Origin of the sequence: Streptomyces sp. NPDC093591, assembly GCF_044764885.1 — a bacterium.
Lineage (GTDB): Bacteria > Actinomycetota > Actinomycetes > Streptomycetales > Streptomycetaceae > Streptomyces.
Genome location: NZ_JBIWIY010000024.1, coordinates 1 through 113,147 on the forward strand (window position 1 = coordinate 1; position 113,147 = coordinate 113,147).

Genomic DNA, 113,147 nt, shown 5'->3' on the forward strand with positions numbered 1-113,147 from the left:
GGCGGGCCCCCCCCCCCCCCCGCCCGCCGCCCCCCCCCCCCCCCCCCCCCCCCCCCCCCCCCCCCCCCCCCCCCCCCCCCCCCCCCCCCCCCCCGGCCCCGACCCACCCCACACCCCAAGGCGCTACGCCAGCCCCCACCGGACCAGTCCAGGCCGCCGCAGGCATCCCTGCCCCACGACGACTGCCCGCTCAGGGCGACGCCACCAACTCCCGCACCTCCGCCACGGCAACCCGCTCCACCCGCGACGTCCGCCACAGCCACATGATGTCCCGCCCGAACGACCAGACCAGCGCCGCCAGAGCAGACGCGGCGACCGCGAAAGTCCCCGCGTAGGGGAGGAACCCGGACGCGGCCAGCAGCAGGAACACGCCCTGCATGGCGGCGACCGTCTTGCGGGCCGTGCTCGGCGGGAGCGGGGCGTTCAGCCAGGGCCAGACGCGGGCGGCGGCGACGAAGCCGTAGCGCATGGCGCCGATGAGGAGGACCCACGGCCCCAGCGACATCGAGACGTACACGCTCAGCACCAGGATCAGGAACGCGTCCACCTCCATGTCGAAGCGTGCGCCCAGAGCCGTCGACGTGCCGGTACGGCGAGCGACCTTGCCGTCCACGCCGTCGAGGATCAGCGCGACCGCGGTCAGCCCCACGAACAACGTCACCGGCGGTGAACTCTCGAACGACTCCGCCACCAGCGCCGTGACACCACCCACCAGCGTCGCGCGGCCGAGGGTGACCCGGTTCGCCGGGCCGAAGGTGCGCAGCCTGGACCGGTGCAGGGCCAGCGAGAGCAGCGCCCAGGAGGCGATGGCGAAGGCGAGGCCGGTCAGCCAGCCCGCCGGCCCGAGGCCGATCGCCGAACCGAGCAGGGCCAGCAACAGGATCTGCACGCCCGCTCCCACAGCGGTCTCCTGCTGAACCAGCCTTGCTTCGTACGTGTTGTTCAGGGCCACCGCACATTCCTCCGGCCAGGTGACAGAGTCGATCAAGGCCGCGTACTGTGCGCGACCTGTGCACACCTCGGTACGTGAACAGCTTCCCGATCGTTCAGGAGGATCCCGATGAACCGCACCGCACGTGCGTTCTGGCTCAGCTCTCCGGGTGAAGGAGAGATCCGGGAGGTCACCCTGCCGGAACCGGGCGAGGGCGAAGTGCTGGTGCGGTCGCTGTACTCCGGAGTCAGCCGTGGCACGGAGACACTCGTGTTCCGGGGCGGGGTCCCCGAGAGCCAGTACGCGGCCATGCGGGCGCCGTTCCAGGAGGGCGAGTTCCCCGCCCCGGTGAAGTACGGCTACCTGAGCGTCGGCGTGGTGGAGCACGGCCCGGACGAACTCCTCGACCGCACCGTCTTCTGTCTCCACCCGCATCAGACCCGGTACGTCGTCCCCGCCGGCGCGGTGACCGTCGTACCGGACACCGTGCCCGCCGAACGCGCCGTCCTCGCCGGCACCGTAGAGACCGCCGTCAACGCGCTCTGGGACGCGGCTCCCCTGATCGGCGACCGGATCGCCGTCGTCGGCGGCGGCATGGTCGGCTGCTCGGTGGCCGCCCTGTTGGCCCGCTTCCCGGGCATACGGCTCCAGTTGGTCGACGCCGACCCCGGCCGGGCGAAGGTCGCCGAGGCGCTCGGCATCGACTTCGCCACACCCGACGACGCGCTCGGCGACTGCGACCTGGTCGTCCACGCCAGCGCCACGGAGCAGGGCCTCACCAGGGCGCTGGAATTGCTCACCGCCGAGGGCACGGTCCTCGAACTCAGCTGGTACGGCGACCGGCAGATCAGCCTCCCGCTCGGCGAGGCCTTCCACTCCCGGCGGCTCGTCATCCGCAGCAGCCAGGTCGGCACCGTCTCCCCGGCCCGCCGCGTCAGCCGCACCTACGCCGACCGGCTCGCCCTCGCCCTCGACCTGCTCGCCGATCCCGCCCTCGACGCGCTCGTCACCGGGGAGAGCGCGTTCGAGGAACTGCCCGAGGTGATGCCGAAGCTCACCTCCGGCCGGATCCCGGCGCTCTGCCATCGCGTCAGGTACACGGACACGCCCTGACGGACTCGTTCAATTGGGGACGACAAGAGCGCCTGACCGGAGAAGAGCAAGAGCGCCTGACCTGAGAAAAGAGTGAGAGACGGCTGAACAACGGGAAGCGAAGAGCCGTACTACACGGCATCCCCGGCAGCGACGAGCCGGGGACTAGGCGTACCGCACCTGGAGGGTCGTCCGTTGTTCAGCATCACCGTCCGCGATCACATCATGATCGCCCACAGCTTCCGCGGCGACGTCTTCGGGCCCGCGCAGCGCCTTCATGGAGCGACGTTCCTGGTGGACGCCACGTTCCGGCGCGAGCAGCTGGACGACGACAACATCGTCGTCGACATCGGACTGGCCACGCGGGAACTGGGCGCCGTAGTCGGCGAGCTCAACTACCGGAACCTGGACAACGAACCCGACTTCGCCGGGATCAACACCTCCACCGAGTTCCTGGCCAAGGTCATCGCCGACAGGCTCGCCGAGCGGATCGAGAAGGGCGCGCTGGGCGAGGGCGCGAAGGGGCTCGCGGGCCTCACCGTCACCCTGCACGAGTCGCATGTCGCGTGGGCGAGTTATGAGCGTGCGCTGTGACCGACATGACCGTGGACCGCGCCGACGCAATCGTGGACCGCACCAAATCGATCGTGAACCGGACCGAATCGATGGTGGACCGCACCGAATCGATGGTGGACCGCACCGAATCGATGGTGGACCGCACCGAATCGATCGTGGACCGCACCGAATCGATGGTGAGCCGGACCGACGGGCCCCTGAACGGCGCGCGACTCGGCTACGTGCCCACGCAGCACTCCGTTCTGAAGAATGCCGACATCATCCCCATGTCCCTGCGCTCCGTGCACTTCGTCATGCCGGGCGGCGTCGACGACCCGTCCACGCCGAGCGGCGGCAACGCCTACGACCGGCGGGTGAGTCTGGATCTGCCCGGCTTCGGCTGGCAGGTCCACAAGCACGCGGTGGCCGGGAACGGGCCCAGCCCCGGGGCGGCGGCCCGTGCGGAACTCGCCCGTACGCTGCGGGAGTTCCCGGACGGCACGGTCGTCCTCCTCGACGGGCTGGTCGCCTGCGGCGTGCCCGAGATCATCGTCCCGGAGGCGGAGCGGCTGCGCCTCGCGGTCCTCGTCCATCTGCCGCTCGGTGACGAGACGGGGCTCGACCCCGCCGTCGCCGCCGAGCTGGACGCCCTCGAACGCACCGTGCTGCGGGCCGTCCCCGCGGTCATCGCCACCAGCGACTGGGCGGTCCGCCGCCTCGTCGCCCACCACGGCCTGGCCCCCGAGCGGGTCCATGTCGCCGCCCCCGGCGCCGACATCGCGCCCCTCGCGTCCGGCACGGACGGCGTGTCCCGGCTGCTGTGCGTGGCCGCCGTGACACCGCGCAAGGGACAGCACCGGCTGGTGGAGGCGCTGGCGGCGGTGACGGACCTGCCGTGGAGCTGTGTGTGCGTGGGCGGGCTGAACCAGGATCCCGAGTACGTGGCCGGACTGCGGTCGCTGATAGCGCGGCATGGCCTGGAGGACCGACTGATCCTGGCGGGCCCGCAGGCCGGCGCCGAACTCGACGCCAGCTACAACGCCGCCGACCTCATGGTGCTCACCTCCTACGCCGAGACGTACGGCATGGCGGTGACGGAAGCGCTCGCACGCGGTATCCCCGTGCTGGCCACGGACGTCGGCGGACTGCCGGAGGCGGTCGGCCGGGCGCCCGACGGAGGCGTCCCCGGCATCCTCGTCCCGCCGGAGAACCCGGCCGCGATCGCCGCCGAGCTGCGCGGCTGGTTCGGCGAGGCGGACGTACGACGCCGACTGAAGGCGGCGGCCCGGGGACGCCGGGCCGCCCTGAACGGCTGGGCCGGCACGGCCCGCAGCCTGGCCGCGGTACTGGGCGGACTGCCGAACGAACCCCGGAGGGCGGCATGAGGAAGACGGCGACGACACCGAGCGGGGGGACGATTCCGGCACAGCCGGGACCCAGGGACGCGACGGACGCGACAAACGCGGCGGCTGCGGCGCAGCCGCCCCGCCCGCAGCGCGGGATCGTTTCGGTGGAGGGCGACATGGGCGGCGTATCCGTACCGGCGGGGTCCGACGCGGACGCCGTGATTCTCGGGGCCGGGCCGAGCTTCGGTCCCGGGGAGCGGGCCACCGTACGGCTCCGGGACGCCGGTCCCGACGACCCGCCGCGCTACGCCCCCGAGTGGCTGGAGCTGCGCGAAGGCGCCGATGCCGCCGCGCGGGCGCACGACCTGCTCGATCCGCTGCGGATCCGGCTGGCCAACCTGCCGGGACGGGCCGGAGTGGTCATCCACGACGTGGGCTGCGGCACCGGTTCCATGGGCCGTTGGCTCGCGCCCCACCTCGACGGCTCCCAGCACTGGGTGCTGCACGACCGCGACCCCTACCTCCTGCACTTCGCCGCCGTGGCCTCCCCGCGCTCCTCCGCCGACGGCAGCCGGGTCACGGTCGAGACGCGCCGCGGCGATGTCGGCCGCCTCACCCCGGACGCCCTCGCCGGCGCCTCGCTGGTGACGGCCTCCGCACTGCTCGACGTCCTCACCCGCGAGGAGGTCGACACCCTCGCCGCCGCGTGTGCGGGCGCGGGCTGCCCGGCGCTGCTGACGCTCTCCGTCGCCGGACGCGTCGAACTCACCCCGTCCGACCCGCTGGACACCGAGATCGCCGAGGCGTTCAACGCCCACCAGCGGCGCTCGGGCATGCTGGGCCCGGACGCGATCACGGCGGCGGCCGAGGCCTTCTCCGAGCACGGCGCGACCGTCCAGGTGCACCCGAGCCCCTGGCGTCTCGGTCCCGGCGAGTCGGCGCTCACCGCCCAGTGGCTGCGCGGCTGGGTCGGCGCGGCGGTCGAGCAACGCCCCGAACTCCGCGAGCGCGCCGACCGCTACCTGCGAGAGCGCCTCGCCGCCTGCCAGGCGGGTGAGCTGCACGTCGTGGTCCACCACAGCGACCTGCTGGCGCTGTGCAGGCCGACGGGCGGAGCGTCATGAGCGTGGAGACGGTGGCGAAGGCGAGCGCCCCGCGGCGGGGCGCCGGACCGCGACAGCGGCGAGTGAAGGCACTGGCCGTGAGCACGGTCGCCGCCCTCCCCGCGCCGCCCTCCGCCACCGGGCTCACCGCCAAGCCCTCCGCACCTCCCGCCCCCAACCCCGTGGCCGTCTCCCCCTCCCGCATCGGCGTCATCGTCGCCGAGCCCCACTCGCCAACGCCTGCCCTCGGCGCGGCGCGCCCCCGTACGACCCTGCGCGCCGTCCTTTCCCGCCTCAACACCCCCGCCTTCCGCACCCACTTGGGCACGGCCGTCGGCGTCGTCATCCTCGCGGTGCTGTTCTGGCGGCTCGGTACCGGTGTCTTCCTCGACGGGCTGCGGCGGATCGACGGGCCGGCGCTGGTCGCGGCGCTCGGGATCGGGCTCGTCACCACCGTGTTCAGCGCGTGGCGCTGGCAGTTGGTGGCCCGCGGCCTGCGGATCCGGCTGCCCCTCGGGCCGGCCGTCGCCGACTACTACCGCGCCCTGTTCCTCAACGCGGCCCTCCCCGGCGGCGTCCTCGGCGATGTGCACCGCGCGGTGCGGCACGGGCAGAGCGCCGGTGACATGGGGCGCGGCGTCCGCACGGTCGTGCTGGAACGGACGGCCGGCCAGGTCGCCCTCGCGGTCGTCGGCGCCGCCGTGCTGCTGACCATGCCGTCGCCGGTGCTGAACGAGGCCCGGGACCTGACGCCCGTCCTGCTGTTCGCCGTGGTGGGCGCGCTCGCCGTGGTGGCCGCCGTGCGCATGAACCGCGCGCCCTCCCGCCGTGACCGGACCGACCCGACCGCTCTGCGTACGACGCTCGGCGAGGCTCGCGAGGCCCTGCTGTCCCGGCGCAACGGACCGGGGGTCGCCGTCTCCTCCGTCGTCGTCCTCGCCGGTCACCTCGCGATGTTCGTGCTCGCCGCGAGGATCGCCGGCTCCGCCGCCTCCGTGGCCGTCCTGGTGCCGCTCGCCGTCCTCGCCCTGCTCGCCATGGGGCTGCCCCTGAACGTCGGCGGCTTCGGCCCCCGGGAGGGCGTCGCCGCCTGGGCGTTCGGCGCCGCGGGGCTCGGCGCCGACACCGGGCTGGCCGTCGCCGTCGTGTACGGCGTGCTCAGCTTCGTGGCCGCACTGCCCGGCGCCCTCGTCCTCGTCGCCCGCTGGTGCGCCGGCCTGCGCAACGGCTCCGGGACCGCCGCGACCGAGGCGGCCCCGGAACACGGCCGCTATGCCCTTGCGTCTCCCGTGTCCCGTACGGAATCGTCCGCGGAGGTCAGCAGTGACACATACGCACCGAAGGAATCCGCGAGGCTCGCCAGCAGCCGCTTCCCCTTTTCCGCGGAACCCAGCGAAGGACGGCCTATGACCCCCGAATCGGTATAGGCGGACATACCGAGGGTGAGGAGATGGCGGCGGTCGTCCGCCACGAAATCGGAAGTCTCATGACCGGGTCGGATCAATTCGGGATGAGTGTGCAGAAGGATGGAGGTCTCAATTTCCCCCGCGTGCATGTCGGTGAGCAGCGAGGTCTCCACACCCGCCCGCTCCCGCGCCGCCTCCCAGTCCTCCGCGGCCGGGAACAGCGCCATCCGCTCGCCGCGCGCCGAGGACTCCTGAACGACATTGCCCAGTACGTAGTTTCCGCCGTGTCCGTTGACCAGCACCAGGGCGTCCACGCCCGACCGGCGGAGCGAAGCCGCTATGTCCCGTATCACCGCATGAAGGGTCACTGAGGAGATGCTGACGGTCCCCGGCCAGGCCGCGTGCTCGTGCGAGCAGGAGATCGTCACCGGTGGAAGGAGGTGCACGGGATACGTGGCGGCTATCTCGCGCGCGACGGCGCACGCCACGAGCGTGTCGGTCGCCAGCGGAAGGAACGGACCGTGCTGTTCGAAGCTTCCGACGGGCAGGACCGCGACCTGTCGTGAGACGCCCGCGCCTCGCGTCCGTACGTCTTCGGTGGTGTCCGCCGGCACCAACGAGTGTGCCGTCGGCCGCGTTTTTGAACCACTCATCTTTTCCCGGCCTTTCGTCTCTGCTTAGGAACTGAAGAATCATGACAGAAAAAATTGGTGTGCTCGGCAAGAAGTCCGCACAGCGTGCGCAGCGTTCCGGCGTGGAACGCGTGGTGAATGCCCCCTTGCCCACCGTGTACGGGGAATTCCGCGCGATCGGTTACCTCGACCACGACCGGGGTGACGAGCAAGTGGCCCTCGTTTACGGCGAGATAGGCACGGACGACGTCCTGACCCGCCTGCACTCCGAGTGCCTGACCGGCGACGCGTTCGGCTCGCAGCACTGCGAGTGCGGCGACCAGCTGGCCTCCGCGCTGCGCGCGGTCGTCGCCGAGGGGAGCGGCATCGTCGTCTACCTGCGGGGCCACGAGGGCCGCGGCATCGGTCTGCTCGGCAAGCTGCGGGCGATGGCGCTGCAGGCGGAGGGCCTGGACACCGTCGAGGCCAACCTCGCGCTCGGCCTGCCGGTGGACGCCCGCGACTACGGCGTCGCCGCCGAGATCCTGCACGATCTGGGCGTGGACAGCGTCCGCCTGATGTCGAACAACCCGCGCAAGCGCGAGGCGTTGGTGCGGCACGGCATCGAGGTGGCCGAGACGGTCCCGCTGCTGATCCCGCCGTGCGAGAACAACATCACCTACCTGCGCACCAAGCGGGAGCGCCTCGACCACCACCTGCCCCATCTGGACGCGGTGGCGCATCTGTCCTGATCGCGGGGGCGTCCGTCCGGACAGGAAGAGGGAATGATGATGACGTCCTCTTCCTCTCCGGAGAGCAGATGAGCGCCTGCGTCGTCGTCATCGGAGGCGGCGTGATGGGGACCAGCATCGCCTACCACCTCGCCCGCGCCGGAGTCAGGGACGTCGTTCGAGTCGAGCGGGACGAGCTGGCCTCCGGCTCCACCTCGAAGGCGGCCGGCGGGGTGCGGGCGCAGTTCTCCGACGAGCTGAACATCCAGCTCGGGGCGCGCAGTCTGGAGGCGTTCGGCCGGTTCGAGGAGGAGACGGGCCACGACATCGGGCTGCACCGGGTCGGATGTCTGTTCCTGCTCTCCACTCCGGAGGAGGGCACCGGGTTCGAGGCGAGCGTCCGGCTGCGGAACTCCCTCGGGGTGCCGAGCCGGATGATCGACCCCGCCGAGGCGCAGCGTGTCCGACCCCGACGAACGCCCCGGCCTCGCCACCGACACCCACGACCGCTGGATCCCCCGCCTGGCCGAGGCCATGGAGCACCGTGCCCCCGCCCTGCTCGACCTGCGCCGCACGGGCGGCTGGGCGGGCCTGTACGAGGTCACCCCGGACCACAACGCGGTGATCGGCGAGGCGACTGCCGTATCCCGTTTCCTTTATGCGACCGGCTTCTCCGGCCATGGCTTTCTGCAGGGACCGGCCGTCGGCGAGGTCGTCCGCGACCTTTACCTCGGCCGCGTACCCTTCGTGGACGTCAGCCCCTTGAGCGCCGGCCGGTTCGCGGCCGACGCCCCGCGCCCGGAGGCCAACCGCGTATGACCGATCTCCACCTGTGGCTGCGCCACGAGGTTCGTTCCACCGAGCGACGCACCCCGATCGTGCCGTCCGACGCCCGGCGGCTCGTCGAGAGCGGTGTGACGCTGACCGTCGAGGAGTCCCCGCAGCGGATCTTCCCCATCGAGGAGTACGAGGCGGCCGGCTGCCGCATCGCGCCCACGGGCTCCTGGGTGTCGGCCCCGGCGGACGCCGTCGTCATCGGACTGAAGGAACTCCCGGACGACCCCGCCGAACTGACGCACCGGCACATCTTCTTCGGACACGCCTACAAGCAGCAGGCGGGCGCCGAGGACCTGCTCCGCCGGTTCGCCGCCGGCGGCGGGGCCCTGCTCGACCTGGAGTACCTGGTGGACGACCAGGATCGCCGCCTCGCCGCCTTCGGTTTCTGGGCCGGCTATCTCGGCGCCGCCCTGGCCGTCCTCCAGCACCGGGGCAGGCTCGTCGCACCGCTGACCCCCACCTCGAAGGACGAACTGGACGCGATCCTCCAACCAGCCTCCGGCGACGAGGAGTTCACGGCGCTCGTGATCGGCGCGCTGGGCCGCAGCGGCCGCGGAGCGTGCCTCGCTTTCCTGACCGCCGGCATCGAGGCGACGCCCTGGGACCTCGCCGAGACCCGCGACCTGGACCGCGCGGCCCTGCTGGCGCACGACGTGATGGTGAACGCCGTCCTCGCCACCACCCCCGTCCCGCCCTTCCTGAGCGAACAGGACCTCGACGACCCGGCCCGCCGACTGCGCACCCTGTGCGACGTCACCGTCGACGTCGGCTCCCCGCTGAACGTCCTGCCCGTCTACGACCGCACCACCGAGTGGACCGAGCCGGTACGCCGCCTGCGCAAGGAGCCGCCGCTCGACCTCATCGCCATCGACAACCTGCCCTCCCTGCTGCCCCGGGAGTCCAGCACCGACTTCTCCTCGGCGCTGCTGCTCCAGCTGCTGGAGTTCGAGGCGGGCGGGCCGTGGGGGCGCTGTCTGGACCGGTTCCACCAGGTCTGCCGTGAACTCGGCATCGCAGAAGGGGAGTCCCGCCATGCCTGACACCTCCGCCGCCGTTCCCGCGAGCGGCACCGTCCACTGGGTCGGCGCCGGACTGTCCACGGGCAGCGGACTGGCCCGCCTCTGCGACACCGCCGACCGCGTACGGCTGTGGCATCGCACCGAGAGCCGTGCGGCGGACGCCCTGACCCGGCTGGGACTCACCGACCGCGCCGAGCCCCGCGCCTACACACTCCCGGCGCTCACAGCCGAACTGGCGCCCGGCGACATCGTCGTATCGATGCTGCCCGCGCCCGAGCACGCCGGGATCCTGGCGGCCTGTATCGGGCAGCGGGCGCACTTCGCCTGCTCCAGCTATGTGTCGGACGCGGTGCTGGAGCAGGTGCCCGCGGCCGCCGCGGCCGGGCTCGTGGTCCTCACCGAGGCCGGCCTCGACCCGGGCATCGATCACCTCTTCGCCCACTGTCTCGTCGGCCGCGCCCGGGAGGCCGTCGGCGACGACACGGCCGCCTCGTACAGCCTGACGTCGTACTGCGGCGGTGTCCCCGCGGTTGCGAACGACTTCAGGTACCGCTTCAGCTGGGCGCCCGCCGGAGTGCTCAACGCCCTGCGCTCACCGGCGCGTTATGTGCACGACGGCGCCGAGACGGTCGCCGAGCGGCCGTGGGAGGCGACGCGGCGGCATGTGGTGGACGGGGAGGCGTTCGAGGTCTATCCCAACCGCGACAGCGTTCCGTTCGTCGAGCAGTACGGGCTGCCGCACACCTGGAAGCCGCGGACCTTCGTGCGCGGCACGCTGCGCCTGGAGGGCTGGCTGCGTGCCTGGGACACCGTCTTCGAGGAGCTGAAGACCGGCGACGACGCCCGAATCGCCGCTCTGGCGGGGGAGTTGGCGGCCAAGTACCCCACCACGGACGCCGACCGCGACCGCGTCGTCCTCGCCGTCTCGCTGGACGTGCGGGGCGGGGACGGGCGGACGTGGTCCGGCAGTTACCTCCTCGACCTGGTGGGGGACGCGCAGGAGAGCGCGATGGCCCGCTGTGTCTCCCGGCCCCTCGCCCTCGGCGTCCGCCACATCCTGGACGGCTCCCTGCCGGCGGGCCTGAACCGCGCCGCCGGGACGGCGGCCCGCTCGGAGGAGTGGCTGCGTGAACTCGCCCTGGAGGGCGTGGAGTTCACGCTGCGCGTGGACAACTAGGAAGGTGCGTGGGCCAGTAGGGGCTCAGTCGTCCTTGACGGCCTCGTTCACGAGCCGTTTGAGGTCTTGGAACATCGTGTGCGAGGTCCGGGGCCGTACCTGCGTCATGAACTGCACCGTCAGGTCGTGGCGCGGGTCGACCCAGAACGTGGTGGTCGCCACCCCGCTCCAGCCGTAGGCGCCGAGGACGGTCGGGGCCTTCGTCCGTGTCGGGTCGATCACCACGGAGACGCCGAGACCGAAACCCATGCCGTCGTTGCCGGGCTCGTCGTGCGCGGGCCGGCTGCCGAAGGCACGCAGGTCGGCGCCGCCCGGAAGGTGGTTGGACGTCATCAGGTCCACCGTCTCGGGGGACAGCAGACGGGTGCCGTCGAGTTCGCCGCGGCGGCGCAGCAGCTCCATGAAGCGGTGCATGTCGTGCGCGGAGGCCGCCATGCCGCCGCTGCCGGACAGGAAGCGGGGGCGGCCGTGCAGCGGGAGCCCGGGGATCGGCTCGATGCCGCCGTCCTCGGTCTCGCCGTACAACTCGGAGAGCCTGCCCGCCTGTTGGTCGCTCACGCAGAACCCGGCGTCGGTCATCCCGAGGGGCCCGAAGATCCGCTCGGCGAAGAACTCGTCGAGCGGCCGGCCGGACACGACCTCGATGACGCGGCCCAGGACGTTGGTGGCCACCGAGTAGTTCCACTGCGTGCCCGGCTCGAACTGCAGCGGCAGGCGCGCGTACACGTCGACCGTCCCGGCCAGGTCGGAGCCGGGCAGCACCGCCGAGTCCAGGTTGGCGTCGCGGTAGAGGGCGTCGACGGGATGCGTGTGGTAGAAGGCGAAGGTCAGCCCGGCGGTGTGGGTCATCAGGTGCCGGATGCGTATCGGCCCGTCCGCCGGGCGGGTCACGGTGTCGGCGCCGGATCCGCCGACGTACACCCGGGGCTCGGCGAAGGCGGGCAGATGGCGTTCGAGCGGGTCGTCGAGCGACAGCTTGCCCTCCTCCACCAGCAGCAGCGCGGCAACCGACGTGACCGGCTTGGTCATGGAGTAGATCCGCCACAGCGTGTCGGCCTCGACGGGCAGCCCGGCCGCCAGGTCCCGGTGGCCGTGCGTGGTGAGGTGGGCGACGCGTCCGCCGCGGGCGACGGACACCAGGTAGCCGGGCAGACGTCCCTCGTCGACGTAGTGGGCGAAGTGCTGGTCGAGGCGGTCCAGCGCCTTCCCGTCCAGTCCGGCCTCGCCCGGGTCGACCTCTTGTGTCAGCAGTGCCATGGCTACTCCTCCGAATGCGTACGACGAGGTGCGCTCCGGCATACCCCGCCGGACCGGCCTCGGATCTCATCGTCGCGCAGGAACAGGTGTACGGTCCCTCGATTGGTCATGATCGTCGGATGCCGTTCCGGAGCGTCCGGGCAGCTTCCGGCCCGGCACCGCACCGGCCAAGGCGAGGGCGGCGAGGACGCTCAGTGGCAGCTCAGGGCCACCGCCCGACCCCATGAGGGCGGTCGCGGCGGCCACGCCCAGCACCGGCCCGAGGTTCATCGCGGTCTGCTGCAGCCCGCCCGCCACCCCGGCTGATTCGACGGCGGCCTCGCGTACGACGACGTGGGTCGCCGCCACCATCACGCTGCCGAACCCGGCTCCCACCAGGGCGAACGCGGTGCACAGGGCGGGCGTGGCCGACGCGCGGGAGAGGGCGAGGATCCCGAGTGCGAGGACCGTCATCGCCGCCACCGTCGTACGGCGGGCCCCGGCCCGGCGCAGCAGCACCGCGCACGAGGGCGCCGCGAGCACCATCAGCAGGGCCAGCGGCAGGCTGACCAGGGCGCTGTGCAACGGGTCCAGGCCGAGCGTGCCCTGCAAGAGGAACGTGCCGGCGAACAGCGCGCCGGACAGCGCCGCCGACGCGGCCACCAGCACGCCGAGCGCCGAGCCGACCGCCGCCGAGCCGATCACGTCGGGCGGCAGGAGCGGGCTCGCGGTACGCCGCTCGTGCCGGACGAAGGCGGCGCCGGTGACCGTGGCGGTCGCGGCGGTCCAGGGCCACCCCGGCAGCGCGACGAGGGCGTGCACCAGGCAGGCCAGGGTCACCGCGAGCAGGAGGGCGCCGGGCAGGTCGAGCCGGGCGGGGGAGGCGCTGCGCGCGGGGCGTACGGCGAGGGCGAGCCCGCCGAAGACGACGGCGGGTACGACATTCAGCAGGAACACGGCCCGCCAGCCCGGCCCGGCCACCAGTGCGCCGCCCAGAACCGGCCCGACGGCCGCCGCCACCCCGATCGCGGCGGTCCGTACGGCGATCGGCGCCCGCAGCCGGTCGGGCGGGAACGCGGCCCGCAGCATGCCGAGCGTGGCGGGCTGCGCCAGCGCCCCGAACACGCCCTGCACGACCCGCAGCGCGACGACCCAGCCGATACCCGGAGCCAGGGCGATACCGGCCGACGCCGCCCCGAAGCCGAGCATGCCGATGCCGAAGACGCGATGGTGACCGTACCGGTCGCCGAGCCGTCCGGCGAAGACCAACAGGCTTGCCACCGCGATGAGATACCCGGTGCTGGTCCACTGGACCTGAGCGAAGGAGGCGTCCAGGTCGCGCTGCAGGGCGGGCTGGGCGAGGGTCAGGACGGTGCCGTCGAGCGCGACGATCACGGCGCCGGCGACGCTGCCCGCGAGGGTGAGGCGCGGGTTCATTCGCCCACCGGCCCGAGGTGTGCGTCCAGGGCCGAGCGCAGCAGGGGCGCGAAGTCATCGGTGTCCGTGGCGAGTTGGAGGCTGCCCCAGCCCCACAGCTGGGCGATGCCGTGCAGGTTGGCCCACAGCGCGCCCGCCACGAGCCGCGCGTCGGCATCGGGCCGTACCCGGCCGACCAGCTCCACCAGGCGGCCGAAGAGGGGGAGGCTGGTCTCCCGCAGCCCCAAGTGGCCGCTCGCCAGCAGATCGTGACGGAACATCAGCTCGTACATGCCGCGGTTGCCCAGCGCGAACTCCAGGTAGACGTGCCCCAGCGCGGCCAGCTCCGCACGAGGGCCCGCCGTACCGTCACCGACAGCAGCCGCCGCCGTCGCCCGTCGCGCCAGCTCGTCGAAGCCGCGGCGTGCGATGGCGGAGAGCAGCTCCAGGTGGGTGGGGAAGTAGCGGCGCGGGGCGCCGTGCGAGACACCGGCCCGGCGGGCGATCTCCCGCAGGGTGAGCGCCTGGGCGCCTTCCCGGGTGACGAGATCCACGCCGACGTCGACCAGCCGGGCCCGCAGTCCCGTATCGGGATCGGATTCCTGCATAGACACTGTCTACCACCGTCTCGTAGACAGTGTCTACGAGAGGTGGGAATGCTGGGAACGCGGGGAATGTGCGGACGGCCCGGCAGGGTTGATCCAGGCATGACTGAGGACGCCACCCAGAACGCACTGCTCACACTGCTCTCCGAGGGCCACGGCGGGGTGCTGGTCACCCTCAAGCGCGACGGTCGGCCGCAGTTGTCGAACGTCAGCCACGCCTACTACCCCGACGAGCGGATCATCCGCGTCTCGATCACGGACGACCGCGCCAAGACGCGCAACCTGCGCCGGGACTCCAGGGCGTCGTACCACGTCACGTCCCCCGACCGGTGGGCGTACGTCGTCGCCGAGGGCACGGCGGAGCTCTCGCCGGTCGCGAAGGACCCGTACGACGCCACGGTCGAGGAACTCGTCAGGCTCTACCGGGACGTCCTGGGCGAGCACCCCGACTGGGAGGACTTCCGGGCCGCGATGGTCCGGGACGGGCGGCTGGTGCTGCGGTTGAAAGTGGAACGGGCGTACGGGATTCCGAAGGTGGCCGACCGGGGGTGATCCTCGGTGTCATCGGGCGATGACAGGGGCAGCGGGCGTCGGTTCCGCGGCCGCCTCCTTCGCCCAGGCCTCCAGGCACATCGCGAACTCGGTCGCCCGGTCGGCCCAGTTGAGGTCGGAGAGCGCCGCCACCCAGGCCCGCGTGGCCGCGCGGAGACGCATCTCCGGGTCGGCGCGCAGCCGCCGTACGGCCTCTGCCGCCGTGGCCGGATCCTCGTACGGGACGACGAGGCCGCAGCCGTAGCGCTCCACCAGCTCGGCCGCGAGCGGATTGGGTGTGGTGATGACGGGGACGCCGTGGGCCATGTACTCCACGGCCTTGGTGGGCCGTGAATGGCGGTAGTTGGGCTGGTCGTGCAGGAGGGAGAGGCCGGCCAGGGCTCCGGAGAGCAGGCCGAGGGCGCGGTCGTTGGGCAGGTACCCGTGCCAGCGCAGCACGCCGTCCCGGTCGGCCTCGGTGAGCGCGCCCCGCACGTCGGGGTCCGCCGCGCCGATGACCTCGACGTGGACGTCCGGCGCCAGCAGCCGGGCCGTCTCCACGAGGTCCAGCGCGCCCCGCTCCCGCGACAGATGCCCGAGATAGACGACCCGGTCCTCGCCCGGCGGCTCGGGCGGCTCGGGCGGCACCGTCGCGAGGTTCGCCACGACGGGGTGCGGGCGGCGGAAGCGGTGCTGGTAGGCGTCCTCGGCGAGCAGCAGCCGCAGGTGCCGCTCCGCCAGCCGTTCCGCCGCCCGCACGGCCAGCCGCAGCGGCGGCCGCAGCGGCCTCGGCACCCAGCGCTTCATCACCAGCGCCGCCGCCGTGTCCTCGTGCACGTCCCACACGGTGACGGGAGCGCGTCCCGCGCGCCGCCAGCCGCGCAGCGTGCCGGGCAGGGCCAGCAGCAGTTCGGGGTCGTGCAGCAGCACCACGTCCACGGTCGGTCCGCGCTCGGCCAGCAGCACGCGGGCCGCGCGCAACGCCGCCCGGCGGTCCCGGCCGGCGGCCCGGGGCAGGTCAACGCCCTCGACGTACGGCCGCGGTGTCACCTCGCGGGCCGCGAACGGCGCGGCGTACACGATCCGGTGGCCGCGCTGCCGCAGGGCGGCGATCTCCCGGTGCAGGATCCGCGCGTCCTCGGGGTGATGGACGACGGTGACGACGAGTATCCGCATCAGCGCACCTCTCGCAGTGGCCCGGGCTCCAGGCCGGTCACAGCACCTCGACCCCGGGCCGGAAGATCCGCCCCCGGGTGTCGAACAGCAGCCGGGCCGCGTCGCCGAGGGCCGGCAGGTCGTAGGCCGAGTGGTCCTGGAGCAGGATCGTCAGGTCGTGCTCGCGCACCGCCGCCATGACGTCGTCGACGCGTGGAACGCTCACCCCGTCCACGGACCACAGCCGCACGTTCGGGTCGTGGAAGGAGACCTCGGCCTGCCGCTCCCGCAGCAGCCGCGCCACCGGCACCGCCGGCGACTCCCGCTGGTCGGCCACGTCCGGCTTGTAGGTGACCCCGAGCAGCAGTACCCGGGAGCCGTGCAGCGGCCGCCCTGCGGTGTTGAGGAGGTCCTGGGCGCGGCGTACGACGTACTCCGGCATCCGCCGGTTGATCTCCTGCGCGAGTTCGACGAACCGGAACTCGTAGCCGAGCGACGAACGCACCTTGTACGAAAGGTAGTTGGGGTCGATGGGGATGCAGTGTCCGCCCACGCCGGGACTGGGCCGGAACGCCTGGAAGCCGAAGGGCTTCGTGCCGGCGCAGCGGATCGCGTCCCACAGGTCGACGTGCAACTCGTGGCTGATGACGGCCAGTTCGTTGACCAGGGCGATGTTGACGTGCCGGTAGGTGTTCTCCAGCAGCTTGGCCATCTCGGCCTCGCGGGTGCCCTTCGCCTGGACGACGGTGTCGACGAGCTTGCCGTAGAAGGCGACGGCGCGTGCCGCGCAGGACGGCGTGCAGCCGCCGACCACCTTCGGCGTGGTGCGCAGCCCGTGCGCGGTGTTGCCGGGGTCGATGCGCTCGGGTGAGAAGGCCAGCGCGAAGTCGACGCCCGCCCGCAGTCCCGACTCCTCCAGGAGCGGCCGTACGACCTCCTCGGTGGTCCCCGGGTAGGTGGTCGACTCCAGCACCACGAGCTGTCCGGGCCGCAGCCGGTCCGCCACCGTCCGCGTGGCAGAGACGACCGCGCCGAGGTCGGGCCCGCCGTCCTTGCCGAGCGGGGTCGGCACACAGATGACGACGGTCTGCGCACGGGCCAGACAGGCGGGGTCCGTGGACGCGCCGAAGCCGCCCGCTCGCATCCGCAGGACGTCCTCGTCCGAGACGTCGTCGACATGGGAGTGCCCGGTGTTGAGCGCCTCCACGACCCGGGGATCGCGGTCGAAGCCGACGACCCTCAGGCCCACCGAGGCCGCCTCACGCGCGAGCGGCAGTCCGACGTAGCCGAGCCCGATCACCGCCAGATCGACGTGATCGGGCCGTTCTGCTTCCCCGAGCGGTTCGCTCTCCTCCCCGAGCGGTTCACCGTCTTCCCCGAGCGGTCCGGTCTGGTCCACCTGCATAGGGATTCACCCCGCATCAAGGCATCCAAGGGCGCGGTACGCGTCACGGGTTGTGGCGGCGACCCGCTTCCAGGTGCGGTCACGCGCGACCATCGCGCGGGCGGCTGCTCCCCACTCAGAACGCCGATTTCGACTGTAAAGGAGTATTTCCAGCTCATCAGCCCAGGAATGTGGTGATTCAGGTTTGATCAGCCTTCCGTTCACCTCGTGTTCCACCAGTTCTCTCAGTGCGGTGACGTCGCTGGCGGCCACGGGAACACCGCTCGCCATCGCCTCGACCGGCTTGAGCGGGGTCACCAGATGGCAGACGCGCTCGTCGGTGCGGGGCACGGCGAACACGTCCAACACGGCGTGGAAATCGCGGACTTGGGCGTGCGGAACTCGGCCGGTGAACAGGGCGACCCCGTCGTCCAGGCCCAGCCGGGCGGCCAGCCGCTCCAGCCCGGCGCGCTCGGGACCGTCCCCGACGATCAGCAGCCGCAGCGGGACGCCGCGCCGGATCAGCTCTTCACCCGCATGGAGCAATGTGCCGATGCCCTCGTGCGGGGTGAGACTGCCGACCGTGCCCACGACGAACTCGTCCGGCGCGATACCGAGCCGGGCCCGCACGGGCGCCCCGTCCGGCAGCGGGGCGAGGAAGTCGTCGTCTACGGCGTTGGGCGCGATCAGGACCCGCTCCTCGGGCACTCCACGGCCCACGATCTCGGCCTTCATCGCCTCACCCAGCGTCAGCACCAGATCGGCCTCGCGCATGCAGAACGTCTCCAGGGCGCGCCGGGCCCGATACGTCTCGTCGTCCCGGCTGCGGCCCGGCGCCTGCGTCAGCCACGTCTCCTCCAGGAAGCCCCGCACCTCGTAGACCACCGGCAGCGCGAAGGTCTCCCGCAGGGCGAGCGCCACGCGCCCGTTGCCGTGGTCGGAGGCGGCGTGCAGCACGGCGGGCCGCAGCCGCTCCACCAGCCGGGCGGCCAGTTCGGCGTTCCGCGCCAGCGCAGCCGCCTGCCCGTACGGCAGCCGGAGCGGAAGCAGCCGGTGCTGTGGCACCCCGCCCACGCGCTGCGACGGGCGGGCGTCCAGCACCCCCTGCGTCACGGGGAAACCGATCCGTGTCACGACATGCGGGTCCAGCCCGGCCGCCGACTGGGCCTCCGCGAGCTTCTGCGTGCGCACGGTGTAGCCGGCGTGCCGGAACGGCAGCCCGTTGGTGACCAGATGGAGCACCCGGCCCGGTACGGGCCGAAACCGCCGGCCGGGGGGAGCGGGCACCCGCGCGAGGGACGGCACCGCGACCGGCCCCGCGGCGCGGGCACGCGCGGCGAGCCGCCGTTCGAGCGGCCCCCACCCACGCCGGCCACGCCCCGGCACGAGGCGTACGGCGAGCAGCGCCGCCCGCACGGGGTCCTGGCGCAGCTCGCCAACAGCCACCGAGGCAGCCAAACTGAGGGCGCGGGGAACATTTCGTGACATATAGCCCAAGGTATTCCCGGCGGACGGCCACGGCCCACCAACAGCCACTGTCCCGACGACAACGGCCGCGAGGGAGCCGAAGGGCGCGCCGGTGTCGAGAGACCGAACGCGCGGAGGCGCGAAGCGCTGAGCACGATCGGGCTCTCGACACCGGCTGAAAGCGCCCGTAGGCGACCGAGCCATCACATCAAAAGGAAGAGGGCTGGATGAACGGCTGTGTACTCCATGTGGTCGGTACCCGGCCCAACTTCGTCAAGGCCGCGCCGGTCGTCGCCGCTCTCGGTGCGGCGGGCTGCGACCAGGTGCTCGTCCACACCGGGCAGCACTACGACGAGCGGATGTCGGACGTCTTCTTCCGGCAGCTCGGCCTGCCCGAACCCGACACCGACCTCGGCGTCGGCTCCGGCACCCACGCCCGGCAGATCGCCGACCTGCTGGTGGCCCTGGAGGCGGAACTGACCGCCCGCGCACCCGCGCTGGTCACCGTGTACGGCGACGTGAACTCGACGCTGGCGGCCGCGCTCGTGGCCGCCAGGGCGGGCGTCCCGGTGGCGCACGTCGAGGCCGGGCTGCGCAGCTTCGACATGTCGATGCCGGAGGAGGCCAACCGGCGTCTGGTCGACCAGCTGGCGGAGCTGTTGTTCGTCACGAGCCCCGAGGCCGTCGGCCACCTCGCCCGCGAGGGGATCGCCGCCGAGCGGGTGCACTTCGTCGGCAACCCGATGATCGACACCCTGCTCACCCATCTGGAGCACTTCGACCCCGTGGCCGTCCGCGCCGCCCACCGACTGCCCGAGCGCTACGGCGTCGTCACGCTGCACCGCCCCGCCAACGTCGACGAACCGGAGGCCGCCGCGGCCGCAGCCCGCGTCCTGGCCGAGGCCACCCGCCATCTCGACCTGGCCGTACCCCTGCACCCACGTGGCCGGGCGGCGCTGAGCGCGGCGGGCCTCGCGGACGCACCGGGCGTGCACCTCCTCGACCCGCTCGGCTACGTCGAGTTCATGAGCCTCGTACGCGGAGCCGCCGCGGTGATCACCGACTCGGGTGGCGTACAGGAGGAGACGACCGTTCTGGGCGTCCCTTGCCTGACCCTGCGGACCACGACCGAACGCCCGGTCACGGTGACCCACGGCACCAACCGGCTTGTCACGCACGGCGAGTTGGTGCCGGCGCTGCGCAAGCTCCTGGACGGTGGGGGAGTGGCGTCCGCGGAGGGGCCGCCTCTGTGGGACGGCCGGGCGGGCGGCCGGATCGCCCGTGTCATCACCGCGTGGCTGGAACGCCATGGCTGAGGCCATGCGGACGTACCGGGACGCCATGGCCGATGACGGCACGCGGACGTACTGGGACGCCCGGCACAGCGACCCCGACGAACTCGCCTCCGGTGGGCACGCCGGGCTCGACCGTCCGGGCAACGAGATCTTCTACGCCCAGCGGCTCGGCACGCTGCTCTCCCTCATCGGTGACCTGTCCAGCCCCGCCGCCCCGCTGTTCGTGCTCGACGCCGGCTGCGGCAAGGGGTACTTCGCGCGCGCCCTGGCCCGTTGCGGCCATCGGGTCGACGCCTTCGACGTCAGTCCGCCCGCCGTGGACCACGCCCGGGCCGAGGCGGGCGGCCCGCGTTACGCCGTCGCCGCGCTCGACGAGTGGCGCAGCCCGTGGCCGTACGACATCGTGGTCTGCGTGGACGTCCTGTTCCATGTACCGGACGACCATGCGTGGGCGGCCGGTCTGCGCAACATGGCCTCCCTCATCCGCGTAACCGGCCGCCTGATCGTCACCGACCTCGCTACCGACTTCGACGAGGACACCGCCGAGCGCACGACCCGCGGCGCCCGCATCGTGCACCGCCCGATCGCCGCCTACCGCGCCGAACTCGAGCCGCTCGGCCTGCGGCACACCCTCTCCAGGCCGTACGGCTTCCGGGAGAACCGGGTCGGCTTCCACGTCTTCACGAGGACCCGCTGATGCGCCTGACCGACCTGCTCCATCCGCACCTCGACGGCGTCACGACCGTGGTGGACGCGACCCGCGGCGGCCTGAGCCTGGAGCCGTACCTGCACCTGCCGCCGGGCGTCGCCCTGCGCTCCGACGACGAACGGGCCGTGAACGGAGGCGAGTTGGTCCTCCTCTCGTACGGTCCCGACGCCGAGCTGCACGGAAGCGAGGACGCCTGCCGCGCCGTACTGGCACGTATGCGGCCCGGTGCGCGCGGGCTGATCGTGCTCGGTCACCGCGTGTCCGAGCTGCCTTACCACCGGCTTCTCGACCATCTCGTGGCCCACCGCTGTCAGGTTCTGCGCGCGGCCCCCCTCGACTACGTCCATCTGCACGCGGGCGCGGTCGTCGCGCGCACCGACGAACTTCTGCCGCAGCACGACTTCTTCGGCCGGCCGGTCCCCGCCGACGGCCACGCCACGGCGCTGCGCCTCGCCGACGAGTACGTCTTCGCCGACCTGGCCTCCCGGTCCCTGCGCGCCCGGGTGCTCGATCTGGAACGGACCGTCGAGGAGGCGGAACGCACCCGTGAGACCGCCGGGCAGGACGGGCTCGCCGAGCGGCTCGCCGCCACCGTACGGGAGAAGGATCAGCTCGCCGCCTCGCTGCGGGCCGCCCGGGACCGGGTCGAGGTGCTGCAGGCGCGTGTGGCCATGCTGGAGGGCTCGACCTCGCTGCGGGTGGGCAAGGCGCTGGTGACGGCCGCGCGGTCGCCGAAGCGGGGCGCGGCCCGGCTGCCGGGGGAGCTGTACGGCCTGTGGCGCGGGCGGCGGCGCGCTGCCGGACCCGTGCCCGAGAACCCGCCGAAGGACCGGGCAGAGCCGGACCCACCCGTGGACGACCGTTTCCACCTCGCGCACCGCGCCCTGACCGTGGCACCCCGCGACCGTCTCGTCGTCGCCGGTGTGCTCACCCCCGCCACCGCCGAGGACTTCGCGTCGGACGTGGTCGTGAACCGGCTGCTGCCGCACGACGGGCGGCTGCTGGTGCAGCGCACCGACCCGGACGTGCTCGTCGTGCAGCTCAGTGCCTGCGCGGGCGACGGGCCCTGGTCGCTCACCGGCACCGGACTCGCCCCCGACCTGGACCGCACCCTCGCCGAACTGCTCGCCGCGGCGAGGGCGTTGGGTCGTTCGGCCGTGCTGTGGCGGGACGGCCCGCCGTCCGCCGCGCCCGGGCTCGCCCGGCTGGCCTGGGACGCCGTCGTCGACGCGGACACCGGCGTACGGCTCGGCAGGCTGCCGGTCGCGGAGGGCCGGGAGCGGCTGCGCGAGGTGTTCCGAGCGGACAGCACACGGGTGCGGCTCTCGCAGCTGGCGAGGGTGGTCGGGGGCCCGGATCCGCTGGACGAGCGGCGCGTCGCCGTGCTGGCCGCGCCCCGGGACCGTACCGACGTCGCCCGGCTGGTCGGTCAGGTGCTCGGCCAGCAGCACCGCCCGGTCGAGGTCGTCGTACCCGATCCGGCGGGACTCGACGAACTCGCCGCCGCCGGTGTGGCCGTACGCCGGGGGCAGCCCCTCGCACCCTGGATCGCCGACTGGTCCGATCTCGCCGAGGACCGGCCGGACACCCTGCTGCTCGATCTGATGTGCGCCCAGGAGTACTCCGGCGCCGACGCGGTGGGCCACACGCCGGCCGCCGACGACTACGTCTTCGTACCGTCGCTGCGGCCGCTGCTGGTGCGCCGGTCACTGCACCTGTCCGGTACGGATCCCGGCAGTTGGGCCGGTCGGGGGCACCGTCTGTTCGCCGTACGCGGGAAGGAGCCGTCATGAGCCGGACGCTGCGGGCGCTCGTCTACGGCGATGTGGACCTCAACCTCATCGACGGCTCCGCCGTGTGGGCGCAGTCGACGGTGCAGGCCCTGTCCCGGGCGGGTTGCGAGACCCGGCTGGTCCTCAAGTCACCCATCCGCACCGGCCGGTTGACCGACCCGCTGGCCGAGCTGTCCGGGGTCGCGCTGGTGTGCCCGCACGAGGAGCGGCTGCTGCCGGGCCTGGCCGACCGGCCCATGTCACCGGTGCAGGCCGCACAGGTGCTCACCCGGCTCGACGAGGACGAGCCCTGCGACCTGCTGGTGCTGCGGGGCCGGCGGCTGGTCTCGCGGATCGTGACCGGCGGCTGGTTCGACGGGCGGATCTGGGCCTACCTCACCGACATCCCGCAGTCCGCGGCCGAGATGACCGAGGCGGCCCGCCTGGAACTCGTCCGTATCGCCGAGGCCGCGCACCGACTCCTGTGCCAGACCGAGGAGTTGCGCTGCTTCCTGGAGACCTGGGTGCCCGAGGCCTGCGGCAAGTGCGTGCTCAGCCCGCCCGCCGTGCCCGAGCCGGGCTTCCCGTTGCCGGACCGGGACGGGCCGCACGATCCACTGCGCCTCGTCTACACCGGCAAGTTCGCACCCCGCTGGAACACCCTGCCCATGACCCGGCTGCCGGAGCTGCTCGCCGAGCGGGGCGTCCCCGCCGAACTGCACACCGTCGGCGACAAGATCCACGACGACGCGTCCCACCCCTCCTTCCAGGCCGACATGGCGCGGGCGCTGGCCGGTACTCCCGGCGTCCACCACCACGGCGGACAGCCGCGCGAGGAGGCCATGCGCATCGCCGCGGACTGCGACGTGGGCCTCGGCTGGCGCGACCCGGTGCTGGACTCCAGCCTCGAACTGTCCACCAAGGTCCTGGAGTTCGGGGCCCTGGGCCTGCCCGTGGTACTCAACCGCACACCGGCGCACGAGGCGTTGCTCGGCGTCGACTACCCGCTGTTCGTGCCCGGACGCGCCGGACTCGACGACGCAGCCGTTGCCGTGGCGAGGGCGGTGCGCGAGCCGCAGGCCCGGCGCCTCGCGGCCGACCGCTGCCGCGAGGCCGCCCGGCACCACACCCTGGACCAGGCGGCCACCCGCTGGCGCGCCCACCTCGATCGCGCCTTCCCCGCCGCACCCACCGGGGTGACGACCCGCAACCGACCCCTGCGTGTGGGAGTCGCCGGGCACGACCTGAAGTTCCTCACCCGGCTCCTCGACCACTTCCGCTCGCTGCCCGGTCTGGAGGTACGGGTCGACGCCTGGCCGGCGCTGGCCCGCCACGACCCGGACGCGAGCCGTGAACTCGCCGACTGGGCGGACGTGGTGGTCGTCGAGTGGTGCGGTCCGGCCGCCGTCTGGTACAGCCGCCACAAGCGGCGCGGCAGCCGGCTCGTCGTACGGCTGCACCGCTTCGAACTGGACGCCCCCTGGCCCCGCCAGGTCGACATCGACGCCGTCGACCGGGTGGTGTGCGTCAGCCCGTACTACGCCCGCCGCACCCGAGAGCACACCGGCTGGCCGCAGTCCAAGGTCGTGGTCGTCCCCAACTGGGTGGACACCCACCAGCTCGACCGCCCGAAGGCACCGGGCGCCCACCACCGCCTCGGCATGATCGGCATCGCACCCAGCCGCAAACGCCTCGATCTCGGCCTCGACGTGCTGGAGGCGCTGCGCGCCCGGGACCGGCGCTGGCATCTGTCGGTCAAGTCGAAGCCGCCCTGGGAGTACTGGTGGATCTGGAACAAGCCCGAGGAACGTGAGCACTACGACGCCGTGCTGCGCCGTATGCAGACCTCGCCGCTCCTGGAAGGCGCCGTCGTCTTCGACACCTTCGGGCCGGACGTGGCGGGCTGGCTGCGGCGGGTCGGGCACGTGCTGTCCACCAGCGACGACGAGAGCTTCCACCTCGCGCCCGCCGAGGGGATGGCCTCCGGCGCCGTACCCTCACTGCTGCCATGGCCCGGGGCGGACGAGATCTACGACCGGCGGTGGATCCACGACAGCCCCGAGGCCATGGCGGAGGCGATCGCCGCGCTCGGGGAGGACGGCTGGCGGTCCGCCGGGGAGCTGGCCCGCACGCAGGTCCGGGAGGGCTTCTCCCTGGAGCGGGTCGCCCAGGCCTGGACGGAGCTGCTCGTGTCGGGGTGATGCCCGAGTCCCCGGAGCCTTCGCGGCGTCCGGGGACTCGGGGTTGGCGCGGGAGCGGCGCGGGGTCAGGCCGTGACCTTCTCCGGCTGCACGGCCTCCCGGGCCGTACGCTCGCCGAGCTGCTCCGTCGGGATCTTGGCGGTTTCGCGGGCCGAGAGGGCGGCCACGACCGGGGGCACGCACAGGGCGGCCGTGAACAGGGCCACCGCGGTCCAGTCGTCGCCGTTCGGGCCGGCGATCTGCGCGGCGAAGGTGACCGCGAAACCGGCGACCGCGAAGCCGATCTGGGTGCCGATGGCCATCCCGGACAGGCGGACCCGGGTGGAGAACATCTCGCCGTAGAAGGAGGGCCACACGCCGTTCGCGGCGCTGTAGACCACACCGAAGGTGACGATGCCCAGCAGCAGGGTCAGCGGGTAGGAGCCGGTGGAGATCGACCACAGGTAGAGGAACATCATCACCGCGCTGCCGGCCGCGCCGACCAGGAACACCGGGCGGCGGCCGATGCGGTCCGAGAGGGTGGCCCACAGCGGGATCGCGGCGAGCGCGACCAGGTTGGCGAGAGCGCCCACCCACAGCATGGAGGACTTGCTCATCCCGACCGAGTCGCTCGTGGCGTACGACAGCGCCCACACCGTGAAGATCGTGCTGACGGAGGCGACCAGCGCACCGCCGATCACCCGCAGCACATCCGCCCAGTGCTCCCGCATCAGCACCGCGAGCGGCATCTTCGCGACGCCCTCGGTCGCGGCCTGCTGCGCGAAGGCCGGCGTCTCGTCCAGCTTGCGGCGGATGACGTAGCCGACGACGGCGACCGCGATGCTCATCCAGAACGGCACCCGCCAGCCCCACGACAGCAGCTGCTCCTCCGGCAGCGCGGCGACCGGGATGAAGACCAGGGTGGCCAGCAGCTGTCCGCCCTGGGTGCCGCTCAGCGTGAAGCTGGTGAAGAAGCCGCGCCGGTGCGGTGGCGCGTGTTCCAGGGTCATCGAGTTGGCGCTGGCCTGCTCACCGGCGGCCGAGATGCCCTGCAGCACCCGGCACAGCACCAGCAGGACGGGCGCCAGGGTGCCGACCTGGTCGCGGGTGGGCAGACAGCCGATGAGGAACGTCGACACGCCCATCAGGATCAGTGTGAAGACCATGATCTTCTTACGGCCCATGCGGTCGCCGAAGTGCCCGAGGAACAGCGCGCCGACCGGCCGGGCGGCATACGCCACACCGAACGTCGCCAGCGACAGCAGGGTGGCGGTCGCCGGGTCGGACTCGTCGAAGAAGACCTCGGGGAAGATCAGCGCGGCGGCGCTGCCGTAGATGAAGAAGTCGTAGTACTCCAGGGCGCTGCCGATCCAGGCAGCCATGGCCGCTTTCTTCGGCTGGCCGACGGGGGTGTCGGGGACTGACACAGGGGTGCTCCTTCGAGGGATCTCCACCATAGGGGGGAGTGAGCGGAGAGAAGAGGCGCCGGATCCCTGGGGTGACGGGTCGGCTGAGCCGGGTGCTACCCGGCTAATTAACCCACTGGATAGTTAGTAGCGGATGGCTACGGATGTTGCGCTCCCGTTTCCCGGGTGTCAAGGGGTTGTGCCGGACGACCTCAGTCCGCCGCGCGCTCCGCGGTCAGGTAGGCGATCACCATGTCGCCGAGCATCGCGCGGTAGTGCTCGCGCTGGGCCGGATCCACCAGGTCGCGGCCGAACAGGGCGCCGAAGGTGTGCCGGTTGGAGACCCGGAAGAAGCAGAAGGAGCTGATCATCGCGTGCAGGTCGACGGCGTCGACGTCGGCCGTGAACAGGCCGGACCTCTGCCCCGACTCCAGGATCCGGCCGATCACGTCGAGGGCCGGTGAGCCGATCTTGCCGAGCTTCTCGGAGGCGGCGATGTGTTCGGCCCCGTGGATGTTCTCGATGGAGACCAGGCGGATGAAGTCGGGGTGCTGCTCGTGGTGGTCGAAGGTCAGCTCGGCCAGGCGGCGGATGGCCGCCACCGGGTCCAGGTGCTCGACGTCGAGCTGCTGCTCGGCCTCCCGGATCACCCCGTACGCCCGCTCCAGCACGGCCGTGAACAGCTGCTCCTTGCCGCCGAAGTAGTAGTAGATCATCCGCTTCGTGGTGCGGGTGCGGGCGGCGATGTCGTCGACCCGGGCGCCGGCGAAGCCGACCCGGGCGAACTCCTGCGTCGCGACGTCGAGGATCTCGGCCTGGGTGCGGGCGGCGTCACGGATCCGCCCGTTCGGTCGTGCCGGTTCGTCGACGCTGGTCATCGGGTTCCTTCGGCGAGGTGCGAGCGTGCCCCCGGTGGCTTGCTCGCGTGCCGGTGATTCTAGAAGGCCCCTGACCGCGCGTGCGGGGCCAGGCCTTCCCAAGCGTCCCCGCCTCCTGCTATGACTAACTCACCAGTTCGTACATTAGTGAGCCGCTCAGGAGGTCCCCCGGTGGCCAAGGACGCCAAGGACTCGTATCTCGTCGGGCTGATCGGCTCCGGCATCGGCCCGTCGCTCAGCCCGGCTCTGCACGAGCGGGAGGCCGACCGGCAGGGTCTGCGCTATCTGTACCGGCTCATCGACATCGACGCGCTCGGCGCCGCGCCCGAGGCCGTGGGCGACCTGGTGCGGGCCGCCCGTGACCTGGGCTTCGACGGCCTCAACATCACGCACCCGTGCAAGCAGCTCGTCCTCGGGCACCTGGACGCGCTCGCCCCGCAGGCCGAGGCGCTGGGCGCGGTCAACACCGTCGTCTTCGAGGACGGCCGGGCCGTCGGCCACAACACGGACGTCACCGGCTTCGCCGCCTCCTTCGCGCGCGGGCTGCCCGACGTGCCGCTGGAGAAGGTCGTGCAGCTGGGCGCCGGAGGTGCGGGCGCGGCCGTCGCGCACGCCATGCTGACGCTCGGCGCCGAGCGGGTCACCGTGGTCGACGCGCTGGCCGACCGGGCCGCGGACCTCGCCGGGGCGCTGAACCGGCACTTCGGCGCCGGCCGCGCTGCCGCGGCCACGCCGGATCAGCTGGGCCGGCTGCTGAGCTCGGCCGACGGCATCGTGCACGCGACGCCCACCGGCATGGCCGCGCACCCCGGCCTGCCCTTCGCCGCGGAGCTGCTGCACCCCGGGTTGTGGGTCGCCGAGGTGGTCTATCGCCCGCTGGAGACCGAACTGCTGCGCACGGCCCGCGCGGTGGGCTGCGCCACTCTGGACGGAGGCGGGATGGCTGTCTTCCAGGCCGTGGACGCGTTCCGCCTGTTCACGGGGCGCGAACCCGACAGCGCGCGGATGCTGGCGGACATCGCCGAGCTGGCGGGGCCCGTGGGAAGCCCGAGGTAGGACGGACAGGACAGGTAGGAAGAGGTATCGGCATGCGTACGTCCATCGCCACCGTCTCCCTCAGCGGATCCCTCACCGAGAAGCTCACGGCCGCCTCCCGGGCCGGTTTCGACGGTGTGGAGATCTTCGAGAACGACCTGCTGGCCAGCCCGCTCACCCCCGAGGAGATCCGCGGCCGGTGCGCCGACCTCGGCCTCACCATCGACCTGTACCAGCCGATGCGGGACATCGAGGCCGTGCCCGCCGACGAGTTCACCCGCAATCTGCGCCGCGCCCGGCACAAGTTCGAGCTGATGCGGCGGCTCGGCGCCGACACCGTCCTCGTCTGCTCCAGCGTCCACCCGCTCGCCGTCGACGACGACGCGCGCGCCGCGTACCACCTGCGCCGGCTCGCCGACCTGGCGCAGGAATTCGGCATCCGCGTCGCCTACGAGGCGCTCGCCTGGGGACGGCACGTCAGCACGTACGACCACGCCTGGCGCATCGTCGAGGCCGCGGACCACCCGGCGCTCGGCACCTGCCTGGACAGCTTCCACATCCTCTCCCGGGGCAGCGATCCCAAGGGAATCGAGGAGATTCCCGGCGAGAAGATCTTCTTCCTCCAGCTCGCCGACGCCCCGCTGCTCGCGATGGACGTCCTGCAGTGGAGCCGCCACTACCGCTGCTTCCCCGGGCAGGGCGGCTTCGACGTCGCCGGACTGGTGCGCCACGTTCTGAGCACGGGATACGACGGCCCCCTCTCCCTGGAGGTCTTCAACGACGTGTTCCGCCAGGCCGAGGCCGGCCCGACGGCCGTGGACGCCCACCGCTCCCTGCTGGTCCTGCAGGAGACGGTCGGCCGGGCCGCCCCGCCCGCTCCCGTCGTCCCCACCGGCGTCGCCTTCGCCGAACTGGTCACCCCCGACGCCGAACCCGTCTCGGCCGTACTCGGTGCCCTCGGCTTCGCCCGCACCGCACGGCACCGCAGCAAACCGGTCGACCTGTGGGAGCAGGGCGAGGCCCGCGTCCTGGTGAACACCGGGGGCTCGGCCCGCCGCGACGGCACCGGACTCGCCGCCATCGGCCTGGAGTCACCGGACCCGGCCGGGGCCGCTCGCCGCGCCGAGGCCCTCCTCGCCCCCGTCCTGCCCCGCCGCCGCGCCCCCGAGGACGCCCCACTGGACGCGGTCGCCGCGCCCGACGGCACGGAACTCTTCTTCTGCGCCACGGACCTCCCCGAACTGCCCAACTGGCGCGCCGACTTCGGGGAGGTCGAGCACGAGCCGGCGGCGCCGGGCGTGCACCGCATCGACCACCTCGCCCTCACCCAGCCCTGGCACCACTACGACGAGGCGACCCTCTTCCACCGCAGCGTCCTCGGCCTGCACGCCCAGGAGAGCGTCGACGTCGCCGACCCGTACGGCCTGATGCGCAGCCGCGCCGTCACCAACCCCGACGGCAGCGTCCGTATCGCCCTGGGCGTCGGCGCGGCACCGACCGACGACACCGTGCACGCCCAGCACATCGCGCTGGCCACGGACGACGTGGTCGCCGCGGCCCGGCGCTACCGGGAGGCGGGCGGACGTCTGCTGCCGATCCCCGCCAACTACTACGACGACCTGGGAGCGCGGTACGAGTTCGCGGACGGCGAGCTGGAGACGTATCGCGAGCTGGGCATCCTCTACGACCGGGACCCGTACGGCGAGTTCCGGCACTGCTACACGGTGACGGTCGGCCGCGTCTTCTTCGAGCTCGTGCAGCGGGACGGCTACCGGGGCTACGGCGCCCAGAACGCGCCGGTGCGGCTTGCCGCCCAGCACGTTCTCAGGCCCGGCCGGTGAACCGGCCTACTGGCGGTTGACGGTCCGGGTCACGCCGGCGATGACCGTCGTGGCGAGGATCCAGCCGGTGAGGACGAGGACGTACGACAGCCACTGCTGCCCGCCCTGCGGGGCGAACGCCGGTTCCTGCCCGAAGGAGATCACCGGCAGCAGCAGGTCGAGGGTGTAGAAGAACGGGTTGAAGTGCGGTGCCTCGTCCGCCTTCAAAGGCGGGGGCGCGTCCACCGCGAAGGCGACCGAGCCGACGGCGAGCAGGGACAGCAGCCAGCCCAGGGCGCGCATCGGCCGGAAACCGTAGCCGACCGTGGCGTCCTGGACATGGCCCCACAGTCGGCCGTACCAGGGCAGCGTGGTGCGGTGGTGGCGCTGCTTGGCGAGCTGGACGAGGCGGGCCGCGTGGTCGTCGCCGGTGCGGCGGTAGGCGGCCGTCAACTGCTCGTACCCGTGCGGGTCGAACGTGTCCTCGTCCCGCTCCAGCATGGGCAGTCGGCGATCGGGCGGCACGTGCGGGGTCAAGGAGGTGTAGGTGAGGTCGAGCAGGCGGACCTGGTCCGGGAGCATCTCCGGCTCCAGGTTGAGGTGTTCTATCTGCGAGCGGCGCAGGTTGAGCATGCCCTCGACCGGCGGGCCCTTGCGCAGCCACACCTCGCCGATGACACAGCTGCTCGCCCGCATCGCGGTGCCGCCGGGGTTGGACAACCGGCTGTACAGCAGGTCGAGCCGACCGGGTATGCGGGCGCCGCGCAGGTCGATACGGCCGTGCGCGCTCAGCCGCCTGCCGAGGACGTTGGCGCCCACGTCGAGGGCCTCGGCGTTGAGGACGAAGCCGCCGGGATGACTCAGCTCGGCGTTCTCCAGCCGGAGCGAACCGCTGACCGTGGCGCCGTTGAGCCGGACCTCCCCGCGCGTGCGCAGCCGGGACGCGCACAGGTCCTCCCCGACGGTCACCTGGTGGAGCTGGAGCACCGGTCGCTCATTGCCCTCCGGAGCCGTGACCTCGGCACTCTCCAGATACAACGCCCCGGCCACCTGCGCCCCACCGAGCCGCACCGGCCCGTCGAACCGGCAGCTCGTCAGCCGCAGCCCGCCGTCGACCCGGACCCGCGCGGACGCAAGACCCGGCAGCCGGGACCCGGTCAGATTGAGGTACTTCAGCTGGGCGCCGGAGAAGTCCGGGACCTCGTCGAAGCGGCAGTGACTCAGGCGTACGACGCTGTCGACCGTCGCGTACCGCAGGTCCAGAACGCCGGTGATCCGCGCGCCCTCCACCTTGAGGGCGGCCACCTCCCCGCTCTCCACCGGGCCGTCGAGGAGCAGAGCCCTCAACACCGTGGCGCGGACGGTCCGTTGGGGTCCCCAGTCGGTGTCGTCGGCCGCGCTCTCGTCCTGCGCCGCGCGGAACTCCACGGCCTCGCCCCGGGGAAAGGCCTGCCACACCCGCAGTTCGGCCGGCGTCAGATCGTTGATCTCCATCAGCGGGGACTCTGACGCCGGCCGCCGAACCTGTCAACTCAAGGCGGCCCGCGGCCGGACGGGCAGCCCTTCGTTCCCTACGCCCTGGCGTTCCACTCCGCGATCACCGGTCGGCCGTGCTCCGTCGAAAGGCGGCTCACCGTGCCTGTCGCCAGCTGGAACAACCGCCCGTCCGCCGGGGCCAGCCCCAGCCGACGGGCCGTCACGACGCGCAGGAAGTGGCCGTGCGCCACGAGGACGACGTCGCCGTCGAGCAGCGCCACGTCCACGCGGGCGAGCACCCGGTCGGCACGTGCCCCCACCTCGGCCGGTGACTCACCGGGGTGAGCGTCCGGTCCGGGCGGGACTCCGTCGGTCCACAGGTACCAGTCGGGGCGGGAGCGGTGTATCTCGGCGGTGGTGATGCCCTCGTAGCCGCCGTAGTCCCACTCGTGCAGATCCGGCTCCGGTACGGCCCCGGTCACGCCCGCCAGTTCGGCGGTGCGGACGGCGCGGCTCAGCGGGCTGGTGAGCGCCAGGGAGAAGGTCCGGCCGGCGAGGAGCGGGGCCAGAGACTTGGCCTGTTCCTCGCCGGCCTGGGTGAGGGGCAGGTCGGTGAAGCTGGTGTGCTGTCCCGACCTGCTCCACTCCGTCTCACCGTGGCGGACCAGCAGGAGATCCCCCACGGCCCGCTACTCCTTCGACTCGACGGCGTGCCCGCCGAACTGGTTGCGCAGCGCCGCGATCATCTTCATCTGCGGGGAGTCGTCCTGGCGGGACGCGAACCGGGCGAAGAGGGAGGCGGTGATCGCGGGCAGCGGTACGGCGTTGTCGATGGCCGCCTCGACGGTCCACCGGCCCTCACCGGAGTCCTCCGCGTAGCCCCGCAGCTTGCCCAGGTGCTCGTCCTCGTCGAGGGCGTTCACCGCGAGGTCCAGCAGCCAGGAACGGATGACCGTGCCCTCCTGCCAGGAGCGGAACACCTCGCGGACGTTGTCCACCGAGTCGACCTTCTCCAGCAGCTCCCAGCCCTCGGCGTAGGCCTGCATCATGGCGTACTCGATGCCGTTGTGGACCATCTTGGAGAAGTGCCCGGCGCCGACCCGGCCGGCGTGGACATAGCCGTACGGTCCCTCCGGCTTGAGCGCCTCGAAGATCGGCTGCAGCCGCTCCACGTGCGCCTTGTCGCCGCCGACCATCAGGGCGTAGCCGTTCTGCAGGCCCCACACCCCGCCGGAGACGCCCGCGTCGACGAAGCCGATGCCCTTCACTCCGAGTTCGGCGGCGTGCTTCTCGTCGTCCGTCCAGCGGGAGTTGCCGCCGTCCACCACCGTGTCGCCCGGGGACAGCAGATCCTTGAGCTCGTCGATGACGGTCTGCGTGGCGGTGCCGGCCGGGACCATCACCCACACCGTGCGCGGCGCGTCGAGTTGCCCGACCAGCTCTTCGAGGCTCTTGACGTCGGAGACCTCGGGGTTGCGGTCGTAGCCGACGACGGTGTGGCCGGCGCGGCGGATCCGCTCGCGCATGTTGCCGCCCATCTTGCCGAGACCGATGAGACCGAGCTGCATATCAGTTCACTTCCTTGAGTTCACGGTAAGCGGCCACGAGAGCGGCGGTGGAGGCGTCCAGGCCGGGGACGTCCGCGCCCTCGGTCAGCGCGGGCTCGACCCGCTTGGCGAGGACCTTGCCCAGCTCGACGCCCCACTGGTCGAAGGAGTCGATGTTCCACACGGCGCCCTGGACGAACACCTTGTGCTCGTAGAGGGCGACCAGCTGACCGAGGACCGACGGGGTCAGCTCGGGGGCGAGGATCGTGGTGGTGGGGTGGTTGCCGAGGAAGGTGCGGTGCGGGACCTGCTCCTCGGGCACCCCCTCCGCGCGCACCTCGTCCGCGGTCTTGCCGAAGGCGAGCGCCTGGCCCTGGGCGAACAGGTTGGCCATCAACAGGTCGTGCTGCGCCTTGAGTTCGTCGCTCAGCTCGGCGACCGGCCGGGCGAAGCCGATCAGGTCGGCCGGGATCAGCTTCGTACCCTGGTGGATCAGCTGGTAGTAGGCGTGCTGCCCGTTGGTGCCGGGCGTACCCCACACCACCGGACCGGTCTGCCACCCCACGGTGTGGCCGTCACGGTCGACCGACTTGCCGTTGGACTCCATGTCGAGCTGCTGGAGATACGCCGTGAACTTCGACAGATAGTGCGAGTACGGCAGTACCGCATGCGACTCGGCGTGGAAGAAGTTGCCGTACCAGATGCCCAACAGGCCCATGATCAGCGGGGCGTTGGCCTCGGCGGGCGCGCTCTTGAAGTGCTCGTCGACGATGCGGAAGCCGTCGAGCATCTCCCGGAAGCGGTCCGGGCCGATGGCGATCATGAGCGAGAGGCCGATGGCCGAGTCGTACGAATACCGTCCGCCGACCCAGTCCCAGAACTCGAACATGTTGTCCGGGTCGATACCGAAGTCCGCCACCTTCTCGGCGTTCGTCGACAGCGCGACGAAGTGCCGGGCGACCGCCTTCTCCTCGCCGCCGAGCCCGGCCAGCAGCCAGGAACGGGCCGAGGTGGCATTGGTGATCGTCTCGATCGTGGTGAACGTCTTGGACGCGACGATGAACAGGGTCTCCGCCGGGTCCAGGTCCCGGACCGCCTCGTGCAGGTCGGCGCCGTCGACGTTCGACACGAACCGGAACGTCAACTCCCGTGCCGTGAACGGGCGCAGAGCCTCGTACGCCATCGCCGGACCGAGATCGGAGCCGCCGATGCCGATGTTGACGACGTTGCGGATACGGCGGCCGGTGTGGCCGGTCCACTCGCCGGAGCGGACGCGGTCCGCGAAAGCGCTCATCTTGTCGAGCACCGCGTGCACCTCGGGCACGACGTTCTCGCCGTCGACCTCGATCGCCGTGTCGGCCGCGGCGCGCAGGGCGGTGTGCAGCACCGCCCGGCCCTCGGTGACGTTGATCCTCTCGCCCCGGAACATCGCCTCGCGCAGCCCGAACACGTCGGTGGCGGTGGCCAGTTCCTGCAGCAGGGCGAGCGTCTCGTCGTTGATGAGGTGCTTGGAGTAGTCGATGCGCAGATCGCCGACGCGCACGACGTACCGCTCGGCGCGGGAGGGGTCGGCCGCGAACAGCTCACGCAGCCGCGGGCGCTGCAGCGCGTCCGCGCGGTGGTCCTCCAGGGCCACCCACTCGGGGCGCCGGGTGAGCCGGGGGGAGTCGGACAGCGAGTCAGACATGGTCGGGGGTCTCCTTGGTGGCCTCGCCCCGCAGGGCGATGGCGTACATCTCGTCCGCGTCGAGGCGCCTGAGCTCCTCGGCGATGAGTTCGGAGGTGGTGCGGACCTTCAGCGCCAGGGTGCGCGACGGCTGGTCCGGCAGGGACAGCGTGGCCAGCGGGCCCTCGGGACGGTCGATGACGATCTCGCCGTTCTCGGTGCCCAGGCGCACGCCCGTGACGACCGGTCCGGCGGTGACGACCCGCTCGGCGGTGACGTGCAGGCGGGCCTCCAGCCAGCGGGCCAGCAGCTCGGCGGCCGGATTGTCGGCCTCGGCCTCCACGGCCGCCGAGACGATCGGCACCCGCGCCTGGTCCAGGGCCGCGGCGAGCATCGAGCGCCAGGGGGTGAGCCGGGTCCACGCGAGGTCGGTGTCGCCGGGCGCGTAGGAGCGGGCGCGGACCTCCAGGTCGGCCAGCGGGGTCTCGGTGGTGTACAGGTCGGTGATCCGGCGCTGGGCCAGCGCCCCCAGCGGGTCCTTCGAGGGGTTCTCCGGCGCTTCCACCGGCCACCACACGACCACCGGCGCGTCCGGCAGCAGCAGCGGCAGCACCACCGAGTCGGCGTGCTCGGACACCTCGCCGTACATCCGCAGGATCACCGTCTCGCCGGTGCCGGCGTCCGCGCCCACCCGGACCTCGGCGTCCAGGTGCGAGCGGGTGCGGTCGCGCGGGGTGCGCGCGTGCCGCTTGATGACGACCAGGGTGCGCGCGGGGTGCTCGTGCGAGGCCTCCTCGGCCGCCTTGATCGAGTCGTACGCGTTCTCCTCGTCCGTGACGATCACCATCGTCAGGACCATGCCCACGGCCGGCGTGCCGATCGCGCGGCGGCCCTGCACCAGCGCCTTGTTGATCTTGCTTGCCGTGGTGTCGGTCAGGTCGATCTTCATGGCCTGCGCCAGCTCCGTCCGTCTCGTGCGAGCATCTCGTCGGCTTCCTCGGGTCCCCAGCTCCCGGACGCGTACTGCGCCGGCTTGCCGTGGGTGTCCCAGTACTCCTCGATCGGGTCGAGGATCTTCCAGGACTCTTCCACTTCCTGGTGACGGGGGAACAGATTGGCGTCCCCGAGGAGGACATCCAGGATGAGCCGCTCGTACGCCTCCGGGCTGGACTCCGTGAACGACTCGCCGTAGGCGAAGTCCATCGTCACGTCCCGGATCTCCATCGAGGTGCCCGGCACCTTGGAGCCGAACCGCACCGTCACGCCCTCGTCCGGCTGGACGCGGATGACGATGGCGTTCTGGCCGAGCTCCTCGGTGGCGGTCGAGTCGAAGGGGGAGTGCGGTGCCCGCTGGAAGACCACGGCGATCTCGGTGACCCGCCGCCCGAGCCGCTTGCCGGTGCGCAGATAGAACGGCACGCCCGCCCAGCGCCGGTTGTCGACGTTCAGCTTGATCGCGGCGTACGTGTCGGTCTTCGACGCCGGGTCGATGCCGTCCTCCTGGAGGTACCCGACGACCTGCTCGCCGCCCTGCCAGCTCGCCGCGTACTGCCCGCGCACGGTGTGCTCGCCCAGGTCCTCCGGCAGCTTCACCGCCTTGAGCACCTTCAGCTTCTCGGTGAGCAGCGAACCGGCGTCGAAGGCGGCCGGCTCCTCCATCGCGGTCAGCGCCATCAGCTGGAGCAGGTGGTTCTGGATGACGTCACGGGCGGAGCCGATGCCGTCGTAGTACCCCGCCCGGCCGCCGATGCCGATGTCCTCGGCCATCGTGATCTGCACATGGTCGACGTACGACCGGTTCCAGATCGGCTCGAACATCTGGTTGGCGAACCGCAGCGCCAGGATGTTCTGGACGGTCTCCTTGCCCAGGTAGTGGTCGATCCGGAAGACCTGCTCCGGGTCGAACACGTCGTGCACGATCGCGTTCAGCTCCCGCGCGCTCGCGAGGTCGCGGCCGAACGGCTTCTCGATGACCGCCCGCCGCCACGACCCCTCGGGGGCGTCTGCCAGGCCGTGCTTCTTCAGCTGCTGCACGACGTTCGGGAAGAACTTCGGCGGTACGGAGAGGTAGAAAGCGTAGTTGCCGCTGGTGCCGCGGGCCTTGTCGAGCTCGTCGACGGTGCTGCGCAGCTGCTCGAACGCCTCGTCGTCGTCGAAGGCGCCGGGGATGAACCGCATGCCCTCGGCGAGCTGCTGCCAGACCTCCTCGCGGAACTCGGTGCGGGCGTGCTCGCGCACCGAGTCGTGCACGACCTGCGCGAAGTCCTGGTCCTCCCAGTCCCGGCGGGCGAACCCGACGAGGGAGAAGCCCGGCGGCAGCATCCCGCGGTTGGCGAGGTCGTACACGGCCGGCATCAGCTTCTTGCGGGACAGGTCGCCGGTGACACCGAAGATGACGAGGCCGGACGGGCCCGCGATCCGGGGCAGCCGGCGGTCGCGCGCGTCGCGCAGGGGGTTGTCCCAGTCGGGGGTCTCAGAGATGTCGGAGGTCATTCCGCGTCAGCTCCCTTGCTGCCGAGCGACTTCTTCACGGCGTCCAACAGGTCCTGCCACGCCACCTCGAACTTGGCCACGCCCTCGCCCTCCAAAAGGGTGACGACGTCGTCGTACGAGATCCCGAGCGCCTCTACGGCGGCCAGGTCGGCGCGGGCCTGCGCGTAGCCGCCGGTGACCGTGTCGCCGGTGATCTCGCCGTGGTCGGCGGTGGCGTTCAGGGTGGCCTCGGGCATCGTGTTGACGGTGCCGGGCGCGACCAGCTCGTCGACGTACAGGGTGTCCTTGTACGCCGGATCCTTCACACCGGTCGAGGCCCACAGGGGGCGCTGCTTGTTGGCCCTGGCGCCGGCGAGGGCGGTCCAGCGATCGCCTGCGAAGACCTCCTCATAGGCCTCGTAGGCCAGGCGGGCGTTGGCGAGCGCGGCCCTGCCCTTGAGCGTGAGGGCCTCGTCCGTGCCGATCGTCGTCAGCCGCTTGTCGATCTCGCTGTCGACGCGGGAGACGAAGAAGGAGGCCACGGAGTGGATGGCGGAGAGGTCCAGGCCCTTGGCGGCGGCCTTCTCCAGACCGGCCAGGTAGGCGTCCATCACCTCGCGGTAGCGCTCCAGGGAGAAGATCAGCGTGACGTTGACGCTGATGCCCTGCGCGATGACCTCCGTGATGGCGGGCAGGCCCGCCTTGGTCGCCGGGATCTTGATCATCGCGTTGGGGCGGTCGACCAGCCAGGCCAGCTGCCTGGCCTCGGCGATCGTGGCCGCCGTGTCGTGGGCGAGACGCGGGTCGACCTCGATGGAGACCCGGCCGTCCCGGCCCTCGGTGGCGTCGTACACGGGCCGCAGGACGTCGGCGGCGGCGCGGACGTCGGCCGTCGTCATCATGCGTACGGCCTCGTCGACGGTGACACCCCGCACGGCGAGGTCGGCGAGCTGCTCCTCGTAGCCCTCGCCGGAGCCGATGGCGGCCTGGAAGATGGACGGGTTGGTGGTGACGCCCACGACGTTCCGGTTCGCGATGAGCTCGGCGAGGTTGCCCGACTCGATGCGCCCCCGGGACAGGTCGTCCAGCCAGATCGAGACGCCTTCGTCGGCAAGGCGCTTCAGCGTCCCCGCGGTCGCGGTTGCTTCGGTGGTCACAGTGATCATCTTCTTTCTGGCGCTCGGATCAACCGCGGGCGGCGGCGAGGGACTCGCGGGCTGCGGCGGCGACGTTCTCGGGGGTGAAGCCGTACTCGGCGAACAGGGTCTTGGCGTCGGCGGAGGCACCGAAGTGCTCCAGGGAGACGATGCGTCCCGCGTCGCCCACGAACCGGTACCAGGTCAGTCCGATACCGGCCTCGACCGCGACCCGCGCCTTCACGGCCGGCGGCAGGACGCTCTCGCGGTACTCGCGCGGCTGCTCCTCGAACCACTCCACGGACGGCATCGACACCACCCGGGTACCGATCCCGTCGGCCTCCAACCGCTCCCGCGCGGCGACGGCGAGCTGGACCTCGGAGCCGGTGGCGATGAGGATCACCTCGGGCGTCCCGGAGGAGGACTCGTGGAGGACGTAACCGCCCTTCGCCACATCGGAGTTGACCGGCAGCGTCGGCACACCCTGGCGGGTGAGCGCGAGGCCGTGCGGGGCCGGATCGGTGGAGTGCCGCCTGAGGATCTCGGCCCAGGCGACCGCGGTCTCGTTGGCGTCGGCGGGGCGGACGATGTTCAGGCCCGGGATGGCACGCAGCGAGGCCAGGTGCTCGACGGGCTGGTGGGTCGGGCCGTCCTCGCCGAGACCGATGGAGTCGTGCGTCCAGACGTACGTGACCGGCAGCTGCATCAGCGCGGACATGCGGACCGCGTTGCGCATGTAGTCGGAGAACACCAGGAACGTGCCGCCGTAGACACGGGTGTTGCCGTGCAGGGCGATGCCGTTCATCTCCGCGGCCATCGAGAACTCGCGGATGCCGAAGTGGATGGTCCGGCCGTACGGGTCGGCCTCCGGCAGCGGGTTGCCCTCGGGCAGGAACGAACTCGTCTTGTCGATGGTGGTGTTGTTGGAGCCGGCCAGGTCCGCCGAGCCGCCCCACAGCTCGGGGACGACCGCGCCCAGCGCCTGGAGCACCTTGCCGGAAGCGGCGCGGGTGGCGACCGACTTGCCCTCCTCGAAGACGGGCAGGGCGTCCTCCCAGTCCTCCGGCAGCTGCCCGGCGACGATCCGGTCGAACAGCCGGGCGCGCTCGGGGTTCGCGCCGCGCCACTTGTCGAGCTGCTTGTCCCAGGCGGCGTGCGCCTCGGCGCCCCGGTCGAGGGCCTTGCGGGTGTGGGCGAGGACCTCGTCGGAGACCTCGAAGGACTGCTCGGGGTCGAAACCGAGGACGCGCTTGGTGGCGGCGATCTCGTCGGCACCGAGGGCGGAGCCGTGGGAGGCCTCGGTGTTCTGGGCGTTGGGGGCCGGCCAGGCGATGATCGTGCGCATCGCGATGATCGAGGGGCGCTCGGTCTCGGCCTGCGCCGCCCTGAGCGCCGCGTACAGCGCGTGGACGTCGATGTCACCGTTGTCGGCGGGCTCGATCCGCTGCACATGCCAGCCGTACGCCTCGTAGCGCTTCAGCACGTCCTCGGAGAACGCGGTCGCGGTGTCGCCCTCGATGGAGATGTGGTTGTCGTCGTAGAGGAAGACCAGGTTGCCGAGCTTCTGATGGCCGGCGAGGGAGGAGGCCTCGGCGGAGACACCCTCCTGGAGGTCGCCGTCGGAGACGATCGCCCAGATGGTGTGGTCGAACGGCGACTCGCCCTGCGGGGCCTCGGGGTCGAACAGGCCGCGCTCGTAACGGGCGGCCATCGCCATGCCGACCGCGTTGGCGACGCCCTGACCCAGCGGGCCGGTCGTCGTCTCGACCCCTGCCGTGTGCCCGTACTCGGGGTGGCCCGGCGTCTTCGAACCGTGCGTCCGGAAGGACTTGAGGTCGTCGAGCTCCAGCTCGTACCCGGCGAGGAACAGCTGGGTGTAGAGAGTCAGCGAGGTGTGGCCGGGGGAGAGGACGAAACGGTCACGCCCGGTCCACTCCGGGTCGGCCGGATCGTGCCGCATCACCTTCTGAAAGATCGTGTACGCGGCCGGGGCGAGGCTCATCGCGGTGCCCGGGTGGCCGTTCCCGACCTTCTGCACGGCATCGGCTGCCAGCAGTCGGGCCGTGTCGACGGCACGCCGGTCGAGTTCGGTCCATTCGAAGCTGTCCGGTGTCTGCGTGCTCATCTTCAAAAAATCCTCGATCGGAGCGAAGTGGCTGGTCCAACGCGTTCAAAAGTAAAAGTCAGACTTTTATGAGGGAAGGTCGGCGTGTGTCAGGCTGTGGTGAAAATGGGACACCGCCGCCGAAACAGCGCACGGCTGAGCAGGGGTGGCGCGCAACTGAGGCGGCACGAGACGGACATGGTGGATACAAGGGGCGAAGGCGGCGGCGGAGTCGACGGAGGGATCAGAACGTTCCCCTTCCCCGTCGAGCTGAGCGTCGGCGGCGTCGGCATGCAGATCGGCCCCATGGGCGGCACCGACCACGCCTGGCATGCCGACGAGGCGCCGCTGGAACGCGTGCACCGCATCGACTTCCACGTCGTGATGCTCTTCAGCCGCGGACCCGTGCGCCACATGATCGACTTCACGGAGTACGAGGCGGACGCGGGCGATCTGCTGTGGATCCGCCCCGGACAGGTCCATCGCTTCTCACGGACGAGCGAGTACCGGGGGATCGTCCTCACCATGCAACCGGGCTTCCTGCCACGCGCCACGGTGGAGGCCACCGGCCTCTACCGCTACGACCTCCCGCCCCTGCTCCATCCCGACGAAGCCCGGCTCGCCGCTCTGCGCTCGTCCCTCGCCCAACTCCGACGCGAGTACGAGGACACCACGACCCTCCCCCTGAGCCTGCACACCGCGGTCCTGCGCCACTCGCTGACGGCCTTCCTGCTGCGCCTGTCCCACCTCGCCGCGAGCTCGGCAGAAGCGGCGCGCGAGCAGGCCGACACGACCTTCACGCTCTTCCGGGACGCGGTGGAGCAGGGCTTCGCCACCAACCACAGCGTCAGCGCCTACGCCGACCAGCTCGGTTACTCCCGCCGCACCCTCGTCCGCGCGGTCCGCGCCGCGACCGGTCAGACGCCCAAGGGTTTCATCGACCGACGCGTGATCCTGGAGGCCAAGCGGCTCCTGGCCCACACGGACCTGCCGATCGGGCGGGTCGGCGCGGCGGTCGGCTTTCCCGACGCCGCGAACTTCTCCAAGTTCTTCCAGCAGCACACGGAGGTGACGCCGGCGACGTTTCGGGCGGAGCTGCGGTGACGCACGCTCCTCCGGCCGGTCCGCGAGGGGGTGTCGGTTGCCTGCGACGATGCCCCGCGAGGACCGGCAGGGGGGCCGGTGGGCCTCGCGGGGCATCGTCAACACGCCGGTCAGCGCGCGAAGTTGAACCAGTTCACGTTCACGAAGTCCGACGGCTGACCGCTGGTGAAGGTGAGGTATACGTCGTGCGTGCCGGTCACCCCGCTGATGTTCGCCGGGACGGTCCGCCACGACTGCCACCCACCGGTGTTGGCCAACGCGAAGCTTCCGACGGGCGCGTTGCTGCGGCTGTCCAGGCGCACCTCGACGAGCCCGCTGACGCCGCCCGCCGCACCGCTCGCCACCCGGGCCACGAACTGAGTGGCCGCCGAAGAGCCGAAGTTGACGCCCCTGTACAGCGCCCAGTCGCCGTTCGCGAGGGAGCCGATGTTCTGTCCGCCGCCCGAGTCGGACGTCGTCTCGGTGCTGGCCCCGCCCTGGCTGTCGTACGACTCGGCCTGGATGGCGCTGTAGGCGTCACGGTTGCCCGTCGGCGGAGGTGTGGTACCGCTCCCACTGGACGACAGCACCTGGACGTAGTCGACGACCATCGGCACGCCGGACCGCGTGTCGCCGTCCAGGCCGCCGCCGAAGGCGTCCGGGAAGGCGCCGCCCATCGCCACGTTCAGGATGATGAAGAAGCCGTGGTTGGTGGCGTTGGACCAGGTCGTCGCGTCCACCTGGCTCGCGTTGACCGAGTGGAACTGGGTGCCGTCGACGTAGAAGCGGATCGTCTCGGGGCTCACCGAGCGGTCCCACTCCATGGTGTAGGTGTGGAAGGCCGACTGGCACGTCGAGCCGGGACACGCCGTGGAGTTGCCGAGGCCGGTGGTCTCGTTGCACGGGCCGCCCGGGTTGGTCCCGCAGTGCATCGTGGCCCACACGGTGTTGCGCCCCTGGACGTTCTCCATGATGTCCAGCTCGCCGACGCTCGGCCAGTTCTGGTAGTTGCCGCGATACGGCGCGCCCAGCATCCAGAACGCCGGCCAGTAGCCCTCGGCGGCGGTGCCGGTGACGTTCGGCATCTGGATGCGGCCCTCGACGCGTAGCTTGCCGCCGGACGGGGGCTGGAAGTCGGTGCGGTTGGTCTCGATGCGGCCCGAGGTCCAGCGGCCCGCGGAGTCGCGCAGTGGGGTGATACGGAGGTTGCCGTTGCCGTCGAGCGAGACGTTGCTGGTGCTGTTCGTCATCGTCTCGACCTCGCCGGTGCCCCAGTTGGCGGGGCCGCCCGGGTACGAAGTGCCGGTCGCGTACTGCCAGTTGGAGGTGTTGACGCCGGTGCCGGCGGTGCCGTTGAAGTCGTCGAGGAAGACCTGCGTCCAGCCCGACGGGGGCGTGGGCGCTGAGGCGTTCGCGGGCAGGGTGGCGGTCGTGGCGACCGCGGCCGCCAGACCGAGCGTGCTGAGTACGGCGATGAGCGCGCGTCGCCGTCTGGGTATGCCGGAGGTTGCACTCATGGGGGTGCCTCCCGGTACGGAGTGATGTGCGCGGGTGTGGGGGTGCGGCATCTGAGAGCGCTCTCAAATTGGGGCCAATGTGCTCTCCGTAGCCGGGGCCGTCAAGAGTTAAAGCAAGGAAAGTCCTTTGGGAGCGGGGAAGTTCATGCCATGAACGGGGTATACGTCGCTAAAGCGCACTCCCCGCCTTCCAGTCCACCCACGACAGGTTCCAGCCGTTGAGCCCGTTCGACGCTTCCACGGTCCGCTCGCCCGAGTTCTTCACGATCACCACGTCGCCGAGCATCGAGCTCTCGTAGAACTCGTAACCGGCCACGGAACTGTCGCTCGCGCCCTTCGCGTCGTGCAGACCGACGCACCCGTGGCTGGTGTTCTCGTTGCCGAAGACCGACGTGGACGCCCAGTAGTTGCCGTGGACGAACGTGCCGGACGTCGTCAGCCGCTGGGCGTGCGGGACGTCGGAGATGTCGTACTCGTCGCCGAGCCCGACCGTCGAGGACTCCATCCGCGTCTGCTTGAACCGCTCGCTGATCACCATGATCCCGGACCAGGTGGTGTGTTCGGGGTCGCCGCCGGTGACCGGGTAGGTGGCGATGGTCTCGCCGTCCCGGACGACCGTCATCCGCTTGGTGGCGAGGTCGACCATGCTGATCTGCTCGCGGCCGATGTGGAAGGTGACGTCCTTGGACTGCGTGCCGTAGACCCCGTCCGCGTCCTCGACGTCCTTCAGCCGGAGGCTGAGCGTGACGGTCGTCCCGGCCGCCCAGTACGTCTTCGGCCGGAAGTCCAGCCGGGTGTCGCTGAACCAGTGGCCGACCACGTCCACGGCGGGTTCGGCGGTGACCGTGACCGCCTTCTGTACCGCGGCCCTGTCGGCGACGGCGTGCGTGAAGTTGATCGACACCGGCATGCCGACACCGGAGGTGGAGCCGGCCTCGGGCGTGAAGTGGCCGACGAAGGTCTCGCCGGGGGACTTGGTGGTGAAGGTCGCGGTCGTGGCCGCCGATGCGCCCGCCGCCGTGGCCGTGACGGTGTACTCGGTGCCCGAGTACGGGTTCTGGTCCGAGGTCCACTTCGTGCGGGCCTCGTCGAAGGACCCCTTTAGCGCGGAGCCGTCGTCACCGGTGACCTTCACGGAGGCGAGCGTGCCGTCGGTCACGGTGATCTCGACGGGGCTGGTGAAGTCGGCCTTCTCGGTGCCGTCGGCGGGCGTGACCGTGATCGTCGGCTGCTTCGCGGAGGCCGCCGACTTCGCGTCCGGCGACGCTGAGGACGCGTCCGCCGACCCGCCGCACCCGGTCAGCGCCGCGGCGGGCACCACTCCGAGCACGGCGAGCACTCCGCGCCGGGACCACCTTCCCGGCTGCTGCTCCGACGGCTTCGATATGTGCGGGACGCCCACGGCACGCCTTCCTGAGATCTGTTGCGGTACGCGTGCATCGTGCAGGTTCTTCCTGGGTTGATCCTTTGAATCCCGGCACGGCAGGCTGAGATTCCTCTGAGGACGGCTCGGAGGACGACTCGGCAGAGAGAAGGGTCCAGACCGTATGGAACTCTCCTTCACCGGCCCGGTGATCGAATGGCGCGGTCCGGCGCCCTACTACTTCGTCCGGGTCCCGGAGGAGGAGTCCGCCGACATCCGCGAGGTGGCCGCGGTGGCCACGTACGGCTGGGGCGTGATCCCGGTCGAGGCCAGGGTCGGCGAGGTCGCCTTCGAGACGTCGCTCTTCCCCAGGGACGGCGGCTATCTGCTGCCGCTGAAGAACGCGGTACGCAAGCCGCAGGGACTCGGCTCCGGGGACGAGGTGGCCGTGGAGATGACGGTCCGCCTCCAGGGGTGAGGGGGCGCCTGGTCCAGGGAGGTTCGTTTGCGTTGTTTGTGCGCCTCCCGGTCGAAGACCGGCGGTCGGCCTGTCCGCGCCGCATTCGGTTGGCCTGCTGGTCGGCCCGTTCCGGGAGCCACGGCTAGACCTGTGCCCCCTGCGCATCAGGCAACGGCGCACCCGGACCAACGACCCAGGGGCACGGTCCGAATCGGCGCGCCGTTCGTCAGGTCGCCTGCCCTGTACGCAGTCGTCGCACATCCCGTACGAGCGCGTACAAGGCGCTGAGGAAGATCACAGCTCCGGCCGCGATCCAGAGGGCCGATGCCCCGGAGCGGTACTCGCGAACGGCGCCGACGAGCAACACCGTGCCGGCAAGAACGCCGAAGGCCGAGATCAGAGAGCTGACGCGGTTGGTCACACGGACATCATCACCGACCACCTCGCTCAGCGGGCGTGATCCGAACGAATCGGCCTACGCCTCCCTCTCCGGCTGCCACCCCAGCCCCCGCGAAATCCCCCGCGCGGCGAGCCGCACCGCCGGCACCAGTACCGGTACCTGCGCGTCGGCCTGGGGCACGACGACGGACACGGCGGCGACCACCGATCCGCCCGGACCGCGCACCGGCGCGGCCACCGAGAGCGCGTCGTCGGTGACCTGGCGGCTGCTCACCGCCACGCCCGTGCGGCGTACGTCGGCGAGCACGCGGCGCAGGCGGGCCGGTTCGGTGACCGTGTACGGCGTGAAGGAGGCGAGCGGTCCGGCGCAGTACTCCTCCTGGAAATCCGGGGCGCTGTGCGCGAGTAGCGCCAGCCCCACCCCGGTGGCGTGCAGCGGCCAGCGCGCTCCGACCCGGATGTGCACGCCGACGGCCGACCGCCCCGACAGCCACTCGATGTAGACGACCTCGGACCCGTCCCGGACCGCCAGCTGCACGTTCTCGTGCGTCGCCTCGTACAGGTCCTCCAGATACGGCAGCGCGATCTGCCGTAGCGCGAGCCCACGTGGTGCGAGGGCCGCCACCTCCCACAGTCGCAGCCCGACGTGGTAGAGCCCGGCCTCGTCCCGCTCCAGGGCGCCCCACTCGGTGAGGGCGGCCACGAGCCGGTGCGCGGTGGTCAGGCTCAGCCCGGCCCGCCGGCTGATGTCCGTCAGGGACAGTGCCGGGTGCTCGAGGTCGAAGGCCCCGAGTACGGACAGCAGCCGGTCGGGTGCGGAGCGGGTGGTCATGGCCGGGCGTCTCCCGGATGGGCCAGGTCGTAGGGGCGGGGGTAGGTGGTGGGCCGGTAGGTCACATAGCGTGCCTCGGTCGTCGAATCCGCCTGCTGGGCACGGGAGTTGAGAGCGGCGGGCGAGGCGTCCCAGCGGCCCGTGTCCAGCCGGTGCTCCAGGGTGTGCAGGGCGCCGAGCATCTCGCCCGGCGTGAAGGTGCAGTGGCCGGGGGCGTCGACGTAGGCCTGGCTGAGCAGGGCGCCGGAGCCCGCCGCGGTGGCGGCGCGCCGATAGGCGCTCTCGGCCTGGACGGGGATCAGGGCGTCGCCGGTCGTGTGGATGTTGAGCTGGGGGTCGGTGAGCCGGCCGGAGAGCACGCTGGTGTGCCGCATCCACCGGACGGCCGAGGCGTCGGCGGAGACACGTGGTGCGCGGTTCAGGGCCGCGAGGTCGGCGCTCAACGGCACTCCCGCCTCCTTGTAGAGTTCGCTCACCTCTTTGTACAGCGGGGAGCGGGCGAGCATCGCGGTGTAGTCGACACCGGTGTTCCAGGACATGTTGCCCCCGGCGCGGCTCTCGGCCTCCTGCCGCCAGCTGAAGGCGGGCAGCCGGACGAGCCCGCTGAGGGCCGTGTACTGGTTGGCCTGCTGGGTCTGCCAGTCGGTGGGGCCCGGCTTGGTCTGGGTGGCGTCGTTGTAGCCGGGGATGTTGTGCAGCGCGGCGGCGAGCGCGATACGGGCGCGGCCCGCGGGGGTCTGCTGGGCCGCGGTCACCTTCGCGGCCAGCGTGTCCGCGGCGCCGACCGCCTCCGCCTGGTCGGCGAACCCGGTGAGCGGGATGTCCGCGCCGGGCGCGAGCAGTGTCTTCAGGGCGAAGACCGGGTCGAGGGTGCTGTTCCAGTTGGCCACCCCGCCCTGCACCAGCCCGCACATCGACAGCGAGCCGTCGAAGCGGTCCGCGTGCCGTTCCGCGAGCGTCGTCGTGACGAAGCCGCCGTACGAGGTGCCCCAGGCGACGGTCCGCCGGGCCGCGCCGAACCTCTCCGTGAACAGGTCCAGCGTGGCGAGCTGGTCGGGGACCGCGTCCGTCACCGCCCAGCCGTTGGTGGCGTAGGAGGAGCCGATGAGCGCGTAGCCCTCGGCCAGCAACTTGGCGCGGGTGGCCGAACCGGGGGCGTTCTGGGCCGGGTTGGGGGCGCCGGCCGGGGTGTAGCCGTGGCTGTAGAGGAGGACGGTGCCGTTCCAGACGGCGGGTACGTCCATCAAGTAGGCGGCGCCGGAGGGGAGTTGACCCTCCAGGTGGGTGTCGGTCGCCGCCTGTGCGGGGAGCGCGGTCGCGGTGGCCGCGCAGACGGCTGCCACGGTCAGCAGGGCGATGCGGGTGCGGAACTTCAACGGAGCGTTCCTTCCGGCGTGGGGGAGGTGGTGGAGGAGGCGGCGGCGTCCAGCGTGTCGGTGTGCGTCTCGCGCAGCCGCCACACGGTGAGCGCGGTGATCGCCGCGCCGCCGCACAGCAGCAGGGAGACGGGCGTACTGCTGCCGCCGGACGAGGCGAGGAGGCTGCCGGCGATCAGCGGCGAGAACCCGGCGCCGAGCAGGGTGGCCGCCTGGTAGCCGAGCGAGGCGCCGGTGTAGCGGACCCGGGTGCCGAACATCTCGCTGAGCAGCGCGCCGAGCGGGCCGTACATCGTGGACTGGGCGACGCCGTGCCCGAGGGCGAGGGCGAGGATCAGCAGGCCGGGGGAGCCGGAGTTGACCAGCGCCAGCACGGGGAAGGCGAGCGCGGCCGAGGCGACGGCGCCGGCCAGGACGACCGGGCGCCGGCCGACCCGGTCGGAGAGCGCGGACGCGGTGGGCAGGACCACCAGGGCCACGCAGGAGGTGATGGTCACGGCGGTGAGCACCTGCGGACGGGAGTACCCGTGGTCGACCGCGTACGAGATCATGAATCCGGTCAGCAGCGACTGGGCGGTGAACGCGCCGATGCCGACACAGGCGGCGAGCAGCACCGGCTTCGGCCGCCGCAGCACCTCCACGACCGGCGGCCGGTCGGGCTGGGACTGCTGCTTGGCCTGCGCGAACAGCGGGCTCTCGGCGACCTTGAGGCGCACGAACAGACCGACGCCCAGCAGCAGGATGCTCAGCAGGAACGGCACCCGCCAGCCCCAGGCGCGGAACTCGTCGTCCGGCAGCGTGGAGACCAGCGTGACCACGCCGGCCGACAGCACCGAGCCGAGCGGGGCGCCGAGTTGGGTGAAGCTGGACCACAGGCCGCGCCGGGCGCCCTGGGTGCGTTCGGCGTGCTCGACGACCATGAGGGTCGCGCCGCCCCACTCGCCGCCGATCGCGAGGCCCTGCACCACCCGCAGGGTCACGAGGAGGACGGGCGCCCACACGCCGATCGCGTCGTAGGTGGGCAGCAGGCCGATGAGGAAGCTGCCGCAGCCCATCAGGACCATGGTCAGCAGCATCATCGACTTGCGGCCGATCCGGTCGCCGAAGTGGCCGAAGACGATGCCGCCCAGAGGGCGGGCCACATAGCCCGCGGCGAAGGTGCCGAAGGCCGCGATGGTGCCGACCGCGGGGTCGGCCCGGGGGAAGAACAGATCGCCGAAGACGAGCGCGGCGACCGTGCCGTACACGAGGAAGTCGTAGAACTCGACCGCGGTGCCGAGCAGTCCCGACAGGGCGACGCGGCGCAACTGGCGGGTGTCGGGGGACGGTTGACGGGCGGACGTAGGGGATGGCTGCACGGGGGAGCTCCCTGGGGCCGGGTGCCGATGCCCCGGTGAAGTTAGGCAGTCATCATGCGGCCGTCAATAAGTTGCACAACATCACCGGACATCAGCTGGGCCGGTCCTCCACGATCCGCAGGAGCAGACCGTGCAGGTTCTCCCGCTCGGCCGGGTCCAGCGGGTCCAGGAGGTCGTTCGTCACCCGTAGGCCCGCCTCGTCGGTGTCCCGTAGGAAGGTGCGGCCCTCGGCGGTGAGGACGACGATCCGGCTGCGGCGGTCGTCGGGGGAGGGGCGGCGCTCGGCGAAGCCCAGCTTCTCCAGGTCGTCGACCAGGCCGACGATCGCGCTCGGGTCGTAGCCGAGCCGTGCGCTCAGCTCGCGCTGGAGTGCCCCGTCGGACGTCACGAGGAAGCGCAGCACCGCGTAGTGGCGCAGGCGCAGTCCCGACTCCTGCAGGAACGTGTTGAACAACTGACCCGAGCGCAGGCCCAGGCGGTACAGCAGGTACCCCGTGTCCGCGTGCAGTCCGCGCATCCACGGTTCGTTCGCGTCGAGGGGTGCCGGGTTCGTGGCGTGCTGGCGGGCGATGGCGGACTCCCTGGTCTCGGCCCCCGGTGGCGGGGGTTTCTCAATGCAGATTCCAGCATGACGCACCCGAAGGTCACCAACAACTATTGACGACAACAATTATTGCTCTTAACTTCGATCGCATAGCCGCACCCCGCGTCGAAGCACCCCACGTCGAAGGGACCCTCCCGTGCCCAGCATCGATCTCACCGGCAAGGCCGCCGTCGTCACCGGCAGCGGCCGGGGCCTCGGCCTCGCCTACGCCCACGCCCTGGCCGCCCATGGCGCCTCCGTGGTCGTCAACGACGTCGACGAGGCCGTGGCCGAGGCGGCCGTGAAGGCCATCACCGAGGCCGGCGGCACCGCCGTCGCCGAGGTCGTCCCGGTCGGCACGACCGAGGCCGCCGAGCGGCTGGTGAACCGCGCCGTCGAAGAGTTCGGACGGCTCGACATCCTGGTGACCAACGCGGGCATCCTGCGCGACAAGGTCCTGTGGAAGATGACCGACGACGACTTCGACGCGGTGATCACCACCCACCTCAAGGGCACCTTCACCTGCGCCCGCGCCGCCGCCGTCCGCATGCGCGAGCAGGGCGAGGGCGGCAGCCTGATCCTGGTCGGCTCCCCGGCCGGCCAGCGCGGCAACTTCGGCCAGACGAACTACGCCGCCGCCAAGGCCGGCATCGCCGCCTTCGCCCGCACCTGGTCGATGGAGCTGGGCCGCGCGAACATCACAGTCAACGCCATCGTGCCCGTCGCCGCGACCGCGATGACCGAGACCATCCCCGCCTTCGCCCCGTACATCGAGGCCATGAGGAACGGCGAGCCGCTCCCGGACTTCCTCCGCAAGGGCGAGGGCTTCGGCACCCCCGAGGACTGCGCGGCCCTCGTCCCCTTCCTCGCCTCGGAGGCGGCCCGGGGTATCACCGGCCAGGCCATCGGCATCGGCGGCGACAAGGTGGCACTCTGGTCGCATCCGCAGGAGATCGCGGCGGCCTACGCCGACGGCGGCTGGACCCCCGACACCCTGGCCGACGTCTGGCCCACCTCCGTCGGCGCCGAGCTCCAGTCGGTCGGCGTCCCGGCGCCCAAGTTCCCGGAGGCGTGATGGCCCCCTCGATGAACCCCGACGACCTCGTCGCGATCGACGTCCACACCCACGCGGAGGTGTCCTCCAAGGGCCACTCCTCGCTGGACGACGACCTGCACGACGCGTCCTCCGCCTACTTCAAGGTGGAGGGCAAGCGGAAGCCGACGATCGAGGAGACCGCCGCCTACTACCGCGAGCGGAAGATGGCCGCCGTGATCTTCACGGTCGACGCCGAGTCCGCGACCGGCACACCCCCGGTCCCGAACGAGGAGGTCGCCGAGGCCGCGGCCGCCAACTCCGACGTCCTCATCCCCTTCGCCTCCGTCGACCCCTTCCGGGGGAAGGCGGGCGTACGGCAGGCCCGGCGCCTGGTCGAGGAGTACGGGGTGAAGGGCTTCAAGTTCCACCCCAGCATCCAGGGCTTCTTCCCCAACGACCGCTCGGTGGCCTACGACCTCTACGAGGTCATCGAGGAGACGGGCACGATCGCCCTCTTCCACACGGGCCAGACGGGCATCGGCGCCGGAGTGCCGGGCGGGGGCGGCATCCGCCTGAAGTACTCCAACCCCCTCCACGTGGACGACGTCGCCGCCGACTTCCCGCATCTGAAGATCATCCTGGCGCACCCGTCCTTCCCCTGGCAGGACGAGGCGCTCGCCGTCGCCACCCACAAGCCCGGCGTGCACATCGACCTCTCCGGCTGGTCGCCCAAGTACTTCCCGCCGCAGCTCGTGCAGTATGCCAACACCCTGCTGAAGGACAAGGTCCTCTTCGGATCCGACTTCCCCGTCCTCACCCCCGACCGCTGGCTCGCCGACTTCGAGAAGCTGTCGATCAAGGACGAGGTCAAGCCGAAGATCCTCAAGGAGAACGCCGCCCGCCTGCTCGGGCTGACGAAACCGTAAGGGGCGTGACATGCGCAACGAGGGACTGGGGTCGTGGCCCGCACGCCGGGCCCGCAAGACCCCGCACCGCACCGCCCTGATCCACGGCGAGACGTCCACCGACTACCGCACCCTGCACACCCGCACGACCCGCCTCGCCCACGCCCTGCGCGCCAGAGGCGTACGCCGTGGCGACCGCATCGCCTACCTCGGCCCGAACCACCCCTCCTACCTGGAGACCCTGTTCGCCGCCGGCACGCTCGGCGCGGTCTTCGTCCCGCTCAACACCCGCCTGGCCGGACCCGAGATCGCGTACCAGCTCGCCGACTCCGGCGCGAAGGCCCTCGTCTACGGCCCCTCGCACGCCGGCCTGGTCGCGGGGCTGCCGGGCAGCACCGACGTCCGTACGTACGTCGAAGTGGGCGCCGAATACGAGGAGGCGCTGGCGTCGGCGCCCGACGAGCCCATCGACACGCCCGTCACCGCCGACGACACCTGCATCATCATGTACACCTCGGGGACGACGGGCCGCCCCAAGGGCGCGATGCTCACCCACGGCAACATCACCTGGAACGCGCTCAACGTCCTCGTCGACACCGACCTGATCGCCGACGAACGCGCCCTGGTCTCCGCCCCGTTGTTCCACACGGCGGGCCTGAACATGCTGACGCTGCCGGTCCTCCTCAAGGGCGGCGCCTGCGTCCTGGTCGAGTCCTTCGACCCGGCGGCCACCTTCGACCTGATCGAACAGCACCGCATCACCTTCATGTTCGGGGTGCCGACGATGTTCGAGCAGGTCGCCCGCCACCCGCGCTGGCCGGACGCGGACCTGTCCTCCCTCCGGATCCTCACCTGCGGCGGCTCCCCGGTCCCCACACCGCTGATCGCCGCGTACCAGGAGCGCGGACTGACCTTCCTCCAGGGCTACGGCATGACGGAGGCCGCGCCGGGGACCCTGTTCCTGGACGCCGAACACGCCGTCAGCAAGGCCGGTTCTGCGGGCGTACCGCACTTCTTCAGCGACGTGCGCGTCGTACGGCCTGACCTGACCCCCGTCGACGTCGGCGAGACCGGCGAGGTCGTGGTCCACGGCCCGCACGTCATGCCCGGCTACTGGGGCCTGCCCGAGGAGACGGCCGCCTCCTTCGCCGACGGCTGGTTCCGCAGCGGGGACGCGGCCCGCGTCGACGAGGACGGATACGTCTTCATCGTCGACCGCATCAAGGACATGATCATCAGCGGCGGCGAGAACATCTACCCCGCCGAGATCGAGGACCTGCTCCTCGCCCACCCCGACATCGTCGAGTGCGCGGTGATCGGGGTGCCGGACGACAAGTGGGGCGAGGTACCGCGCGCGGTCGTCGTGCCGCGCGAGGGCGCCACGCCCGACCCGGACGAGATCCTCGCCTCCCTCTCCGGCCGGCTCGCCAAGTACAAGATCCCCAAATCGGTGGTGCTCGCGGACGAACTCCCGCGCACCGCCTCAGGAAAACTCCTCAAGTCCCGCGTCCGTACCCGGTACGGCAACAGTTAAGGAACCCCATGAGCATCACCGTGAACGGCCTCGACGAACTGAAGAAGCTGGCGGGCAGCGACCTCGGCACCAGCGAGTGGATCGAGATCACCCAGGAGCGCATCAACACGTTCGCCGACGCCACGGGCGACCACCAGTGGATCCACGTGGACCCGCAGAAGGCGGCCGAGGGCCCGTTCGGCGCCCCCATCGCCCACGGCTATCTCACCCTCTCCCTCTTCATCCCCCTGTTCACCGAGCTGCTGGACGTCCAGGGCGTCACCACGAAGGTCAACTACGGCCTGAACAAGGTGCGTTTCCCCTCGCCGGTCAAGGTCGGCTCGCGCATACGGCTGGTCGGCAGGCTGGCGGAGGTCGAGGAGGTGCCGGGCGGGGTGCAGATCACCGTCGACGGCACGATCGAGATCGAGGGCGGGGCGAAGCCGGCGGCGGTGCTGCAGAGCTTGTCGCGGTTCTACGCCTGAGCAACGAGCCCTCCCCGGTCTCGCAGGACACGGTCTCCCGGACGGCGCTTCGCCCGGCGGAGCACGCCGGGCATCATGAGCCCGCAGGCGTCGCGGACTCGTCGTTCGGGTTCCGTACCGCGACCACATCGAGCAGCCGCCCCGCGGCCTCCTCCGCCGGCGGCGTGAGCCGGTCGTGCACCGCCCGGAAGGTCTTCTCGGCTCCCGCCGCGGGCCAGTCGTCCGGCAGGTGCTTGACCGGCAGCCGCGGGTCCTGGCGGATGACGCGCAGCCATTCCGCCTGCAGTCGCAGCCGCAGCGCGAGGGCGTCGTCGGCGTCCGGCAGCCGGGTCAGCCACGGTTGCCAGCGCCGTACGAACGACTCGTAGCGGGAAGCCAGTTCGGCCAGTTCCCAGGTCTCCTCGATCATCGCCCCGATGTCCATGCCGGCGTCGGCGTGCGCGCGGAACACCTTCACGTGGGCGGACAGGCCCAGCTCGGCCACCAGAGTCGACACGTCGACCTCGCCCGGCGCGATCCACAGGCCGCTGAACAGTGGTCCGAAGCCGTTCCAGGTCAGCTGGGAGCGCAGGTCGTGCCGTTGGCGCTGCCAGGACTCCGGGAGGGAGAAGCCGAGCAGGGTCCAGCTGCCGTCCCAGTGCCGGTTGACGGCGCCGGTCTGCCAGATGCGGTGCTCGCCGTCGCGCAGGACGGCCGCCGAACGCTCGGTCAGCCCGAAGTACATCCGGCGGCCCTCGCGCTGGCGGCGCAGCAGACCCCGGTTCACCATCCGGGTCAGCGTCGAGCGGGTCGCCTGCTCACCGACGCCCACGCGTGCGAAGACGTCGATGACACTGCCCGAGTACACACAGACGTCCCGGCCGAGCACCTGGTCGCCCAGGAACGTCAGCATGAGGGACTGGGGCCGCAGTGCCTCTTCACCGGTCACGCGGCCCACGGTACCTCTCGTACTTCCCGTCGATCAGCCCGTGACCTGCTGGTACGAGGAGACCGCCGTCGCCACCGCGCACACTCCAGGCGGGATCATCTGTGTGCGCAGGGTGCCGCTGTTCACGTCGTAGTCGACGCCCTCCGTCTCGAAGGTGCCGGTGCACACGCTGCGCTGCGGCAGCGCGAACAGGCTCTTGACCGTGCCGGTGATCGGCCGGCCGTCCACCCTGCCCGGCAGATCCACCTGGAGCAGCGGGCGGATCTCGGGGAAGAGCGTCGCCGTGGCGTCGTTCGAGGCGCACACCAGGCGGGTGTCTGTGACGAAGTCGCAGCCCTGGATGTCGCGCACCGGCTTGTCCAGGGTGATCTGCCCGGCCTCCGCCAGCTCGCCGCCGGCCCGGGGCGTGGCCGGGTTGAGCAGGGGAGCGGGGAAGACCTGGAGTCTTCTCTGCTCCCCCCACTCGCCCGACACCAGCCACTGCCCGTCGGGCGAGACGGTGGCGAAGGAGTTGTTCAGCTTCTCGCCCGGGTTGAGCCGGTGCACGTACTCGTAGCGCTTCCCGGCCGGGGTCGTCACCGCGAACATCTTGGACGTGGCCGTGTCGGAGCCCTGGTAGGCGTCGAAGGTGTGGCCCTGTGCGATGTCCGGGTCACCGACGTGGTTCCAGCCCTTGATCCGCAGGCCCAGGGGGATGGAGGCGAGCCCGCGGTACAGCAGGGTGCCGTCCGCGCGGCTCGCCAGGCCCTGCCCGCCGCCCAGCGTGTCCGTATAGGCCGTACCGGTCTCGGCCCAGTGCGGGTCACCGGCGGCGGACGCCGTCCCGGCGCCGAGCGCGAACGCGCCCAATAAGCAACCCAGAGTGAGAAGATGACGTCTCATCAGGCTCCTGCCACATCGACGAATACGGGGTTCGAATAGAACCACGTATCCGTCCAGGGGTCACCGTTTCCGGGCTCGTGCGGGATCGGCCCGTGCGGGTCGACCGACGCCCCGAGGTAGCCCGCGCCGTGGCGGTTGCCGTCACTGCCGCGCAGCCGGACGTAGAAGGACTCGTCCCCGGCGGTGAGGGGGACGCGCAAGGTGTACGTTCCCGTGCGGCCGCTCACGTCCCTGGTCTGGACGACCTTGGTGTCCGGCGCCTTCCAGGTGTCCCGGTCGGTCACCGGGCCGCGCACCGCGCCCCGGATGACGTCCACATGCGCCAACTGGGGCACGATTCCCTGCGGGTTGGGGCGGGAGGCGCTCGTCACGGTGATGCTGAGCGTGAGCTTCTCGCCCTTGCGTACGCGCAGCCGGCCGCCCAGCGTGACACCCCGCCCGGAGTCGCAGTCCCGCTTCAGGCGCACGTCGAGACCGTCGAGCAGATGCCCGTGGTCGAGCCAGACCCGGCCGGCGCGCAGGCCCGCCATCACGGCGCGGTAGCCGTAGCGGGTGACACCGACGTGGGTGCGGCTGAACTGGCCCGGCCAGAAGTCGCTGCCGGGTTGCGGGGTGGTCGTGTCGACCGGGTCGGGGAGCTTGCCGGTGGTGTCGAAGTTCTGGCCCGCCGGCCAGTCGCCGTTCTTCCAGGTGTCGAAGACGATGCGGTGGGCGTCGGAGTTCGTGGTGATCGAGAACAGGCTGCCTTCCGCCAGCATCGAGTCCCACAGCCCGCCGACCGTCGCGGTCGCCCAGTCGAAACCGCCGTACGTCAGGTAGGCGTCCGCCGGGTAGCCCGCCCAGGACTGGGCCGACGGCTTGTTCTCGTACTCGCCGCGGATCGAGGTCGTACCGCGCCAGCCGGGGATCGCCGCGCCCTGGGCGCCGGGTGCGCCCTCCATACCGATCATGATCTCGGGGGCCGCGTCCCGCCAGCCCCGCATCTCGTGCGGGGAGTCGATGCCGAGGCGCATCGGGTGGTTGGCGAGGACGAGTACGTCGTCGACGTAGCCGGTGCGGCGCTGTTCGGCCAGCCACTTGATGGCCTTGACGGCGTGGGCCTCGTTGCGGGCGGTGTCCGCGGCCCCGGCGGAGCCCTCGGTGTAGCCGAGCAGCTTGCCGTCGTAGGCGCTCTCGAACCGCGTGAGCAGGTCGACCTCGTGCGCGCCGGGCGCCGCGAAGACCGTGCAGTGCTCGGCGGCCGGGATGTACCACTCCAGGCCCTGGAAGATGAGCTGGCGCGGGTTCTCGGCGCGGGCCCTGCGGATCTCCTCGTGCTCCAGTGGGGCGCCGTACCTGGCGTGCCCGAAGTTGGAGTGCTCGGTGAACACCATCCAGTCCAGGCCGTACTCGGCGCCCGCGGCGGCCAGTTGGGAGAACGTGTACTTGGCGTCGTGGCTGTAGACGGAGTGGATGTGGTGGTCGCCGACGAGGTAGGCGAGGCAGGGGTCGTCACCGCCGAGACGCCGGTCGTCGGCGGCGAGTGCCGCGCTCGCTGTCGCGGGTACGGCCGCGGAGCCGAGCGCGAACGCGGCGCCGAACAGGCCCGCGCGGCGCAGGAGTCCGCGTCTGGAGACGCCCTGGGCGTCCAGGAAGGCGGGGGCGACGGACGGGTCGGCCCAGGTGGGAAGCTGCTGCTCGGTCATGGTGGTCCCTGAAGGTCAGCGGTTCATGAAGGACTTGACGGGCAGCGCCCGCGCGACGATCCGGACGTCGCCGAGGCGGCCGTACAGGATCTGGTCGATCTTGCCGCCGTACTCGTAGCCGCCGAGCAGCCACGGCAGGCCTACCGAGGTGATGCCGACCGCGGACGCCTTCGGGTTGCGGAGCACCGGGCAGCCCTCGACGTACATCGTGGTGTGCTCGCCGTCGTTGACGACCGCGAGGTGCCACCAGGTCTCCAGCGGGGTCTCCTGGGCCCAGTTGGTGGCGATGCCCTCCTGGTTCAGCGGGCGCATCGCCCACTGCGGCTCCCGGTCGTTCGACAGGGAGAGGGTGGCGAGCGGCTCGTCCGGGTCGTCGGCTGTCTTGCCGGCGGCCCCACCCGTGCCCGTCCGGCCGACCAGGCCGGACCAGGCGTTGTGCGAGGGGTCCCAGTCGGCGGGGAGACGGTAGAACGCCTCGATGGTGTAACCGTCCCGGAACGTCGCCGAGTTGAGCGGGGCCCCGTCGACCGTGCGCAGGTACGCCCCCTTCAGCGGGGACTTGAAGCCCTGGAACTCCAGGCTGCCGTGGCCGGGCTGGTCGGGGTGGTGGTCGGCGGACCAGCCCAGCTTGCCGCCGCCGACCGTGACGAGCGTGAGGTCGTTGCCGCGCCCGGACAGGTCACGGACCGTGGTGTCCTCCACCGGCTGCTCGAACCGCCAGTACGCCACCGTGCCCGGTATCAGCATCCGCGAGGCGGGGCGTGCCGGGCGCGCGGGCACCGGATCGAAACCGGAGAAGCGGTCGGCGAAGTCGATCTCGACACTGAACCGGTCGGCGTCACCGCTGAGTTCGATCTCCTGCCGCTCCAGCTCGTTGAGCCCCTTCGCGGCCCGGCCGAGGATCCACGGCGAGACCGTCTCCACGTCGATGACGTTGCGGTCGAGGTCGAACCGGTACAGCCGGATCATCGCCGCGCCGCCGAAGTAGCGGTTCTGGTAGTTCGTCAGATGCAGGTGTACGTCGTTCCCGGCGGCGTTCTCGCGGGTCGCCCGGCCGGCGGGCCAGTAGTGCCCGTTGAGGGTGAGGAAGATCTGGTCGTGGTCGTCGATCAGCCGGTCCCACAACTGCTGCCCGTACGCCGACAGGGAGTCGTCCTCGACGACCAGCTCGTGGGTGGTGAGGACGACCGGCGTCCTCGGGTGCCGGGCGAGGACGTCCTCGGCCCACGCGTAGCCCTTCGCCGACAGCCGCCAGTCCAGGGCGAGCACCATCCACTCGCGGCCGGCGGCCCAGAAGAGGTGGAAGCTGTTGTAGCCGTCGGGGGAGGCGCCCCCGAACGTCCTCTTCCCCTGGAACCGCTTCGGCCCGAAGGCGTCCAGATACGGCGTCGCACCGCGCTGGTCGTCCGTCGACGACTTCACGTCGTGGTTGCCGGCGAGGACGCTGTAGCCCACGCCCCGCCGGTCCAGGAGCCGGAACGCCTCGCTGATGGCGGCGACTTCGGGCCGGGTGCCGTTCTGGGTGAGGTCGCCGAGGTGGGACAGGAAGACGATGTTCTCCTTGCGGCCGTGCTCCAGCAGATAGCGCAGGGACGCCTCGACCGGCGCCTTGTCGATGCTGGGCCCGTCGAAGAGGTACTGGGTGTCGGGCATGACGGCCAGCGTGAAGCGCCGGCTGTCGGGATCGGGCCGCCAGTCGCCGGCGGGCGCGGCCTCGGCGACCGCCGGGACGGCGACCGAGGCCGTGGCGGCGGCACCGAGCAGCGCGGTGGCCCGGAGGAAACTGCGACGTCCGGCGCCGGCCTGCGCGGCCTCGCCGCCCGGGACATGGTCATGCGAAGTACACACGTGTGCTCCGTGAAGGGTGACAGGGGAGGGGAGGCGTGGGGGAGTTCAAAGGACGCGCAGGGTCCAGCTCCAGCGATGGACGCCCGGTGCGACGCGGTAGGAGGGGAAGGTGTCGGGGCCGCAGGACGCCGTGCCGAGACCACGGTGCGCCGCGTCGATGTGCACCACGCAGCCGGGGCGCGGCACGAGTTCGTCGTGGTGCGTGGCGGCGGTCAGGTCCTCGGCGCGGTAGCGGGTGACGGAGACCTGGCGGGGCTCGTCCAGTGCGACCGTGAGGCCGGTGGCGTCCGGCGCGGACAGCGTGAACCGCCGTACGCCGTGCCGTCCGCCGCTCTCCTGCGGGCGCAGGTAGGGGGTGAACAGGTCGTCGACGGGGACGGAGTGGTGACCGACGGGCGCGCCCGCGCTCCGGTCGGGATACGACTCCCACGGCCCCTGCCCGAACCACTCCAGCAGGTCGAGCCCCGCGCCCGTCTCGAAGACGGTGCCGACCCGCGCCACGTCGTCGAACGCCTGCGGCAGCTCGGCCTCCTCCTCGACGCGGACCCCGCCCTCGACGGGAGTGAGCACCTGCCGGTGCCGTACGACACCGGCCGTACCCGCGTACTCGGCCTCCACGGTCACCTTCCCGGCGTCCTGGCGCACGGACACGACCTTGCGCACCAGCGCGTCGAGGCCCCAGTTCCGCCAGCGCTGTGCCATGCCGCCCAACTCGTCGTTGTCGGTGGGCGCCCGCCACAGGGAGAGGGTGGGGGCGGCCGTCAGCAGCGGGTGGACGAGCAGACCCTCGCCGTCCACCTCGACCTGCCGGGCCACGGCAGCGACCTCGACCGGAGCGGGCCCGCGCAGCCGCACCTGCGGCACGCACACCTCCGTGCCTCGTGGCGCCCACGGCAGGTCCAGCGCCGTCGTCACCCGCAGCGTCAGCCACGCCTCGCCGCCGTCCTCCGGCAACGCCAACGGCAGCGGAACCGCCGCCGTCTCACCGGGGCACAGCTCGGGCAGCTGGGCGGGCGCGGTCAGCGTGCGACCGTCCGCCAGCGACAGCTCCCATACGGCGGCCAGCCAGTCGAAGCCGCGGAAGTGCTGGTGGTTGGTCAGGACGACACCCTCGTGCCGGAAGCACTCGATCCGCACCGGCGCCGAGATCTCCCGGTGCTCGTACATCGCCGGCTTGGGCGTGCGGTCGGGAAACACCACGCCGTCCGCGATGAACGCCCCGTCATGGATCGTCTCGCCGAAGTCACCGCCGTACGCCCAGCGGTACCCGGGCGCGGCGACACCGTTGTCATAGAGCCCGGCGCCCCCACGCCCGACCGGTCTTCCGTCGCTCACGCGTTGCAGAATCCCGTGGTCCCAGAACTCCCAGATGAACCCGCCCTGAAGACCCGGGGTGGCCTCGATGGCGGCCCAGTGGTCGGCCAGCGTGCCGTTGCTGTTGCCCATGGCGTGCGAGTACTCGCACTGGATGAGCGGCTTGGTCTGCTCACCGGAGAGCGCGTGGGCGACGCAGTCCTCCAGCGGCGCGTACATCGGACAGGCGATGTCGGAGGCGAGGTCCGGGTCGGCCCAGCCGAGCTTGGCCGCGCCCTCGTACTGGATCGGGCGTGTCGGATCGTGCCGACGCGCCCAGCCCGCCGCCGCGTCGTGATGGGCGCCGTAGTCGGACTCGTTGCCCAGCGACCAGATGATGACCGACGGGTGGTTCTTGTCGCGCAGCACCATCCGCGAGACCCGGTCCACGAACGCGCTGAGGTAGCGCGGGTCGTCGGCGATCTCGTGGGCGTGGTCGTGGGACTCGATGTCCGCCTCGTCGACGACGTAGAACCCGAGCTCGTCGGCGAGGTCGTAGAGCGTGGGGTCGTTCGGGTAGTGGGCGGTGCGGATGGCGTTGAAGCCGAAGCGCTTGAGCAGGACCAGGTCCGCGCGCATGTCGTCGTACGACACCGTCCGGCCTGTCAGAGGGTGGAAGTCATGTCGGTTCACGCCCCGGATGAACACCCGCTCGCCGTTGACCAGCAGGTCCCGGCCGACGATCTCGACGTCCCGGAAGCCGATCCGGTGGCGGGAGGTGTCGGCGACCGTGCCGTCGGCGCGGTGCAGCCGGACGGTCAGGTCGTACAGCTCGGGCGTCTCCGCGTTCCAGGCGCGTACCTCGGGCACGGTGGTCAGCAGCCGTGCCTCGCCGAGGAAGTCGGAGACGCGCTCGTCGTCGGCGTTCGCGCGGTCGAACTCCGCGTCCTGCGCGAGTGGTCGACCGTCCAGATCGCCGGTGAGGTGCCACCCGTCGGGCAGCGCGCCTCCCGCGTTCCGGACCCGGCAGTCGACCCGCAGCTCACCGCTGTACGCCGCCCGCACGGTCACGTCCGCGAGGTACAGCGGATCCGTCGCGTACAGCAGCACCGAGCGGGTGATGCCGCCGTGCCACCACTGGTCCTGGTCCTCGATGTGCGAGGCGTCGGACCACTTGACGACGGTGAGCCGTACGGTCGCGGGCGAGCCGGGGCTCACCACCCCCGTCAGATCGAACTCGGCGGCCAGATGGGAGTCCTTGGAGATCCCGACGGGCCGCCCGTCCACGTGCACCAGCAGCACGCTCTCGGCGGCCCCGACCTGGAGCACGATCCGGCGTCCGGCCCAGTCGGCGGGCACGTCGACCTCCCGCTCGTACACACCCGTCGGGTTGGCGGCGGGCGAGTGGGGCGGGAACTCGGGGAAGGGCATCCGCACGTTGGTGTACTGCGGCAGGTCGTCGGTGCCCTGCAGGGTCCAGACGCCGGGGACGTACGACGAGGACCAGGAACCGCCGACCGGCGCGTCCGGAGCGGACAGCAGCTGGAAGCGCCAGTCGCCGTCCAGGGGGAGTGCTCCGGGGCGCCGGTCGACGGCGTTCATGGGGAGCCGCCCCCAGGAGGTCACCTCGGGTGCCTCCCAGGGGCGCAGGGCCAGCAGCGGATCGCCGGTCATCCGCGGACGGCTCCCTTCGCGAGGTCGCCGATGATCTGCTTGGCGCCGATCGCGAACACGATCAGCAGCGGGATGAGGGCGAGCAGGGCGCCGGTCATCACGATGCCGTAGTCGGTGGTGCCGTGGGTGCCGTTGAGCTGGGAGAGCGCGACCTGGAGGGTCACGTTGTTCGGGTTGGTGAGGGCGATCAGAGGCCAGGCGAAGTCGTTCCACTGGGCCATGAAGGTGAAGATGCCGAGGAAGGCGAGACCGGGGCGGACCACCGGCAGCGCCACGTGCCAGTACTGGCGCAGGAAGTGCGCGCCGTCCAGCTTGGAGGCGTCGAGCAACTCGTCGTGGATGGCCGTCTTCATGTACTGGCGCATCCAGAAGATGCCGAAGGCGTTGGCCGCGGCCGGCACGATCAGCGCGGTCATCGAGCCGATCCAGCCGATCTTCGCCATCAGGACGAACTGCGGGATGACCGACAGCTGCGCCGGCACCATGAAGATGACCATGAGCAGCCCGAACAGCAGCCCCTTGCCCGGGAACTCGAACTTGGCGAAGACGAAGGCGGCGAGGGAGTCGAAGAGCAGGACCAGGAAGGTCACCGAGACCGCGACGAGCAGCGAGTTCCACATCGACCCGAAGAAGTCGATGGCGTCGAAGAGGCCCCGGACGTTCTCCAGGAAGTGCGTGCCCGGCAGCAGCTTGGGCGGGTAGGAGAAGATCTCCGACGAGCTGTGCGTCGACATGATCACGGCCCAGTAGAACGGGAAGGCCGAGATCAGGGTGCCGATGACCAGCGGGAGGTGCAGCGCGATCCCTCTGCGGCGGGACCCCTTGATGGATGCCATGATGCGCCCTTCCTAGTCGCCGCGGCGCTGCACGAGGCGCCAGTTGATGATCGAGAAGAGAACGACGACGAGGAAGATGCCCCAGGCCACCGCGGCGCCGTACCCGAAGTCGTTGTTGTCGAAGGTCTGTTGGAAGAAGTAGAGGACCATCGTCTGGCCGGAGTGGCCCGGACCGCCCGCGAACGTCGAGTCGTTGGAGGAGGTCTGGAGCAGCACCTGCGGCTCGGAGAAGCTCTGCAGACCGGTGACCGTCGAGACGACGAGCACGAACAGCAGCGTGGGCCGCAGCAAGGGCAGCGTGATCCGGAAGAAGGTCTGGATCGGACCCGCCCCGTCCATGCGCGCCGCCTCGTACAGGTCGCTCGGGATGGTCTGGAGTCCGGCGAGGAAAATGATCGCGTTGTAGCCGGTCCACTGCCAGGTCATCAGGGCCGCGATGGTGACCTTGATGCCCCACGGAGTGTTCAGCCACGCCACCTGGTCGATCCCCACCGCGTTGAGAACGGCGTTCACCATGCCGGCGTTGGTGGAGAAGATCGAGCCGAAGACGATCGCGATGGCGACGACCGAGGTGACGTTCGGCAGGAAGTACGCGACGCGGTACAGACCCTTGAAGCGGACCGCGGAGTTGAGCATCACGGCCGTGACCATCGCCAGGAAGATCATGGGGAAGGTGGCCAGCGCCCAGATGATGATCGTGTTGCCGATCGAGTTCCAGAAGTCGCTGTCGCTCAGCAGGTACTGGTACTGCGAGAGCCCGGCCCACTCCATCGAGCCGAGGCCGTCCCAGCGGTGGAAGGACAGGTAGAGAGAGAAGCCGACCGGGAACAGGCCGAAGCCGAGGAAGATCAGGTAGAAGGGGGAGATCGCGGCGTAGAGGTGCCAGTACTTGCGCCAGCCCTTCTGGGGCCGCGTGGGCGAGGGCTGCGCCACCGCGGGCGGGGTCTGTTCGAGGACGGCCATCAGTAGCTCACCCCCAGGTGCTTCGCGATGCGACGGCACTTGCTCATGGCGTCACTCCAGGCCTTCTCCGGGTCCTTGCCGAGGACGCCGACGTTCTTGATCTCGTCCTTGATGGGCTGCCCGAGCGCGACATCGAACGGGCTGTTGTAGGCGACGACGATCTTCTGCGCGGCGGGCCCGAAGACGTCGGTCGTGACCTGGCCGCCGAAGAAGTCGTCCGGCTCCTGCATCTGCTTCAGACCGTAGGAGGCGGGAGTGGAGGGGAAGAGGCCCGCGTCGACGTAACCCTGCGCCTGGTTGGCCGCGTTGAGGATCCAGGTGATGATCTCGAAGGCCTGCTCGGGCTCCCGGCACGCCTTGGTGATCGACAGGAACGAGCCGCCGTTGTTGGCGGGCCGCACCGGCATCTGCGCCACCCGCCACTTGCCCTTGGTCTTCGGCACGCCGTTCTTGATGTCGAAGGAGGCCCAGGAGGCGTTGAGCTGGCTCGGCAGCTTGCCGTCCTGGACGGCCGACTGCTGGTCCGGGGTGCCGCTGACCAGATCCGAGACGATCCCGCGCCGCTTGGCCTCCACGGCGAGTGCCCAGGCCCGGCGCACGTGGTCCTGGTCACCGATGAAGTGGCGGTCCTTGTCGACGTACCGCTTGGCGCCCTGCTGCACGACGTTCTCGAAGACCGAGTTGACGTCGGTGAGCAGCTTCGCCCCCGGGACGCGCTTGCCCAGCCGCACGCCCGCGTCGAAGAACTTCTCCCACGTGTTCAGCTCCTTCGACACGTCGTCGGGCTCGTAAGGCAGCCCCGCCCTGCGGAAGACCTCGTACTGGTAGTAGTGCGCGACCGGCCCGCAGTCGATGGGGAAGCCGACCATGGTGCCGTCGTCGGCGATGCCCTGGTCCCACTTCCACGACAGGTACTGGCTCCGGTACTTCTCCGCGCCCAGCGTCCGCATGTCGATGAACTGGTCCGCGTTCGGCAGGTAGGCGGCCATGTCCTCGCCCTTCAGCCCCGCGATGTCGGGGATGTGGGCCCGGCCGGTGATGGTGGTGATCAGCTTGGAGCGGTACTGGCCGCCGATCTGGATGGCGTCGAGGTCCACGGAGCGGCCGTAACGTGCCTTGGCGTCCTTGACGACCGTGTCGCTGAGGCCGCCGCTCCAGTACCACAGGACCATGTTCCGGCCGGTCGAGCCGGTCGGAACGGCACAGCCGGACGCCAGGCCGCCGAGCGCCGTGGCGGCCGTACCGGCCAGGCCCGCGCGCAGCAGGCCTCTTCGTGAGAGCCGCACAGCTCCCACCGCCTTTCGGATCTTTTCGGGACTTCGCAGGGAAGGGGCGTGGGGGGCGTTGGGGGGGAGTCAGTTCTGCCGTGCGGGCGGGGTCACGGGGGCGTACGAGACGGGCGGCCCCGGATTGTCGGGGAGCCGGTCCGCCAGGAAGCCGTAGGCCAGCTTCAGCTCGGGGTCGGTCAGGGAGCGCCACCAGCGGTCGACGCCGTACCAGCCGGGGGCGGCCAGGGCACCGCCGTGCCGCTGGACCGACAGTCCGGCGGCCAGGACGGCGAACCTCAGCCGTTCCTCCAGGGGCCAGCCGGCCAGCGAGGCCGCGACGAAGCTCGCCCCGAACACGTCCCCGGCGCCCGTCGCGTCGAGGACGTCGACGTCCAGGGCGGACACCTCCGCGTACTCGCCGGTCGTCTGGTCGACGGCGACCGCGCCGTCCCCGCCGCGGGTGACCACGGCCACCGGCACCAACTCGCTGAGCGTCCACAGGGCCGCGACCGCGCTGTCGGTGCGGGTGTAGGCCATCGCCTCGGTCTCGTTGGGGAGGAAGGCGTGGCACAGGGAGAGCTGGTCGAGCAGGCCGGTCGACCACTGCTGGGTGGGGTCCCAGCCGACGTCGGCGTAGATCTGGGTGCCGTTCGCGGCGGCCTTGGCCAGCCACTCGCGGGGTTCGGCCTCGATGTGCACGAGGGCCGTGCGCGCCTCGGGCGGGTCGCCCATCAGCGCGTCCTGCGAGTACGGGGGTTCCTGGCCGTGGGTGACGAGGGCCCGGTCGTGGCCGTAGGCGAGGGAGACGGTGACCGGGGTGGGCCAGCCGTCCGCCGTGCGGGACAGCGAGAGGTCGATGTCCTCCTGGTCGCACAGGATGTCCCGGCACCACTCGCCGTAGAGATCGTCGCCGAACACGGTGGCCAGCGAGGTCCTCAGGCCGAAGCGGGCCGCGGCGACCGCCAGGTTGGCGATGCCGCCGGGGCCGCAGCCCATGCCGCCCGTCCAGATCTCCTCGCCCGGCGTCGGCGGCTTCCCGAGCCCCGTGAGGACGAGGTCGTAGAAGAGCAGCCCGGTCAGCAGCACCTCGGGCCGGTCGTCGTCCACGGCAACGTCCTCTCGTCAAAACTCTTCATTTCGGTGACCGGAATCGTGCGACGCCCGACGGGATTGGTCAATACCCGAGCAGAAACGAGCATGGCGATGATTGAAGATGACGAGTAGTGTTCACGTCGTGCTGGCTGAACGACGACACCAACTCATCCTGCGGGCCCTGCGCTCCGGCGGCCCCGCGGCCGTGACCGATCTCTCCGAGCAGCTGGGTGTGAGCCCCGCCACGATCAGGCGTGACCTGGTCAAACTCGAGGAGGACGGCCTGCTGACGCGGGTGCACGGCGGGGCGGTCGTGGAGGAGGGCGACCAGCCCTTCGCCGAGGTCGCCGAGATGCGCGTGGCCGAGAAGGACGCCATAGCCGCGCACGCCGCCGCGATGATCGAAGACGGACAGTCGGTGCTGCTCGACATCGGCACCACCGCCTTCCGCCTGGCCCGCCAGCTGCACGGCCGCCGCCTCACCGTGATCACCAGCAACCTGGTGGTCTACGAGGAGCTCGCCGACGACGAGGGCATCGAGCTGGTGCTGCTCGGCGGCATGGTCCGCCGCGAGTACCGCTCCCTGGTCGGCTTCCTCACCGAGGACAACCTGCGCCAGCTGCATGCCGACTGGCTCTTCCTGGGCACGAGTGGAGTGCGGCCGGGCGGTCAGGTGATGGACACGACGGTCGTCGAGGTGCCGGTCAAGCGGGCCATGATCAAGGCCGGTGACAAGGTCGTGCTGCTCGCCGACGCGGCGAAGTTCCCGGGCACGGGGATGGCGAAGGTGTGCGGTCCGGAAGACCTGGACGCGGTGGTGACGAACGCGCCGGTCGACGCGGCGACCCGGTCCTCCCTGGAGGAGGCGGGCGTCGAGGTGGTCGTGGCAGGAAAGGTGCAAGTGTGAAACTCACGATTCTGGGCGGCGGCGGATTCCGCGTACCGCTCGTGTACGGGGCGCTCCTGACGGACCGCGCCGAGGGCCGGGTCACCCACGTCGTGCTGCACGACCTGGACGGCCGGCGGCTCTCCGCGGTGACCCGGGTGCTCGCCGAGCAGGCGGCCGGGGTGCCCGACGCGCCCGAGGTGACCGCCACGACCGACCTGGACGAGGCACTGCGCGGCGCCGACTTCGTCTTCTCGGCGATCCGTGTCGGCGGTCTGGAGGGCAGGGCGAACGACGAACGGGTCGCCCTTGCCGAGGGCGTCCTCGGCCAGGAGACGGTAGGCGCGGGCGGCATCGCCTACGGCCTGCGCACGGTCCCGGTCGCCGTCGACATCGCCCAGCGGGTGGCCCGGCTCGCGCCGGACGCCTGGGTCATCAACTTCACCAACCCGGCGGGCCTGGTCACCGAAGCCATGTCCCGTCACCTCGGCGACCGCGTCATCGGCATCTGCGACTCGCCGGTGGGCCTCGGCCGCCGTATCGCCCGCGTGCTCGGCGTGAAGAACCCGGGTGAGGCATGGATCGACTACGTCGGCCTCAACCACCTCGGCTGGGTGCGCGGCCTGCGCGTCGCCGGCCGCGACGAACTGCCCCGCCTGCTCGCCGACCCCGACCTGCTCGGCTCCTTCGAGGAGGGCAAGCTCTTCGGCGTCGACTGGCTGCGGTCCCTCGGCGCCATCCCGAACGAGTACCTGCACTACTACTACTTCAACCGGGAAGCCGTCCGCGCCTACCAGCAGGCCGACAAGACCCGCGGCGCGTTCCTCGCCGACCAGCAGGCGCACTTCTACCGCGAGGTCGAGCGGTCGGACGCCTCCGCCCTGGAGATCTGGGACCGCACCCGCGCCGAGCGCGAGGCCACCTACATGTCGGAGAACCGGGAGACGGCCGGCGCCGGTGAGCGTGACGCCGACGACCTCTCCGGCGGCTACGAGAAGGTGGCGCTCGCGCTGATGCGGGCCATCGCCCGCGACGAGCGCACCACCCTGATCCTCAACGTGCGCAACCAGGCCACGCTCTCGGTGCTCGACACCGACGCCGTCATCGAGGTGCCCTGCCTGGTCGACGCCAACGGCGCCCACCCGGTCGCCGTCGCCCCGCTGCCCGATCACGCCACCGGGCTCGTCTGCGCGGTCAAGGCGGTCGAGCGCGAGGTGCTCGCCGCGGCCGAGTCCGGCTCCCGTACGACGGCGGTGAAGGCCTTCGCGCTGCACCCGCTCGTCGACTCCGTGAACGTCGCCCGTCGGCTCGTCGACGGCTACACCGGCGTCCACCCCGGTCTCGCGTACCTTAAGTAAGCACCCCGCCGGAAAGCGCTTTCCCGCACCCGCTCTCTCTGGAGATCCCTCATGCACGACGAACGCCGCCGGATCGAAGAACGCGTCGAGCGCCTCCACGACCAGCGCATCAAGCCCGCGATCTACGCGGCCACCGTCCCCTTCGAGGTCGAGGCCTGGCAGGCGCCGGGAGAGCCCGTGCCCTTCGCGGAGGCCGCCGCAGCGCCCTACGAGCCGTTCGCCATGGACACCCCGTGGGGCCCGCCCTGGGGCACCACCTGGTTCCGGATGCGCGGCCAGGTGCCCGCCGAGTTCGCCGGCCGGCGCGTCGAGGCCGTGATCGACCTCGGCTTCGTTGGGGACTGGCCGGGCAACCAGGCCGAGGCGCTGGTGCACCTGCTGGACGGAACCCCGCTGAAGGCGGTCAACCCGCTCAACCAGTACGTACGGATCGCCAACCCGGCCACGGGCGGGGAGACGGTCGAGTACCTGGTCGAGGCGGCGTCCAACCCGGACATCCTGGCCAACAACTTCGCGGCCCCCACCCCGCTCGGCGACGTCCTCACCGCGGGGGACAAGCCCCTGTACACCTTCAAGCGCGCCGACATCGCGGTCCTCGACGAGGAGGTCTGGCACCTCGACCTCGACCTCCAGGTACTGCGCGGGCTCATGGTCCACCTCGGCGAGCACGAGCCGCGCCGCCACGAGATCATGCACACCCTGGACCGGGCCATGGACACCCTGGACCTGGACGACATCTCCGGCAGCGCCGCCGCCGTCCGCGAGGTGCTCGCCCCCGCCCTGGCCCGCCCCGCCCACGCCAGCGCGCACACCGTCTCCGGTGTCGGCCACGCCCACATCGACTCGGCCTGGCTGTGGCCGATCCGCGAGACCAAGCGCAAGACGTCCCGCACCTTCTCCAACGTCACCTCGCTCGCCGACGAGTACGACGACTTCATCTTCGCCTGCTCGCAGGCCCAGCAGTACGAGTGGGTGCGCGACAACTACCCGCACGTGTGGGCCCGGATCCAGGAGTCGGTCAAGAAGGGCCAGTGGGCTCCGGTCGGCGGCATGTGGGTCGAGGCCGACGGCAACCTGCCCGGCGGGGAGGCGATCGCCCGCCAGCTCATCCACGGCAAGCGGTTCTTCATCGAGCACTTCGGCGTCGAGACCAAGGGCGTCTGGCTGCCGGACTCCTTCGGCTACACCGCCGCCTACCCGCAGCTCGCCAAGCTCGCCGGCAACGAGTGGTTCCTGACCCAGAAGATCTCCTGGAACCAGACCAACAAGTTCCCCCACCACACCTTCTGGTGGGAGGGCATCGACGGCACCCGCATCTTCACCCACTTCCCGCCGGTCGACACCTACAACGCCCGCTTCAGCGGCGAGGAGATGGACCGCGCGGTCCGCAACTACTCCGAGAAGGGCGGCGGCACGCGCTCCCTCGCCCCCTTCGGCTGGGGCGACGGCGGTGGCGGCCCCACCCGCGAGATCATGGAGCGGGCGCGCCGGCTCGCCGACCTGGAGGGCTCGCCCAAGGTCGTCGTCGAGCACCCCGACGAGTTCTTCGCCAAGGCCCGCGAGGAGTATCCGGACGCCCCCGTGTGGGTCGGCGAGCTCTACCTGGAGCTGCACCGCGCCACCTACACCTCCCAGGCCCGCACCAAGCAGGGCAACCGGCGCAGTGAACACCGGCTCCGCGAGGCCGAGTTGTGGGCCACGACGGCGGCGCTGCACGCGCCGGGGTACGCCTACCCGTACGAGAAGCTGGACCGGCTCTGGAAGACCGTCCTGCTGCACCAGTTCCACGACATCCTGCCGGGCTCGTCGATCGCCTGGGTGCACCGGGAGGCGGAGGCCGAATACGCCCGTGTCGCCGAGGAGTTGGAGGCGCTGACCGCCGAGGCGGTCGCGGCGCTGGGCGGCGGCGACGCCCGGGTCTTCAACACGAGCCCGTTCGAGCGCGCCGAGGTGGTCCGCACCGCTGACGGCGCACCGGCGTACGTACGGGTGCCCGCGAGTGGCAGCGCGCCCCTCGCCGCCGCCGAGCCCCCGCAGGGGGTGACGGTGACCGGTCGCGTCCTCGACAACGGACTGGTCCGGGTCGAGGTCGCCGAGGACGGCACGCTGGCATCCGTCCGCGACCTCCGGGCGAACCGCGAAGTCCTCGCCGACCAGGGCAACCTGCTCCGTCTCCACACGGACCTGCCCAACTACTGGGACGCCTGGGACATCGACAAGCACTACAAGAACCGGTACACGGACCTGCTGGACGCGGACGCGGTGACCGTAGTGGAGCAGGACCCGCTGCTCGGGGCGATCAGGGTCGAGCGGACCTTCGGCAAGGGGTCGCGCATCACCCAGACGATCACCGTGCGCGCCGGCAGCCCCCGCATCGACTTCGAGACCGAGATCGACTGGCACGAGGCCGAGAAGATCCTCAAGGCGGGCTTCCCGGTGGACATCCGCGCCCCGCACTCCTCCGCCGAGATCCAGTTCGGCCACATCCAGCGGCCCACCCACACCAACACCAGCTGGGAGGCGGCCCGCTTCGAGGTCTCCGGCCACCGCTGGGTGCACATCGCCGAGCCCGGCTACGGCGTCGCGGTCATCAACGACTCGACGTACGGCCACGACGTCTCCCGCACCGTCCGCGAGGACGGCGGCACGACGACCCGGGTCAGCCTCAGCCTGGTCCGCGCCCCGCGCATCCCGGACCCCGAGGCCGACCAGGGCAAGCACCGCTTCACCTACGCCCTGCTCCCCGGCGCGAGCATCGAGGACGCCGTCGCCGAGGGCTATGCCCTCAACCTCCCCCTGCGGGTGGCGGATGCGGCGGGCGCGCCCGAGCCGGTCGTCTCCGTGGACGGCGACGGAGTGACCGTCGAGGCGGTCAAGCTGGCCGACGACCGCTCCGGCGACGTCGTCGTACGCCTCTACGAGTCCGGCGGCGGCCGCGCGACCGGCGTCGTACGTACCGGCTTCCCGCTGGCGGGCGCCCAGGTGACCGACCTGCTGGAGCGCCCGCTTCAGGACGCGGACCTCACCGGCGACGGCGGCGTCGCGGTCGCCCTGCGCCCCTTCCAGGTCCTCACGCTCCGCCTGCGGCGCGCGGAAGGGAGCTGAGCGCGGGTGCCCATGCAACCCTGGTTCACCGACGCCAAGTTGGGGATCTTCATCCACTGGGGCATCTACGCCGTCGACGGCGTCCAGGAGTCCTGGTCGTTCTACGACGACATCGTCCCGTACGACCAGTACATGTCCCAGTTCGACCGCTTCACGGCGTCCCGTTACGACCCGCGCGACTGGGCGAAGCTCTTCGCGCGGGCCGGCGCCGGGTACGCCGTCCTGACCAGCCGCCACCACGACGGCGTGGCCCTGTGGGACACCGCCCACGGCGACCTGAACGTGGGCCGCGACCTGATCGGCGGTTACGCGCGGGCCCTGCGGGAGCAGGGCCTCAAGGTCGGCCTGTACTACTCCCACTCCGACTGGAGCCACCCCGACTACGCCTCCACGCGCAAGCCGGGCCGTCCGCCGGAGCTGGAGGACAACCGGTACTCCGAAGTCGCCGCGGAATTGGAGGACCTGGACGCCTGGGAACGCTTCATCGCCTACCGGGACGGTCAGATCCGCGAGCTCGCCTCCCGCTACGAGCCGGACCTGATGTGGTTCGACGGCGAGTGGGACCGCAGTGAGGAGCAGTGGCGCATTCCCGAACTCGCCGCGCTCATCCGGTCGTACGTACCGCATGTCGTCTTCAACGCCCGCATGCTCAGCGAGGGCGACTACGCCACGCCCGAACAGGGCGCCCCGGTCGTCCCGCCCGAGGGCCCCTGGGAGCTGTGCCTGACGATCAACGACTCCTGGGGGCACCAGCACCACGACCACAACCACAAGTCCGTCGACCAGCTGATCCGCTACTTCACGGAGACGATCGGCGGCGGTGGCAACCTGCTGCTCAGCGTCGGACCGCGCGAGGACGGCACGATCCCGGCGGAGCAGGCCGAGCGCCTGGAGGGGCTCGGCGACTGGATCGCCAAGCACGCGGAGGCCGTGTACGGCACCGAGCGCGGCCTCCCGCCCGGTCACCACTACGGCCCGAGCACCCTCTCCAAGGACCGCCGCACCCTGTACCTGATCCTCTTCGACGCCCCGCGCGCCGAGATCAACGTACGTGGGCTGCTCGGTTCGGTACGCCGGGTCACCGTGCTCGGCAGCGGCACGGAACTGGCCCACCGGGTCACCGGCGGCCTGCACGAAACGCCGGGCGTGCTCTGGATCGAACCGCCCACCGTGGCGGACCTCGACGCGCATGCCACGGTGCTCGCCGTGGAGCTGGACCGGGAGTTGGAGCTGTACCGGGGTGCGGGCCGCTTCTGACTCCGGACCCCGGGAACACCTTCGGGCCGGCCGGCCGCCGCCCCCGTGACAGCGCCGGCCGACCCGAAGCCCCCGTGCTTCCCCCGTTGTGGTGCGATCCCCCGTGTGGTGCTTCCCCCGTTGTCCCTCACTCCTATGAGCGCGCGACCGGGCGCCTGATACACCCCTCCGAGAAAAAATCGCTCCGAGAAAAAATCGCCCGAGCCCTGACAGAGCAAGGACCCGGGCGGTGCCGTCGGGCGGGGCGTGCTCAGAGGCGGATGCCGAGCCGTCTCGGTGACCGGAAGCCGCGTCCGACCACGCCATCGGTCTCCAGCGCGCATTCCGTCGGCCACGGTGCCGTGGCGGGGGCCCGAGCAGTCCGGCCAGTAGCTCCCGTGACTCCGCGGCGGCAGGTGCCGCCCGAGGCAGGTGTGCGGACCCGTGCCCATGGCCAGGCTCGGCAGCGGCTCGCGCCGGACGTCGAACCGGTGTGCGTGGCTCCACCGGGTCTCGTCCCGGTTGGCCGAGGCGAGGTTGACGCAGACCAGCTCACCGCGCCTGATCACCTGGCCGGACAACTCCGTCTCGGCGGTGCACCGGCGCAGGACCCAGGTCAGCGGACACTCCCACCGCCAGCACTCCTGGAAGACGGCGGGGATCTGCGATCCGTCCGTGCGCAGCAGGTTCACCACCGACCGATCGCTGAGGACCGTGAACATCAAGGTGGCGAGGGCACGGAACGGAGGCTCCGTGCCGGTCGACAGCAGCAGCCGCACCGCGGGCACGAGCTGAGGGCCGGCGCCGATCACCGGGTCCTCGGCGCGCTGGAGCAGGCCGACGAGGGTGTCCGCGGCCCATGCCGACGGTGTGCCGAGCCGTTCCCGGACGGCGGCGCCGATCGCGTCGTCGGTATCGTCGAGCAGCCCGACCGCCCAGGTGTAGAGCGTGCCGATGCGCGTCCCGGGCGGGAACCCGATCATGCCAGCGATCGTGGTCAGCGCCACCGGGAAGGCCACGTCCCGGACGAGGTCGCCGCCGCCCCGCGCGGCCAGGGAGCGCAGCCTGGACGCGACGGCTGAGCGCATCCGGTCCCGGTCGGCGAGGACCGCCTGCCGGTGGAAGCCGCTGTGCAGGATGTTCCGCCAGGCTCTGTGCTCCTGGTGGTCCATCTGGAGGAACGACCGGCCGATCACCCGGCCCATGCTGTCGTCGTAGGCCGATGACGAGAAGGTGTCCTCGTCGCGGAGCACCCGCTCCGCCGCCGCGAACGACACGACGTGCCAGGCGGGCGTGGACGTCCCTCCGGGCACGGCCCCTCCCGTCAGTACCTCCTCCAGCGTCGACCGGTGCACCGCACCCCGGCGGCGCAGTTCCGTGAACTCGGCATGCGGGTCGCCGGCCTTCGGGCCCGTCGCGTCCGCGTCGAAGGAACAGACCCGTTCGTACGCCGCGGCGATGTCCCGCTCGACGCCCTCGGGCCCGGCGTCGAGGTGGGAGGGCAGGACCGTCATGGTGTGCCGCGCCTCCCGGGGTCGGCGGCCGCGGCGGCCCCGTCGGTGCCTGCCGGAAGATCCAGTACGGCGGTGTGCAGGCACCTCTCGGCGGACATCCGCAGCCGGTTGCCCACCGTCGGGGCCGTCTCCTCTTCCCCCGCCTGGATGTCGAATCCCAGGCTTTTCAGGAACGCCAGGCCGGGCGTCCAGCTCTCCGGGCAGGTCGCGGTCACGCGCCGCAGCCCCCGGGCAGCGGCCTCCCGAAGGAGGTGCCGTGCCACCCGCGTGCCCAGGCCCTCCCGGCGTACCTCGGGGACCAGGAGGAACAGGCCCACGGAGCAGGTGGCGGCGTCGGGGTGCGCCTCGACGGCATCGACGACGCCGACCACCGTGGCTCCTTCGCACACCACCAGGAGCTGCTTCTGCTCGAAGTCGGCCCCGTCGGGAAGGGCGTAGTACAGGCTCTGCACGTCCGCCGGCAGAGCGGGCGAGCCGGTGGCGGTGACCAGGTAGTCGTCGCAGGCCTCCATCACCCGGATCACGCCGGGCTCGTCCTCCGGCCGCAGGGGGCGCACCTCCAGCGGGCCCCGTTCCTCCGCCTCGAATCGGTCCACTTCACCGCACCACCTGTTCTCGCCTCACGTAGGCCGGCCGCGGCTCCCCGGCGCCGTCCGGGCAGCGGTACAGGAATCCGTACCGCACCAGGGTCACGAATGAGCCGCAGGGCCTGGTCCAGTCTGTGCCGGACCGTGGGTTCGAAGGCGGCGGCAGGTGCGATCCGATGCCCGTCCGGGCCGGGCGGCCACAGTTCGGGCGAGACGCACTCAAGGAGGAAGTCGTAGGTCTGGTATAAGCGGCTGAGGATGCTTGCGGCATGGGCGAAGACGGGATGCTCTGCCAATGCCGCAACCCTGGGCTCTTGCATTCGGTCGTCCCGAAGGGGTTTTGTCGGCAGGCTTGTTGAGGCCTTCTTGCGGCCGGTCTCGCGCTCGCTGAAGCTGCCACGGACGAAATCCCGTGTCAACCATTCCGACGGCATGAAGGGAATGTTCTTACCCGGACGGAAAAGGAACGGATAAAACTCTCCCGAGGTAGGTGTACGTCACTCGGCATCGGGTATCGGGGGCACGGCAGTCGAGGAAAGGGAGCGCCGCCCGGCATGAGGTTCGCTTCCGGCTCGTCGCCCGAGCCCGACCGGATCCGTGCGGCGGCCGTGCGCCGGCTGGTCGCCGCCAACGCCCTCAGTTCCGTGGGGGACGGCGTGCGGTTCGCCGCGCTGCCGCTGCTGGCGGCGTCGGTCACCGAGGACGTCTTGTGGGTCTCCGTGGTCGCGGCGGCGGGCCGGGCGGCCTGGCTGCTGGCACCGGTCATCGGCACCCTGGTCGACCGCATGCCCCGACGCCGGCCCATGGTCGGTGCGGATCTGGCGCGCTGCATGATGCTGGCCGTGCTGTGCGCGCTGGTGGTGTCCGGGTGGGTTCCGGTGGCGGTGCTGGCGCTGCTGGCCTTCGTCTCGGGCATCGCCGAGGTGTTCTTCGACTGTGCCGCGCAGGCCGTCGGGCCGTCGCTGGCCGCGGAGCGGGAGCTGGAGCGGACGAACGCCCGGATCATCGCCGCGCAGATCACCGGAACGGGCTTCGTGGGTCCCCCGGTGGGCGCGGTGCTCTGGACGCTGTGGCAGCCGCTGCCGTTCCTCCTGGACGCCGTGACGTTCCTGGTGTCGGCGCTGTTGCTCAGAAGACTGCCCGAACGGGCTCCCGGCGCCCGGTCCGAGGACGCGGAGCGGGCGGGCGAGGACGGCCGTGGCCTGCTGCACGACACCTGGGCCGGGCTGCGTCTGCTGGGGCGACACCGGGTGTTCCGCCGCCTCATGGTGGTCGTCGCCGTGCTGGGCGTGGGTCAGCAGGCCGTCTACGCCGTTCTCGTGGTCTACGTGGAACGGCGGCTCGGCCTCCCCTCCTACGGCTACAGCCTGATGCTGGTGGCGGCGGCCGTCGGCAGCCTGGCCGGTGCGAGATCCGCGGCTCGCACGGTGCGGCGGCTGGGTTCCGGCGCCAGCCTGACGGTGTCGGTGGCCGTATCGGCGGTCAGCTATCTGGTCGTCGCGGTGGTGCCGTGGTGGCCGCTGGTCGCGTTCCTGCTGGCCGTGAACAGCGCGGGTGTCGTGCTGTGGAACGTGTGCACGGTGTCGCTCCGGCAACGGCTGGCCCCACCGCACATGCTGGGCCGGGTCACCAGCGGGTACCGCCTGGCCGCCTGGGGCGCCATGCCCCTGGGCGCGGCACTGGGCGGCGTCCTGGCCAAGCACGCCGGCCTCGACTCCCCGTGGGTTCTGGCGGGGGTGCTTCTCCTGGGCTGCCTGCCGCTCCTGCGCGGTGTGGCCGGCACCAGGTAGGGGTCCGCCCGCGAGTCTTCGAACGGCAAAATCTTTACGGGTTCCCTTTCGGCCGGACGATGTGCCACGGGCTCGGCACATATTTACCGGGTCATGGAGAACCGAATACCTGCCATTGGTCCCCCCGGCCGCCGCCGCCCGAGGGGACCAATGGGAAGAAATCTCAGCCGGTGAATCCGGCCGTGATGGACGTGAACTGCCAATTGTTCTGGCTGATTCCGGAGCAGTTGCTCGTCACACCCCCGCCCGGGCACGGCCGGTCGCGGTTGACCGACCAGAAGGCGAGGCGGGCGATGTGATGGGAGTTCGCCCAGTCACGGATCTGGGTCCAGGTCCCGGGGGAGGTCAGCTCCTGCTGATCGCTGAGCCCGTTCATGCCGGAGATGCCGATGTGGGCGTAGGCGGTGGCGTCGTCCCAGCCGAAGGTGGACCTCAGCTTGTTCTTCAGCCCCTCCGTCGCGTTCACGGTGTTGCCGTACATGTCGGCGCCGCCGCCGAAGTCGAACGGCATGATCGTGAAGACGTCGATGTCCGCGTTCAGCGCCTTGGCCTGCTCGATGAGCCGGTTGCCCCAGTAGTTCGGGCCGGTCGTCGTGGTGCCGAAGGTGATGATCGTGCGCAGCCCCGGGTTGTTCGCCTTGACGATCTTCAGGGCGTTCAGGATCCGGTCCTGCACGGTCGCGTTCTCGAACTCGTCGGTGTTCTCGATGTCGACGTCGATCGCCTTCAGCCCGTACGCGTCGATGACCTTCTGGTACGCCCCCGCCAGCGCCTCCGCCGACGAGCAGTTCGGACCGAGCTTGTTGCCGCTCCAGCCGCCGATCGACGGCACGATGTCACCGCCCGCCGAGCGGATGGAGTTGATGACGCTCTGGTCGTTGCCGCCGGTCAGCGGGCGCTGTCCGTCCCAGGCCGGGTTGCAGCCGCCGGAGGACAGGATGAACGCCATCGTGTACCACTTGACACCGGTCGCGCTCATCACCGAGGTCGCGCTGGGCGGGTCGCCCCAACCGAGGTAGAGGTAGGGCGCGGCCTGCTTGAAGCCGGTACCGCCACCGCCGCCCGCCGTGGTGACGGTCACGGCGTTGGAGGCCGCCGACACGTTCCCGGCCGCGTCCCGCGCCTTCACCGTGAAGGTGTAGCCGGTGCTCGGTGACAGGCCGCTGACGGTGGCACTCGTACCGGAGACGCTGAGTACCTGGCTGGACCCCCGGTAGATGTCGTACGCCGTCACCCCGACGTTGTCCGTCGAGGCGTTCCACGCGAGCGACACGCTCGACGACGTCTTGCCGGTCGACCGCAGGTTGCCCGGCACGGACGGCGCCTGACTGTCCGAACCGCCGCCTCCGGGCCCGTCGAGGCTGATGTCGTCGGCGTGGTAGGTGCCCTGCGCGTACCAGCCGTGGACGTAGACGGTGGCGCTGGTCTGGGAGGCCCCGGTCGTGAAGGACAGCGACAGCCGGCTGTACGCCGACGGCGACGACGTCCAGGTGGAGGCCCCGCCGTTCACCCCGAGGTAGACGTAGGAACCGCGCACCCAGCCGCTGAGCACGTAGGCCGTGTTCGGCTGGACGGAGACGGTCTGGCTGCACTTGGCGTTGTCACTCGAACTCACAGCCCCGGCAAGGGCCTTGGCCCCGGCGTGGACGGGGGAGGAGACGACGGAGCCGAGGTTGCCGGTGCAGGACCACGGGGAGAGGGCGCCGGATTCGAAGCCGGGGTTGGACAGGATATTGGCCGCGTGGGCCGTACCGGGGAGAGCGACGGCTCCGGCGAGCGCGAGTGCGGCGGAGCCGAGCAGGGCGAGAAGGCGACGTCTGGAGCGTCTGAACAGTGAGTTGCGCATGCGATCTCCCTGAAGGCTGTGGGGTGTTCGGGAGTGCGAAGACATGCAGAAGGATGCGCAACCCAAGTTGGTATGGACCAATCCCGGTGTCAAGGGAAGACACCGGGATTGGTCAACGCCCTACGGGGCGCGGGGCGCCCGGCAGACCACCTAAAGCGGCAGTACCTGAGCCGAAACCTCAACGGACTCGACCGGCGCGGGAAGAGCGTGCAACAACGCCTCCGTCTCCTCGGCGCGCTGCTGCGGAATGGACACCGGCCGCAGCGGCCGCGGCCCCGACACGACCGTGTAGTCCTGCCCCAGGAACGGCGGCGCCACCACCCCCGGGTCCTCCCCGAGCGCCAACTGGACAGCCAGCCAAGGTGCGTTGACCCCGCACAACGACAGCTGATGCAAACCGCCGGCGGGCCGCGTGTTCACATCCATCAGCACCGGCGTCTCCCCGAACATCCGGAACTGGATGTTGGACAGATAGTGCAGCCCGAACCCCTCCGCGATCAGCCGCGCCGGCTCCAGCCACTGCTCCTGCAGCGTGAACCCGCGACGACGACCGTTCTTCACCCGGCCGATCGCCAGCCGGACCCGGTTGTCGGGACCGGTGAGGCAGTCCACCGACACCTCGGGCTGCTCCAGCCGGGGCATGACCAGCCAGTCCACCGGCTCGTCGGCCCGCCGCAGCGCGTCCACCACAAGATCCAGCTGCACATACGGGGTCGGGAACCCGCTGAGGTGTGTGAGTGAGAAGGGGGCGCGCGTGATGACGCGGAAGCCCACCCCGCCCGCACCGGACGCCGGCTTGAAGCAGGCCTTGTGACCCGCCGCCTCCAACTCCTCGACGGCGGCGACGAGTTCGTCGGCGGTGCGCACCCGCCACCACGGCGGTACCGGCACCCCGATCGCCTGTACGGCCTCGTACGCGATCACCTTGTCCTGGAAGACCGCCACGGCCTCCGGCGGCGGCGCCAGCAGCGCCGTACCGGCCGCCTCGAACTCCGCGCGGTGCGCCACGATCGCCGACTGGTGCAGCCGGGGCACGAAGACGTCGATGCCACGGCGCCGGCACTGGTCGAGCGCGTACTCGACATACGCGGCCGGGGAGAGGCCCTCCGGCTCCAGATCGGCGGTGTCGGCGGCGGCCAGCACGGGAGAGTCGGCGTCCCCGTGCGTCGCATGGATCTCGACGGCCCGATCGCTGGGATTTCTCCGCAGCTGATCCATGAAGAACACGTTCTCCGCGTACGTGCGGTTGAGCCAGACGCGTACGCGAGAGACCATGCAGGGCCGTCCTTTCGGGTTCGCGGGCAGGGCAAAGCAGGCCCGTGCCCGGGCAGGGTGGTTGGAGGGACACCAAACCGCCCCGTGCGAAGGGACGTTCATGGCGGTGGTGTTGGGGCGATCATACGGCTTTCAAAGCGTGCCGCGTGCAACGTACGTGTTACGGAATTGCGGATCATTCCTGACCGCCCCGGCCGTCACCCCGCCACCGCCCGGTCGGACCGCCGACGAGATCCCGCCTTGTACCGGTGCGGCACTCTGTGTTCTCGTGGTGTCATTCGTGTGATCGAAAGGAGCGAGGGTGACGTCGACGGCCGGCGGTGCCGGACAACTGCTGGCCATCAGTGACCTGCACATCGGCTACGAGGAGAACCGCGCCCTCGTCGAGAAGATGCGCCCCGGCTCGGACGACGACTGGCTGCTCGTCGCCGGGGACGTGGCGGAGACCGTGGCCGACATCCGCTGGGCACTCGAAACGCTCGCCGGCCGCTTCCGCAAGGTCGTCTGGGCGCCGGGCAACCACGAACTGTGGACCCACCCGAAGGACTCCGTCACCCTGCGCGGCGTCGCCCGCTACCAGCACCTGGTCGAGATGTGCCGGGAACTCGGCGTGACCACCCCCGAGGACCCCTACCCCGTCTGGGACGGCCCCGGCGGCCCGGTGGCCGTGGCACCGCTGTTCCTGCTGTACGACTACTCCTTCCTGCCCTCCGGCTGCCCCACCAAGGAGGAGGGGCTGAAGTACGCGCACGGCACCGGGATCGTGTGCAACGACGAATACCTGCTGCACCCCGACCCGTACCCGACCCGCGAGGCCTGGTGCGAGGCCCGGGTCGCCGAGACCGAGCGCCGGCTCGCCGCGCTGCCCGGCGACCTGCCCACCGTCCTCGTCAACCACTACCCGCTGGACCGGCATCCGACGGACGTCCTGTGGTACCCCGAGTTCGCCATGTGGTGCGGCACCTGGCTGACCGCGGACTGGCACCGCCGGTTCCGCGTCGAGACCATGGTCTACGGCCACCTGCACATCCCGCGGACCACCTGGCACGAGGGCGTCCGCTTCGAGGAGGTGTCGGTGGGATACCCCCGCGAGTGGCGCAAGCGACCGGATCCGCCGGGACGGCTGCGCCGGATTCTGCCCGGGGAGGACGGGGACCGTTGATCGAGGAACTGCTGCCGGACACGGTCGTCACCGTCGAGGCGTACGGCGACGAGGAGCCCCCGAACGCTGCCCTGTACCCCGAGGAGGAGGCGGTCGTAGCCAAGGCGGTCGGCAAGCGCCGCCGGGAGTTCGCCGTCGTACGCTCCTGCGCGCGCCGCGCCATGGAGAAGCTCGGCGTGCCGCCGCAGCCGATCCTGCCCGGTGACCGCGGCGCCCCGGGCTGGCCGGCCGGCCTCACCGGCAGCATGACCCACTGCGACGGCTACGGCGCCGCCGCGCTGGTCCGCGCCGCCGACCTGGCCTCCCTCGGCATCGACGCCGAACCCCACCGGACGCTCCCGGAGGGTGTCCTCCCGGCCGTCGCCCTGCCCGCCGAGGCGGAACGGCTGCGCCGTCTGGCCGGTGACCACCCCGCCATCCACTGGGACCGGCTCCTGTTCAGCGCCAAGGAGTCCGTCTACAAGGCGTGGTTTCCCCTCACCGGGAAGTGGCTGGACTTCAGCGAGGCCGACATCGACGTCCTCACCGACCCCGGCGACGAGCACAGCGGCGGCTTCCGGGCCCGGCTCCTGGTGCCGGGCCCGGTGGTGGGCGACCGCCGGATCGACCTCTTCGAGGGCCGGTGGACGGTCCGACGGGGGCTGGTCGCGACCGCGGTGAGCGTGCCGCACGCCTGAGCCCCGACCGCTAGGACTTCGCGGGGCACCAGCTCTGCAGCAGCCGGAAGAACTCCTCCTCGTTGCCGCTCAGTCCCGCGTCCGCCAGCGCCTGTTCCGCCTCGGCGAGGACGGAGGGCGGGACGACGGGTGGTCGGCGGGAGCCGGGGGGACCGTCGAACGCGGCTCGTACGGTGTGCAACAGCCGCAGATAGGCCTGGACGGCGGTGCGCTCGCGGTCGGTCAGTACGGCGGTGGGCATCGGTCGGCTCTCCCCAAGTCGGCGTCGTCGCGTCACGCCCCGCACATGAGGGCGCATCACCAGCTTGCCGTCCACCACTGACAATCGGGTCCGCCCACGCGTCGGTTCGCCCGCTTAGCGGAGGCGAGAGCGCACCCGGCGCGCGCCGGGCGGCTGCGTCCGGTGGGCGCCGCGGAACCGGTGCGGCACGCCTCCGGCGCCCATGCGGTGGTGACTGGCAGCGGACTGGAGCTCTTGGAAGGGGCGGGCCCTCAGCCCTGTGGCCCGAGGTAACCCAGTGACGCCTCGATCCGCCCCGCCAGGTGGTCCCGCTGCCCTCGCACCGACGAAACCGCCAGCCACGGACGGCACTTGCTGGCCAGCAGCAGGCCGAAGGTCTCGGCCTCCTTCTCCTCGGCCTGGTCGAAGTGGTTGCGGGCGGCGACCTTCAGGACCGTCGATCGCAGGTCGGCGTCGTCGTCGAGGAGCCGGGCCGCCACGCTGGCGCCCTCGACGCTGTGACTGCAGTGGCCGGCCTTCATGTGCCACAGCTCGTGGCCGAGGATCACCAACTGATGCTCTGGAGCGGTGCGTTCCTCGATCACGACGAGATCCTGGTCGGCCATGTCGAGCCACAGTCCGCTGGCCGTGCCGGGCGGGAAGGCGGCCGTACGGAAGTGGACGGGGCGGCCGCGGCGTCTGCTCATCGCGTCGCACAGGGCGCCGTACAGCTTCTCGGGCGCCGCGGGCGCGGGAAGCTTCAGCTCCGCGACCAACTCGCCGCACAGGCGGCGCATTTCCCTGGCAATGCCCACAGTTCTCCCGTTCTTCCCCGGTTTTCCCCTCCGGATCACGACTCGGGCCGCTTGACGCTTTCCAAGAGCATGTCCAGCCACTCCGCGACCTTGTCGCGGTGCTGGTCGGTGGGCAGTTGGGCGGCCCGCCAGGCGATTCCGCGCACGCCGTGGTCCTGGAGGAGCCTCTCCAGCGGATCCTCGGCGGCCTGGGCCGCCTCGCGCTCCGCGAGTTTCTGCAGCAGGTCCTGCTCGGTGCGTTGGAGGGCGCTCGCGAGCGCCTCGGGGTCCTCGGCCGTGAGGAATCCGGCGTGCACGCGGAAGAAGCGCTGGATGGCGTCGCAGTGCTCCATGGTGGGGCGCCGGTCGCCGTTGATGAGGGCGCCCGCCTGCTGGCGCGACATGCCCGCGCCGTCGGCGATCTCCTGCTGGGTGTACTTGCGGCCGTTGGGCTTGAGGCGGGTGCGGCGCAGGAGGTCCAGTCGCTGCAGGAACCGGGCCTGTACGTCCGGCTCACCCGCCGGGCGGCCGCTCAGCAGGGCCTTGACCACGGGCTCCGGGACGCCGGAGGCGACGGACAGGCGACCGGTGGCGAAGACCTCCGCGTGCGGCACGCCGAGCCGGTCGGCGAGCGCGGTCACACGAGCGACGACGGCCGGCAGTACGGCCGTCGGCGTGGCGCCCGAACCCTCGAAGCCATCCGTCACCGACAGAACTCCTACGTCTCTCACAGGCTTCTCACAAACGGTTGCCGTGAACCTGACGGAGATTACCGGTTGGTTCGAACTCACATCCAGGTCTCGCCACAACTGTGGCCAATTTCAGCCGTCAACAGGCATGAAATGCCACGATAGTTGACACGCCATGGAGCGGGGCAGCAGGATCAAGGCGCCGCGTGAAGGCCGCATAGGCAAGAGGGGTGACCTCCCGATGGCATATCAGGCAGGTGGGCAGCGGTCCGTACCGCGACCCGCCCCCGAGAGTCCCGAGGCCCAGGCGTATCTACGGGATTACGCCACCCTCCTGGAGGCCGTGCCCTTTCCGTCCGTCATCCTCGACCACCGCTGGGACGTCGTTCTGGCGAACACCGCTTTCGCGTCACTTTTCCACGGCGTGGGCCCCCACCCCACGGCCATGCCCCACGACAACTTCCTCCGGTTCGTGCTCTTCCATCCGGACGCGAGCACGGTCCTCGGCGAGCACGAGTCCAGCTGGTGCCTGCCGATGCTGGCCCACTTCGCCGCCGCCGTCGAGCGGCACGGCCACGACCACGGCCTGCAGGCCATCCGCCGGGACATCGCCCAGGACCCGATCATGGAGGCCGCCTACCGGCAGGGCCTGCCGCACTGGATCCGCGCGGTCGGTGAGCGGGCCGTCGCACAGGACGGCTCCGTCCGTCCGCTGCTGCACCCCGACCCGCGCTGGGGTGCCACCGAATGCCGGGTCGTCGACGAGACGCCCAGGAGCCTTCAGGAGATGGGCTACACCCGGCTGACGTTCGTGCTGCGCGAGGTGCGCCGCGACCGGCCCCGGGTGCGCGGGGCACGCCGCACCGCCGCTCACCTGCGCGTGGTGCCGGCCCCCGAGGACTGAACGGGGCACCGTCGGCGTTCAGGTCGCCGACGGCGCCCCGTCAGGGGGTCTCCGATTGCTGTGAGAAGACGGCGCGGGACTATTCTCTCCCAGAGTGGTGTGTGACATAGTACTGGCGTGAGCGAGCGACTGACCTGCGACGTCGTGGTCGTCGGAGCCGGAATGGTGGGCGCGGCCTGCGCCCTGTACGCGGCTCGGGCGGGCCTCGACGTCATCCTCGTCGACCGCGGCCCGGTGGCCGGCGGCACGACCGGGGCCGGCGAGGGCAACATCCTCGTCTCCGACAAGGAACCGGGCCCGGAACTCGACCTCGCGCTGCTGTCCGGCCGTCTGTGGGGCGAGCTGGCGCAGGAGTTCGGGGCCGCCGTCGAGTACGAGGCCAAGGGCGGTGTCGTCGTGGCCTCCTCCCCGGCCGGGCTGGCGGCGCTGAAGCGGTTCGCCGACGGGCAGCGCGCCGCGGGGGTCGTCGCGGAACCGGTCGCGGGTGACGCGCTGTACGACCTCGAACCCCACCTCGCCCCCGGCCTGCCCGGCGCCGTCCACTACCCCCAGGACCGCCAGGTCATGCCCGCCTTGGCCGCCGCCCACCTCACCCGCGCCTCGGGCGCCCGCCTGTGCACCGGCCGGACGGTGACGGGCGTCCTGCGCACGCCGGACGGCGCGGTGCGCGGGGTCCGCACGGACAGGGGCGACATCCACGCCCCGGCGCTCGTCAACGCGGCCGGCACCTGGGGCGGAGAGCTCGCCGCACTCGCCGGTGTCCACCTCCCCGTCCTCCCGCGGCGCGGCTTCGTCCTCGTCACCGAGCCGCTGCCGCGCCTGGTCCGCCACAAGGTGTACGCCGCCGACTATGTGGCGGACGTGGCCAGCGACTCGGCGGCGCTGCAGACCTCGCCGGTCGTCGAGGGCACTGCGGCGGGCCCGATCCTGATCGGGGCGAGCCGCGAGCGGGTCGGCTTCGACCGGACCTTCTCCCTGCCCGTCGTACGGGCGCTCGCGGCGGGCGCGACCCGGCTGTTCCCGTGCCTGTCGGACGTGCACGCGATGCGCGCGTACCTGGGCTTCCGCCCGTACCTGCCGGACCACCTGCCCGCCATCGGCCCCGATCCCCGTGTCCCCGGGCTCCACCACGCCTGCGGCCACGAGGGCGCCGGCATCGGACTCGCCACCGGCACCGGCCACCTGATCGCACAGGGGCTGACCGCGAAGACCCCCGACCTGGACCTGACGCCGTTCCGCCCCGACCGCTTCGCCGAGGAGGCCGTATGAGAACCCCTCTGGAGCTTGCCGACGCCCACCCGGGCCCGGCCTTCACGGTCACCCTGGACGGCCGCGAGATCCAGGCGTCGCCCGGCCAGACGGTCGCCGCCGCGCTCTGGGCGGCCGGTGTCACCTCGTGGCGCAGCACTCGGGGCGAGGGCCGTCCGCGCGGTGTCTTCTGCGGCATCGGCGTCTGCTTCGACTGTCTCGTGACCGTCAACGACCGCCCGAACCAGCGGGCCTGCCTGGTGCCATTGCACCCGGGCGATGCCATTCGGACGCAGGAGGGGACGGGGCACGATGGCTGACCTCGTGGTGATCGGCGCGGGTCCGGCGGGACTCGCCGCGGCACTGGCGGCCGCCGCCCAGGGCGTGACGGTCGCGATAGTCGACGCAGCGACGGAAGCGGGCGGGCAGTTCTACCGGCAGCCCGCGTCAGGTCTGCGCGCACGGCGGCCGGGGGCCCTGCACCACCAGTGGCGGACCTGGGAACGGCTGCGGGACGGCCTGGCCGCGAGCGACATCCAGTTGCTGACGGACCATCACGTCTGGTCCGTGGAACGGGAGTCCGACGGTTTCACCGTGCACGCCCTGCTCGGTCCCGAGCAGCGGGATTCGGTCGCCGTGCACGCCGACGCCGTACTCCTCGCCACCGGCGGCTACGAGCGGGTGCTGCCCTTCCCCGGCTGGACCCTTCCCGGTGTCGTCACCGCCGGTGGGGCGCAGGCGATGCTGAAGGGCGGGCTCGTGGTGCCGGGGCGCACGGCGGTCGTCGCCGGGACCGGGCCATTGCTGCTGCCCGTGGCGACCGGGCTCGCGGCGGCCGGGGTCGAGATCGCGGCGCTCGTCGAAGCGGCGGGCCCCAAGGACCTCGTACGGCACGGCAGGGCCCTGGCCGGCAAGCTCCCCGAGGGCGCCGGATACGCGGCCCGCCTCCTGCGGCACCGCGTCCGCCTCCTCGCCCGCCACACGGTGGTCCGTGCCCACGGCGACGAGCGGCTCACCGGCGTCACCGTCGCCGCGCTCGACCCCGACGGGCGCGTCCGCCCCGCCACCGAGCGGTACCTGCCGTGCGACACCCTCGCCGTCGGACACGGGATGCTCCCGCACACCGACCTCGCCGAGACCCTCGGCTGCCGCCTGGACGGCCTCACGGTGGCCGTCGACGACGAGCAGCGCACGGACGTGCCCGGCGTATGGGCGGCGGGGGAGTCCACCGGCGTCGGCGGCGCGGCCCTCGCCCTGGCCGAAGGGCACATCGCCGGACGTTCGGCCGCCGCACGCCTGCGGGGCACGGCACCCGACCCCGCGCAGTGGGCGGCGGCCGCCAAGTCCCGTACGAAACTGCGGAAGTCGGCCGCCGCCCTCGACGCCGCGTATCCGCCGCCCGCGCACTGGAGCGGCCAGGTCACCGACGACACCCTCGTCTGCCGTTGCGAGGAGGTCACCGCCGGGGCCGTCCGCGAGGCCGTGGACGAGCTCGGGGCGGGCGACGTGCGCACCGTGAAGCTGCTGACCCGGGCCGGCATGGGCTGGTGCCAGGGACGTGTGTGCGGGCCCGCGGTCGCCGGGCTCGCCGGATGTGAACTCACCGCGTCCCGAAGGCCGTTCGCGCGACCCGTACCGCTCGGCGTGCTCGCTCGCCAACATGACATCGCCACGGAGAGAGGAACCTCATGACCGACCACCGCCCCTGGCGCGGCGTCCTCGTCGCCACCGCCCTCCCGCTCGACGACGACCTCCGCGTCGACTACGACCGGTACGCCGAGCACTGCGCCTGGCTCGTCGAGAACGGCTGTGACGGCGTCGTACCGAACGGCTCCCTCGGGGAGTACCAGGTCCTCACCCCCGAGGAGCGGGCGAAGGTAGTGGAGACCGCCGTGGCCGCGATCGGCGGCTCGCGAGTGATGCCCGGGGTGGCCGCCTACGGCTCGGCCGAGTCCCGCCGCTGGGCCGAGCAGGCGCGCGAGGCGGGCTGCGAGTCGGTGATGCTGCTGCCGCCCAACGCCTACCGTGCCGACGAGCGCTCGGTGCTGTCGCACTACGCGGAGGTCGCCGAGGCGGGCATCCCGGTCGTGGCGTACAACAACCCCATCGACACCAAGGTCGACCTCGTCCCCGAACTGCTCGCCAAGCTGCACCGCGAGGGGTACATCCACGCGGTGAAGGAGTTCTCCGGAGATGTCCGACGGGCCTACCGGATCGCTGAACTCGCCCCGGAACTCGACCTGTTGATCGGCGCCGACGACGTCCTGCTGGAGCTCGCGATCGCCGGCGCCAAGGGCTGGGTCGCCGGCTACCCGAACGCGCTGCCGAAGGCCTGCGTCGAGCTGCACCGCGCGGCAGTCGGCGGCGACCTGGGCACCGCCAAGAAGCTCTACGAGCAGCTGCACCCGCTGCTGCGCTGGGACTCCCAGGTCGAGTTCGTACAGGCGATCAAGCTGTCCATGGACATCGTCGGCCGCCACGGGGGACGCTGTCGTCCGCCACGGGTGCCCCTGCTGCCCGAGCAGGAGGCCACGATCCGCGCCGCCACCGAGAAGGCCGTCGCCGAAGGACTCGCCCAACCGCACTCGCGCTGATCGCAAAGGAGGCCGGACCGTGCGCAGCAAACTCGTCCTGCACGCCGTCGACTCGCACACCGAGGGCATGCCCACCCGCGTCGTCACCGGCGGCATCGGCACGATCCCGGGCGCGACCATGAACGAGCGGCGCCTGTACTTCCGTGAGCACCGCGACCACATCAAGCAGCTCCTGATGAACGAGCCGCGCGGCCACTCGGCGATGAGCGGCGCGATCCTCCAGCCGTCCACCCGCCCCGACTGCGACTGGGGCGTGATCTACATCGAGGTCTCCGGCTATCTGCCGATGTGCGGGCACGGCACGATCGGCGTGGCGACGGTGCTGGTCGAGACCGGCATGGTGGAGGTCGTCGAGCCGGTCACCACGATCCGGCTCGACACTCCGGCCGGCCTCGTCGTCGCCGAGGTGGCGGTTCAGGACGGTGCCGCCAAGGCGGTCACCCTCCAGAACGTGCCCTCCTTCTCCGTCGCCCTTGACCGCAAGATCTCACTGGCCGACGGGCGCACGGTGACATACGACATGGCATACGGCGGCAACTTCTACGCCATCCTGCCGCTGGACCAGTTCGGGCTGCCCTTCGACCGCTCCCGCAAGGACGACATCCTCCAGGCGGGACTCTCCCTGATGGCGGCGATCAACGCCGAGGAGGAGCCCGTGCACCCCGAGGACCCGTCCATCCGCGGCTGCCACCACGTCCACCTGATCGCCCCCGGCGCCACCGCCCGCCACTCACGGCACGCCATGGCGATCCACCCCGGCTGGTTCGACCGCTCGCCCTGCGGCACGGGCACCAGCGCGCGGATGGCGCAGTTGCACGCCCGCGGTGAACTGCCCCTGCACACCGAGTTCGTGAACGAGTCCTTCATCGGGACCCGGTTCACCGGCCGTCTCCTCGGCACCACGGACGTCGCGGGCCGACCGGCCGTCCTGCCCAGCTTCACCGGCCGGGCGTGGATCACCGGCACCGCGCAGTACCTGCTCGATCCGTCGGACCCGTTCCCGGCCGGGTTCGTGCTCTGAACGCCGAGGACCGGTGCTCCGTACGTCGAGGACCGGTGCTCCGTGCGTCGAGGATAATGAGGCGCATAACGCGTGACATTGCACAGCTAGGAGACCCATGGCCGCCCAGCGCACCGGCGCCTCGTCCACCGCAGCCGCCCCGGCGCTGCCCACCCTGGGCGGCAAGAAGAGCAGCTACCGGGAGCGGGTCGCCGACGCCCTGCGGGCCGCGCTGATCGCCGGGGAACTGCTCCCCGGCGAGGTGTACTCCGCGCCGGCGCTCGCCGCCCGCTTCGGCGTCTCGGCGACCCCGGTGCGCGAGGCCATGCTGGACCTGGTCAAGGAGGGCCTGGTCGACACCGTCCCCAACAAGGGCTTCCGGGTCACCGCGGTCTCCGAGAAACAGCTCGACGAGTACAAGCACATCCGCGCGCTCATCGAGATCCCCACGGTGGTGGACCTGGCCAGGACCGCCGACAAGGTCTCCCTGGAGGCGCTGCGCCCCGCCGCCCGGGAGATCGTCCAGGCGGCCGTCGCCGGCGACCTCATCGCGTACGTCGAGGCCGACACCCGCTTCCACCTCGGCCTGCTCGCCCTCGCCGGCAACGCCCATCTCGTCGAGGTCGTCGGCGACCTCCGCAAGCGCTCCCGCCTCTACGGCCTCACCGCACTCGTCGAGGCGGGCCGCCTGCTGGCCTCCGCCGAGGAGCACCTCGAACTCCTGGACGCGCTGATCGCCCGGGACGACAAGGCCGTACACGAGGTCATGACCCGCCACCTGGGACACGTAAGGGGCCTCTGGGCAACGCCCTCTTAGGGGCGCGGGGGGCCTAGGATCCTCGTTTGGCCGCCTGAATCTGCTCGTACACATGGGTACGCAGCTCGGCGAACCGCGGATCCACCCGAGTGTGCAACTGGTCGCGCTCGGCGGGCAGATCGACCTTCAGCTGCTCCTGGACGACGGTGGGGGAGGCGGACAGTACGAGAACCCGCTCGCCGAGATAGACGGCCTCGTCGATGTCATGGGTGACGAACAGGATCGTGATGCCCCGCTCCCGCCACAGCCCTCGGACCAGGTCCTCCAGATCGGCCCGGGTCTGCGCGTCCACGGCCGCGAACGGCTCGTCCATCAGCAGCACACGGGGCTCGTACGCCAGGGCCCGGGCGATGGCGACCCGCTGCTGCATACCGCCGGACAGCTGCCACGGATACGCCCCCGCGGCATCCGTCAGCCCCACCGACTCCAGCGCGTCCAGCACCAGCTCCCGGCGCCGAGTCTTGCTCAAGTCCTTCTGCTTCAAGGGGAGTTCGACGTTCTCGCCGACCCGCATCCAGGGAAACAGGCTGCGCCCGTACTCCTGGAAGACGAACGCCATCCCGGGCGGCGGGCCGCTCACCTTCCGCCCCTCCAGCAGGACTTCACCGCCGGTCGGCGCGAGCAGACCGCCCATGCACTTCAGCAGCGTCGTCTTGCCGCAGCCCGACGGGCCGACGAGACAGACCAGTTCGCCCGACTCGACGCTGAAGGTCAGGTCGCGCACCGCCTCCACGCGCCGCCCGGAACCCTCGTAGACCTTCTTCAGGCCGCGTACGTCGAGCATGGACCGCCCCTTCACGATGTTCACTCAGGACCGCCGGGTGGTCGCGCGCAGACCGTGGTACCAGCCGAGCACCCGGCGCTCGACCAGCCGGAAGACGACGGAGAGCAGAAAGCCGAGCAGACCGAGGACGAGGATCCCGGTCCACATGTCGGGGATCGCGAAGCTGCGCTGGAACTGGACGACGGTGAAGCCGATGCCGTTGTTGGCGGCGAACATCTCGCTGATGACCATGAGGATGATGCCGATCGACAGTGCCTGGCGCAGTCCGGCGAAGATCTGTGGGCTCGCCGAGCGCAGCACCAGATGGCGCAGGCGGGCGGTGCCCGTGACGCCGTAGGAGCGGGCCGTCTCCAGCATCACCGAGTCGACCGCGCGCACACCCTCCACCGTGTTGAGCAGGATCGGCCAGACGCAGCCGCTCGCGATCACGACGATCTTCATGGTGTCGCCGATGCCCGCGAACAGCATGATGACCGGCACCAGCACGGGCGGCGGCACGGCCCGCAGGAACTCCAGGACCGGCTCGCACACCGCGCGCACCCCGCGGTAGGAGCCGATGACCGTGCCGAGCGCCACGCCGACCACGGCGGCCGTCGCGTAGCCGCCCAGGAGCCGCAGGAGGCTCGGTACGACGTCCGCGCGCAGCCGGTCGGCCGTCCACACGTCCGGGAAGGTGTCGAGGATCGTCCGCAGCGGCGGCCAGAAGGGATCCGTGCTGCCGTCCGACGCCGCCCACCACAGGGCGACCAGCACGACGGGCAGCGCGACGACGAAGAACACGCGCGTCAGCAAGCGCCCGATCACACCGCCACCTCCCCGCGCACCGACTGGTGCCAGGCCAGCGCCCGCCGCTCCACGGTACGCGCGCCCACGTTGATGAGCAGCCCCAAAAGCCCGGCCACCACGATGAGCGCGTACATCTCCGGCACCGCCTGCGAGGTCTGTGCCACCGCGATCTGCTGGCCCAACCCCGGTGCCCCGATGACGAGTTCGGCGGTGATCGCGAGGATCAGCGCTACCGCGGCGGCGAGCCGCACCCCGGTCATGACGTACGGCAGGGCCGTCGGCCACAGCACATGCCGTACGCGCGCCCAGGTGCCGAGGCCGTACGACCGTGCCGTCTCCTCGGCGACCGGGTCGACGTCCTGGACGCCGTACAGGGTCTGGATCAGTACCTGCCAGAAGGAGGCGTACACCACCAGCAGGAGCACCGACTTCAGTTCGGTGCCGTAGAGCAGTACCGCCAGCGGGATCAGCGCCACCGACGGGATCGGGCGCAGGAACTCGATGGTGGAGGCCGTCGCCTCGCGCAGGTACGGCACGACCGACACGACCACGCCCGCGACGACCCCGGCGCAGACCGCGATGGCCAGGCCCAGCGCCCAGCCGGTGAGCGTGTCGCCGAGCGCGCTCCAGAAGGCGGGGTCGCCGGCCTCGTCCGCGAGCGCTTCGGCGATACGGCTCGTCGGCGGGAAGTAGGCCTCCTCGACCATGCCGAGCCGCGGCACCGCCTCGCCCAGGGCGAGGAAGGCCGCGAGCCCGGCCGCACCGAGGGCGACGTTCACACCCCTCATGCGTTTGCGTCCCTCATATGTCCCCGCCCCTCACGGCAGCAGCGCGTCCAGGTCCGGCGACTCCTTGAAGAGGCCGTCCTCATAACCGAGCTTCATGAGGTCCACGATGGAGTCGCGGTTCGGCTCGCTGGGCCACTTCGGCAGGATCACCTGCTCCAGCACCGACGCCGGGATCTTGGTGTACGTCGTGACGATCTGCCGGGCCTCGTCCGGATGAGCCTCGGCGTACGCGAGGGACTCGGCCGTGGCCTTCTGGAACTTCTTGACCACGTCCGGGTGTTGCTGCGCGTACTGCTTCGAGGTGAAGTACATCGCGACGGTGACCTCCGGCGAGACGTCGACCAAGGGCGAGGCGATCTCCCGGCCGCCCTGGCTCCTGATGGTGGCCGTCGCCGGCTCGACCACGCACGCGGCGTCGATCTGGCCGTTGTCGAGGGCGGCCGGCATCTGGTCGAAGGGCATCTCGACGAGGTTGACCTTGTCCGGGTCGCCGCCGTCCTTGCGCACTGCCTGGCGGACGGCGGTCTCGTTGATGTTCTTCAGGGTGTTGATGGCGACCTTCTTGCCCTCCAGTTGCTTCGGCGACTTGACGGGGCTGTCCTTCTTGACCATCAGGCCGTTGAAGTCCTTGCCTTCCACGCCGGTCGAGGCGATGCCGTTGGCGACGGCTTTCACGGGAACGCCGCCTGCCTGGGCGACCATCAGGGACGTCACATTGCTGAAGCCGAACTGGAACTGCCCACTGATCACGCCGGGCACGATCGCCGCACCGCCCTGAGCGGTGGTGAACTCCAGCTTGAGGCCGTGCTTTTCGAAGAACCCCTTCTTCTGCCCGAGATACAGCGGCGCGACATCCACGATCGGGATGAGTCCGAGCTTGACGGTGGTGACACCGCCGGACGACGCGCCCGTGTCCGACGAACCGGCGTCGGACGAGCCACAGGCCGTCGCGACGAGCAGCAGGGCGCCGGCGGTGAGAGCGGCCGACAGACGACGCATGGCTCCTCCTGTACAGACAACAACGGTGCAGCGGTGTTCCGACAGGTTGTGCGCAAGGCGCACAGTAGTGCGCGGGAATGCCCAGCGGGAAGGTAGAAGTCTCAACTGAGCCAGGTCAAATGGGTTCGCCGACAACGTTGTTGACGCTATGGGAGGTGGCGATGCTTCCGGGAGACCGCGCACCACACTTCGTGAGGTCCTTCGAGCGCGGCCTCGCCGTGATCCGCTCCTTCGACGCCGAGCATCCCGTCCGCACGCTCAGCGAGGTCGCCGACGCCTGCGACCTGACCCGCGCCGCCGTCCGCCGGCTGCTGCTGACCCTCGTCGACCTCGGCTACGTCCACCAGGACGGACGGCTCTTCCGCCTCACCCCGCGCGTGCTGGAACTCGGCTACTCGTACCTCGCCGGCTACACGCTGCCCCAGATCGCCGAACCGCATCTGGAGCAACTCGTCACACGGGTACGGGAGTCGTCGTCGCTGTGCGTCCTCGACGGCGACGACGTCGTGTACGTGGCGCGGGTCCCGACCCGGCGCATCATGACGGCGACCATCACGGTCGGTACCCGCTTCCCGGCGTATGTGACGTCGGTGGGCCGGGTGATCCTCGCCCATCTGCCGGAGGGGGAGGCAGAACTCCGGCTCGCGCGCGCCGAGTTGAAGCCTTTGACCGCGCGCACCATCACCTCGCCGGACGCCCTGCGGGCGGAACTGCGCCACGTCCGGCGGCAGGGGTACGCCATCGTCGACCAGGAGCTGGAGGAGGGGCTGAGGTCGGTCGCCGCCCCGGTGCGGGAGCGGGACGGCACGGTGGTGGCCGGCGTGAACATCGCGGTGCACGCCGGCCGCACCTCGGTGGACTCGGTCCGTCAGGACCTGCTGCCGCATCTGCTCGCGGCGGTGGCCCGGATCGAGGCCGACCTGAGGATCACAGGTCCAGCACGAGCCGCTTCCCACGGCACCGGGACACACAGATCATCATCGTCTCGCCGCTCTCCTGCTCCTCCCGCGTGAGCACCGAGTCCCGGTGCTCAGGGGTGCCGTCGAGGACGTCGGTCTCGCAGGTCCCGCAGGTGCCCTCGGTGCAGGAGAACAGCACCTCGACACCGGCGGCGCGCACGGCGTCGAGCACCGAGAGGTCCGGCGACACGGTGACCGTCTTGCCGCTCTGCGCCAGCTCGACCTCGAACTCCGTGTTCTCGCCGTCCTCCTGCTCCTTCGGCGCGAACCGTTCCACGTGCAGTCGCCCCGCCGGGCACCGCTCTTCGACCGCGTCCAGCAGCGGGCCGGGCCCGCAGCAGTAGACGAGCGTGTCCTCGGGGACGTCGTCGAGCACCGACGGCAGGTCCAGCAGGCCGGTCTCGTCCTGGGGGGCGATGGTGACGCGGGAGCCGTAGCGGACCAACTCCTCGGTGAACGCGATGGATTGGCGCGTACGTCCGCCGTACAACAGCGTCCAGTCGGCGCCCGCCGCCTCCGCCGCCGCCAGCATCGGCAGGATCGGCGTGATGCCGATGCCGCCCGCGATGAAGCGGTAGCGGGGCGCGGGCTCCAGCCGGAAGTGATTGCGCGGCCCGCGCACCCGGACCTTGTCGCCCTGCCCCAACTGCTCGTGCACATGGGCCGATCCGCCCCGCCCGTCCGGCTCCCGGAGCACGGCGATCCGCCAGGCGCCCCGGTCCGCCGGATCGCCGCACAGCGAGTACTGCCGCTCCAGCTCCGGCCCGAGCACGACGTCGATGTGGGCGCCGGGCTCCCAGGCGGGGAGCTGCTCGCCCAGCGGGTGGCGCAGGGTGAGGGCGAGCACGCCGTCCGCCGCGAACTCCCTGCGGTCGACGACCAGTTCGGCTTCGTACACGGTCATGAGCTGTTTCCTCGCGACTCGCGGCCCGGCGACTGCGGGCCCTGCGACTGGTGCCCCTGGAGCTCGTGTCCCTGGGGCTCGTGTCCCTGGGGGTGGGCGAGCATCCACTCCCACATCTCCACCGGGTCCTTCGCGGTGTGCTCGCGTCCGCAGTGACAGGTGCCGTGCAGGACGTCGGTGCCCGGCAGCCAGTCGATGCGGTAGATCTCCCCGGTGGGGCCGGCGCTCACAGGACCTTCTCCACGGGCTTGTCGCCCTCCTCGACCAGCCGGGCGAGGATGCGGCGGGCGGCCAGGCCGCCGGTGTCGATGTTGATGCTCAGCTCCTGGTAGCCGGTGCGCTCGGTGCCGAGGGTCCGCTGCAGCAGGTTGAGGGCGGTGACGTCCTGCATGACGACGGTGTGGTTGTTGCCGCGCAGGAACTCGGTGACCTCGTCGTCGTCCGTCGCCCAGTCCCGCGAGACCGCCCAGAAGTCGTACACCTTGCCGTCGCCGGACGGCGTGATGGCGTACGTGATCTCGGTGTGGAAGCCGTTCGGGTCGCTGCCGTCCGCCTCGGGCAGCACACCGACCGGGGCGATACGGCTGTGCAGCAGGTACAGACAGGGGGCGTGGTACTCGATGTCCTGCCAGCGGGTGATACGGCCCTCGATGCCGGTCGACTTGGCGTAGAACGGCGGGCACTCGGCGTCGTCCATGTGCCGGCTGACCCGGACGATGCCGGCGCCCTCGTCGACCTCGGTGGTGATCGGCGTCTCGGCGACCTCGGGGGTGCCGATGTAGCCGCCGTGGAGGTAGGTCTCGTGGGAGAGGTCGAGGAGGTTGTCGACGAGGAGGCCGTAGTCGCAGTCGATGGGCTCCATGCCGCGCACGGTGACCCAGCCGGGGGAGTCGAGGTGCCTGGCCCGCGGGATGCTCTGCGGGTCGGCGAGCGCCGGGTCGCCGATCCACACCCAGATCAGGGAGTCCTGCTCGACGACGGGGTACGAGGCCACGCGCGCCGTCCGCGGGACGCGTTTCTGCCCCGGCACGTACACGCACGCGCCGGTCGTGTCGTACGTGAACCCGTGGTACCCGCACACGATCCGGTCCCCGTCGAGGCGGGTCGGCGCCTCGGACAGCGGGTAGCGGCGGTGCACACAGCGGTCGTGCAGGACGACCGGCGTCCCCTCCTCCTCCGTGCGGTAGAGGACGAGGGTCTCACCGAGAATCGTCCGACCGAGCAACTCGCGCCCGACCTCATGGCTGTAGGCGGCGACGTACCACTGGTTCCTGGCGAAGGCGGTCGTGTGAGGCATGGGGTTCCCGTCCCTGTCGGCGGGGCGTCGTCGCCCCGCGAGCCGTGGTTGGGATCAGGTTCCTGAGGACTGCGTCCACGGCGCAAGGCGGCTTCTGCCAGGCGGAAGCGTCTCTTCGAAACGGCTGGTCAGGGCGTTGTCGCGCGTATTGCTTACCACTGGCAGCGGCTGCGGGGTGTCGCCGCTGGGTGGATCACTCCCGAGGAGGCCGGTGATGGGTTTGGCGAGCACGTCCGATCGCGGTGCTGCCGTGATTGTCCAGAAGGGTCGCTTTTGTTGGTTAACGCGCCAATTTTTTTGCCGGTTTTTGGGCGGTACACCGGCAGAACTTGCATTCTTGCAGTTCAAAACTGGTCGGCGCTGCCGCAAGGGCGGGCTGGGTCGAATCCGGGTCGAATCGGCCCGTCTTGGCGTACCTGGCCGGGTTGTCGCAGGTCAGGAGGTGGCAGGCAGGAGCAGTCCGTGTGGGGAGGGGCGGACGGCTGCGCGGCACAGCTGCTGGTGTCTCCGCAGAAGTGAGCTGGGACAGGGCGGGGCAGGTTGAGGTGGTGAGGGTGCCGCCGTGAGCGGGTGGTCTCGCCCCTGTCTGCGCCCGCATGGCCCGGGACGGGCGCTGCGCTGCCATCGCCGCCGCGGTGCAGCTGCCGGTCTGTGGCTGTCGGCGGACCCGCCCTGCCGGGAATTGCGTACTGTCGAGATTCTGATTTGCTCTGTCCCGAAGAGAACCCGGCGGAATAACCCCGTCCAGTGCCCTCGCCCGTGTGGTGATCGGCGGGATCATCACTCTGGGGTGGACGCGATGATCGCCAACCAGGAGTCAAGCCCGCGCAGAATCCTGCAGGGTGGCGTGGGCGACAAGATCCCTTTCCAGGGGGATTGCCTGGACGAGTTCCTCCGAGTGAGCAGGCGTCCTGGCTCCCCGACCGTTGCCCGCGCTCTGTACGCCCATTCTCGCGACGGCCCGTTCGCGCTGCCCCGGGGTCAAGGCCCCTCGTCCACCTCGTCTGCGGGGAGAAGGGCTGGTCCCGGCTGCCGGACCGCGCTCTGCAAAGCCCCGACGTGCCGGCCGACCTGTTCAACGCGGCGGTGTGACCGCCCCCAGGGCGCCGTGGCCACCTGTTCCGTTCGGGATGATCGACTCCACCATGTCGCGTGACGGTGTCGTGATGGGCGGCGAAGCGGTACTTGGCGATGCTGTCGATCAAGTGGGATCGGAGCCGGGTGGAAACCGGCCCGGCTGAGCAGCTGCGCTCGCTGCGGCGTTCTACTACGCGCTCACCCTGGTGGTCATCGGCATGCTCTCCGCCAACGTCATCAGCGGCCAGGTCGACCACGCCCTCGGCTACACCCACAACGACATGGGCCCGCTGCGCCTGCACCGCCCACTGATCCGGGCGACCCGGGTCCAGACCCTCGCCATCAGCAGCAGCCTCATGGCCGGCCTGTCCCTGCTGATGGGCACCCTGGTCCTGGCCGGCGCGGTCGGCATCATGGGCATGGACGCCTCCCATCTGCCGCTGCTGTGGCTGTACTCGGTGTGCACCATCGCCGTCACCGGGATCGGAGCGCTCACCCTCCTCGCCGTCTTCGGCACACCCGGCATGCTGGTGGTCACGCTGGTCTTCATCGGGATGGCGGTGCCCACGGCCGGCGCCACCACCCCCATCGAGGCGCTGCCCGGCTTCTACCGCTTCCTCGCGGAGTTCGAGCCGCTGCGCCAGATCACCGGCGGCATCCGCTCGATCCTTTACTACGACGCCCAGGGCGACGCGGGTCTGACCCGAGGCTGGGCCATGATGGCCGCCGGCCTCGTGGCGGCCGCCCTCTTCGGCTTCGGCGTACTCGGCTGGTACGACCGCAAGGGGCTGCACCGCATCCCGGCGGAAACGCCGCCCGACAAGACCGCCGTCCCGGCGTAGCGGCAGGTCACTCAGGACGGGGCCATTACTCGGAGTGGCCCCCGTGTGTGCCGCCCTGTTGGGGACGGCAGGCGCGCACACCATCATGGCTCGGCGACGGCCCTTCCCCCAGGCCGTCGCCGAGCCTCTGCCCGGCACCATCGGAAACCGATCGGTTTTCTTTTTCTCCGCTCCGAGTTAACCTCGCGGTATGACCACCGAAGTGAAACTCAGCCCCAGGGAGCGGTTGCTGGCGGCGGCGGCCACGCTCACCTACCGAGACGGCGTCAACATCGGTGTCGAGGCCCTGTGCAAGGCAGCGGGAGTGTCGAAGCGCTCCATGTATCAGCTGTTCGAGAGCAAGGACGAACTCCTGGCAGCAAGCCTGAAGGAGCGCGCCTCCGCCTACGTGGCAACTCTCCTGCCCGCGGTGGACGACGGCCGATCACCCCGCGAGCGGATCCTGCACGTCTTCGAGCAGGTGGAATCACAGGCCGGCGCCCCCGAGTTCCGCGGCTGCCGGTACCTGGCCGTGCAGATCGAACTCAAGGACCAGAGTCACCCCGCGAGCCAAGTCGCCCGTCAGATCAAGGAGAACCTGACCGCTTTCTTCCGCGCCGAGGCAGAGCAGGGCGGTGCGAGCGATCCCGATCTGCTGGCCCGGCAGCTCAGCATGGTCTTCGACGGCGCCAGCGCCCGCGCGGGAATCGGCGCCGACAGCCTGACCGGGCTCATCGCACCCACGGTGACCACTCTGCTCGACGCGGCAGGCATGCGCTGACGCACCACCCGACCGGAAAGCTCCCTCACTTCCCGTATTCGCGGGAAGACCCATGGCCGTACGCGTGTTGCCGAGCATGCCGCACGCGAAGAAGCTCGTGGTCCTGTCGACATCGGCGCCCAGCGACAGGTGCACGGTTTCCCAGATCCTCATCCAGCCGGCCCGGACGACCTCACTGATCAGGTCGTCGCCCTGCGCCTCGGCGGCCGCCACGGCGGCGTATCCCTGCATCTGCATCAGGAGCGTTTCGGGGCGCGTCGAGATCAGCTGGGCGTAAGCGGTCGTCATGGCCTGGAGGGCCCGCTTGCCGCCCTCCATCCCGTCGGCGGCCCTCTCGAAAGCCAGGCGGGTGTCTTCCGCGCTCCGCAGCAATGCGGCGACGAAGATCGTCTTCTTGTCGGGGAAGAGCCGGAAGAGATACGGCTGTGTGACGCCGACCCGGTCGGCGATCGCCGCGGTGGAGGTGCCGTGGTAGCCCGTGCGCGCGAACTCGACGATCGCCGCGCGGATGACGCCATCACGCCTCTCCCGCGCACTGATCCTGCCCATGAGGTCACTCTCCCCGCTTGAACTTGCACATGGAAACCGATCGGTTTACTGTAGCGGAAACCGATCGGTTTCGAGTGAGTTCGGGAGTCCATGATGACGACAGATCGGCCAGTGGCACTCGTGACGGGTGCGTCATCCGGAATCGGCAAGGAAACCGCGCTCGCGCTGGTCGCAGCCGGATTCAACGTGGTCGGCACAAGCCGTGACACCTCACGCGTCACCCCGCTCGACGGCGTGACGTTCCTGGGGCTCGACGTCGCCAGCGACACGTCGGTCGCCGCAGTGGTCCAGGAGGTGAGCGAGCGGTTCGGGCGGATCGACGTCCTGGTCAACAACGCCGGTGTCGGCTCGATGGGTGCGGCCGAGGAAACCTCCCTCGCGCAGGCCCAGTCGGTCTTCGACACCAACGTCTTCGGGGTCATGCGCATGGTGAACGAGGTCCTGCCGCACATGCGCGCTCAGCGACGCGGGCGCATCATCAACATCTCGTCCGTGCTCGGGTTCCTGCCGCAGCCCTACATGGCCGCCTACGCCGCCTCCAAGCACGCGGTCGAGGGCTACACCGAATCCCTGGACCACGAGGTCCGTGACCACGGCGTCCGCGCGCTCATCGTCGAACCCGCTTACACCAGGACCGGGTTCGAGGCCAACAGCGCGGAGCCCGACACGCCGCTGCACGCGTACGCGAAGCAGCGGCAGACCGTCGACCGCGTCATGGCGGAGGCCGTCAGGGGCGGCGACGCCCCCGCCGTCGTCGCCAAGGCGATCGTCGCGGCAGCGACCGACACGAAGCCGAAGCCGCGCTACACCGCCGGCCCCCTGGCCGGACGCGCACGCGTTCTGCGCCGCCTCGCCCCCGCCGGGGTCTTCGACAAGCAGATCCGCAAGATGAACCGGCTGGCCGGCTGACGCACATGCGCCGCCTGGGCTTTCCGAACAGCCGCCCCACCCCCACCAGACAGAGGACACCTTGATGCCAGAGCGCAATCCCATCCTGATCACCGGTGCCGCCGGCGAGATCGGTGGTGTGAGCCGGACGATGGTCGACATGCTGCTTGAACAAGGCGAGCCGGTGCGGGCCTTCGTGCGCAAGGACGACGAACGCGCCGAATCGCTCCGCCAGGCCGGAGCCGAGGTCTTCGTCGGCGACCTGCTCACCATCGCCGACGTGACCGCCGCGCTGAAGGGCGTCCGGCGCATCTACTTCAGCATGAGCCTGTCGCCGTACTACACCGACGCCGTCAGCCTGATGGCCGCGGCGGCACGGGCCCAGGGCGACATCGAGGTCTTCGTCAACATCTCCGAGTACGAGCAGTCGTTCATGACGTTCGAGAAGATGACGGCGCCGGAGGAAGAACGACGCGCGTGGCTCGGCGGACTCATCGCCGACTGGTCGCCGCAGCAGCGGGCCCACTGGATCGCCGAGCAGGTGCTGGACTGGTCCGGCCTTCCGACCGTCAACATCCGCGGAGCCATGTTCGTCGAGAACCCCCTGATGACCTGGCTGGCACTGGAGCCGCTGAGCAGAGGTGAACTGCGCCTGCCCTTCGGCGACCACCGACTCGCGCCCATCGCGGGGTACGACGTCGCTGAGTTGTGCGTGAAGATCCTGGCCGACCCGGCGCCGCACATCTCGAAGTCCTACGACCTCAACGGCCCGGAGCTGAAGGACATGCACGGCTTCGCGGAGGACTACGCGGCCGTGCTGGGACGCCCGGTCACCTACGTCCCCGTCGAGATCGAAACCTGGAACGAGACCTACGTGGACACCGCCCTGGCCGCGTTCCCGCACACCGCGGAGCACCTGAAGACCCTGACCAGGCTGATGGGCGGCGGGGGTTACCGTGGCACCACCGACCAGTTGGAGGCCCTCCTCGGACGCCCGCCGAAGACCGTCCGCTGGGCACTGGGGAATCACCCGCGCATCCAGAAGCTGGCGACTGGTCTATGACAGGATCGCCTCCCGGTTGAACTCGACGAGCGCTGGTGTTCCCGGGGGCGGGGCCGCCAGGGGGACCGGTTGAGGGAGACGGAGAGGGGCACGACCGCGTCCGGAGCTCCGTACGTTGCCCAGAGCCTGGCAGAGTTCATGCAAGACGCCTTTCCTCTACCGAACAGGTGGTCTCGCTTGGGGGGATCCGGCTGGTGCCAGCCCTTCCACGAGGACGCCCGCGGCAGCACGGTGCGCGAGCCGCGATGCCCCTTTCCGGCCCCGTCGGGCGGGCGGATCAGCGCAGGCCGGCGAAGAGATCGTTCTCGGGTATGGCCGCGCCGGTGGTGTCCTGGACACGTACGAAGGTCTCCATGCCCATCAACTCGCCGAACCTCTCCTTGCCCATCTTGAGGAAGAAGATGTTCTCGCCCTGACTGGCGTGCGCGGCCAGCGCGTCGAACTTCTGACCGCTGAACGCGGTGGTGTCCACCCACGTGGTGATCTCGTCGTCGGGGAGGCCGATCTCGGCCAGCGCGGCGGCCTCGGCAGGATCCGGCTCCGGCATGTCCTCACCGAACTCGCGCATGATCTCGCCGAACCGCTGCATCCCCGAGCGGGGCATCGTCGTCCAGTACACCTTCGGTGTCAGCGCGGTCATCTCCAGCGCCGCCATCGTGATGCGGTGGGCCTGGATGTGGTCGGGGTGGCCGTAGAAACCGTTCTCGTCATAGGTGACGACCACATCGGGTCGGTAGTGCCGCATGAGTTCCGCGAGCCGGGCCGCGCCTTCCTGCACGGGGGTCTGCCAGAAGGATCCGGGGGCGTCGTTGCTCGGCCAGCCCATCATCCCGGAGTCGGCATAGTCCAGCATCTCCAGATCGCTGACCTTCAGGACGTCACAGCTCGCCTCAAGTTCTTGACGGCGCATCAAGGCGACCGCCGCCGGATCGTGCCCGGGATCGCCGGGCTTGACACCTCCCGGTCCGTCACCGCAAGAGCCGTCGGTACACGTCACGAGAACCGTGCGGATGCCTTCCGCCGCGTACCGCGCGAGGACTCCTCCGGTTCCGGTGGCCTCGTCGTCGGGGTGGGCGTGTACTGCCATGAGCGTCAAGGGCCGGTCAGTCATGAAACAGTCCTCCTACGGACATACGTCTTGATCCGAGTGCGCGGCGGGCGTACCGCGATCCCGGGGCCCGGATCCTGGTGGGGCGGACGACCTTGTGGTCTCCGGGTTCCCCGCTCATGCGGCGCCGGTCCCTCGTCGATGCAACCGTGCCGACCGGACCGGCTGTTCCCGGCTCGGCCGGTGGGCCTTCCAGGCGTCTGCGTTTCAACGCGAACGAGGCACAGGCGGGATCCGCATGGCGGCGCCACGTCGGAAGTGGTTTCCTCCGGCGCCGGCCGTGAGATTCCGGCACGATGTTTGGAATCTTGCACTTCCTGGCCTGTTCTCTCGCCCTTGTCTGGAAATTGCGGACGTAGTCCTCGGCGACGGAGCAATGGTGACCGTACAGCTGACGGGCCGGACGCCAGCCCGCATCACCACCAGGCAGCAGAGGGGCACCGACGCGCAGGTCGACGACAAGCCCTGGTCTTCGTGCCGACCGACCCGGCCCTGACCGACCCCTTCCTTGCCCTGGTCGAGGACTTGTTCTCAACCCTGGGGGCCTCGAATGGCACCACCGCGGCCTGGAGACCGCCACCACCGCGGCCGGCCGCGTCCTCGAACACGGCGACAGGCGTGGCCACGCCGGCGCCCTGGAGCGCGGCGAGAAGCGGTGGATGACCGCCGGGCGCGGCCAGCCTTTTCGGCGGCACTGATGCGTTCCTCGATCAGGTCCGGGGGCTCGCCCGCATGAAGGCCGGTCCTGATCGCGTGGGCGATGGCGCGTGTGCGGCCGGCAGCGCCGCGAACGTCGGCGAGCGGACCATGAGGGTTGTGACGTCGAAGCTGTCATTCGGCCCGGTTCTCGGCGGCTGTACCCAGCCGAAGGTGGGCGGGGGTGGTGCAGTCGTGGAAGTCGCATGTGTGGCAGACGACGGGGTCCTCGGCGGCAGGCCATCCATGTCGGCTCATGACGCCGTGAGCCAACTGGAAGGCGAACAGGTGCGCCGGGACCGTGCCCCGTCGCGAGGGGCCTGGGAGGCTCGCCGCGCGGAAGATCCATGGCCTGTTGAGCTGACTGCACCCAGCCACGGCCAGCATTGAGTCGGCGAGCGGATGTAGTACTTGGCTTCGCAACGGGCGATGACCGTCTTGTCGCTCAACCAGGTCAGCCACAGTTCGGTGGGCAGACGTATGAGCGTGGGGTGAGGACTCGCTGCGCCAGCGCTCACAGGGAACGCAGTGGCTCCTGCAACGGGAAGGACTGTCGAGTGAACGGCAACCTCAGCGGTGTGCGCCACGCCCGCAGCGGTGCCCGTGCCTTGGGACGCCCCACGCTGTGAGATGTTCCTGATCAGAAGCCTTGGGTGGTACGCGGACCAGGAGATCGGCCCCGCTGAAACCAACTGGGCGGGTCCGGGTTTCCGCGGTGACCGGTGTACCGGTTGATCAGTGCCCAGTAGAGTGAGGTGGCACCCAGACCAGAAAGCGATGCCATGACCGCCGAACTGTCCAGGATCAAGGTGGAGCCGCGGGAGCCGCTGGCGTCCGAGGTCTCGCGTCGGCTGATCGACTATCTCATGTCGGGCGAGGTGGCACCGGGGGAGCGGATCCCGTCCGAGCGGCAGCTGACCGAGATGCTCGGTGTCAACCGGCCCACCGTGCGTGAGGCGATCAAGTCGCTGGGATTTCTGGGGTTGTTGGAGATCCGGCAGAGCAGCGGTACCTACTTTCGCGGCCCTGACTCGGACGTGCTCTACCGTCTGTTCGAGCTCGGTCTGGTGCTGGGGGAGCGCGGTTCCAAGGATCTGCTGCGTGCCCGGGCGGAGCTGGAGGTGCTGGTGGCGGGGCTGGCCGCCGAGGCGATCGATGCCGAGGGTGCCGGGCTGCTGCGTGCACGGCTGGAGACCATGCGGACCTGCGCCGACGAGGACTTCCCCGAGGCCGACATGGCCTTCCACGCCACCGTGGCCGACCTGTGCGGCAACGTCGTGTTGCGGGACATGCTCAAGGGGATGCGGGCCATGATCCAGCGTGGTTGGATCGAGCGCACCGTACCGACTCGCGGCCGTCAGGTCGCCTACGACGACCATGTGCCGATTCTCGAGGCCATCGAGCGGGGTGACGGCAAGGCTGCCCGTGAGGCGATGGCGCACCACATGGACGGGGCGACGAAGCGGCTGCTGGCCGCGCTGGAGCAGGGCGGGAAGGTGGGCTGAGGGGCCGGCGCCCTCGTCGTAAGCGCTCAGGCGCCCTCCTCGTATGCGCTCGTGTGTGTGGGGGGGGGCCTGGGCAGGGCTTCCACAGCCTCCCCTGCGTGCGGCGCGATGCCTCCGCCCCCGCGCCGCGACCCGGCTTCGCCGTGCTGAAACGGCTGTTCATCGAACGTGCGGCCGGACTGCCGTGGCCCGCTACCGTGTCGCCGTGGGCGGCGGTTGCCGCCGCACCATGAACCAACCGAACAGGGAGGCTGCGTCCATGGCTGGGCTTGCGCGCATCGAGCGGGAGGAGCCCAGGGCTCCGGCGGTGGAGGTGGCACGCCGCCTGCTGGATCACCTGTTGACGTCGGGCCGGCTCAGGGCCGGCGACCGGCTGCCGTCGGAACGCGAACTGGCGGAGACCTTCGGGGTGGGCCGCTCGGCCGTGCGTGAGGCCCTCAAGTCCCTGTCGCTGCTCGGCCTGCTGGAGATTCGCCAGGGTGACGGGACCTACGTCCGAGGTGCCACGTCGGACCTGTTGCCGCAGGTCCTGGAGTGGGGTCTGATGCTGGGCGATCACACCATGGACCAACTCCTGGAGGCGCGGGCCTGTGTGGAGGTGGACCTGGCGGAGCTGGCCGCACTGCACCGCACGGACAACGACCTCATCGCGCTGGAGACCCATCTCGCGCGCATGCGGGCCGCGCACGACGACCCCGAGCGGTACATCGAGGCCGACCTCGCCTTCCACCGGGCCCTGGCGCAGGCTTCGCACAACAGCGCCCTCGCTGGTTTCCAGGCGCGGTTGGAGTCCCTGGTCGCGGTGTGGATCAAGCAGAACGTCCGTAAGCCAGGGGAGGGCAAACTCGCCGAGCACGAGAGCGTGCTCAAGGCGGTACGCGCGGCGGATGCGAAGCGGGCGCGGGCCGCGATGCACGCCCACATGGACTCGGCGACGCGCAGGCTCCGGGCGAAGCTCGGTCGTGCGTGAGGCACTGCTTGGCAGGACTTGAGGGCGATCCGGTTTACCGGTTGGTATGACGCGGCGCAGGGCGAAGCTCTCGGAGCCGCGGAAGTCGACGGTGTGGTGCTCGACCGTTTCCCACTGGGCCGTGAGCCGGTAGCGGGTGGGGTGTTCGACGCTGCGATGGAGGTCGATGCCGTGGCAGCCGTCGGCGGCGAGGCAAAGGGGGACGGCTTCGGCGACGGCCTGTTCGAAGTCATGTTCCTGGCCGGGATGGATCTCGATCCGGGCGATCTCGGTGAGCACGGTGATCTCGGTGATCACGGTGATGGTTCCTTGAGCGGGAGCGGTGGGTGTCAGCGGTGGGGTTCGGCGGGCTTGGTGTGCTCGGCGTCGACGCGTGCGGTGACTCCTGTGTCGACGAGGGTGCGGGTGGCGTCCACGGATGCGTAGATCCACAGGATCCGCATGGGTTCGGTCGGGGATGCGTTGCGGAAGCGGTGGGGGGTGCCGGCGGGGACGTAGGTGGTGTCGAAGCGGGTGACGTGGTGTTCGGTGCCGTCGATCTCGACGATGGCGTCGCCTTCGAGGATGGTCACGCTCTCGGGGCAGTTGTGGGTGTGCAGCGGGATACCGGCGCCGCCCTCGAAGATGGTCTGGCCGGTGAGGAAGACCTCCGCTCCGACGGCCCGGGTGACCAGGGGAATGGTGCGGGCGCCACCGCCGCGGCTGAAGGAGGTCAGCTCGGCCGGGCGCAGGACGGCGGGCGGGAAGGCGGCGAAGCAGGGTTCATCTGTGGTGGGCTCGGGGCACATGTGTTTCTCCGTGTCGCAGTGGGCTCAACCGGTCGGCGTGGCGGGGCCGATCCAGACGGTCTTGACGTTGACGAACTCGCGGATGCCCTCGGCGCCGAGTTCCCGGCCGTAGCCGGACCTCTTGATGCCGCCGAAGGCCGCGGCGGGGCCGGCCGGAGGACGCGGGCGAGCCGGCGGGCGCGGTCGAAGGCCTCCTCGTCGAACGCGGCCTGCCGGGGCGGACGTGGTCGAGAACGGTGGGCGGGTGGAAGCAGCCCGGCCCGTCCGGGATCTGTCCGCCGAGCCTGAGGTCGGCGCCGGCGGCGACGGTGCGCCGGACCTTGTCGTGCAGGGAGTCGCGGAGGCCCGCGCGGGCCATGGGGCCGATCGCGGTGTCCGGGTCGGTCGGGTCATCGACCTTCAGGGCGGCCGCGACGGCGGTGAACGCCGCCACGAACTCGTCGAAGGTCTTGAGGATCAAGGGCTTTCCTCGAAGGTCGTCAGGTGACGCTCGGAAGGAGCGCGATGCCGTCGTCGTCGGAGTGGAGGAGGTCGCCCGGGTGGAAGGTGATGCCGCCGAAGGTGACGGGCACATCCACGGCGCCGGCGGCGTCCTTGCTGCTCTTGCGGGGGATGGTGCCCAACGCCTTGATACCGAGGTCGAGTTCGGCCAGGGCGGCACTGTCGCGTACGGCGCCGTGCAGGATCAGGCCGGCCCAGCCGTTGTCCTGGGCTGAGGTGGCGATGAGGTCGCCGACCAGAGCGGTGCGCAGAGAGGCCGCTCCGTCGACGACGAGGACGTGGCCGTCTCCCGGGGTGCGCAGCAGCTCGCGCAGCAGGCCGTTGTCCTCGTGGCAGGAGACGGTGCGCACCGGTCCCGCGAAGGAGCGGCGGCCACCGAACTGGCGGAACTGGATGTCGCATACGCGCAGTTCGATGCCGTACTGGTCGACGAGGTCGGCGGTAGGGATCGGCTGGAGGCTGTGGGGCATCGGGTGTCCTTCGAGGAGTGTCCTTGGGGCTGCCGCGCTCGCGTGCATCCGGCCGTCAGGAGGATGGGGGAGCGAGCGCGGCAGCCTGCTCGGGGGTGAGGGGCCGGGTGCGGTGGCCTTGGAGGAGCAGGTGGAGCTTGGCGGTCTCTTCGAGTTCCTCGGTCGCGTCGGCGGCCTGTTCCAGGGTGGGCGCGGCGACGACCGGGCCATGGTTGGCGAGCAGGACCGCGTGGTGGGTGCGGGCCGACTCCTCCGCGAGTGGTTCGAGGTCGCTGTCGCCGGGTGCATGGTAGGGCAGCAGGGGGAGGGTACCGATGCGCATCGCGTAGTACGCGGTCAGCGGGGGCAGGGCGTTGCGCGGGTCGGTGTCGGCGAGGCAGGAGACGGCTGCCGCGTGCGTGGAGTGCAGATGGACTACGGCGTGGGCTTCGGGCCGGGCCCGGTAGAACGCGGCGTGCAGGAACGCTTCCTTGGTGGGGCGCGGTCCGTTGAGGTGGTTCGCGCGCAGGTCGGTGCGGGAGAGGGCGTCCTCGGTGAGGGTGCCCAGGCTGGAGCCGGTGGGGGTGAGCAGGAGGCTGCCGTCGGCCAGGCGGACGGAGAGGTTGCCGGTGGAACCGTGGGTGAGACCTCGGGTGAAAAGGGAGCGGGCCGTGCGCACGAGCAGCGTGCGGGCGGCCCGCTCGTCGGCGTAGGGGGTCACGTGTGGTCCTCGAGAGCGCGCAGGAACAGGTCGGGGGCGCCGAAGTTGCCGGACTTGAGCATGAGGGAGAGGTCGCCGTGCGCGGTGGTGGCATGGGTCCAGGGGACGCCGGGGTCGGCTTCCTCGCCCACGAGGACGGTGCGGATGTCCAGGGCGGTGGTGACGGCGCCGGAGGTTTCACCGCCGGCGACCAGGAGCCGTCGTACGCCACGCTCGACGAACTGGACGGCGAGTGTCCCGAGCAGGCCCTCCACCTGGGCCGCCGCCTCGGCCACGCCCAACTGCCGCTGCACGGCGGCGAGTTCATCGGGTGAGGCGGAGGCGTGGACGAGGACGGGCAGGGCGGGGTCCTGGGCGTCGAACCAGGTGAGTGCCTCAGCGGCGATGTCCCGGCCCGCAGCTGCGGCGAGCACGTCGAGGTGCAGGGACGGCAGGCCGGCGGCGTAGAACTGGGCGATCTGTTCCAGGGTGCGGGCCGAGCAGCTTCCGGCCAGGACGGCGGCCCGGCCGCCGGCGGGCATCGGCTCGGCGGCGCTGGTGTTTGTCACCGGATAGGCGTGCCCGAGTCCTTCGGCCAGTCCTGCCGCGCCGGTGACGACGGGCAGTTCGAGGGCGGCGGCGCCGAGGACGGCGAGGTCGTCGTCGGTGAGCGCGTCGGCGATCACATGCCGTACGCCGTCGTGTCGGTGGGCGAGCAGCGCCTCGCGTACGGCGTCGACGCCCGCGCGGACGGTGGGCAGGGGGATGAGGCCGACCCGGTGCGGACTTTGCGCGGCCAGCAGACGCGGCAGTGAGGAGTCGGTCATCGGGTTGAGCGGGTGGTGGCGCAGCGGGGAGTCGGACAGCAGTTGGTCGTGGACGAAGAGGTGGCCCTGGTAGACGGTGCGGCCGTTGGGCGGGGACGCGGGGCAGGCCAGGGTGATGTCGGTGCCCGCGGCGTCCAGGAGGGCGTCGGTGACCGGGCCGATGTTGCCCTTCGGGGTGGAGTCGAAGGTGGAGCAGTACTTGAAGTAGATCTGGGCCGCGCCCTTGGACCACAGCCAGCGCTGGGCGGCGAGGGACTCCTCGACCGCCTCCGCGGCCGGGGTGGAGCGGGACTTGAGGGCGATCACCGCGGCGTCGCAGTCGGCGGGCAGGGGAGTGGTGGCGTCGGGGACGCCGAAGACGAGGGCGGTGCGCAGGCCCGCGCGCCGGAAAGCGGCCGCGACATCGGTGCCGCCGGTGAAGTCGTCGGCTATGCAGCCGATGCGCAGGGTCATGACGGGGCTCTCCAGGGGCGTGCGGGGTACGGGGGAGCGGCGGGGCGGGCACTGGCGTGTCGGGGGCACATGAGTGCCCGCCCCGCGACCGGGCCCGCTGTGACGGACCCGGTGGCCGTGGATCAGTTCTGGCCGGCGCCGGTCTCGATGGCCTTGATGACGGCGGTGGTGAATTCGGTGGTGGAGGCGGACCCGCCGAGGTCGCGGGTGGAGGTGCCGGTGGCGATGGCTTGGGCGACGCCCGCTTCGATGATCTTCGCGAGCTTGGCCAGGGCGGGGTCGTCGTGGCGGGCGGCCAGCCAATGGAAGAGCATCGCGCCGGAGAGGATCATGGCGACGGGGTTGGCGATGTTCTGCCCGGCGATGTCGGGGGCGGAGCCGTGCGAGGCCTGGGCCATGGCGCGGTCGGCGGAGGCGTTGATGGAGGGGGCGGTGCCGAGCGAGCCGGAGATCTCGCCGGCGAGGTCGGAGAGGATGTCGCCGAACATGTTCTCGGTGACGATGACGTCGAAGTCCTGGGCGCGGCGCACCAGATGGACGGTCATGGCGTCGATGTGGAAGTCGTCGACCGTGACGTCCGGGTACTCGGCGGCGATCTCCTGGCACACGGTCCGGAACAGGCCGGTGGTGAGCTTGAGGACGTTCGCCTTGTGGACGATCGTCAGCTTCTTGCGGCGCGAGCGGGCCAGGTCGAAGGCGACGCGGGCGACGCGCTCGGTGGCCTCGCGGGTGATGATGCCCAGCATGATCGCCGTGTCGGGCGTGGGCATGAACTCGCCGGTGCCGGCGAAGGTGTTGCGGTCGGCGTAGAAGCCCTCGGTGTTCTCCCGCACGATCACCAGGTCCGCGTTGCCGCACACGGCCTTCGCGCCGGGGAAGGACTTCGCCGGGCGGATGTTGGCGAAGAGCTGGAAGTGCTTGCGCAGGGTGCCCGACGGGTTGAGGGCGGACTTGTGCGGCTCGGGGTAGGACACCGAGTCGTGCGGGCCGAGGTACCAGCCGTCGAGGCCGGCGAGCGCGGTCTTGGTCTCGTCGGGGACCGGCGTGGCGTGGCTCTCGATGGCGGCGGCGCCGAGCGGCAGGGTGACCCAGTCGACCGACGTGCCGGTGGCGCGTGCGGCGGCGGTGGCGATCTCCACGGCGGACGGAACGATCTCGGGGCCGATGCCGTCGCCCTCCAGGACGCCGAGGCGGTAGGTGGTGCTCATGTCCGGTTCCTCTCCGGTCAGTTGGTGCAGGCGGGGGTCGAAAGGGAGTACGAGGTCAGGGGCGGCCCGCTGCGTGGTGCAGGGCGGTCCACGACCGGGCTGCGGCGCGGAGGCTGTCGCCGTCCTGGGTGTGCTCCAAGGTGAGCCAGCCGGTGAAGTCGCCGTCCCGCAGCGCATGCAGCAGCGTCGGCAGCCGGTGGTCCCCCACCGTCAGCGGGCCGCGCCCGGCGGCGGAGGCGAGCTGGAGACAGCCGGTCGCCTTGGCGTGGGCCGCGACGGCGGTTGCCGCGTCGAGTCCCTCCGCTTCCAGGTGGTGGGTGTCCAGCACGAGTGCGGTGGGTGCCTCGATCGTGGCGGTGAAGGCGAGGGCCTGCTCCGGGGTGTTCCACAGGGAGGTGTTGGTGCGGGCCTGCGGTTCGATCAGGAGCCGGGTGCCCAGCGCGGCGGCCTCGGCGGCCAGACGGCGTACGGCATCCTCGGCCCAGTGCCGCTGCAGGTCCTCGAGACCCGGCAGGAAGGTGCCGCGGGTCTGGCCCAGGGTGACCGGTACTCCCAGCGCGGCGGCCAGGCGGGCGGCGCCGAGCAGCCGGTCCAGGGCGTGTCGGCGTATATCGGGGGCGGGGTCGGTGAGGGTCAGACCGTCCTGGGCGGCGACGGGTCCGGTGCCCAGACCCACGATGCGCAGACCGGTGGGCTCGACTGCGGCGCTCAGGCGTTCCGCGTCACGGGCGTCGAGGTCGCGGACCTGGATCTCCAGGCCGTCGTAGCCGAGTTCGGCCAGGTGGCGGGCGGCCTGTGCGAGCGGGGCGTCGAAACCGAGCGGCATGGGTGTGCGGCAGTCGTCGGAGGAGACCGTGTACGCCAGCGGCCAGGGAGCTCCGGGTGCGGGCGCGTTCACTGGGCGGCCTGGGCGGGTGCGGGCACCTGCGGCAGCAGGGTGGTGCGCAGTTCGCGGGCGGCTGCGCCCGCGCCGTCCAGCACGGGCAGGCCCAGCAGGTCGGACAGTGCCGGGCCCGCCGGGGCGAGGGAGTACTGGGCGAGCAGTACGGCCTGGACGTCGTCGCCGCCCGATGCGCGCAGGGCCTCGGCCAGGTGGCGGGCGGTCTCCCGCGGCGTGGCCGTCCGGGCGGCGGTTTCGCTCAGCGCCGCGGTGATGCGGGCCGGGCGGCCGGGCCGCAGCCGGGCGGACAGATCGTCGAGCTGGGTGAGGGCGGCCGGTACCGCCGGGGCCGTGGAGGCGGCGACGGCCAGACGGTCGTAGGGGCCGGTGAGCGCGGCGTGGAACATCGACTCGTCCGACTTCAGGACGGGGATCTCCCACAGCGTGCGGGCGGTGTCGACGACTTCGCCGTACGACGAGCAGGTCAGCAGGACGCCCCGCGCTCCGCCCGCGACGGCGTGGCGGATCAGACGCAGCATGCGGCGGCGCAGTGTGGTGTCGAGTCCGCCGGCGGCGCGGGCGTCGTCCAGGAGCCGGTCGTCGAGCAGGTTCCACAGTCGGGCCTCGGGAAACTCCCGGACGAAGCTGTCCTGGGCGATCCGGGCGGCGGCGGGAACGGCGTGGATCATGGCGATCAGCGGTGGGCGGTCGTGCACCGGGTTTCCCCTCTTCCGGTCGGCAGCACTGCCTGGTTCGGTGCTGCGGCGCAACTCTAGGTCTCTGAGCTCAACCGGTCAACCGGTTGTCCAGATGTGGCGCTGTGCATCCCGGGAGGCGCCCGGCCGGACGGGTGCGGGCCCGTTGGTGGTTCCTGTTCCAGTGCCTCTCGCAGTCGGCGTGAGGCTGCCCGCATCTGCCGGGTCATCGCCGCCCGGGCGGCCTGCGCGTCGCCCCTCTCGACGGCCTCGAAGATCGGCACATGGTTGGCGTAGGCGACCTTGCGGGGCTGGACGGGCCGGCCCGTTCGGTCCGGCCGCGCTGAATCATCGTTCGCATGCCCTTGAGCATGTCCCGCAGAACCGGGTTGCTGACCAGTTCGGCGAGTGCTCACCGAGATGCTCGGAGTCAATAGGCTCACCGTGCGCGAGGCGATCAAGTTCCTCGGCTTCCTGGGGTCGCTGGAGATTTCGGCAGTCCGGCGGCACCTACTTCCGCGGCGCGGACTCCGGCGTCCTGTACCGCCTTTCCGGAGCTGGGCCTGGTGCTCGGCGAGCGCGGCGCGAAGGGCATGGCCAGGGCCTCCCGCCGCTCGACCGTGATTTCCGAGAGTTCGCCCATGATCCGTCGCTCGGGTATTGACGAATCAGCGCGACGTCTAGTTACCTACCGGCTAACCGGTAAACCAATTGGCCGTTAACGTGTCGCGCCGCAAGGACGCCTGAGCCGCCTCAGAGGTCCGTCCACCCGCGAGCTCGACATCAGTTCCTGCGCAGAGTCACGACGTACCCCCGTAGTGCCCGTCCGGGCGCACTACGCGGCAGCACCGCTGTGACGCAGGATGCCGATCTCCCACAGGAGCCGCACTCACCCATGAGCGACCCGTATTCCGTGCCGAGCCCGGCATCACGTGCACGGCGGGGCCTCCGCCCGCCCGGCTGACCCGCACCTCCGGCCGCCCCTGACGGCGGCTTCCCGTTCTGCATCAAGGAGCAACGATGCTCGCCGTCCTCGGCTTCGCCACACTGGGCAGTTTCATGCTGCTCGTCATGCGGAAGTACCTCTCCGCGTTCACCGCCATCATGCTCACGCCGATCGCCGCCGCCGTCATCGCCGGCAAGGGCACCAAGCTCGGCGACATGATCATCAACGGCCTGGACACCGTCGCCCCCACCGCGGCCCTGCTCCTCTTCGCCGTCCTCTACTTCGGCCTGATGATGGAGGCCAAGCTCTTCGACCCGATATCGGCCTTCATCATCCGCGCCTCCAAAGGCGACCCGGTCCGCATCGTCGTCGGCACGGCCGTGCTCGCCCTCCTCGTCGCCCTCGACGGCGACGGCACCACCAGCTACATGATCGTCTGCTCCGCGTTCCTGCCGATCTACCGCCGCCTCGGCATGAACCCGCTCGTGCTGGCCGCCCTCGCCGCCATGGCGCTGGGCACGATCTCCGGTACCACGCCGTGGGGCG

Annotated in this window: 98 protein-coding genes and 7 pseudogenes (1 of these 105 running past the window's edge); 45 read left to right on the top strand and 60 right to left on the bottom strand. The window is 71.1% G+C overall.

All coding sequences use genetic code 11. The annotated features are described in order from the left end of the window. Positions 1 to 190 precede the first annotated feature (190 nt). On the bottom strand, positions 191 to 952 hold the full coding sequence (locus ACIREI_RS39695; protein WP_403344353.1) for a CDP-alcohol phosphatidyltransferase family protein: 762 nt from the start codon (positions 950 to 952) through the stop codon (positions 191 to 193). A gap of 108 nt (positions 953 to 1,060) precedes the next feature. Between ACIREI_RS39695 and ACIREI_RS39700 the strand changes: the two genes are divergently transcribed. The 5 genes and pseudogenes from ACIREI_RS39700 to ACIREI_RS39720 form a co-directional block, all read left to right on the top strand. Beyond that, positions 1,061 to 2,044, top strand: a complete 984-nt coding sequence (locus ACIREI_RS39700; protein ID WP_403344003.1) for a dehydrogenase — start codon at positions 1,061 to 1,063, stop codon at positions 2,042 to 2,044. A gap of 174 nt (positions 2,045 to 2,218) precedes the next feature. Then, positions 2,219 to 2,617, top strand: a complete 399-nt coding sequence (locus tag ACIREI_RS39705; protein WP_093747920.1) for a 6-carboxytetrahydropterin synthase — start codon at positions 2,219 to 2,221, stop codon at positions 2,615 to 2,617. 155 nt (positions 2,618 to 2,772) lie between these two features. Beyond that, positions 2,773 to 3,963 carry a glycosyltransferase family 4 protein gene (locus ACIREI_RS39710; protein ID WP_403344356.1) on the top strand — a complete coding sequence of 397 codons (1,191 nt, stop codon included), beginning with the start codon at positions 2,773 to 2,775 and terminating at the stop codon, positions 3,961 to 3,963. Beyond that, complete coding sequence (locus ACIREI_RS39715; protein ID WP_403344006.1) at positions 3,960 to 5,048, top strand: class I SAM-dependent methyltransferase; 1,089 nt, start codon at positions 3,960 to 3,962, stop codon at positions 5,046 to 5,048. Before ACIREI_RS39710 ends, ACIREI_RS39715 begins: the two co-directional genes overlap by 4 nt. After that, positions 5,045 to 6,151, top strand: a pseudogene (locus ACIREI_RS39720) (lysylphosphatidylglycerol synthase transmembrane domain-containing protein); the annotation flags it as partial. The gene ACIREI_RS39715 and the pseudogene ACIREI_RS39720, both read left to right, overlap by 4 nt. Before the next feature lie 146 nt (positions 6,152 to 6,297). Here the strand turns inward: ACIREI_RS39720 and ACIREI_RS39725 are convergent. After that, on the bottom strand, positions 6,298 to 7,086 hold the full coding sequence (locus ACIREI_RS39725; protein WP_403344008.1) for a creatininase family protein: 789 nt from the start codon (positions 7,084 to 7,086) through the stop codon (positions 6,298 to 6,300). Positions 7,087 to 7,127: 41 nt separating this feature from the next. Between ACIREI_RS39725 and ribA the strand changes: the two genes are divergently transcribed. From ribA to ACIREI_RS39745, 4 genes and pseudogenes are all read left to right on the top strand, one after another. Beyond that, on the top strand, positions 7,128 to 7,796 hold the full coding sequence (gene ribA, locus ACIREI_RS39730) for a GTP cyclohydrolase II (protein ID WP_403344011.1): 669 nt from the start codon (positions 7,128 to 7,130) through the stop codon (positions 7,794 to 7,796). A gap of 68 nt (positions 7,797 to 7,864) precedes the next feature. Then, a pseudogene (locus ACIREI_RS39735) lies at positions 7,865 to 8,594 on the top strand (NAD(P)/FAD-dependent oxidoreductase). Then, a complete protein-coding gene (locus ACIREI_RS39740) occupies positions 8,591 to 9,652 on the top strand; it encodes a saccharopine dehydrogenase (protein WP_403344014.1) in 1,062 nt (353 codons plus the stop codon). Before ACIREI_RS39735 ends, ACIREI_RS39740 begins: the two are co-directional and overlap by 4 nt. Further along, a complete protein-coding gene (locus ACIREI_RS39745) occupies positions 9,645 to 10,808 on the top strand; it encodes a saccharopine dehydrogenase family protein (protein ID WP_403344016.1) in 1,164 nt (387 codons plus the stop codon). The genes ACIREI_RS39740 and ACIREI_RS39745 overlap by 8 nt, the downstream gene beginning before the upstream one ends. Before the next feature lie 24 nt (positions 10,809 to 10,832). On the opposite strand, the gene ACIREI_RS39750 is transcribed toward ACIREI_RS39745, so the two are convergent. From ACIREI_RS39750 to ACIREI_RS39760, 3 genes are all read right to left on the bottom strand, one after another. Beyond that, positions 10,833 to 12,065, bottom strand: coding sequence for a serine hydrolase domain-containing protein (locus ACIREI_RS39750; RefSeq protein ID WP_403344018.1), 1,233 nt, complete (start codon positions 12,063 to 12,065; stop codon positions 10,833 to 10,835). Positions 12,066 to 12,131: 66 nt separating this feature from the next. After that, positions 12,132 to 13,481 (bottom strand): MFS transporter, encoded by a 1,350-nt coding sequence (locus ACIREI_RS39755; RefSeq protein ID WP_403344020.1) that lies wholly within the window; start codon positions 13,479 to 13,481, stop codon positions 12,132 to 12,134. Beyond that, a complete protein-coding gene (locus tag ACIREI_RS39760) occupies positions 13,478 to 14,068 on the bottom strand; it encodes a TetR/AcrR family transcriptional regulator (RefSeq protein ID WP_403344023.1) in 591 nt (196 codons plus the stop codon). Before ACIREI_RS39760 ends, ACIREI_RS39755 begins: the two co-directional genes overlap by 4 nt. Positions 14,069 to 14,167: 99 nt before the next feature. Here ACIREI_RS39760 and ACIREI_RS39765 point away from each other — a divergent pair, with 99 nt between their 5' ends. Further along, a complete protein-coding gene (locus tag ACIREI_RS39765; protein ID WP_403344026.1) occupies positions 14,168 to 14,617 on the top strand; it encodes a PPOX class F420-dependent oxidoreductase in 450 nt (149 codons plus the stop codon). A gap of 9 nt (positions 14,618 to 14,626) precedes the next feature. Here the strand turns inward: ACIREI_RS39765 and ACIREI_RS39770 are convergent, their stop codons facing one another. Genes ACIREI_RS39770 through ACIREI_RS39780 form a run of 3 tightly spaced genes read right to left on the bottom strand, consistent with a single transcriptional unit; the run spans position 14,627 to position 18,581 of the window. Then, a complete protein-coding gene (locus ACIREI_RS39770; protein WP_403344029.1) occupies positions 14,627 to 15,772 on the bottom strand; it encodes a glycosyltransferase in 1,146 nt (381 codons plus the stop codon). A gap of 37 nt (positions 15,773 to 15,809) precedes the next feature. Beyond that, positions 15,810 to 17,156, bottom strand: a complete 1,347-nt coding sequence (locus tag ACIREI_RS39775; protein ID WP_403344032.1) for a nucleotide sugar dehydrogenase — start codon at positions 17,154 to 17,156, stop codon at positions 15,810 to 15,812. Between the two features lie 6 nt (positions 17,157 to 17,162). Then, positions 17,163 to 18,581 (bottom strand): glycosyltransferase family 4 protein, encoded by a 1,419-nt coding sequence (locus tag ACIREI_RS39780; RefSeq protein WP_403344035.1) that lies wholly within the window; start codon positions 18,579 to 18,581, stop codon positions 17,163 to 17,165. Between the two features lie 248 nt (positions 18,582 to 18,829). Between ACIREI_RS39780 and wecB the strand changes: the two genes are divergently transcribed. From wecB to ACIREI_RS39800, 4 genes are read left to right on the top strand one after another with little or no spacing between them, the layout of a single operon-like run. Next, positions 18,830 to 19,918 (top strand): non-hydrolyzing UDP-N-acetylglucosamine 2-epimerase, encoded by a 1,089-nt coding sequence (wecB, locus tag ACIREI_RS39785; protein WP_403344038.1) that lies wholly within the window; start codon positions 18,830 to 18,832, stop codon positions 19,916 to 19,918. Further along, positions 19,911 to 20,594, top strand: coding sequence for a class I SAM-dependent methyltransferase (locus ACIREI_RS39790; RefSeq protein ID WP_403344041.1), 684 nt, complete (start codon positions 19,911 to 19,913; stop codon positions 20,592 to 20,594). The genes wecB and ACIREI_RS39790 overlap by 8 nt, the downstream gene beginning before the upstream one ends. Further along, the gene (locus ACIREI_RS39795; protein WP_403344044.1) at positions 20,594 to 22,399 is read left to right on the top strand and encodes a hypothetical protein; all 1,806 of its coding nucleotides are present in this window, start codon (positions 20,594 to 20,596) and stop codon (positions 22,397 to 22,399) included. Before ACIREI_RS39790 ends, ACIREI_RS39795 begins: the two co-directional genes overlap by 1 nt. Further along, complete coding sequence (locus ACIREI_RS39800; RefSeq protein WP_403344047.1) at positions 22,396 to 24,579, top strand: glycosyltransferase; 2,184 nt, start codon at positions 22,396 to 22,398, stop codon at positions 24,577 to 24,579. Before ACIREI_RS39795 ends, ACIREI_RS39800 begins: the two co-directional genes overlap by 4 nt. A 65-nt stretch (positions 24,580 to 24,644) precedes the next feature. On the opposite strand, the gene ACIREI_RS39805 is transcribed toward ACIREI_RS39800, so the two are convergent. After that, positions 24,645 to 25,985, bottom strand: coding sequence for an MFS transporter (locus ACIREI_RS39805; protein WP_403344050.1), 1,341 nt, complete (start codon positions 25,983 to 25,985; stop codon positions 24,645 to 24,647). A 191-nt stretch (positions 25,986 to 26,176) separates the two neighbouring features. Further along, positions 26,177 to 26,842 (bottom strand): TetR/AcrR family transcriptional regulator, encoded by a 666-nt coding sequence (locus tag ACIREI_RS39810; protein WP_403344053.1) that lies wholly within the window; start codon positions 26,840 to 26,842, stop codon positions 26,177 to 26,179. Between the two features lie 171 nt (positions 26,843 to 27,013). Here ACIREI_RS39810 and ACIREI_RS39815 point away from each other — a divergent pair, with 171 nt between their 5' ends. Both ACIREI_RS39815 and ACIREI_RS39820 read left to right on the top strand, forming a co-directional pair. Beyond that, positions 27,014 to 27,898: a shikimate dehydrogenase gene (locus tag ACIREI_RS39815; protein ID WP_403344056.1), complete on the top strand. Its 885-nt coding sequence runs from the start codon at positions 27,014 to 27,016 to the stop codon at positions 27,896 to 27,898. Positions 27,899 to 27,930: 32 nt separating this feature from the next. Further along, positions 27,931 to 29,718, top strand: coding sequence for a bifunctional sugar phosphate isomerase/epimerase/4-hydroxyphenylpyruvate dioxygenase family protein (locus ACIREI_RS39820; RefSeq protein WP_403344058.1), 1,788 nt, complete (start codon positions 27,931 to 27,933; stop codon positions 29,716 to 29,718). Positions 29,719 to 29,724: 6 nt separating this feature from the next. Here ACIREI_RS39820 and ACIREI_RS39825 read toward each other — a convergent pair whose 3' ends face one another. The 8 genes from ACIREI_RS39825 to tkt all read right to left on the bottom strand — a co-directional run bounded on the left by ACIREI_RS39825 (position 29,725) and on the right by tkt (position 40,119). Next, the gene (locus ACIREI_RS39825; protein WP_403344061.1) at positions 29,725 to 31,191 is read right to left on the bottom strand and encodes a membrane-associated oxidoreductase; all 1,467 of its coding nucleotides are present in this window, start codon (positions 31,189 to 31,191) and stop codon (positions 29,725 to 29,727) included. Positions 31,192 to 31,268: 77 nt separating this feature from the next. Next, the gene (locus tag ACIREI_RS39830; protein WP_403344064.1) at positions 31,269 to 31,856 is read right to left on the bottom strand and encodes a histidine phosphatase family protein; all 588 of its coding nucleotides are present in this window, start codon (positions 31,854 to 31,856) and stop codon (positions 31,269 to 31,271) included. 6 nt (positions 31,857 to 31,862) lie between these two features. Beyond that, positions 31,863 to 32,741 carry a phosphogluconate dehydrogenase (NAD(+)-dependent, decarboxylating) gene (gene gnd / locus ACIREI_RS39835; RefSeq protein ID WP_403344066.1) on the bottom strand — a complete coding sequence of 293 codons (879 nt, stop codon included), beginning with the start codon at positions 32,739 to 32,741 and terminating at the stop codon, positions 31,863 to 31,865. 1 nt (position 32,742) lies between these two features. Continuing rightward, a complete protein-coding gene (pgi, locus tag ACIREI_RS39840) occupies positions 32,743 to 34,395 on the bottom strand; it encodes a glucose-6-phosphate isomerase (protein WP_403344359.1) in 1,653 nt (550 codons plus the stop codon). Between the two features lie 4 nt (positions 34,396 to 34,399). After that, entirely contained in the window at positions 34,400 to 35,335 is a 936-nt protein-coding gene (gene opcA, locus ACIREI_RS39845; RefSeq protein WP_403344069.1) for a glucose-6-phosphate dehydrogenase assembly protein OpcA, read from the bottom strand. Beyond that, on the bottom strand, positions 35,332 to 36,879 hold the full coding sequence (zwf, locus tag ACIREI_RS39850) for a glucose-6-phosphate dehydrogenase (RefSeq protein WP_403344072.1): 1,548 nt from the start codon (positions 36,877 to 36,879) through the stop codon (positions 35,332 to 35,334). The genes opcA and zwf overlap by 4 nt, the downstream gene beginning before the upstream one ends. Continuing rightward, a complete protein-coding gene (tal, locus tag ACIREI_RS39855; RefSeq protein ID WP_403344075.1) occupies positions 36,876 to 38,024 on the bottom strand; it encodes a transaldolase in 1,149 nt (382 codons plus the stop codon). Before tal ends, zwf begins: the two co-directional genes overlap by 4 nt. Before the next feature lie 19 nt (positions 38,025 to 38,043). Then, a complete protein-coding gene (gene tkt / locus ACIREI_RS39860; protein ID WP_403344078.1) occupies positions 38,044 to 40,119 on the bottom strand; it encodes a transketolase in 2,076 nt (691 codons plus the stop codon). A 177-nt stretch (positions 40,120 to 40,296) separates the two neighbouring features. On the opposite strand from tkt, the gene ACIREI_RS39865 reads away from it, so the two are divergent. Continuing rightward, on the top strand, positions 40,297 to 41,202 hold the full coding sequence (locus ACIREI_RS39865) for an AraC family transcriptional regulator (RefSeq protein WP_403344081.1): 906 nt from the start codon (positions 40,297 to 40,299) through the stop codon (positions 41,200 to 41,202). Positions 41,203 to 41,312: 110 nt separating this feature from the next. Here the strand turns inward: ACIREI_RS39865 and ACIREI_RS39870 are convergent, their stop codons facing one another. Both ACIREI_RS39870 and ACIREI_RS39875 read right to left on the bottom strand, forming a co-directional pair. Beyond that, the gene (locus ACIREI_RS39870; RefSeq protein ID WP_403344084.1) at positions 41,313 to 42,698 is read right to left on the bottom strand and encodes a glycoside hydrolase family 16 protein; all 1,386 of its coding nucleotides are present in this window, start codon (positions 42,696 to 42,698) and stop codon (positions 41,313 to 41,315) included. Positions 42,699 to 42,867: 169 nt separating this feature from the next. Continuing rightward, entirely contained in the window at positions 42,868 to 44,100 is a 1,233-nt protein-coding gene (locus ACIREI_RS39875; protein WP_403344087.1) for an Ig-like domain-containing protein, read from the bottom strand. Between the two features lie 145 nt (positions 44,101 to 44,245). On the opposite strand from ACIREI_RS39875, the gene ACIREI_RS39880 reads away from it, so the two are divergent. Then, positions 44,246 to 44,539: a DUF1905 domain-containing protein gene (locus ACIREI_RS39880; RefSeq protein ID WP_403344090.1), complete on the top strand. Its 294-nt coding sequence runs from the start codon at positions 44,246 to 44,248 to the stop codon at positions 44,537 to 44,539. A gap of 208 nt (positions 44,540 to 44,747) precedes the next feature. On the opposite strand, the gene ACIREI_RS39885 is transcribed toward ACIREI_RS39880, so the two are convergent. From ACIREI_RS39885 to ACIREI_RS39905, 5 genes are all read right to left on the bottom strand, one after another. Then, on the bottom strand, positions 44,748 to 44,942 hold the full coding sequence (locus tag ACIREI_RS39885; protein WP_403344093.1) for a hypothetical protein: 195 nt from the start codon (positions 44,940 to 44,942) through the stop codon (positions 44,748 to 44,750). Positions 44,943 to 44,996: 54 nt separating this feature from the next. Beyond that, positions 44,997 to 45,752: an IclR family transcriptional regulator gene (locus tag ACIREI_RS39890; RefSeq protein WP_403344096.1), complete on the bottom strand. Its 756-nt coding sequence runs from the start codon at positions 45,750 to 45,752 to the stop codon at positions 44,997 to 44,999. Next, positions 45,749 to 47,128, bottom strand: a complete 1,380-nt coding sequence (locus tag ACIREI_RS39895; protein ID WP_403344099.1) for an alpha/beta hydrolase family protein — start codon at positions 47,126 to 47,128, stop codon at positions 45,749 to 45,751. The genes ACIREI_RS39890 and ACIREI_RS39895 overlap by 4 nt, the downstream gene beginning before the upstream one ends. After that, on the bottom strand, positions 47,125 to 48,486 hold the full coding sequence (locus ACIREI_RS39900; RefSeq protein ID WP_403344102.1) for an MFS transporter: 1,362 nt from the start codon (positions 48,484 to 48,486) through the stop codon (positions 47,125 to 47,127). The genes ACIREI_RS39895 and ACIREI_RS39900 overlap by 4 nt, the downstream gene beginning before the upstream one ends. A gap of 91 nt (positions 48,487 to 48,577) precedes the next feature. After that, entirely contained in the window at positions 48,578 to 49,003 is a 426-nt protein-coding gene (locus tag ACIREI_RS39905) for a MarR family winged helix-turn-helix transcriptional regulator (protein ID WP_403344105.1), read from the bottom strand. 223 nt (positions 49,004 to 49,226) lie between these two features. On the opposite strand from ACIREI_RS39905, the gene ACIREI_RS39910 reads away from it, so the two are divergent. From ACIREI_RS39910 to ACIREI_RS39925, 4 genes are read left to right on the top strand one after another with little or no spacing between them, the layout of a single operon-like run. After that, entirely contained in the window at positions 49,227 to 50,144 is a 918-nt protein-coding gene (locus tag ACIREI_RS39910; RefSeq protein ID WP_403344108.1) for an SDR family oxidoreductase, read from the top strand. A gap of 11 nt (positions 50,145 to 50,155) precedes the next feature. Beyond that, a complete protein-coding gene (locus ACIREI_RS39915; RefSeq protein WP_403344362.1) occupies positions 50,156 to 51,031 on the top strand; it encodes an amidohydrolase family protein in 876 nt (291 codons plus the stop codon). Positions 51,032 to 51,041: 10 nt separating this feature from the next. After that, entirely contained in the window at positions 51,042 to 52,544 is a 1,503-nt protein-coding gene (gene menE / locus ACIREI_RS39920) for an o-succinylbenzoate--CoA ligase (RefSeq protein ID WP_403344111.1), read from the top strand. 8 nt (positions 52,545 to 52,552) lie between these two features. Further along, positions 52,553 to 53,008, top strand: coding sequence for a MaoC family dehydratase (locus ACIREI_RS39925; protein WP_403344113.1), 456 nt, complete (start codon positions 52,553 to 52,555; stop codon positions 53,006 to 53,008). Between the two features lie 73 nt (positions 53,009 to 53,081). Here ACIREI_RS39925 and ACIREI_RS39930 read toward each other — a convergent pair whose 3' ends face one another. From ACIREI_RS39930 to ACIREI_RS39970, 9 genes are all read right to left on the bottom strand, one after another. Further along, entirely contained in the window at positions 53,082 to 53,936 is an 855-nt protein-coding gene (locus ACIREI_RS39930) for a PaaX family transcriptional regulator C-terminal domain-containing protein (RefSeq protein WP_403344116.1), read from the bottom strand. A gap of 33 nt (positions 53,937 to 53,969) precedes the next feature. After that, on the bottom strand, positions 53,970 to 54,818 hold the full coding sequence (locus ACIREI_RS39935; protein ID WP_403344119.1) for a hypothetical protein: 849 nt from the start codon (positions 54,816 to 54,818) through the stop codon (positions 53,970 to 53,972). Further along, entirely contained in the window at positions 54,818 to 56,503 is a 1,686-nt protein-coding gene (locus tag ACIREI_RS39940) for a PHP domain-containing protein (RefSeq protein ID WP_403344121.1), read from the bottom strand. Before ACIREI_RS39940 ends, ACIREI_RS39935 begins: the two co-directional genes overlap by 1 nt. A 15-nt stretch (positions 56,504 to 56,518) precedes the next feature. Further along, on the bottom strand, positions 56,519 to 58,351 hold the full coding sequence (locus tag ACIREI_RS39945; protein WP_403344124.1) for a LamG-like jellyroll fold domain-containing protein: 1,833 nt from the start codon (positions 58,349 to 58,351) through the stop codon (positions 56,519 to 56,521). A 45-nt stretch (positions 58,352 to 58,396) separates the two neighbouring features. After that, on the bottom strand, positions 58,397 to 61,318 hold the full coding sequence (locus tag ACIREI_RS39950; RefSeq protein WP_403344127.1) for a glycoside hydrolase family 2 TIM barrel-domain containing protein: 2,922 nt from the start codon (positions 61,316 to 61,318) through the stop codon (positions 58,397 to 58,399). Further along, the gene (locus ACIREI_RS39955; protein WP_403344130.1) at positions 61,315 to 62,154 is read right to left on the bottom strand and encodes a carbohydrate ABC transporter permease; all 840 of its coding nucleotides are present in this window, start codon (positions 62,152 to 62,154) and stop codon (positions 61,315 to 61,317) included. Before ACIREI_RS39955 ends, ACIREI_RS39950 begins: the two co-directional genes overlap by 4 nt. A 12-nt stretch (positions 62,155 to 62,166) precedes the next feature. Further along, positions 62,167 to 63,117: a carbohydrate ABC transporter permease gene (locus ACIREI_RS39960; RefSeq protein WP_403344133.1), complete on the bottom strand. Its 951-nt coding sequence runs from the start codon at positions 63,115 to 63,117 to the stop codon at positions 62,167 to 62,169. Continuing rightward, positions 63,117 to 64,403, bottom strand: a complete 1,287-nt coding sequence (locus tag ACIREI_RS39965) for an extracellular solute-binding protein (RefSeq protein ID WP_403344137.1) — start codon at positions 64,401 to 64,403, stop codon at positions 63,117 to 63,119. Before ACIREI_RS39965 ends, ACIREI_RS39960 begins: the two co-directional genes overlap by 1 nt. 69 nt (positions 64,404 to 64,472) lie before the next feature. Then, positions 64,473 to 65,492, bottom strand: a complete 1,020-nt coding sequence (locus ACIREI_RS39970; RefSeq protein ID WP_403344140.1) for a carbohydrate kinase family protein — start codon at positions 65,490 to 65,492, stop codon at positions 64,473 to 64,475. 127 nt (positions 65,493 to 65,619) lie between these two features. On the opposite strand from ACIREI_RS39970, the gene ACIREI_RS39975 reads away from it, so the two are divergent. The 4 genes from ACIREI_RS39975 to ACIREI_RS39990 are packed head-to-tail and all read left to right on the top strand — an operon-like array spanning position 65,620 to position 72,083. Beyond that, positions 65,620 to 66,384, top strand: a complete 765-nt coding sequence (locus ACIREI_RS39975) for a DeoR/GlpR family DNA-binding transcription regulator (RefSeq protein ID WP_403344143.1) — start codon at positions 65,620 to 65,622, stop codon at positions 66,382 to 66,384. Beyond that, complete coding sequence (locus tag ACIREI_RS39980) at positions 66,381 to 67,721, top strand: 6-phospho-beta-glucosidase (RefSeq protein WP_403344146.1); 1,341 nt, start codon at positions 66,381 to 66,383, stop codon at positions 67,719 to 67,721. Before ACIREI_RS39975 ends, ACIREI_RS39980 begins: the two co-directional genes overlap by 4 nt. 51 nt (positions 67,722 to 67,772) lie before the next feature. Then, positions 67,773 to 70,826 carry an alpha-mannosidase gene (locus ACIREI_RS39985; protein WP_403344149.1) on the top strand — a complete coding sequence of 1,018 codons (3,054 nt, stop codon included), beginning with the start codon at positions 67,773 to 67,775 and terminating at the stop codon, positions 70,824 to 70,826. Between the two features lie 6 nt (positions 70,827 to 70,832). After that, positions 70,833 to 72,083: an alpha-L-fucosidase gene (locus tag ACIREI_RS39990; protein ID WP_403344152.1), complete on the top strand. Its 1,251-nt coding sequence runs from the start codon at positions 70,833 to 70,835 to the stop codon at positions 72,081 to 72,083. Between the two features lie 452 nt (positions 72,084 to 72,535). Here the strand turns inward: ACIREI_RS39990 and ACIREI_RS39995 are convergent. Both ACIREI_RS39995 and ACIREI_RS40000 read right to left on the bottom strand, forming a co-directional pair. Continuing rightward, positions 72,536 to 73,576 (bottom strand): annotated as a pseudogene (locus ACIREI_RS39995) (cytochrome P450); the annotation flags it as partial. Continuing rightward, positions 73,573 to 74,172, bottom strand: a complete 600-nt coding sequence (locus tag ACIREI_RS40000) for a GNAT family N-acetyltransferase (RefSeq protein ID WP_403344155.1) — start codon at positions 74,170 to 74,172, stop codon at positions 73,573 to 73,575. The gene ACIREI_RS40000 and the pseudogene ACIREI_RS39995, both read right to left, overlap by 4 nt. Positions 74,173 to 74,717: 545 nt before the next feature. Between ACIREI_RS40000 and ACIREI_RS40005 the strand changes: the two genes are divergently transcribed. Beyond that, positions 74,718 to 75,953: an MFS transporter gene (locus ACIREI_RS40005; protein WP_403344158.1), complete on the top strand. Its 1,236-nt coding sequence runs from the start codon at positions 74,718 to 74,720 to the stop codon at positions 75,951 to 75,953. 163 nt (positions 75,954 to 76,116) lie between these two features. Here ACIREI_RS40005 and ACIREI_RS40010 read toward each other — a convergent pair whose 3' ends face one another. After that, on the bottom strand, positions 76,117 to 77,799 hold the full coding sequence (locus ACIREI_RS40010) for a carbohydrate binding domain-containing protein (protein WP_403344161.1): 1,683 nt from the start codon (positions 77,797 to 77,799) through the stop codon (positions 76,117 to 76,119). Between the two features lie 150 nt (positions 77,800 to 77,949). Further along, on the bottom strand, positions 77,950 to 79,074 hold the full coding sequence (locus ACIREI_RS40015) for an ATP-grasp domain-containing protein (RefSeq protein ID WP_403344164.1): 1,125 nt from the start codon (positions 79,072 to 79,074) through the stop codon (positions 77,950 to 77,952). Between the two features lie 301 nt (positions 79,075 to 79,375). Between ACIREI_RS40015 and ACIREI_RS40020 the strand changes: the two genes are divergently transcribed. Both ACIREI_RS40020 and ACIREI_RS40025 read left to right on the top strand, forming a co-directional pair. Beyond that, positions 79,376 to 80,236 (top strand): metallophosphoesterase family protein, encoded by an 861-nt coding sequence (locus ACIREI_RS40020; RefSeq protein ID WP_403344167.1) that lies wholly within the window; start codon positions 79,376 to 79,378, stop codon positions 80,234 to 80,236. Next, the gene (locus ACIREI_RS40025; RefSeq protein WP_403344170.1) at positions 80,233 to 80,913 is read left to right on the top strand and encodes a 4'-phosphopantetheinyl transferase; all 681 of its coding nucleotides are present in this window, start codon (positions 80,233 to 80,235) and stop codon (positions 80,911 to 80,913) included. Before ACIREI_RS40020 ends, ACIREI_RS40025 begins: the two co-directional genes overlap by 4 nt. Positions 80,914 to 80,923: 10 nt before the next feature. Here ACIREI_RS40025 and ACIREI_RS40030 read toward each other — a convergent pair whose 3' ends face one another. From ACIREI_RS40030 to ACIREI_RS40040, 3 genes are all read right to left on the bottom strand, one after another. Then, positions 80,924 to 81,154 carry a hypothetical protein gene (locus ACIREI_RS40030; protein ID WP_403344173.1) on the bottom strand — a complete coding sequence of 77 codons (231 nt, stop codon included), beginning with the start codon at positions 81,152 to 81,154 and terminating at the stop codon, positions 80,924 to 80,926. A 251-nt stretch (positions 81,155 to 81,405) separates the two neighbouring features. Further along, positions 81,406 to 81,930, bottom strand: coding sequence for a toxin-antitoxin system, toxin component (locus ACIREI_RS40035; protein WP_403344365.1), 525 nt, complete (start codon positions 81,928 to 81,930; stop codon positions 81,406 to 81,408). Between the two features lie 53 nt (positions 81,931 to 81,983). Next, positions 81,984 to 82,634, bottom strand: coding sequence for a helix-turn-helix domain-containing protein (locus ACIREI_RS40040; protein WP_403344176.1), 651 nt, complete (start codon positions 82,632 to 82,634; stop codon positions 81,984 to 81,986). Between the two features lie 223 nt (positions 82,635 to 82,857). On the opposite strand from ACIREI_RS40040, the gene ACIREI_RS40045 reads away from it, so the two are divergent. The 7 genes from ACIREI_RS40045 (at position 82,858) to ACIREI_RS40075 (ending at position 89,179) form a co-directional block, all read left to right on the top strand. Next, entirely contained in the window at positions 82,858 to 83,520 is a 663-nt protein-coding gene (locus ACIREI_RS40045; protein WP_403344179.1) for a hypothetical protein, read from the top strand. Positions 83,521 to 83,637: 117 nt separating this feature from the next. Further along, positions 83,638 to 84,789 (top strand): NAD(P)/FAD-dependent oxidoreductase, encoded by a 1,152-nt coding sequence (locus tag ACIREI_RS40050; RefSeq protein WP_403344182.1) that lies wholly within the window; start codon positions 83,638 to 83,640, stop codon positions 84,787 to 84,789. Next, a complete protein-coding gene (locus ACIREI_RS40055) occupies positions 84,786 to 85,088 on the top strand; it encodes a (2Fe-2S)-binding protein (protein ID WP_403344185.1) in 303 nt (100 codons plus the stop codon). Before ACIREI_RS40050 ends, ACIREI_RS40055 begins: the two co-directional genes overlap by 4 nt. Further along, the gene (locus ACIREI_RS40060; protein ID WP_403344188.1) at positions 85,081 to 86,460 is read left to right on the top strand and encodes an FAD-dependent oxidoreductase; all 1,380 of its coding nucleotides are present in this window, start codon (positions 85,081 to 85,083) and stop codon (positions 86,458 to 86,460) included. The genes ACIREI_RS40055 and ACIREI_RS40060 overlap by 8 nt, the downstream gene beginning before the upstream one ends. Continuing rightward, the gene (locus ACIREI_RS40065; RefSeq protein WP_403344191.1) at positions 86,457 to 87,362 is read left to right on the top strand and encodes a dihydrodipicolinate synthase family protein; all 906 of its coding nucleotides are present in this window, start codon (positions 86,457 to 86,459) and stop codon (positions 87,360 to 87,362) included. The genes ACIREI_RS40060 and ACIREI_RS40065 overlap by 4 nt, the downstream gene beginning before the upstream one ends. A 19-nt stretch (positions 87,363 to 87,381) precedes the next feature. Beyond that, positions 87,382 to 88,383, top strand: a complete 1,002-nt coding sequence (locus tag ACIREI_RS40070; protein ID WP_403344194.1) for a proline racemase family protein — start codon at positions 87,382 to 87,384, stop codon at positions 88,381 to 88,383. A gap of 97 nt (positions 88,384 to 88,480) precedes the next feature. Beyond that, positions 88,481 to 89,179 carry a GntR family transcriptional regulator gene (locus ACIREI_RS40075; RefSeq protein ID WP_403344197.1) on the top strand — a complete coding sequence of 233 codons (699 nt, stop codon included), beginning with the start codon at positions 88,481 to 88,483 and terminating at the stop codon, positions 89,177 to 89,179. A gap of 13 nt (positions 89,180 to 89,192) precedes the next feature. On the opposite strand, the gene ACIREI_RS40080 is transcribed toward ACIREI_RS40075, so the two are convergent. From ACIREI_RS40080 to ACIREI_RS40095, 4 genes are read right to left on the bottom strand one after another with little or no spacing between them, the layout of a single operon-like run. Next, a complete protein-coding gene (locus ACIREI_RS40080) occupies positions 89,193 to 89,963 on the bottom strand; it encodes an ABC transporter ATP-binding protein (RefSeq protein WP_403344200.1) in 771 nt (256 codons plus the stop codon). 24 nt (positions 89,964 to 89,987) lie between these two features. Continuing rightward, positions 89,988 to 90,764, bottom strand: a complete 777-nt coding sequence (locus tag ACIREI_RS40085) for an ABC transporter permease (protein WP_403344367.1) — start codon at positions 90,762 to 90,764, stop codon at positions 89,988 to 89,990. Continuing rightward, the gene (locus ACIREI_RS40090; protein ID WP_403344203.1) at positions 90,764 to 91,537 is read right to left on the bottom strand and encodes an ABC transporter permease; all 774 of its coding nucleotides are present in this window, start codon (positions 91,535 to 91,537) and stop codon (positions 90,764 to 90,766) included. Before ACIREI_RS40090 ends, ACIREI_RS40085 begins: the two co-directional genes overlap by 1 nt. A gap of 30 nt (positions 91,538 to 91,567) precedes the next feature. After that, positions 91,568 to 92,536, bottom strand: coding sequence for an ABC transporter substrate-binding protein (locus tag ACIREI_RS40095; protein WP_403344206.1), 969 nt, complete (start codon positions 92,534 to 92,536; stop codon positions 91,568 to 91,570). A 161-nt stretch (positions 92,537 to 92,697) separates the two neighbouring features. On the opposite strand from ACIREI_RS40095, the gene ACIREI_RS40100 reads away from it, so the two are divergent. Next, entirely contained in the window at positions 92,698 to 93,549 is an 852-nt protein-coding gene (locus ACIREI_RS40100; protein ID WP_403344369.1) for an IclR family transcriptional regulator C-terminal domain-containing protein, read from the top strand. On the opposite strand, the gene ACIREI_RS40105 is transcribed toward ACIREI_RS40100, so the two are convergent. The 3 genes from ACIREI_RS40105 to ACIREI_RS40115 are packed head-to-tail and all read right to left on the bottom strand — an operon-like array spanning position 93,464 to position 95,696. Beyond that, the gene (locus ACIREI_RS40105; RefSeq protein WP_403344209.1) at positions 93,464 to 94,399 is read right to left on the bottom strand and encodes a PDR/VanB family oxidoreductase; all 936 of its coding nucleotides are present in this window, start codon (positions 94,397 to 94,399) and stop codon (positions 93,464 to 93,466) included. The two genes, ACIREI_RS40100 and ACIREI_RS40105, sit on opposite strands and share 86 nt — an antisense overlap. Then, on the bottom strand, positions 94,396 to 94,629 hold the full coding sequence (locus ACIREI_RS40110; RefSeq protein ID WP_403344212.1) for a hypothetical protein: 234 nt from the start codon (positions 94,627 to 94,629) through the stop codon (positions 94,396 to 94,398). The genes ACIREI_RS40105 and ACIREI_RS40110 overlap by 4 nt, the downstream gene beginning before the upstream one ends. Then, on the bottom strand, positions 94,626 to 95,696 hold the full coding sequence (locus ACIREI_RS40115) for a Rieske 2Fe-2S domain-containing protein (protein WP_403344215.1): 1,071 nt from the start codon (positions 95,694 to 95,696) through the stop codon (positions 94,626 to 94,628). The genes ACIREI_RS40110 and ACIREI_RS40115 overlap by 4 nt, the downstream gene beginning before the upstream one ends. A gap of 1,259 nt (positions 95,697 to 96,955) precedes the next feature. Here ACIREI_RS40115 and ACIREI_RS40120 point away from each other — a divergent pair. After that, positions 96,956 to 97,615 (top strand): annotated as a pseudogene (locus ACIREI_RS40120) (DUF3533 domain-containing protein); the annotation flags it as partial. A gap of 190 nt (positions 97,616 to 97,805) precedes the next feature. After that, complete coding sequence (locus tag ACIREI_RS40125) at positions 97,806 to 98,375, top strand: TetR/AcrR family transcriptional regulator (protein WP_403344217.1); 570 nt, start codon at positions 97,806 to 97,808, stop codon at positions 98,373 to 98,375. Between the two features lie 42 nt (positions 98,376 to 98,417). On the opposite strand, the pseudogene ACIREI_RS40130 reads toward ACIREI_RS40125, so the two are convergent. Then, positions 98,418 to 98,924, bottom strand: a pseudogene (locus tag ACIREI_RS40130) (TetR/AcrR family transcriptional regulator); the annotation flags it as partial. Between the two features lie 93 nt (positions 98,925 to 99,017). Here ACIREI_RS40130 and ACIREI_RS40135 point away from each other — a divergent pair. Together ACIREI_RS40135 and ACIREI_RS40140 are read left to right on the top strand one after the other, a co-directional pair. Then, positions 99,018 to 99,833, top strand: coding sequence for an oxidoreductase (locus ACIREI_RS40135; protein WP_403344372.1), 816 nt, complete (start codon positions 99,018 to 99,020; stop codon positions 99,831 to 99,833). A gap of 64 nt (positions 99,834 to 99,897) precedes the next feature. Next, positions 99,898 to 100,875, top strand: a complete 978-nt coding sequence (locus ACIREI_RS40140) for an NmrA family NAD(P)-binding protein (protein WP_403344219.1) — start codon at positions 99,898 to 99,900, stop codon at positions 100,873 to 100,875. Positions 100,876 to 101,152: 277 nt separating this feature from the next. On the opposite strand, the gene ACIREI_RS40145 is transcribed toward ACIREI_RS40140, so the two are convergent. After that, the gene (locus ACIREI_RS40145) at positions 101,153 to 101,986 is read right to left on the bottom strand and encodes a PIG-L family deacetylase (RefSeq protein ID WP_403344222.1); all 834 of its coding nucleotides are present in this window, start codon (positions 101,984 to 101,986) and stop codon (positions 101,153 to 101,155) included. Positions 101,987 to 102,549: 563 nt separating this feature from the next. Here ACIREI_RS40145 and ACIREI_RS40150 point away from each other — a divergent pair. The 3 genes from ACIREI_RS40150 (at position 102,550) to ACIREI_RS40160 (ending at position 105,154) form a co-directional block, all read left to right on the top strand. After that, positions 102,550 to 102,681 carry a hypothetical protein gene (locus ACIREI_RS40150; RefSeq protein WP_403344375.1) on the top strand — a complete coding sequence of 44 codons (132 nt, stop codon included), beginning with the start codon at positions 102,550 to 102,552 and terminating at the stop codon, positions 102,679 to 102,681. Positions 102,682 to 103,461: 780 nt separating this feature from the next. Beyond that, positions 103,462 to 104,184: a FadR/GntR family transcriptional regulator gene (locus tag ACIREI_RS40155; protein ID WP_403344225.1), complete on the top strand. Its 723-nt coding sequence runs from the start codon at positions 103,462 to 103,464 to the stop codon at positions 104,182 to 104,184. Positions 104,185 to 104,443: 259 nt separating this feature from the next. Beyond that, positions 104,444 to 105,154 (top strand): FadR/GntR family transcriptional regulator, encoded by a 711-nt coding sequence (locus ACIREI_RS40160; protein ID WP_403344228.1) that lies wholly within the window; start codon positions 104,444 to 104,446, stop codon positions 105,152 to 105,154. 75 nt (positions 105,155 to 105,229) lie between these two features. On the opposite strand, the pseudogene ACIREI_RS40165 reads toward ACIREI_RS40160, so the two are convergent. From ACIREI_RS40165 to ACIREI_RS40210, 10 genes and pseudogenes are all read right to left on the bottom strand, one after another. Further along, positions 105,230 to 105,586, bottom strand: a pseudogene (locus ACIREI_RS40165) (antibiotic biosynthesis monooxygenase family protein); the annotation flags it as partial. Beyond that, a complete protein-coding gene (locus ACIREI_RS40170) occupies positions 105,484 to 105,942 on the bottom strand; it encodes a cupin domain-containing protein (protein WP_403344231.1) in 459 nt (152 codons plus the stop codon). The pseudogene ACIREI_RS40165 and the gene ACIREI_RS40170, both read right to left, overlap by 103 nt. Before the next feature lie 24 nt (positions 105,943 to 105,966). Next, the gene (locus ACIREI_RS40175; RefSeq protein ID WP_403344234.1) at positions 105,967 to 106,335 is read right to left on the bottom strand and encodes an aldehyde dehydrogenase family protein; all 369 of its coding nucleotides are present in this window, start codon (positions 106,333 to 106,335) and stop codon (positions 105,967 to 105,969) included. Beyond that, positions 106,217 to 106,516: pseudogene (locus tag ACIREI_RS40180) on the bottom strand (aldehyde dehydrogenase family protein); the annotation flags it as partial. The gene ACIREI_RS40175 and the pseudogene ACIREI_RS40180, both read right to left, overlap by 119 nt. Beyond that, positions 106,422 to 106,913, bottom strand: coding sequence for a ribonuclease E activity regulator RraA (gene rraA / locus ACIREI_RS40185; protein WP_403344237.1), 492 nt, complete (start codon positions 106,911 to 106,913; stop codon positions 106,422 to 106,424). The pseudogene ACIREI_RS40180 and the gene rraA, both read right to left, overlap by 95 nt. A 55-nt stretch (positions 106,914 to 106,968) precedes the next feature. Beyond that, positions 106,969 to 107,613, bottom strand: coding sequence for a 3-oxo-tetronate 4-phosphate decarboxylase (gene otnC, locus ACIREI_RS40190; protein WP_403344240.1), 645 nt, complete (start codon positions 107,611 to 107,613; stop codon positions 106,969 to 106,971). After that, a complete protein-coding gene (gene otnK / locus ACIREI_RS40195; protein ID WP_403344243.1) occupies positions 107,610 to 108,872 on the bottom strand; it encodes a 3-oxo-tetronate kinase in 1,263 nt (420 codons plus the stop codon). Before otnK ends, otnC begins: the two co-directional genes overlap by 4 nt. A 122-nt stretch (positions 108,873 to 108,994) precedes the next feature. Continuing rightward, the gene (locus ACIREI_RS40200; RefSeq protein ID WP_403344246.1) at positions 108,995 to 110,080 is read right to left on the bottom strand and encodes an isocitrate/isopropylmalate dehydrogenase family protein; all 1,086 of its coding nucleotides are present in this window, start codon (positions 110,078 to 110,080) and stop codon (positions 108,995 to 108,997) included. 55 nt (positions 110,081 to 110,135) lie between these two features. Then, a complete protein-coding gene (locus tag ACIREI_RS40205; RefSeq protein WP_403344249.1) occupies positions 110,136 to 110,978 on the bottom strand; it encodes a sugar phosphate isomerase/epimerase family protein in 843 nt (280 codons plus the stop codon). After that, the gene (locus tag ACIREI_RS40210; RefSeq protein ID WP_403344252.1) at positions 110,975 to 111,676 is read right to left on the bottom strand and encodes an aspartate/glutamate racemase family protein; all 702 of its coding nucleotides are present in this window, start codon (positions 111,674 to 111,676) and stop codon (positions 110,975 to 110,977) included. The genes ACIREI_RS40205 and ACIREI_RS40210 overlap by 4 nt, the downstream gene beginning before the upstream one ends. A gap of 999 nt (positions 111,677 to 112,675) precedes the next feature. On the opposite strand from ACIREI_RS40210, the gene ACIREI_RS40215 reads away from it, so the two are divergent. After that, positions 112,676 to 113,147, top strand: partial view of a CitMHS family transporter gene (locus ACIREI_RS40215; RefSeq protein ID WP_403344255.1) — the beginning only. It continues 824 nt past the right edge of the window; the window shows 472 of its 1,296 coding nt (coding positions 1-472); its start codon is at positions 112,676 to 112,678; its stop codon lies beyond the right edge, outside the window.

What these genes read in the sequence shown, in the direction of transcription:
- ACIREI_RS39880 (WP_403344090.1), top strand. Translation starts at nt 44,246, where the DNA reads ATGGAACTCTCCTTCACCGGCCCGGTGATCGAATGGCGCGGTCCGGCG.
- ACIREI_RS40055 (WP_403344185.1), top strand. Translation starts at nt 84,786, where the DNA reads ATGAGAACCCCTCTGGAGCTTGCCGACGCCCACCCGGGCCCGGCCTTC.
- ACIREI_RS39700 (WP_403344003.1), top strand. Translation starts at nt 1,061, where the DNA reads ATGAACCGCACCGCACGTGCGTTCTGGCTCAGCTCTCCGGGTGAAGGA.
- tal (WP_403344075.1), bottom strand. Translation starts at nt 38,024, where the DNA reads ATGATCACTGTGACCACCGAAGCAACCGCGACCGCGGGGACGCTGAAG.
- ACIREI_RS39935 (WP_403344119.1), bottom strand. Translation starts at nt 54,818, where the DNA reads ATGAGACGTCATCTTCTCACTCTGGGTTGCTTATTGGGCGCGTTCGCG.
- wecB (WP_403344038.1), top strand. Translation starts at nt 18,830, where the DNA reads ATGAACGGCTGTGTACTCCATGTGGTCGGTACCCGGCCCAACTTCGTC.
- ACIREI_RS39765 (WP_403344026.1), top strand. Translation starts at nt 14,168, where the DNA reads ATGACTGAGGACGCCACCCAGAACGCACTGCTCACACTGCTCTCCGAG.
- ACIREI_RS39915 (WP_403344362.1), top strand. Translation starts at nt 50,156, where the DNA reads ATGAACCCCGACGACCTCGTCGCGATCGACGTCCACACCCACGCGGAG.
- ACIREI_RS40200 (WP_403344246.1), bottom strand. Translation starts at nt 110,080, where the DNA reads ATGAGCACCACCTACCGCCTCGGCGTCCTGGAGGGCGACGGCATCGGC.
- ACIREI_RS39820 (WP_403344058.1), top strand. Translation starts at nt 27,931, where the DNA reads ATGCGTACGTCCATCGCCACCGTCTCCCTCAGCGGATCCCTCACCGAG.
- ACIREI_RS40060 (WP_403344188.1), top strand. Translation starts at nt 85,081, where the DNA reads ATGGCTGACCTCGTGGTGATCGGCGCGGGTCCGGCGGGACTCGCCGCG.
- ACIREI_RS39810 (WP_403344053.1), bottom strand. Translation starts at nt 26,842, where the DNA reads ATGACCAGCGTCGACGAACCGGCACGACCGAACGGGCGGATCCGTGAC.
- ACIREI_RS40125 (WP_403344217.1), top strand. Translation starts at nt 97,806, where the DNA reads ATGACCACCGAAGTGAAACTCAGCCCCAGGGAGCGGTTGCTGGCGGCG.
- gnd (WP_403344066.1), bottom strand. Translation starts at nt 32,741, where the DNA reads ATGCAGCTCGGTCTCATCGGTCTCGGCAAGATGGGCGGCAACATGCGC.
- ACIREI_RS39940 (WP_403344121.1), bottom strand. Translation starts at nt 56,503, where the DNA reads ATGACCGAGCAGCAGCTTCCCACCTGGGCCGACCCGTCCGTCGCCCCC.
- ACIREI_RS40015 (WP_403344164.1), bottom strand. Translation starts at nt 79,074, where the DNA reads ATGGTCTCTCGCGTACGCGTCTGGCTCAACCGCACGTACGCGGAGAAC.
- ACIREI_RS39800 (WP_403344047.1), top strand. Translation starts at nt 22,396, where the DNA reads ATGAGCCGGACGCTGCGGGCGCTCGTCTACGGCGATGTGGACCTCAAC.
- otnK (WP_403344243.1), bottom strand. Translation starts at nt 108,872, where the DNA reads ATGACCCTGCGCATCGGCTGCATAGCCGACGACTTCACCGGCGGCACC.
- ACIREI_RS39925 (WP_403344113.1), top strand. Translation starts at nt 52,553, where the DNA reads ATGAGCATCACCGTGAACGGCCTCGACGAACTGAAGAAGCTGGCGGGC.
- ACIREI_RS40160 (WP_403344228.1), top strand. Translation starts at nt 104,444, where the DNA reads ATGGCTGGGCTTGCGCGCATCGAGCGGGAGGAGCCCAGGGCTCCGGCG.
- ACIREI_RS39725 (WP_403344008.1), bottom strand. Translation starts at nt 7,086, where the DNA reads ATGAGTGGTTCAAAAACGCGGCCGACGGCACACTCGTTGGTGCCGGCG.
- ACIREI_RS39955 (WP_403344130.1), bottom strand. Translation starts at nt 62,154, where the DNA reads ATGGCATCCATCAAGGGGTCCCGCCGCAGAGGGATCGCGCTGCACCTC.
- menE (WP_403344111.1), top strand. Translation starts at nt 51,042, where the DNA reads ATGCGCAACGAGGGACTGGGGTCGTGGCCCGCACGCCGGGCCCGCAAG.
- rraA (WP_403344237.1), bottom strand. Translation starts at nt 106,913, where the DNA reads ATGCCCCACAGCCTCCAGCCGATCCCTACCGCCGACCTCGTCGACCAG.
- ACIREI_RS39890 (WP_403344096.1), bottom strand. Translation starts at nt 45,752, where the DNA reads ATGACCACCCGCTCCGCACCCGACCGGCTGCTGTCCGTACTCGGGGCC.
- ACIREI_RS39750 (WP_403344018.1), bottom strand. Translation starts at nt 12,065, where the DNA reads ATGGCACTGCTGACACAAGAGGTCGACCCGGGCGAGGCCGGACTGGAC.
- ACIREI_RS40030 (WP_403344173.1), bottom strand. Translation starts at nt 81,154, where the DNA reads ATGCCCACCGCCGTACTGACCGACCGCGAGCGCACCGCCGTCCAGGCC.
- ACIREI_RS40065 (WP_403344191.1), top strand. Translation starts at nt 86,457, where the DNA reads ATGACCGACCACCGCCCCTGGCGCGGCGTCCTCGTCGCCACCGCCCTC.
- zwf (WP_403344072.1), bottom strand. Translation starts at nt 36,879, where the DNA reads ATGACCTCCGACATCTCTGAGACCCCCGACTGGGACAACCCCCTGCGC.
- ACIREI_RS40170 (WP_403344231.1), bottom strand. Translation starts at nt 105,942, where the DNA reads ATGTGCCCCGAGCCCACCACAGATGAACCCTGCTTCGCCGCCTTCCCG.
- ACIREI_RS39715 (WP_403344006.1), top strand. Translation starts at nt 3,960, where the DNA reads ATGAGGAAGACGGCGACGACACCGAGCGGGGGGACGATTCCGGCACAG.
- ACIREI_RS40100 (WP_403344369.1), top strand. Translation starts at nt 92,698, where the DNA reads ATGCTTCCGGGAGACCGCGCACCACACTTCGTGAGGTCCTTCGAGCGC.
- ACIREI_RS39710 (WP_403344356.1), top strand. Translation starts at nt 2,773, where the DNA reads ATGGTGAGCCGGACCGACGGGCCCCTGAACGGCGCGCGACTCGGCTAC.
- ACIREI_RS40080 (WP_403344200.1), bottom strand. Translation starts at nt 89,963, where the DNA reads ATGCTCGACGTACGCGGCCTGAAGAAGGTCTACGAGGGTTCCGGGCGG.
- opcA (WP_403344069.1), bottom strand. Translation starts at nt 35,335, where the DNA reads ATGAAGATCGACCTGACCGACACCACGGCAAGCAAGATCAACAAGGCG.
- ACIREI_RS39905 (WP_403344105.1), bottom strand. Translation starts at nt 49,003, where the DNA reads ATGCGCGGACTGCACGCGGACACGGGGTACCTGCTGTACCGCCTGGGC.
- ACIREI_RS39985 (WP_403344149.1), top strand. Translation starts at nt 67,773, where the DNA reads ATGCACGACGAACGCCGCCGGATCGAAGAACGCGTCGAGCGCCTCCAC.
- ACIREI_RS39745 (WP_403344016.1), top strand. Translation starts at nt 9,645, where the DNA reads ATGCCTGACACCTCCGCCGCCGTTCCCGCGAGCGGCACCGTCCACTGG.
- ACIREI_RS39740 (WP_403344014.1), top strand. Translation starts at nt 8,591, where the DNA reads ATGACCGATCTCCACCTGTGGCTGCGCCACGAGGTTCGTTCCACCGAG.
- ACIREI_RS39950 (WP_403344127.1), bottom strand. Translation starts at nt 61,318, where the DNA reads ATGACCGGCGATCCGCTGCTGGCCCTGCGCCCCTGGGAGGCACCCGAG.
- ACIREI_RS39795 (WP_403344044.1), top strand. Translation starts at nt 20,594, where the DNA reads ATGCGCCTGACCGACCTGCTCCATCCGCACCTCGACGGCGTCACGACC.
- ACIREI_RS40075 (WP_403344197.1), top strand. Translation starts at nt 88,481, where the DNA reads ATGGCCGCCCAGCGCACCGGCGCCTCGTCCACCGCAGCCGCCCCGGCG.
- ribA (WP_403344011.1), top strand. Translation starts at nt 7,128, where the DNA reads ATGACAGAAAAAATTGGTGTGCTCGGCAAGAAGTCCGCACAGCGTGCG.
- ACIREI_RS40135 (WP_403344372.1), top strand. Translation starts at nt 99,018, where the DNA reads ATGACGACAGATCGGCCAGTGGCACTCGTGACGGGTGCGTCATCCGGA.
- ACIREI_RS39770 (WP_403344029.1), bottom strand. Translation starts at nt 15,772, where the DNA reads ATGCGGATACTCGTCGTCACCGTCGTCCATCACCCCGAGGACGCGCGG.
- ACIREI_RS39960 (WP_403344133.1), bottom strand. Translation starts at nt 63,117, where the DNA reads ATGGCCGTCCTCGAACAGACCCCGCCCGCGGTGGCGCAGCCCTCGCCC.
- ACIREI_RS40045 (WP_403344179.1), top strand. Translation starts at nt 82,858, where the DNA reads ATGGCATATCAGGCAGGTGGGCAGCGGTCCGTACCGCGACCCGCCCCC.
- ACIREI_RS40005 (WP_403344158.1), top strand. Translation starts at nt 74,718, where the DNA reads ATGAGGTTCGCTTCCGGCTCGTCGCCCGAGCCCGACCGGATCCGTGCG.
- ACIREI_RS40140 (WP_403344219.1), top strand. Translation starts at nt 99,898, where the DNA reads ATGCCAGAGCGCAATCCCATCCTGATCACCGGTGCCGCCGGCGAGATC.
- ACIREI_RS39825 (WP_403344061.1), bottom strand. Translation starts at nt 31,191, where the DNA reads ATGGAGATCAACGATCTGACGCCGGCCGAACTGCGGGTGTGGCAGGCC.
- ACIREI_RS40115 (WP_403344215.1), bottom strand. Translation starts at nt 95,696, where the DNA reads ATGCCTCACACGACCGCCTTCGCCAGGAACCAGTGGTACGTCGCCGCC.
- ACIREI_RS39760 (WP_403344023.1), bottom strand. Translation starts at nt 14,068, where the DNA reads ATGCAGGAATCCGATCCCGATACGGGACTGCGGGCCCGGCTGGTCGAC.
- ACIREI_RS39755 (WP_403344020.1), bottom strand. Translation starts at nt 13,481, where the DNA reads ATGAACCCGCGCCTCACCCTCGCGGGCAGCGTCGCCGGCGCCGTGATC.
- ACIREI_RS40155 (WP_403344225.1), top strand. Translation starts at nt 103,462, where the DNA reads ATGACCGCCGAACTGTCCAGGATCAAGGTGGAGCCGCGGGAGCCGCTG.
- ACIREI_RS40095 (WP_403344206.1), bottom strand. Translation starts at nt 92,536, where the DNA reads ATGCGTCGTCTGTCGGCCGCTCTCACCGCCGGCGCCCTGCTGCTCGTC.
- ACIREI_RS40145 (WP_403344222.1), bottom strand. Translation starts at nt 101,986, where the DNA reads ATGACTGACCGGCCCTTGACGCTCATGGCAGTACACGCCCACCCCGAC.
- tkt (WP_403344078.1), bottom strand. Translation starts at nt 40,119, where the DNA reads ATGAGCACGCAGACACCGGACAGCTTCGAATGGACCGAACTCGACCGG.
- ACIREI_RS40175 (WP_403344234.1), bottom strand. Translation starts at nt 106,335, where the DNA reads ATGACCCGACCGACCCGGACACCGCGATCGGCCCCATGGCCCGCGCGG.
- ACIREI_RS40035 (WP_403344365.1), bottom strand. Translation starts at nt 81,930, where the DNA reads ATGCGCCGCCTGTGCGGCGAGTTGGTCGCGGAGCTGAAGCTTCCCGCG.
- ACIREI_RS40010 (WP_403344161.1), bottom strand. Translation starts at nt 77,799, where the DNA reads ATGCGCAACTCACTGTTCAGACGCTCCAGACGTCGCCTTCTCGCCCTG.
- ACIREI_RS39790 (WP_403344041.1), top strand. Translation starts at nt 19,911, where the DNA reads ATGGCTGAGGCCATGCGGACGTACCGGGACGCCATGGCCGATGACGGC.
- ACIREI_RS39870 (WP_403344084.1), bottom strand. Translation starts at nt 42,698, where the DNA reads ATGAGTGCAACCTCCGGCATACCCAGACGGCGACGCGCGCTCATCGCC.
- ACIREI_RS39775 (WP_403344032.1), bottom strand. Translation starts at nt 17,156, where the DNA reads ATGCAGGTGGACCAGACCGGACCGCTCGGGGAAGACGGTGAACCGCTC.
- ACIREI_RS40105 (WP_403344209.1), bottom strand. Translation starts at nt 94,399, where the DNA reads ATGACCGTGTACGAAGCCGAACTGGTCGTCGACCGCAGGGAGTTCGCG.
- ACIREI_RS40090 (WP_403344203.1), bottom strand. Translation starts at nt 91,537, where the DNA reads ATGAGGGGTGTGAACGTCGCCCTCGGTGCGGCCGGGCTCGCGGCCTTC.
- ACIREI_RS39865 (WP_403344081.1), top strand. Translation starts at nt 40,297, where the DNA reads ATGGTGGATACAAGGGGCGAAGGCGGCGGCGGAGTCGACGGAGGGATC.